A 115343-nucleotide genomic window follows, 5' to 3' on the forward strand; every position below is an offset into this window, starting at 1 on the left:
AGAGGTCTAATAGTACAATTGGTTATTTGTCGCCATTGCAATTTGAACAGTTGTACTACGAAAGTGCAGCTTAGCTAAGTGGTGTCCACTTTCTTGACAGAAGAGCAAAAACGCGCTTAATCGCACAGCCTCGAACAAATAAGCGCGGAAAACGCGCTTACAGCGAGAGTTCCGCGAGCCGAAGCTCGTCGACAGTGGCTGAGAGGTCGGAAATCGACTTCTCAGCTGACCGTCCTGCGCGTCCGCACTGTGAAAGCGCGGTAAACGCGCTTAATCATGCAACCCCGAATAAAATCACCCTTCGGGGTGATAGAGCATAACCACTATCCCCAACTTTATGCACATCTTATCCATAGACTGAGAAAATCATCATTTCCCATACAACGAAAAAAGGCCGTAACAGCCTACCTCTCGGCAACCTGTCACAACCCTCAAACCCGCGGAAACCGCGGCTTCCCAGTTTTTACTCTTCACCCTTCGCAATCGGATTGTCCTCATACGAAATCCAATCGCTCCAGCTTCCGCTATAAAGCTTCACATTATCAAAGCCCGCTTCGCTAAGGCCCAGCACGTTCGGGCACGCCGTCACGCCGGAGCCGCAATAGACGATGATTTCATCGGCATCGCGCAGCGCGGCAAAGTGCTTCTCCTGCTCCGCAGTTGACAACCAAGCGCCGTTCTCACCGAGAACGCCTTTCCAGAAGAAGCTGCGAGCGCCCGGGATGTGGCCGGCCACCGCATCGATCGGCTCTTCCAAGCCAAGGTAGCGGCGCTCCTCGCGCGAGTCAACAAGCACGGTGCCTGGGCGGCCGAGCTTGTCCTTGACCTCGTCCATGCTGGCCAGCATGGCGCGGTGCACCTTGGGTGAGAAGGTCCGCGGGAACACCGCGGACACTTCATCGGTAACCGGGTAGCCAGCAGCTTTCCAAGCTGTATACCCTTGGTCTAATACGTATACCTCGGAGTGACCGAGGAATTTCAGCATCCACCATAGCCGCGAAGCCATGGCTCCGCCTTGATCGTCGTAAGCCACGACGGTCTTCGTACCATCGATCCCGAGGTTGCCCACGAGGATTGAGAAGGCTCCTAGATCAGGGAGCGGATGCCGGCCTCCATGCGCCATTTTGGCACCGGAGAGGTCTTTCTCCAAGTCTACATAGACAGCTCCTGTTATATGGTCTTTCTCATAATTCTGTCTGCCTGATTCTGGTTGTCCTAGCGCAAAGCGGCAATCCGCAATCACAATGTTGGCATCGCCAAGCTGTCCTAGCAGCCACGTCTGACTTACGATATTTTCCACAGTTACATGCCACCATCTTTCGTCATTCGATTAATCGCCCATTCCACTCGTCGGATTAGCGGAATACGTCTGCCAATCACTGCGATCTCCACCCATTTTATCGTAAAATGCCTGGGCGCGGAAGTTATCTTTGGCTGTTGTCCAAGTTAAATTGGCATAACCATTTCTCGCGGCATATCCTTTGCAAGCAGCAAACAATTTCGCTGCCGCACCCTGACCACGTTCAGCCTCAATGACGAATAAGTCGTTCATAATTGCTATTTTGGAAGCACGCAAAGTGCTGAAGGTAAAATATAAGGTCGCAAAGCCGACCAGCGTCCCCTCTTCCGTCTCCGCTACGAATTGAATACCTTCCTTCTGCTCAAGCAGCAGGTGGATCAATCCGTTCAACTTCTCATCCTCGGGTTGCCGATACTGGTAGAAGTCCACAATATAAGCGAGCATTAACGTTTTCAACTGCGGAATATCTTGCATTACTGCTTCACGAATCGTAACTTGGGTCATTTAGGGTGACCTCCTATTCCTATTAAGTCTATATACTCATTGTACCCCAAATCTTGCCTTTATGATGAAAGGTATCCTCGGTTAAATGTCTTCCATTTCCTTCCGATACAGGAGATAAATGATCCACCCCAATAGTAGACAGAAGCCCGCTGCAAAAAAAAATATAGACGTAAATTTCAACGCAACCGCGTAATACGTTAACGAGAACAGTACAAATGCAAAGAGAAACACATGAAGCAGGACATTTTTCTGTGGAAGCCAAGCACTTTTCGAGCTTACCTCAATTCGAACGGTAAACCCTAACCGTTTCTTAACCAGAACCAAAGCCGTAAGGTACGAAAGCGATGCGGCCACGATTTTCAAAGCACGATATGAGGAATCAAGCCCCTTAAAATATGTATCCAGAGAAATATGGGTAATGAGCGGCATGATAAATAGAACAATGGCCAAATAAATCGTATAGCCAAGCGAGCCAAGAAACGCTACCAAGAGCGCATGCAGCTTTCGCACACGAAATATATAGTGAATAAAGACCGCTTCCATTACAATAATGAGCATAGGTTGCATGCTCTCCGCCCACTGCTGGGATAAAAGTAATCTAAACAAACAAGCAATAACGAAGGAAACAAGCAGCACAAGCGGCCATTTTGTTTTCACCGAGATCCGGAATAGGGTAAGTCCCAACACGAGCATAGAAAATAGAGTTATTGTGCCAATTGGAATATGACCATACCAATCCATTTGAACCTCCAACCAATAGATGAAAGGATGATAACTACGAACAATATGATGCATGAAAGCCTACCATGGCGCGTCGTTCCCCTTACTGAGGCGAATTGCCATGAACTTTGCACTTGGAAGTATTCGCCTCCATACGATTTATACAATTGGTCTCCATGGGAGACTATGCTTCGTGAACAAGCTGAATTCGCCGACCCGCAAATTCGAGCAGAGCAATATCGAGCTGTCGTGGATGAAAACGGAATATTGTCTGGGTTCGTTCAATTCTTCCCCATTGTTGGGGTGACACGTTTAGGACTAGGACTTCGACCGGATCTTTGCGGGAAAGCGAGTGGAATCGGTACCCAATTCGTCCATCTTCTTGTTCAAGAGGTCCAACGCCGGACGCCCCAGCAGGAGATTGATCTAGAAGTTCTCGTCTGGAACGAACGTGCGATCCAGACGTATGAGCGAGCTGGTTTTACGATTACAGATACATATGAAAGGTCAACTCCCATGGGCATGGCTGCCTTTCACTGCATGGTATATAACGGACCGAGCTTAATCAAGTGATCCACTGCCAGTAGTAATGTCAGCAAAAGCCTGATCAAACTTAGCAGCGGTTTCGAAATCCAAATCGGTTAAGCCGCCTGCATGCCAGGACGTAAGTCGCAGCGTGACCATCTTATAATCGATGGCGATCATAGGGTGATGGTTGCCGGCTTCTGCTAGGCTGGCGACTTCATTCACGAAGTTTATGGCCTGCATAAATGCCGTAAATCGATATTTACGCACAATCCATTTGTGATCATCTGTCGTCCAGCCAGTCACCTCCGCAAGCTTCTGATCAATGTCAGTGCTCCCAAGCTTCACCTATCACCACTCCTCTGATTTAATCAAAATCATAAGCGACCGCACCCAATTCGCCCTCTCCCGCATACGTGCGAAGGAGGTCCAGGAACGGCTTCCCGTAGTTTCGGTATTTCACCTCGCCAACACCTTTAATTCGCAGCATAGCGGCTTCCGATGTCGGACAAATTTCACTCATTTCACGCAGCGTGCTGTCCGAGAAAATAATATACGGCGGCACCTTCTCACGTGCGGCAATTTCCCGGCGAAGCAGGCGAAGCTGCTCGAACAAGGTGTTATCGATAGCGGCAGCCTTAACCTGCTGCTTACGCACCTTCTGGTACACTTGCAGCTTCCCTTGAAGCACTTCTGCTGCGGGCTGCAGCAGCTTCACAACCGGATATTGACCATCCGATAGCTGCAAATACCCTTCTGAAATCAGCACGTTGATCAGATCAGAAATTTCCTTCTCCGGCAGATCTCGCATAATGCCATGGGTTGGAAGACGATCGAAGCGATAGTCGACAATCTTCTTCGCCTTTGAGCCTTTGAGCACAGAGGCGACCATCGAGATGCCGAAGCGTTCACCCATCCTGCGGATGCAGGAGAAAATCTTCTGCGCTTCAACGGTGATATCCACCGTATCGCGATCGTCTTTGCACGAGCTGCAATTGCCGCAAGTATCTTTAATGTTCGTTTCATCAAAATAGTGCAGAATGACGTTTCGCAAGCATCGTGGCGAGTAGCAAAAGTCGATCATCGTCTGCAGCTTCTTGTACTCGTTCGCTTTACGCTCCGGCGAGAGTTGATTCTGCTCGATCAAAAACTTCTGCGTCATAATATCCTGCGCGCTAAACAGCAGAATGCACTCACTAGGCTCTCCATCACGCCCCGCGCGGCCGGCTTCCTGGTAATAAGCCTCCATATTTTTCGGCATATTGTAGTGAATGACATAACGGACATTGGACTTATCAATGCCCATTCCAAAAGCGTTCGTCGCGATCATCACCCGAATATCATCATACAGAAACGCCTCCTGCATGTAGGAGCGTTCCTCATCGGTTAGACCGGCGTGGTACTTCCCTGCGGCGAAGCCTTTTTTGCGTAACGTTTCATATAGCTCTTCAACATCCTTACGCGTAGCGGCATAAATAATACCAGGTTGATGCGTATGTTCTTTCACGTAATTCTGAATGTAATCTCGCTTATTCTCACCGCGCAGAATCGTTAATTCCAGATTATCCCGTGAAAAGCCATTGACGAATATGCCCGCTTGATCCAAGTCAAGCAGTCTCGCAATATCGGCTGTGACCTCGGCAGTAGCGGTAGCTGTGAAGGCTGCGACAATCGGGCGATTGGGCAGCTCGCGAATAAACGGAGCAATCGACACGTAGCTCGGGCGAAAATCATGCCCCCATTGCGACACGCAATGCGCTTCATCAATAGCCACAAGCGGAAGATTCAGCGCAGACATTCGGGCACGAAATCGTTCCGACTCCAGACGCTCGGGGGCGATATACAGCAGTTTATATTTGCCCTGCATGGCGCCTTGCATCCTCTGTTCTACTTCTTTAGCCTCCAGCGTACTGTTAATGAAAGTTGCCGAAACACCAAGCACTTGGAGCGCATCCACTTGGTCCTTCATCAAGGAGATTAGCGGTGAAATAACCAGCGTCACTCCCTCCATAAGCAAGGCTGGAACTTGATAACAGATCGATTTACCTCCGCCCGTCGGCATAATGCCTAGCGTATCCCGACCTTCAAGCAGATTCGTAATGATATTCTTTTGGCCCTCGCGAAATTCCGGGTACCCATAAACTTGTTGTAGAACCTTCCTTGCTCCATCCAGCATAACTCCATACACCTTTCTATATCACACTTCTGCCTTATTTAGACCAAATAGATGACGGAAACCAACTTCTCCCCGTCATGAACCTTCAGCACGTGATTATTCGGATCATGCCGAACGGATCCCGCTCCTACATGCATCACAGGCGCGTTTCCTAATCCGTAAAAAATATCATCAGCCAGCGTTCGCAAGCATTCTTCCTGTTCGTCCTTTTCAAGCTCCTGCCAGTCGTCCGCATTCATTTCCAACAGTTCATAAAATCCATCAACCATCTCAATGCCACGCACGAAATCAGTGACGATATCCTTATATTCTCTGCCAAATTTAATACCCACTCGCGCAGTCTCCCTTCAAAAGCATTTCATATAGCTTCACTTTATCATATTATAGGCAGGAATGCAGGGTTAAGCCCTTTTAACCCGACGAGAACTTATTTTCTGATGTGTAAAAAAAACCCCTTTGGCATAAACTGTGGAAATGGGCAATTTCGGGAAAAATCTGTTACTATGGAAGAAGGAATGTACCGCTCGGAGGGTAGGAAAGCACACATGCTGAAACTGCAGATTCCCAAAAATCGAATGAACTACCTAATCAAGCAAATCCCGCTTCATTTCGACGCCGTCGTTCTGGAGCAGGGCTGGGAGTATTACCATAAAGGTCGTGTGACCGAAGTCGATCTGAAAGGCATGAATGTTCAGGCGACCGTCGCAGGAAAAAAAATACTGAGCACGATGGTTAATTTAGAAAATTTCGCCACTAGTGAGTGCAGCTGCTCCTATGAAGGCTTTTGTAAACATATTGGTGCCACTTTCTTCAGCTTGTATGCGCCTTATGGACGTCCGGAACTGCTGCTTCAACAGTTAAAACAACAAATACACACACGGAAAAAACCAGCTCGCGGGGCAACTTTAATACAGGAACGCAAAGCTGCTGCAGCTGCACAAGCCAACGTGCCTCTTGAAGAGGCTATGCCCGCAGATTGGCATCGCTTTTTTGAAGGGAAATTCCATGGATTCTCCATTTCTCATCAGCACTCGATCGAAACCTTCTACGACTCAGCACTGGAGTCCTTGCCCGGCTATGCGGCAAATTGGAGAAGCTCGACCCGCGAGCTCTACATGTTCCATATCGTGCTGTTCATGATGCGGAAAATCGAACAATTTTATCAAGAAACGAAAAGCTCCTACTTGTCTTACTATCACGAGAACGGCTGCAAAATTGCCGCAAAAAATTGTGAGGATAAGCTGGTTGAATTCGTGGAACGAACAGATGTGAACACCTCATTCGAGGCGGAACCCAAACACTGGCTATCCACCATGAAAATGCTCGGAGAATTCGCACTGCAGGGCAAGGATAGCCCGATTGATTGGCTGTTTGTGTACCGCTTCATTTGGTGGAAACTGACGAATCATTCCGCAGCACAGAAAGAGGAAATTCAGCGTCTGGACGCACTTCTCACGAAGAAGGACCTCTTAGCTCGGAAGAAGGATACGCTTCTGGCAGCAAGAGCGCATTTTGATATTATGCAGGGGGATACGGCAAGCGCATTTGAGCGTCTTGGGCAGCTCACTCATCCCAATGCGAAGGATTACTTCCTTTACCTGAACTATTATTACAACGATAAGCAGTGGAACAACATGCTTGTTTGGCTTCGCTGGCTGTTCAAGTCGATTGCGAATGCAAACCACGATGATTTCCGAACCTTTTGCCAATATTGGCTCGATACAACCAAACATCTGGAGTCCGATAGCGAATGGGTACAGGTGATGGAGTCCCTGCTGCCTCGTTCCTATTACTATTACACGGCTTATTTATTGCAAACGAAACGGTATCGGCAGTGGGTAGATTTGCAACTAGCCAACCGCATTTCACCGCTGAGCTTATATGGCATGGAGCTTAAAGCGATTGAAGAACATGATTCGGCTTTACTCCTCCCCCTCTATCACCAGGCGGCTGAACGGGCTGTTCTGGAGAAAAATAGGGCTTCCTATAAGACGGCCGTTCGACTGCTTAAGAAGCTGCACGGCATCTATAAACAATTAGGCCAGGACGACCGCTGGGAGCACTACGTATATCGACTAGCGGATAAGTTCTCACGCTTGCGTGCTTTCCAAGAAGAGCTCAAGAAAGGAAAATGGATTCGATGATCGAAACCAGCGCGCTGACAGTTCACGTTAGCTCCATACCTAATGGTTCTTTGTTTCTATGGGGTACCCGCGAGAACGGCGGCATTTGGGATGCTCTTGATTTGAAAAATATGCTATTTGCCTGGCATCGCGCCTCTTTTTTCGGCACGTTCATGGAGCCCAGCGAGTGGCAAAACCGGGAAGGCATCGAGCTGCAACCGCTCGATGCGCTCGATTATTTCAGCGATCCGCAGCCTGTGCAGCACTTACAGCTTAGCTGGCATAAGGACTGTGCGGATTTGATGCGTTTAGCTCCGGCTGTTCGAGAGGCGTTGGCTTCCGGGAGTTTCATGCCGGACTATGAAAAGTGGAAAGCCGGCGAGATCGGGTGGAAGCTCCAGCTTCCAGAAGAACTGCAAGCCTTGGAATCCCCAGCTGTTTCACGCTGGATCCATGCGCTGATTCCCGAATGGGTGGACGCCGACGGCCTCATGAAAGACAATCTGCGCAAGCTCGAAGCCGCGCATCCTCTCATGCGCCGCGGTGAGATCGGCGCTGATCTATGGCTCGACGAAGAGGATTGGCTCGTCGCCATTGGTTGGCGCCAAGACCGGTCGCCTATGCGAACCTGTCTGCAGCTTGTGGAGCCGGATCTGGCGCACAGCTCCGGTTGGCAGCTGCGCTTGCTGCTGCAAGACCGGCTAGCGCCGGAGGTGCTGCGCACGGTGGCGCCCAGCGGCGAGCCGGTCGCGGGTGAGCTGCCGCTGCCGGAGGCGTGGCTGCCGGAGCTTAGCCGCGTAGAACGTGACGCGGCTAAGTGGGTACGCATCCTGCCGTGGCTGGATGCGGGTGAGGGTACTGGGCTCCGTCAGACGTTGACGGAGGAAGAGGCCTGGCGCTTCCTCGCAGAGGGAAGCGTGCGGCTTGTTGAGGCCGGAACGAGTGTGTTCCTGCCGGCCTGGTGGGAGCGCATCCGCAAGATGAAGCCGAAGCTGCGCGCGAAGATCAAGTCTTCCGTCGGCTCTGGACGGGAGACGATGTTCGGGCTGACCCAGCTGATGCAGTTCGATTGGAAGCTGGCTGTAGGGGATTTGGAGCTGACGGAAGAGGAATTCCGGCAGCTTCTGGAGGAAAAGCGCAAGCTGATCCAGATTCGCGGCAATTGGATTCAGCTCGACCCGCTGTTCATGGCACAGGTCGAGCAGATTATGAAACAGGTGCAGAAGAAGCAAGGCCTCTCCTTCCGCGATGTGCTGGAGCTTCACTTCGCGGGCGATGCCGGCGGGCTGCTGCCGGCTGAGGATGACCCCGAAGCGATGCGTTACATCGAGATGGAGGTAGAGCTGAACGAACAGCTGCGCCACATGGTCGATCAGCTTACGCAGGCGGAGTCGATTCCGACGATACAACCGCCGCCCAGCTTTCAAGGCTCGCTGCGCCACTATCAAGTGGACGGTATCTCTTGGCTGTTGTTCCTGCGCCGTTTTGGCCTAGGCGGCTGTTTGGCCGATGATATGGGTCTCGGGAAGACAATCCAGTGGATTACGTATTTACTCACGGTGAAAGAGAACGAGAAGCCAGACACACCTTCACTCCTCGTATGTCCTACGTCCGTGCTTGGGAACTGGCAGATGGAGCTTAAGCGTTTTGCGCCGTCGCTGAAGGTTCATCTTCACTATGGGCCTCAACGTTTAAAGGGACCTGCTTTTAATGAGCAAGTCGTTGGCAAAGTCGATTTAGTTTTGACATCCTATACGCTTTCCCATCTGGATGAAGTTGAGTTGGGCTCAATTGCCTGGAACTCCATCTGTTTGGACGAAGCCCAAAATATAAAAAATGCTTATACGAAGCAAGCTTCCGCTATTCGCCGACTCGATGGTTACCATCGCATTGCGTTAACGGGAACACCGATCGAGAATCGGCTCACGGAGCTGTGGTCGATCTTTGATTTTGCGAACCCGGGCTATCTGGGCACGGTTCGCGAATTCACGCACCGCTATGTGAATGCCATCGAGAAGACGCGCGATAGTGAGACGATCGGCAAGGTACAGAAGCTGATCCGCCCTTTCCTGCTGCGCCGCGAGAAGAAAGATCCCGCGATTCAGCTGGACTTGCCGGAGAAGAACGAGTCGAAGACGTTCATTTCGCTTACCGCCGAGCAGGGCTCGCTGTATGAGAACTACATCCAAGACATGTTCGATCGTCTGGATAAGCTCTCCGCTATGGAGCGGCGAGGCCTCATTCTCGCCGCTCTGACGAAGCTGAAGCAGGTGTGTAATCATCCTGCCTTGCTGCTCAAAGAGGGCATCCACGCGCCATGGAGCGGACGCTCTAACAAGCTGGAGCGCCTGCTCGAGATGGTGCAGGAGCTGCGCCAAGAGGGCGACAAATGCTTGATTTTCACTCAATTTGTGGAGACGGGCAACTTGCTCCAGCATGTGCTGCAGCAGGAGCTTGGCGAGAAAGTGCTGTTCCTGCACGGCGGAACACCGAAGAATGGGCGCGATGAGATGATCGCGAACTTCCAAGACGTTAGCCAGCCGGTCGACGAACAGCGGAATGTGTTCATTCTTTCGCTGAAGGCCGGCGGCATCGGGCTCAACCTGACGGCGGCGAATCATGTGTTCCACTACGATCGCTGGTGGAATCCCGCCGTCGAGAACCAAGCGACGGACCGCGCCTTCCGTATCGGCCAGACGCGCCATGTGCAGGTGCACAAGTTCGTAACGCTGGGCACGCTTGAGGAGCGCATCGATGAGATGATCGAGCGCAAGCTCGGCCTCAGCCAGCAAATCGTCGGCTCCGGCGAGAACTGGATCACCGAGCTGTCGACCGACGAGCTGCGAGACTTGTTCTCGCTGCGCCGCGAGTGGGTCGAAGCTTAGGAGTCTGGGGTCTGGGGTCTGGGATTCGGGGTTCGGGATTCGGGTTGGAGCTTGGGCTTCCGGAGATTGGATCGATGTGCGGATTTAGGCAAGCGACGACGCCAATGTACACTCGACAATCTCTCTACATGAATATTAAAGAAATCCTGCATAGTTTTGTGCGGGATTTCTTTTTGCCTAAATTCAACTCGAATGAACGAATTTCCCTTCTACTCATCAAAGCTACTTCGATCAGTTTGATGTAAATTGTACATCTCTTTCAGCAGGTGACCTCATTTCCGAGAGTTTTGCTGCAAAAAATACAGCAAATTCGACACATACTCCCCATTTTGAGTCAAAACGCGAATATTTGATGCACAAAATGCATCATCTCATCCGAAAATGGAAATTTGAGCATAATTTGATGTACTTTTTGTATGTAGTTGCTTCTAATCGCATCCTGTTGCCGCCAAATCGGCCAATATTAGCTGGTTCTAGGAGTTTTTAAATTAGTTGGAGTAGCTATATCTCGGGGTTGGGGTTGGGGTTGGGGTTGGGGTTGGGGTTGGGGTTGGGGTTGGGGTTGGGGTTGGGGTTGGGGTTGGGGTTGGGGTTGGGGTTGTGTCTCAGTCTGGGTCTGGGTCTGGGTCTGGGGCTGGGGCTGGGGCTGGGGCTGGGGCTGGGGCTGGGGCTGGGGCTGGATCTCAGTCTGGATCTGGATCTCGATCCGAATCTGTGCTCAGATATCTGGTCGGTTGAGAGCATGCTCCAACACAAAAAAGGCCACCTGAGGTAACCTCTCACAAGACACTGGATTTCACGCACTACCTCATACACACTCTCTGTCACGCACTTTCTCATTCAAGCTCTCTGCCACGTACTCTCTCAAAAAAAATCTCTCAAGCTCTTTATAAATCTCTCAAATCAAATCATCAAATCTCCAAACAAATAAAAGCCCTCTCCCAATGCGCAGGAATAAGTCTGAATCTCATGCGAGGTGTCCAAGTCCGTATATGCTTGGGATAGGATCCCTTGTTTTTGTAAGTTCATCATCATGATGTTGGAGATGAAATAGGGCCTCCACGTCCAGTTTGCCCCGCGATAGCTTTCATCTTTGTTCCACGTTTCGTCTTTGCGGCTGTAGTTGGACGAGATTTGGTATCCGTCCTCCCGACATATGTACATACGTATACAGTTTTCCGACACGTTGCTAATGATATTTTCGATGACACGATCTGCCTCTTCAGGTGTTGATATACAGACAGTGGAATGGATAAGCAAATCTAGACTTTGATGCATAGTCAAAAGGCGGCTATAGCGCCCAAGCTCATCTTGACCAAAGAGTTTCATCTCTTCTTTCAGCAAAGGCTTGAAGGCATCCCGTTGCTGCAACTGCGGTTCAGCTTTGGAGAAGAGATAGCCCTGTATATACCTGGCTCCGATCTGAAGAGCACTGCGCAGTTCTTGCTTCGTTTCCACCCCTTCGACGAGCAGGGAAGCCCCCATTTGAGCCGCTAGTATAGAAAAAGATTGCATCAACGCTTTGTAGCCGGCGTGGACCGCGCTTTTTTTCAAAATATTAAGATCGATCTTCAATATCTTCGGTTGTAAACTGGCGATTCGGTCGAAATTGCTAAACCCGCTGCCCACATCGTCAATGGCAATCGTACAGCCGAATTCTCGATATAATTCTACAATTTGCGTCAGCTCGTGAAGCTTGCCTGTGAATTCTTCTTCGGTAATTTCGATCACGATACGCGCTGGATCTATTTGATATTTCCTTAATAGCTCGATGGTTGGCAGCACGCCTGTGCGCTTATAGGTTTGATAGATCCATGAAGGTTTTAAGTTGATGAATAAAGAACTCTCATCTTGAGCTGAAGCTAGCTGTTCAATCGCCCGCTCCCTCAAGTACCGATCAATATGAAGCTGCATGTCTTCGGGTATGTCAGGATTTTTGAAAAAAGGCCCCAAACTTTCGACACTACCTTCCCGAACTCGTCTTCCCAGTGTTTCGTAGCCGATGATTTCTTGGCTCTGAAGTGAAAGTATGGGTTGGAAGAATGGACGTACTTCGTGTAGTGGCGGAATCCTGCTGTCTTTTACCTGCACTGTGCGCCCTCCTCAAGCAAACTTCGATGATCTTAGAACATAACATCAATCGTGTAATGAATCATATTTTAAACGACATTCCCCTATCTTGCAATGCATTGATGGAAGAAAACATAACATGATCGTTTTTAAAAGGAATTTGTTGCGTTATGTCGAATTTTTAGTAGATCCTTTCATCCTATTAGAATCTAGGTGACCGATTGCTATGAAGTCATTCACGAGATCTCGGATCTCCATGCTATATGTTATTTTAATCGTTGTTTTACTAGTATTTGTGAGTGTATCCAACTTTATCGCCTCTCGTAATATGGAAAATGAAAGCAATGCGATCGTGCACGATTCCATTCCGATTTCCAGCACAACGAACAGCCTGCTTAAAGATTTAATTAACCAAGAAACGGGTATCCGCGGTTATGAATTATCAGGGAATGAGCAATACCTGGAGCCCTATACGACTGGTAAAAAGCAGCTGGAACTTGATCTAAACATGATTAGCCAATACGATAAAAAGTATCCCACTTTGCAGCTTATTATGGACACGCAAGCCATACCAGCTATTAATAATTTACAGAAGTTCTTCGACACACAATTGGAATTGGTTCGTGCTGGAAAAACAGAAGAATCGAAAGCTCGCATTGCGTCTGGCAAAACGATGATGGATCGCTATCGAGTTGTTCATGTAAGCATCGAGAAGACCATAGAGCAAATCACGTCAGATGCCTATACAGCTTCCCTTAATGCAGGTAAAACCTCCCGTACAATTACAATGGTCGGCAGTATTATTGCCTTGATTGCAGGAGGTATGTCCATTTTCATTTCCTATCGAGCCTATTATGCCGAAGAAGAGATTCGTAGAAGCGAGGAAACGTATCGCTATATGGCTGAGAGCTTGGAGACGCAAAATGAGGAGATTATGGCTCAACAGGAGGAGCAGCAGATCACACTCGCGAAGCTATCCGAACGAGAAAGGGATTTGGAACTCATCTCGTCCTATCAGGAGAAGCTTACAGGCTATGTGAAGCTGAAAGATTTCTTGAAACATACGCTGCCAGCCCTGCTTAATTCGTTATCGCAGGATGCGGCTCTGGTCGTTATGGAACGTCACGCCGAGGGCTCATCATCTTATGAAGTCATTCATTCCATTGGTTATCCGAAGGAACATATTAATTTGAATCAGAGAGAGCTTTTTGGGCCGGCTAGGCGTGTTTTCGATGAAGGGACTCCTCTTGTTCATACACGAGATGTGTTAGGTCATGAACAAGGTGTCCACGGGGGAATGACACGTGCTGTCGATCAATATGTTCCTCTCTTGGACGATAAACAGAATGTCATTGGCTTCTTGCTGCTTACGAGCTATCAAAGCGCCCTCTTTCAAGAAAATAACCAACGCTTGACCAAAGGACTAGTTCGTCAGTTCGGACTCGCCTTCTACGCGCAGGTTATGAACGATGAGAGGCTCAAGCAGGCAGCCAGCTTAGCTGAGCTGAATGATCAATTGACAACGGAAAAGCAGCTCATCGAAGGGCAACGTGATCTGATTCAAAATATTTTGGAATCCGCACATGAGGGCATGATGATGTGTGATTCGCAAGGTACCATTCTTTTCTCCAATCATCGAATGAACCGATATTTCAGTTTAAATGAACACATAGGCGAGAACCTGGTTGATAGCAGTCACGAAATAGCTGTCGATTCTCCGAGCTTTATAGGCGTCGCTTCCTCCATTGAAGCGCTGATCGATGGCTCACTGTCTCATCTCACACAACGCTTTAGTTTCGAGCTTGAGGATCAGGTCCAACACGCGGAGCTATATGCGACCGTAGTCAGTGAAGATACCGAACAGCAAGGCTACTTATTCGTATTTCGTGATCGCACCGAAGAAGAGCGTATTGATGAGATGAAGAATGAATTCATTAGCATTGTATCTCATGAGCTGCGAACTCCCCTTGCCAGTGTACTTGGTTTTATTGAGATCTTGCTGCATCGGGATCTTTCACAAGAGAAACAAAAGAAATACATGGAAACCATTTATAAAGAAGCACATCGCTTATCGAATTTAATCAACGATTTCCTTGATTTACAGCGGATGGAGTCAGGTCGACAACTATATCATTTCTCTCCAGTCAATCTGCTGCCTACTTTGCAAGAGATCGCCGAACAGTGGCAGGATAAGCATAGTCATCGTATTCTCATTCATCAACAAGATACGGAACTATTTGTGAGAGCCGATGCTGATCGAATTCGTCAAGTATTCGACAACTTGATCAGCAATGCGATTAAGTACTCGCCAGGAGCTGATCACATTGATATCCACCTAACTGTCGACCAAGGTAAAATTACCATAGCGATTCAAGATTACGGACTCGGCATCCCAGAGGAAGCCCGTGATCAAATGTTCTCCAAGTTCTTTCGTGTCGATAACTCAGACCGACGTCAAATTGGCGGTACCGGCTTAGGTCTTGCTATTGTCAAAGAGATTGTAGAAGGACACAACGGACATATCTCTTATACTTCCGAAATGGGACAAGGTACGACATTCCGAATTGAGTTCGATCTCTATGAGATTTCAAATATGGATGGTCAAATTGTTATTTTCGAAGATGACGATAATCTGGCCAAATTAATTCAAGTTGCGCTGAACAAGTTGGGGCTCCCATCCATGCAGCTTCGCTCTGCCGAGGAGGGCATTATTGCGCTTAATCGCTGTAAAGGCGAGGGACCGATTCTTTTCATCGTCGATATTCATCTAGAAGGCGCCAAGACAGGTTGGGATTTCATCGCTGATTTATACCGTCATCCGGTGCACTATCAGACGCCTGTTATCGTTTCAACAGCGCTCGATCCGCCTCATGATTATCACGAGAAAGAGATTGAGAAATATCTCAAAAAGCCGTTCACCATGGAACGTCTCGTCCAGGTGGCGAAACGGCTCCTCGATAATAAGCAAAGTAATGCGTACGTTTTCCCTGCCCAAAATAAAGAGAAGCTCTCGACCACTTTACAGCGTAACGGTATCGATGTGTTTGAAATGAAAGAAAGCATTGATGTGATCGAGGTAGAAATCAAAAAGCCGCAATCGGATGCTTAACGCATCAATGAGAACCTTCGGTTCGGCAATCCATGCAACACATAGCGACATACTCTCTCCTTCCAAATTGATTAGAGGGAGAGTTTTTTTATTGTAAAGACAGAGGGATTTCTCGGCCTTGTAGCCAATATACTAGAGAAATACCATTTGATGAGAAGGAAAGGTGTGACCCCAGTGGCAAAGCTTGAATCCGCTTCCAACAAGGTGCAAGCACGTAAAGTTTGGACCCTGTTCTTCTCCTTACCGATATTCGCTTGGGCGATGTACGATTTCGCGAACACGATTTTTTCCTCCAATATCGTAACTGTGTTTTATCCATTCTATTTAAAAGAAACGTTAGGCAAGAGCGAAGAATTGAATCAGATTGCCAGTACTTTCATCACTTACTCCAATGCGGTATCCAGCTTTTTCCTCGTTTTGTTATCTCCCTTATTCGGGGTATGGATTGACCGGACAGGTAAAAAGAAGGCTTACCTCGTCCCCTTCACTCTTATCGCTATCGCAGCAACTCTGCTCATGGGCGCTTCAGCCCTTTGGCACACTGAGCAGCAGTGGATGGGACTCAACACCTCTATACTAGGCGTGATTTTCTTTTTTATGGTCGCCAAATTCTTTTACAATTCAAGCTTAATCTTTTACGATTCAATGATTTCGGATCTTGGTAATGCCCGTGAGATTCCCATCATTTCCGGAGTTGGCGTAGCGGTTGGTTATGTCGGCACATTAGTTGGACTTGTCGTGTTTCCGTTGATCAACGGCAATCATTTTGAAAATACGTTCATCCCTAGTGCACTTATGTTTCTGATCTTCTCTTTGCCTATTATGTTTTTTTACAAAGAGAAGCCTCAGAAGCCCGTCAGTGGGAAAAAGTCGCTCCTCAGCGGATACCGTGAGATCTGGGATACGTTCAAAGAAGCAAGAAAGTACCGGTCTGCCTTCTTGTTCATGATCGCCTACTTCTTCTTTAACGATGCGATTGCTACAGCGATTGCGGTGATGGCCATTTATGCGAATACCGTTATGGGCTTCACCACGGGGCAGTTCATTCTGCTCTACCTCGTTTCGACGGTATCGAGCATCATCGGCTCGTTCCTTTTCGGGTATGTGACCCGAAATATCGGCCCCAAAAGAGCGGTGACCATCGTCGCCTTCATTCTTATTATTGCGATCTCACTAGCGGCTTTTGCAACTAGTCAGAGTATATTCTGGGTTGCCGGCAGCTTATATGGGGTATCTATGGGCGCCATGTGGGTCACATCGCGGACACTGATTGTTGAGCTAACGCCGGAAGAGAAACGCGGTCAATTCTTCGGATTGTTCGCTTTCTCAGGTAAAGTGTCCTCGATCGTTGGGCCTGCTCTCTATGGTACGATTACCTGGGCGCTAGCGTCCTCTGGCAACCTGGCTAGCCGCGTAGCCTTAGGCTCTCTCTTGATCCTAGTCATAATTGGCCTGCTCGTTCATATGCGTGTGCCGCAGAAATTGCATTCCTCCTCTTAATTCGTGTACAATAACTTTTAATGATAGACGGAAGGTGTGAGGCGTATGAAGGGTCCAGTTGATATTAGAAACGTGGTCTTTTCCTATTTCTCATTCATGGAACACTAAAGCATTTATTGCTTTAGTGTTTTTTTATGGGTACAATCCGCACACTGGCGCTGGTCGTACTTACTATGAGGGTCAAGGATACAAATTTTCTCATCTGGGAGGAGAGATGGATATGCGGTATAAGAGGGTCCTAATTAAACTTAGTGGCGGGGCAGTAGCTGGAGATAGTGAGTTTGGCTTCGATCCTACGCAGCTTGATCACATTGCCAATGAGATTATGACCGTTGTTAATCTAGGTGTTGAAGTGTGCATCGTAATCGGCGGAGGCAACATTTTTCGCGGGAATATGGGCGAGAGTTGGGGAATCGAGAAGGCAGAGGCTGATAATATCGGTACGCTGGCTACCGTCATCAACAGCTTAATGCTGCGTGGCGTTCTTAAAGCGAAGAGCGAAGCTGAAGTGCGCGTCATGACAGCGATTCCGGTCGCTTCTGTGGCGGAGCCTTTCATCCGACTTAGGGCCATTCATCACTTGGAAAAAGGGTACATCGTTATTTTCGCAGGCGGCAATGGACAGCCTTTTGTCACCACCGATTATCCCTCGGTCCAAAGAGCCATTGAAGTCAACTGTGAAGCGATTCTCGTCGCGAAGCAGGGGGTTGACGGTGTTTTCGATAAAGATCCGAAGCACCATAAGGAAGCTCTTCAGTACAAATCACTCCACTATAACGACGTTATCCAGAATGATCTCAAGGTCATGGATCAGTCTGCCTTCATTTTAGCGCGTGATTATCATATTCCCATGCATGTTTTCAACTTCGATAAGCCTGGCTCCATGAAAGAAATTTGTGAAGGTCAGAATACAGGCACGATCATCAGCGGTTCATCCGAACTTATTTTTCATTAATTCCTAGATTATCAGGGGTAAGCGGAGCTTACCCCAAATCTAAAGCCTATTTTAACAATGAAATGATGCCATTTCTTATGTTGAGTCAAAGCGTAATGCAGATCTTTCCGAAGTAAGAACCATGTTCGAAATAATCGAAAGCGTCAATAGCCTGTTCAAATGGGAATACGCGATCAATCGCAGGACGAAGTTTATGCTTCGTAATGGCACGGTTCATGGATTCAAACATCTCTCTGCTCCCCACATTAATAGCCTGAAGCCGCGCCCTGCGCAAAATCGCAGGCACTACGTGGAAGCCTTCTACCGAGCCGCCGGAGAGAAGTCCGACAATGCTGATTCGGCCGCCAACACGAAGTGCTGTGATAGATTGATTAAGCGTAGCCGCTCCGCCCACATCAATAATATGGTCTGCACCTCGACCTTCGGTAAGCTTCAGTACCTCTTCCTCCCATTCAGGTTGAACCCTGTAGTTAATCCCAAAATCCGCACCCAGCTGACGGGCTTTCTCGAGCTTCTCATCACTGCTTGACGTCACGATAACGGACGCTCCTTGAAGCTTGGCGAATTGCAGTGCAAACAAAGAAACGCCTCCTGTCCCCTGCACCACCACCGTATCACCGGCTTTGACATTCCCTTCTTCGATAATTGCATGCCAAGCCGTCACTCCAGCACATGGAAGTGTCGCTGCCTCCGCATCTGTCAAGTAATCTGGTACTTGCACGAGTCCTTGCTCAGGCAAGACCACATATTCAGCCAGCATCCCGTCCAGCGGACTGCCAAGCGTGCTAATCCAGTTGGCCTGGGTCGCTTCACCAGAAATCCAACTTTGCGTGAAAATGCCGCTGACCCGTTGGCCAATACTGAACCTAGATGCCTGCGCACCAAGAGCAACAACCTCACCAACAGCATCTGAAGTCAGTACCAACGGGTTCGACAGATCGGGTTGATAGAAACCACCAATGACACCCAGATCACGGGAGTTCAGGGAAACCGCACGAACCTTGATAAGCACCTCATTTGGGCCCGGAACCGGTATTTGGCGTTCTGCCTGCTTGACATGTGTAAGACCATAACCACCTTGGATTTGAATAACTTTCATAGGGTATCTCTCCTTCACAACTCAATATAGACATATATTAGCCCATCAAATAAAATTGAGTAAGTAGGCACTTATTTGTTCACTGGGCACCAAAAGGTGCATTAGGAGGTAAATGATGTTCTTAACCGATAAAGGAAACCATCCTGACATATCGTTGAAAGTTTGCGGCTACAGCAGGATGCTTGAGATCATTTCGAGCAAATGGACGGTGCTTGTTTTCTATGCCTTGGAGAATGGCAGTGCACGATACGGAGAAATGGGAAGGCGTATTGAAGGCATTTCCAAAAAAATGCTAACCCAAACATTACGTCAACTGGAACGCGACGGACTTGTCATGCGCCATCTGACGCCAACCATTCCCCCTCGTGTTGACTATTCACTAACTCCGCTCGGTGAAAGTTTGTTAAAACCGATGCAGGAGTTAAAAAAATGGACGGTCGATCATTATTCTGATGTAGAACAGGCAAGAGATCGTTATGATCAAACGGCTGTACCTCATGATTTTGCCGAGAATGAATAACAAGCTCCCCCCCATAGACAAGAGTTACGTAAATAAAACCCTGGCCAATTATTGCACGCTTTGCAACAATATGAATATGTTTGGCTACATACTCTCCCAATGGAAAATGTGCAGTATTCTAAGGAATGGGTATATCATGATGAGGTGCAGATTGGATTATATGCAATGGAACCATCTCATTCTCTCATGCCTCAGAAAACTTATACTTTCTTATCAACTACAAAAAGGATAGAGAGGCAGCCAAGGCTGCCTCTCTATCCTTTTTCAATTCATTTTTAGCTGAGTACAAGCACGTAATAGTCATTCGCATTTTTCGTTTTAAAACCACATGATTCGTACAAGCCTAACGCCTTCTCGTTCTCAACAGATACTTCCAGCTTAATGAAGCTAGCATGATCCCGCTGTTTTAATTCTGTTATCGTTTGGCTCAATATACGCCGCCCATAGCCTTTGCCACGGTACGCTGGCACTACACTAAAGCCATAGATGAATCCACTCTCTTCCGCTTCCACCATAGCTCCGATCTTCCCAATAGGCTCTCTCTTCTCTCCAAGCTCAGCAATCCACGTCCGCTCTTTATCGCCGGAAATGGTTTGGGTGACATACTCTCTCGTGTCGCTTTCCGACATGTTGAACCCTGACATATTGAGCTTAACCAGCAGCTCCGTATCCTGCGCATCCGCTAAACGAATAGCAATGAATTCATTCATAGCTGAATCTTGCGGAGTCTCTGCCGCTTGCTCTTGAAGCTCCATAACATACTCAGAGAAACTGTACGCTGCGCCAAGATTCGTAAGAAAAGCTTTGCCAGTCTCCGAACCACGCTCATTAATAAAAATAAGCTTCGGAACTTCCCTGCGCCGACACTCGGCTATCGCATGTTGAACCATTTGGCCAAAAATACCTTGGCGCCGCGCCTCTGGATGCACCATCCCGCTAATCTCTACTTCTGTAGACATAAAGCAATATATGGCCAAAAAACCGACAATACGGTCATTTTGATAAAATAAAAAGTCATTCGTCACACCAGACGGACGGTCCGATAATGTGCTCCAATTCAGTTTAATCTCGATATGGTCATGGCTATTACAAACTTCCCAAAGCTTCCGAACTTCCTCCAGCTCCTGCGGTGACAGCCCTGCTCTTGGTAATATGCCTTGTTTCAACATGTTATCCTCCATCATTCTAATGTTCTTACCTGAAGTCATTATACATGTCTGAACAACGGCGTGGTAAGCTAATAAATAATTTTACATAAATTTTCGTGTGCATTGAACGATTTATTGGAGCTGTTCGTATTATCTAGGAATTCAGGCAGAGAGGATGTTCATTCACTTGGAAGAGCACGAATTAATTCGTCAAGCCATACAGGGAGACAAAACTGCTCTGTCCCAGCTGCTGCAGCAGCACTATGCTTTTGTTTACAAGTATCTGCTGAAAATAACGCTTAATCCACCGATGGCTGAGGATATTACCCAAGAAACCATGATCCGATGTATCGAAAAAATAAAGCTGTACAATGGAAAATCCAAATTCTCATCTTGGCTCATAACCATCGCCACTCATCTGATGATTGATCAAGGAAGACGGCGCAAACGCGAGAAGCATTGGCAGGAGCAAGAGCAACAGCAATCCTTACGCCAGATGCAGTGGCAGGCCGGACATCAACATGAAGCTTGGCCGGATGTGTTGAATGCCTTGGCAGAACTGCCGCAGGAGAGCCGTATCCCGGTTATTCTCAAGCATTACTATAGTTATACGTATGAGGAAATTGGGCAGATGCTCTCCATTGCAGAGGGCACAGCCAAATCGAGAGTGCACCATGCACTCAAACAATTGCGAAAGGAGCTGGCGTAGATGGAACCGGAAGATCCGAAGAAAAGCGAAGTTTCGGAAAACGGCGAAAGCAAGAACAGGGATGACGGCCAAAGTTATAAAGGCAGTGACGACTCTCGAGGGCTAAAGGGTACGGATGAGATGACGGCACAACAGCTGCAAGAAGGACTTCAACGGCTCGACGAACTCTTTCCGGCTTTCACACCAAGCCCCTCTTGGTTCAATCAGCAAATCGTTGAAACACAAAACAAACAGCGTTCAAAGCTCTGGAGAGACTTGCTCATATTGTGGATAGCCGCTCTGCTGCTGCTCTCGCTTTTATATGCAATGATGAAGGCGCAGCCTGTTGTTTTCATCACTTTTCAAGTTCTCGCTGTTGTAGCGCCTCTGGTCTGGCTACTCGTTCGCAAACAGGAGGAACACCACTATGAATGATCCAAAATGGAATCAACTGCCCCTCTGGGCATGGATCGGTATCCCCCTCCTTCTACTCGCGCAAAGCACATGGCTGTTCATGGATGCGCGCAAACGCGGTTCGAAATACCCATGGTTCTGGGGGATCTGGGGGATCATTCAAGTGCCGATCCCCTTCATCGTCTATCTCTTCGTTGTTCGTAAAATACACCGTATCTGGTCGCGCGAAAATTAATCATACAAGGATGAGAACAAATTTATGGGGAAGTTGGTTGAATGAAGGCAGCTTTATTGACTTTTCAAAAAAGTGGTTTGTTATATGGCTAAAAATTTTAGATAAGGATGATCGTATCCCGAATTCGCAATGGAGATGCTAGTCCATAGAAAAGGCGCAAAAAAGGAAGGACCGGCAGCAAGTACACTGGTACCCATAGACTAGACGCTTTGAAAAAAGTGTTCAGTCTATAGGTACCTTTTTTGTAAGCTTTTCATAGAAAGGACTCCAAACAGCATTCTCGCTTTATTAAGATGACACATGAGCATGAGTTTGGCGTTAGCAATAGGAATAATTTCACAAAAAGTTCATGAAGTGAACTCATAGTGGCGAGGAAACCGATGGCAAAAAATTCATACTTATCTTACAATTAGTTCTATAGTCATGGATCTGAGGAGGGGTATAAATGTCGAAAAACAAAAAAATATGGCGGTTAACCATACGCAAAAAACTGATGTTGGTTTCTCTGCTTTTACTGTTAACACCCATATTAGTGTTAGGTGCCATTACGTATAATGTTTCAACCCAAGAAACCGATAAATTGATTCAAAGCAATTTAAAAAATTCGGTCGAAATGGCTTTGGAGCTAACGGCTGCTTTTGAAAAAGCTTCGAAACAGGGAACAATGTCGAAAGAGGACGCTCAGGAAAGAGTGAAGGAAATACTGCTTGGACCAAAGAAGGATGGAACGCGTTCAATCAATGCCAACATCAATCTCGGTGCCAACGGTTACTTCTTCATTTTGAATGAGAAAGGCGACTTGCTGGCACATCCATCTTTGGAAGGTCAAAACATTATGGATAAACAGACGAAAGACGGATTTTATTACATCAAGGATATGATTCAAAAAGGAAAAAGCGGTGGAGATTTCACGATTTATAATTGGCCGCTTCCCAACTCTACCAAAGAAGGAGAAAAAATCGCGTTTGCTGAGGCCACGAACTCTGATTGGGGTTGGATTATATCGGCAGGCTCCTATATGCAAGATTACAATTCAGGACAAGTTCATATTTTGGACACGATCCTCCTTACATTAATTTGCTGCTCGGTGATTGGAGGCGTGGTGATGACGTTTTTTGCCTTCCATATTTCCAGACCGATTAAGCAGCTTGCCCTTCAGGCGGAACAGTTTGCTAAGGGAGATCTTCGTTCAGCTCAGCTAAAAGTAAGCAATAACGACGAAATTGGTGAACTTGCGGTTTCTTTTGAATTGATGCACAACCATCTACGCCAAATTGTTTCAGGGCTCTTAGCCAATTCAGATAGGTTAACGGACTCTTCTCATGAACTAAACCAGTCCATTGGGGAAACGACAACAGCGAGTAATCAAATTTCGACCTCTATTGAAGATATGGTCATAAGCAATGAAACGCAGGCCCGCAGTGTCAATGAAAGCTCGACAGCAATGGAAGAAATGGCTATTGGCATTCAGCGAATCGCGACAACCTCGTCTGCCGCCTACGAAGCATCAGAGATGACGCTGAAGGAAGCGGAGCAAGGTAACCACCTGATAAACGAGACGACCTTACAGATGAATGCTGTAAGTCTTACAGTAGGCGATCTCTCCAAGATTGTTGAAAAACTTACAGAACGATCTCAGCATATTGGGGACATCGTACAAGTGATCACGGATATTTCCACCCAAACCAATTTGCTCGCATTGAACGCATCTATTGAAGCAGCGCGCGCTGGCGATGAAGGTAAAGGATTCGCTGTCGTAGCCGGCGAGGTGAAAAAGCTGGCCGAACGTTCTTCGGCATCTGCCGCTGAAATTGCCGAGCTGATCCAAGACATCCAATTGGATATGAAGCAGGCTGGTGTGGCGATGGAAAAAGGCGAGCATGAGGTTTCTGCTGGTGTGAGCTCGATCCAGCATACGGGTCAAGCTTTTATTCGTATTCTCGACGCAACGCGGAGCGTTGTGAATCAAGTACAGGAAGCTTCGGCAGCAGCCGAGGAGATGTCTGCCAGCTCGCAGGAAATCGCCGCTTCCTTGCAGGAAATCGAACGAATGGCAAACCAGACCAATGATTTGGCGCATCTGATCTCCTCGTCTACGGAAGAGCAGCTTGCAGCGATGGAGGAGCTGACATCCGCTTCGGAATCATTGGAAATCATGTCCTCAGAGATGCAGTTCATGGCTCATCGATTTAAACTATAAGGCGCAACGATAAGTTTCAAGCCTTCAAATGGAAAGGACCGGCAGCAAGGTGCCGGTCCTTTTTTTCAAATTGTTAGCCGAGCATATTCATCAGGAGTCTGGCCTATAATGGACTTGAAGTCTTTGATGAAATGCGACTGGTCATGATAACCGAGGTCCATGGAGAGCTTGGACCAGTTATGCCTCCGGCTTAGATCCGTCGTCTCCGCTGCGTTCTGGATTCGGGCCAGCTTGATCACCCATTTGGGGCTAACTCCGACGTAGTGGTCGAACAGGCGCTGCAGCGTTCTTTTATTCACATCGAAGTAATCGCAGAGGGTATCGACTTTGGTGAGATCAGGCTTCTGATTGATATGATCGATGATCTGATTAATAAAAACGACCTGTTCATCCCGTTCGGGAAGCTTGGGCCGGATCAGTTGCTCGATATGTGAAACCATAAGATGTTCTTCTTTTTGAGCAAAAACATCCGTCTCAAGTCGACGTGGATCTATGTCAAAAATGCTCTGAACACTCATTGGATTGTTCAACAAGCCGGAAATCGGCTGCTTCAAAAAAGGGTAAAATCCGCCAGGCTTGAACTTGACGCCGAACACGCAGCCTCGGCCTTGCAGGTAATGCCCATACTTCTCTTTCCCAGGACCGTAGATGGCCGTTCGACCCGGTTCAACGAGGAGATTGACGCAAGGATTCGGGATAACATGCTGCAAATAAGGCTCCTGATCGGTTAAATCCCACCTAACTATCCAGTAATGTCGGATGAAATAGGCCAGATCTTCGGAGGGGGCATGTCGCGAAAGCTGGAATTTCTGCTCGCCTTGCTGCAGATTCATAATGCCTAGGCTGGGCTTGGAGGCTTTGGGAATCACTTCGCTCACTCCTTGTCGCGTTTTTACAATACATAGGTTGTACAATTAACTATACTTAATCATAACACATACCAAGGGAGTGGAAGTATATGGATATGGAACTCAAATACGAATTTTACATTGGGGCAGAGCCTAAAGAAGTGTGGGATATTCTCGTGACTCCGGAGGGAACGCGTAAGATTCTCTTTGGCAGTGTACTTCAGTCTACTTTTGAAATTGGATCCGATTATGCTTACGTGGGGCCAGGTAATGACGGTGAGGAAACCGTTCATGTATACGGTAAGATTCTAGCTTACGAACCAGAAAAGCTCATTAGTTGTACCGAACATGCCGGTCCATCTTACAACCCGAATCATGCGGACTTCGAATCTAGAATGACGTTGTCACTTGAGACTGTCGGGAGCTGTACAAAACTAACGTTGGTCAATGATAATTGGACACCTAATCACCCCAGCTTCGAGACTACCAAGGCAAGTTGGTGGATGATTCTGAGCAATATCAAGACGCTGGCGGAGACAGGCAAGACATTGGATTTTGGTTGGTAGGAGTAAATGGAGCACTTAATATTGAGTTTCTCAACAAAAATAGGAGTCGGTAGAGACTCCTATTTTTCCATTTTCAGTAGATATTAATAAAATAGAAGCCTCTAAAGACTGTTATCTATGCTAAAAAGAATACATTTCAAAAAAATCTCCCCAATAACAGCCTTTAAAGACTCTTATCCCTAAAATTTCGCCCTAATCTGAGGAAATAGAAGTCTCTAGAGACTCCTATCCACGATTGTCCTATCCACGATTGCTCTCTACAGAGGTTTCAAAGCCAACGTCACTTTCCCCTCAAGCCCCTCAACCATGTCATGCCAAGCCTTCGGCTTATTCGCCAAAACGGAATAATAGCGTTTCAAGAACTTCACAACGATCCCTGCGTCTAACTGTTCTTGATCCTCATCTGTCGGCAAGAAACAGAGGTCAAGTTCCTCAACCGCTTCTCCATTGTTCTCCCAAGAGGGATGAACGTATGGGAAGTCGATCCGCTTATAGCCCAGATGCGACAACACCTCGCGCCGCACATAAGGATCCATCGGCTTCACGCCGCCGAAAGCATGATCTTCGATCCGATAGGGATCATAAATTTCAGCGAACATCCCCAGCATCGGCTTGCCAGATTCGGCAGCCAATACTTCCAGATCGCTCCAGCGTTTCCGCGCCAGGAACCGACCGATACCAAGCCCAGCTTGACCAATAATGGTGAAGTCCGTCATCGCCACTTGGAAGTCATCATAGTAGCGGTACTCCGTTGTACCTACCACTTTACCTTCATGAACGGCTACGAATACCCGGATACCTGGGTCCTCGAGCGGTTCTTTCCACAATGCGTATTCGAGCACCTCTTCTGGCGGAAATACTTCTTTCATCAGATCATGCATGCTGCGAAACAAAGGATTGTCTATGCTTGTAATCCGTATAAACTCCATAATCAGAACTTCACTCCTTCGTCATATTCGAAATGGATTCCGCCACTCCATCAAAAGCGCATGGTTAAGCGACTCCTCATCTTGCAAATAATCGGGGACAACCTGCACAGGCGTCCGGCCGCAGCGCAGCAAAAAAGTAATAACCGGGTCCTTCAACGCCCCCTCCATAACAGCCCTCACGTAGTCATCTGCGCTCATGGCTAGAGCATGCTTGTGATAGCCTGGCATCCGCCCGCCTCCAAGCAGCCTTCTTAAACCGAGGTGTACGACCACTTCGTACATAGACTGCATCATCAACTTGCCGAGACCAAATTGGCGGTAGGCCGGCGTAATACATATGTCCACAATGTAGAGGGTGTCGCCATCTGGACGATGCGTCCGGATGTACCCATCGTCCGTCAAAGCTGACCAACTATGATCAGCTGCATGCTGCTCCTCATATTCTACGCGAAGCCCTGTTATGGACCCAATAACCTGACCGGCCACCTCTACACAAAGCGCCCCTTCCGGAAATCGGGTGATATGCTCCGTGAGCTGCTCCTCATTCCACCATAGCTCGGAGGGAAAAGGCGGAGGGAAGCTTTCCTGCTGAATGCGAATGAGTGCGTCAAAATCGGCTTTTCCATAATTGCGAATCACAGCCTCGATCGGTTGATCCCCGTCGAAGACGTATAATTTTTTGGCGTACAACTTTCCCTGCTCAATAACTTTCTTGGCAGCTTCTAAATCCATAGTGCACTGTAAGCCCCCTTGATCTCACTTCGTTAGGACCAATCTGTGTACAAATCTGTTCTGCGGTCACGCCACGTGGTGACGGAGCCTTTTTCCCGAACGAGGTTCAGCAGTTCCAGATCCAAATCGGCCGTGACGACCATGTCACCGTTGATCTCGCCTTCTACCAAAATTCCCTTTGGCGGAAAAGGCACATCGTTTGGCGTCAACACCGCGGCCTGACCGAAATTCCCCCTCATGAAATCAACTGTAGGCAGCGCCCCGACAGTCCCCGTCGTGACCACGTAGATTTGATTTTCAATCGTTCTAGCATGGCACGTATAACGTACCCGATGGAATCCGTGCCGGTCATCCGTACACGATGGGGCGAACAGCACATCCGCTCCGCGCGCTCTCGCCATCCGGACGATTTCCGGAAACTCCACATCATAACAGACCAGAATCGCAATGCGGCCTTTATCCGTGTCAAAAACCTGCAAGGAATCCCCAGCACCCATATTCCATTCCTTAACCTCAGTCGGGGTTATATGCAGCTTCTTCTGCTCCCCAATTCGCCCGTCCGGATAAAATAAATGAGCCGTGTTATAAAGCTTGCCCTCCTCCGAGGTAATATGTGTGCCGCCGATCAAATGCATCCCCGTTTGCTTCGCCAACCCCTGAAAAAGCGTTCGATAAGCATCCGTATACGACGGCAATGCTTCAATGGGCAGCGCCTTACCGTTCTCATCACCTATAGACATTAACTGGGTCGTAAATAATTCAGGAAATAGTACAAAATCCGCCTCAAACTCCTGAGCCACCTTCACATAATGCTCCACCTGCGCGGCGAACTCTTCGAAACTATGTATCGTGTGCAAATGATATTGCACCGCAGAAACGCGCATTTTCAACGTCAATCTCTCCTAACTTCGTTAAATGAAAGAAGTCCTGCCTCCCTTTTACAATCGGACAAGCACTCTTCCTCTGACCTTCCCTTCCAGAACCTGCTTAGCAGCCTCCGTAACTCCATCCAGCGAAACCTCTTGATAGACCGTCTGTTCCAGACCTTTTGGCTTCAGTTGCTTTGCAATACGCTCCCACAGGGGCTTTCTAACCTCCGCCCGGCAAGCAACCGAATCAATACCCAACACATTCACACCTCGCAGGATAAAAGGAAACACAGACGCTGCGAACTCACCGCCACCTGTCAAACCACTCAGGGCAACGGAACCGCCATACTTAATCTGGCTTAACACATGGGCAAGGGAGTCACCCCCAACAGGATCGACAGAGCCCGCCCAATACTCCTTATTCAGCGGTTTGTTAACAGAAGGAACAAGCTCCTCCCGAGTTAATACCCGCTTTGCCCCTAAATCCAGCAGATACTGATGATCCGCCGACTTCCCTGTGCTAGCTTCTACTTCATAACCAAGAGCTGCAAGCATGGACACGCTGCTGCTGCCCACTCCTCCGGTTGCACCGCGAACAAGCACGGGTCCCTGCTCTTTGCTTAGCCCATTCTCCTCCATGCGCTGTATGGAGAGCGCAGCGGTAAATCCCGCCGTACCCAGTATCATCGCCTCGCGATGAGTTAATCCCTGCGGAAGAGGCACGACCCAGTCAGCCGGAACACGCGCATAGGCGCTGAATCCGCCGTAATGCCCTGTACCTAGCTCGTAGCTCGTCACCAATACCTCATCGCCTTCGCGAAATCGACGATCTGACGAAGCTACGACGGTTCCGGCCAAATCAATTCCAGGCACCATCGGATAGGCACGCACAACGCGCCCAGTCGGGCTAAGAGCCAGAGCATCTTTATAATTAATTCCTGAAAATAAAACACGGATCGTCACTTCACCTGGAGGTAAGTCCTCCAGCTGCAGATCTTTCACATTGGCGGTAAACTGCTCCTCTGATCGTTCCACTATCAAAGCCCCAAAGCTTTCCATCCTGTTTTCTCCTCCTCGATTCAAAACCAATCTACTTCAACAAATTACCAACTATTTTAGTTTACTACTATCAAGCTCTGGATTCAAAAGCTTGATATTGCTTATCCATACCGCCTACATAAAAAACAGCTTGTGCCATCCTTACGTTAAGAGTTCTTATAAGGTTGATGCAAAGCAAGCTACGCCCAAGTGACGTATTAAGGGACTTTCGCAAATTTATCCGTGTAAAGTTGTACTTTGTACAACTTTACGTAAGCTATTCCACGTTTTCCAACCGAATGTTGCAAAAAATACAACACTTTTAGTCTAAACTAGCTCTACAGCGTATAAAAGGGCTAAATTGTTGTATAGCATACAACATCCCGAGCTTTTCAAGCAGAAATCCAGGAAATTGTTGTACGCAGTACAACTTGCTTTTCTAATTCTCCAATTTTCAAAAAACAGAAACAACTCGTCAGAAAAACATAGTTACTTACAAATGTTTTTGCCTATTCATAATCTCACATAGCCTAGTAAAAATCTTAGCTAACTATCCTAAATAAGGTAAGCTTCATTGCTTACCCCTAAACCCAATATAGACAAAAAAACTCCCCAGTCTAGTTGACCAGGGAGTTCCAAATTACTGCTGCATAAAGCCCGCAGCCGCCAAAAACCGTCCAAAAGCCGCTTGCCCGGCTTCATCACGCTTGAACACGCCTGCGTCCAGCAGCACGTCCATGAACTTGCTGCCGACTTCGGCCTGCAGCACCGCATTGGCTGCGTCCTGCGGCAGCGCCGCGCCGTGCTTCGCGAGCAGCGCTTCGATCCATTCCGCATGCTTATGCAGCGGATGGCTGGCCTCTTCGCGGATCTCGCGGCCGAATGCGGCTTCGCCGGTGAGGAGCTTGGCGATATCCGCCAGCTCCTCTTGCAGGCGGCCTGGCAGCACCGCCAGCCCCATAACCTCAATCAAGCCGATGTTCTCCTTCTTGATGTGGTGCAAGTGCTGGTGCGGATGGAAAATCCCATCCGGATGCTCTTCGCTGGTGCGGTTGTTGCGCAGCACCAGGTCAAGCTCGTACTCGCCCCGTGCATTGTTGCGGGCGATCGGAGTGATCGTGTTATGCGGGACCCGCTGTCCGTCCTTTTCGCTGAAGGCGAGGACGTCTGCTTCCGCATCACTATAGGCGCGCCAGTCTTCGAGCAGCTTGCTCGCCAGCTTATAGAGCTGCTGCTTGTTGTGCCCGCTCAAGCGAAGCACTGACATCGGCCATTTGACGATAGCGGCCTTCACACCGGCAAACTCAGCATGTGAGAATGCTTTCTCACTTGATGCTTTTTCCATCGGGAATTTATGGCGTCCGCCTTGGAAATGGTCGTGGTTCAGAATAGAACCACCTACGATCGGCAGATCCGCGTTCGATCCGATGAAATAATGAGGGAACTGATCGATGAAGTCCAACAAACGATAGAACGTATGCGCCGTCGTTTTCATCGGAATGTGTTTCTCATGGAAGATGATGCTGTGCTCGTTGTAATACACATACGGCGAATATTGGAAGTACCACTTCTCGCCGTCCAATTCCAGTGGAATAACACGCAGATTTTGCCTAGCCGGGTGATTCACACGACCTGCATAGCCTAAGTTGTCAACGCATAGCAGACATAAGGGATAACTGCTTTGCGGCAGTGTTTTGAGCAGGGCAATTTCCTTCGGATCTTTCTCCGGTTTGGAAAGGTTGATCGTGATTTCGAGATCGCCATACGTCGTTTCGGCCAACCAGTAAGCATTTTTCTGAATGCGATCCATCCGAATATAATTGGAATCGATGGATTGCTTGTAGAAGTAATCCGTCGCCGCCTCAACGCTTGTTGTTTTGGCTGTGTTCCAGAATTGATGCACGACCTCGGAAGGACGAGGCATCAACAGCCCCATAATCCGTGCGTCCAGCAAATCACGGTACGTCGTCGTATTCTCTTCCAAGAGGCCTGCTTCGAAAGCTGCATCGAGCAATTCTTCTAGCAGCGCAACCGGACTGTTTAATTTCTCTGTCGGCACTTCGCCTTGATAAGGTTCAACAAGACCGAATAAATCAAGTAAAGCATTGCGAGAAGTATATACATCAAGTTGCTCAATCAGCCCATTTTGCATAGCGAACTGAAGGAGCCTTTCTATGATCAACGCTGCATACTGCGGCGCTTTAACTGTCCGTTCCATGTGCCACGTTCCTTTCTACAAAACAAGCCTCTTTTCAGCTCCGTTCTGCACTGTTGTACGCTGGTTTACGCTGTTCTGCTCTGTTCTGCTCTGTCTGCACCGTTCTACTCCGTTCGGCACTGTTCTGCCCTACTCTACTCTTCGTACCCGTTCGGATGATTTTGGTGCCAGTTCCATGCGCTCTCGATAATGGATTCCAAGGAATCACGTGTCGGTTTCCAACCAAGCTCAGCTCTTGCTCGCTCAGAGGAGGCAATTAGCGTTGCTGGATCTCCGGCTCTACGCGGTTCGATGACGGCAGGAATTGCATGACCGGTTACTTTACGCGCGATTTCAATGACTTCTTTGACCGAGAAACCTGTGCCATTGCCTAGGTTGTAAATATTGCTTTCTGCTCCGCCACGCAGCTTCTCAACCGCAAGAACATGGGCGCTTGCCAAATCACTAACGTGAATGTAGTCGCGTACACACGAACCATCTTCTGTTGCATAGTCTTCTCCAAAGATGGAAATATGCGGCCTTTGACCTAGAGCCACTTGAAGAATGATAGGAATCAGATGCGTCTCTGGGCTATGATCCTCCCCGATTTTGCCACCGGCATGAGCGCCAGCCGCATTAAAATAGCGAAGCGATACATATTTGATACCATGCGCGATATCGAACCATTTCATCATTTTTTCCATAGCCAGCTTCGTCTCGCCATAGGTATTTGTCGGCAAGGTGCGGTCGCTTTCTAGGATTGGAATATTCTCAGGCTCACCATACGTGGCAGCCGTAGAGGAGAAGACGATTTTCTTCACGCCGTATTGTGTCATTTTCTCAAGCAAGCAAAGCGTTCCGTACACGTTATTGTGATAGTATTTCGCAGGATTGGTCATGCTTTCGCCAACTAACGAATTCGCTGCAAAATGGATGATAGCATCGATACTGTTCTCAGTGAAAACCGTATCCAGAAATTCGCCGTCGCGCAAATCCCCTACATACAGCTTGCCCCCAAGCACTGCGTTTTTGTGCCCTTGCTGCAAGTTATCAACGATAACGACTTCTTCCCCTTTGGCAACCAGCTCCGCTACCGCATGGGATCCGATATAGCCCGCCCCGCCTGTTACTAGAATAGCCATTTTACAATGCCTCCTCGAGTTGCTCGACACCATTACCGATATCACATACGTAGAAGCTTGGTGTCAGGCCTGTTTTTTCCGTATATTCTTTACCCACTTGATCGATAAAAGTCTGTACACTGTCCTCATGAACTAGAGAAACCGTGCATCCGCCGAAACCTGCGCCTGTCATACGTGCACCAAGCACACCCGGAACCTTCAGTGCTGCCGCAACCATCGTATCCAGCTCTACCCCTGTTACTTCATAAAGATCACGCAGCGAGTTATGGGATCCGATCATCAGCTTACCGAAAGATTCAAGGTCGTTCGCTTCCAGCACCTCAATGGATTTCAGAACACGGTCAATTTCTTCAATAACATGCTGCGCTCGTTGGCGGATGGTTTCGTCAGGAATAAGATGTTTAAATTCGTTAAATTGCGCAAGGTTCAGTTGACCAAGCAAAGTGATCGAAGGAAACTGCTTTTGCAAATAGGTCACAGCCTGCTCACATTGGCTTCTTCTCTCATTGTAAGCGGAGTCTATCAGACCTCTGCGTTTGTTCGTATTCCCAATAACCAGCTTGTAGCTGCCGCTTTGAAAAGGCACATGGCGATACTCAAGCGTGTCGCACATGAGCAGAATGGCATGATCTTTTTTGCCATTGGCTACCGCGAATTGATCCATGATGCCACTGTTGACGCCAACGAATTGGTTCTCTGTTTTTTGAGCGAGCAGTGCGATTTTCACGGTATCAATCGGATACTTTTCAAGTGTTAATAAGCCAAAAGCTGTAACGACTTCAATGGAAGCCGAGGACGAAAGTCCGGCACCATTCGGGATTTCACCGTGGAACAAAAGATCATAGCCCCGCGTAACAGGGAAACCTTCTTTCGCCAAGTGAACGAAGATCCCTTTCGGATAATTGATCCAGTCGTCCTCTTCTTGATAGGACAAGTCATCTATGGAAATTTGTTTACGAAGTGCCAGGTTTGTCGATGCAAATCCAATTACACGATCTTGTCTTGGACGAATGATCATAGTCGTTCCGAACGTTAACGCTGCAGGGAAAACATAACCGCCATTGTAATCCGTATGCTCACCGATCAAATTGACCCGACCTGGAGCATGAAAAGCTGAAATTGCCGTTGTAGAATTCCCGTAAATTTCAATAAACGTGTGTTTTAGAGTTTGCAAATCTGCCATTGTGGCACCGCCTTTAGTGGATTTAGAAGTGATTTCGCTCGTCATCTGAGGATGATGGAGTCGTTTATGTTTGGTATCTTTGTAACTTCAGTATACGAGAAGAACGCGTGATTGGCTATGGAGGCATGTTATTTCCACATGGAGAAATGTGATCTCAAGCTCACTACTTTTTTATTAGATTTATGATAAAGTTAAGGTATATAAAGATGCGTTGATCGGAGATGAAGAGCAGGCATGCCAAAGTCGGAGAGCTATTACGTTGTATCGAATCCATTGCCTTCCCAGGAAAGTGAATTAACCGTGCTGTTTGCGGGTGAGAGTCAGACGAAGCCTGAGCATCGGTTAGGCCCCAAAGTATATGACTACTTTCTGATTCACTATGTGATATCGGGTAAAGGGATATTCTCTTCGCAAGGTGAAGAGTACGAGCTTGGCTCCGGAGACAGCTTCGTCATCGAGCCTGAACAGCTCATTAGCTACGTTTCCGATGAGACTGATCCGTGGCATTATTGCTGGATCGCTTTTACAGGTACGCAGGCCGCGGCGTTGGTTGCTTCAACTGGATTGAATCCCTTGCAGCCCATTATCCATACGAAGCGCAACCGCCACATCCCTGTCCTTTTTCGCCATATTCAGCAAGCCTTAAGATCCAAAAAAGCGAACGCACAGCTGAAGTCCATTGGATACCTACATTTGTTACTCGGTGAATACTGTGAGACATTGTCTGCTTCCACACTAGCCGGCGTGGTCACGGAAGCAGAGAGTGACCGCATCGTGCAGCAAGCGATTCACTACCTGTCCACCCAATACGCAGAGCCTATCACCATTGAGCTGATGGCCGAGAGTTTGGGCTACAATCGCGCGTATTTATCGCGCATGTTCAAGCGACATACCAAGGTAACACCTGTCACGTTTCTTCTCAAACTGCGTGTGGATAAAGCTCGCCTGCTGCTTCGAGAACGGCTGGAGCTCACCATCGAACAGATCGCATCATCCGTCGGTTTCTATGATCCGCTTTACTTCTCTAAGCAATTTCGACGCTGGTACGGCGTCTCGCCAAGCGAGTATCGAAATCAAATCAAATCGCTTTGATTTGGTCCATGATTCGTTGAGAAAATCAGCCGTGAGCCCTCCTCAGTAATCGAGCCCTCTTTTTTTCAAGCGAATATCAACTGAAGTGAAAATGACACATCGCTATACAGAAGGAGCTGTCCAAAAAGTCATATTGGTAATATTCAGCTCCCACTATCAGAATATTCAAAGCCTGAATACTACTTCCATTGGATTAATCCAATAGAAGTAGAAGTTTGACAGCCAATATGTTAATTCCATTGGATTATCTCCAATAAAAGCACGAACTCCGAGGCATGAGAGTCGATTCCATTGGAAACTGTCCAACCTGCTCTCGAGCCAACGATTCGCCACCCTCGCAAGTATCAGATAAAACCCTTCACGCAGTTCCTGAAGCATGTCGTAAGGGGGGTACTGAAAATATCTGTACTCCCCAATCCTAAATCTACCCACATCGATCGTAAAAGTATACCTTAGAATCGCTCTTTTTGTCGCATTTGCTCATGAGAAAGCAAGATATCGAAAGGGTGGTCGATCAACCCTTCACAAGTCAGGAATTCGGAATGAGAGAGCAACATTTCGAATGCCACCCTGTGATAAAACTAAACATGAAAACATTTAAGGAGATGAGGGTATGAGCATGCTGAAAGGTAAAATAGCTTTAGTAACGGGTGCAAGTCGGGGAATTGGACGTGGGATTGCTTTGCGTCTAGCACAGGATGGCGCCATTGTCGCCGTACATTACGGAAAGAATTACGATGCTGCAGAGGAAGTGGTACGCGAGATTCAGCATAAAGGCGGCTCCGCCTTTACACTCGGTGCTGACTTGAATGTCGTAAACGGCGTTCGCGATTTATATGTGGGCTTGGACGAAGCCCTCGAGAAGCACACTGGCGGTAATCAGTTTGATATTCTTGTTAATAACGCTGGAATCGGGCAAAGTGGAACCATCGAGGAGACGACAGAACAATCTTTTGACGAAGTCATGAGTCTCCACGTCAAAGCACCGCTATTCCTTATCCAACAAGCATTGCCTCGTCTAAGAGATGAGGGCCGCATCATCAATATATCTTCGGCTGTTACCCGTTTGGCTTTCCCTAATTTTCTGGGCTACAGCATCTCAAAAGGTGCGCTCAACACACTCACTTTCGTCTTAGCACAGCATCTTGGGAATCGCAGCATTACGGTGAACGCCATCCTGCCAGGCATCATCGATACCGATATGAATGCGGGAACACTGCAGGATCCAAATGGGCAGAAATTCGCTGCCGGTCTTTCTCCTTTTAACCGATGGGGGCAGCCTGAAGATGTGGCCGATATCGCCGCCTTTCTTGCCTCTTCGGACAGCCGCTGGATAACAGGGCAATTGATTGATGCAAGCGGCGGATCTCATCTATAAAATGGAATGACTAAAAAAGCTTGGCGGATGCGCCAAGCTTTTTTAACAGCATTCATACCATTACTTCGCATTCGAATCCGCTTTTCGAGGAGAACTATTATAACGGCCCCTAAAATAACTGCGAGAGTGCAGGTATTTTGCTAAAAAGCGGTTTAGAAGTGAAAAGCCTGCTAATATGCAAGAATTTCAGCATTTCCATCATGCAAATTAAAAAAAAGACCAAAAAAGCCTGCACGATTGCAGGAATTTACGAGATACGAGCTATTAATAGAAAAAAAGCATGTACAATTGCATGGATTACCAAAACCACAGTCGCTCCTTCTCGTTAAAGTTCGTTCCAGCCCTATAAACTCTTATAACAAAGCACCCCACCGATAGTCGGATAGGGTGCTCAACACAGTACTTTATTTCAACTTGAAGCGGTTGATTTGGTCCTGTAGATCGACCGCTAACACGCTAAGCGATTCGGAGGAGGAGCTGATCTCCTCCATCGATTGCAGCTGCCCGCTTGCTGACTTGGCAATGGCTTGCAGTTCATCCATAGCCTGCTTAACGATATGGACTGTCTCCTCAGATGAGGCGGCCACCTCTTCGGTTCCAGCTGATATTTCCTCTGATGCAGCTGATACTTCCTGGATTTGATCGTTTACATGATGGATCGAGGCCAGAATCGATTGGAATACTTGCCCAGCTGTTTGAACGAGAGCCGAGCCTTTCTCAACCTCTGAGAGTCCGCCTCGCATCGAGTTTGATGCTTCTTTCGTAGCATTGATCGTTTCACCGATAATGGATGTGATGTTCACGGTCGCACTGCTTGTTTGCTCCGCTAACTTCTTGACCTCGCTAGCGACGACGGCGAAGCCTCTACCATGTTCGCCAGCTCTTGCCGCTTCAATGGAAGCGTTCAAGGCAAGCAGGTTAGTTTGCGAGGCGATTTCGGAAATAAAGCCAACAATTTGGCGAATTTGCTCGGATTTCACTTCTAAGCCGTGCACGAGTTTGGCAGTATGTTCTACAGCATGACTAACTTGTCGCATTTGGGTAATTGCTTGTTGAATTTCCCCGTTTCCACGGCTCACTTCTTGAACGACACTTTGTGCGGTTTCCGAGACATTCGTGGACGATTCGGCAATTTTCTGCACGCCCGATGACATTTCACCCATCGCGGTCGAAATTTGTTCGGATGCCTGGTAGTTGGCTTCGGAACCCCGCACAACTTGCCCCACTGCTGCAGTGATATGTTCGGAAGCTTTCGTCGATTCACTTGCAATTGCAGTGAGCTGCTCGGAAGATGCAGCGGTATGCGAAACAGCTTCTGATATTTTGCAAATCATCCTGGAAAAAGAATCGAGCATCGCATTGATGTTCTTGCGCATCGAGGCGATTTCATCCTCACCATGGGTGTTCAATCGGCCGGATAAATCACCTTGCCCTACTCGCTGCATGAGGGATGAAATCGTCGTGATTGGGCGAATCATCATCCGTGAGACTATCATAGCTAATACAATGACAAGCAGCGCAGATATAGCTAGCATGATGGCTGCATTTTTCTTTAGGAGATCTACTTTCTGGAATACTTCCGATTGCTCCCCGGTCAAAATAAGCTTCCAACCCGTGGCTTCAATGGTTTGATGAGCAGCTGACTTTAGTAGGCCATCTGGTTCTTTGTACAGGATATACCCGCTCTTATCCTTGAATACCGTATTTTTGTAAAGATCCATCTTCTCTGCCGTGGATGATTCCGCGAGTTTTTGCCCCGTTTTCTTCGGGTGCACGAGATATGTACCGCTTGGTGAGAGTAAATAACCGTAGCCTGTTTCGCCGAATTTGATACGATTGATGATGGACAGCATTTGTTCAGGAATGAGGAAAGATTGCACGATGCCGCGGAAATCGCCTTTGCCGTCCACGAGCGGAACATCGATGATGATAATGTTTTTGCCGCTGCTTTCCTCCTTTATGATTTCGGACACCGACACTTTCTTATCAACTATAGCTTTCTTGAAATTATCAAATTTGCTTGCGTCCAACTTATCGCCAGCCGTGTCAATGGACATGCCCTGCGGGTCAATATAGGCAAAACGATACACTTCCGGATCGCTTTCCGCCATAACTTTCAGCACGGGTAAGATCGTGTTTACTTTACCATTCATAAAATCTGGATGGGCTTTAACAACAGATTGAATAGACGCAATTTTGCTATTCAGCCAGGCATTGATCTCGCTCGTACTAAGCTCCGCAAGACGCATTTGCTGATCTTTGGTGTCAGATTCAACAACAGATGAGGATTGAGAGGTCAGAATAAGCATAGAGATCAAAAGAGGGATCAGTGAGACGGCCAGAAGCAGCAGCGTCATTTTCACCTTCAGCGACTTGGCTCCTAATAAGGTTCGTAAAACAGACATTTGTGGCATTCTTCCTTCCGCGGTTATGTGTAATAGGTTATGAAAAATATGGAGTGGAATGGGATTTCGCCATCATTCGACATTTCCCCTGTAATTTACGATACGTATTGATTGGTAATTGTTGACAATGCTATTCGAAAGAACACTGCTCAACCAGAGACCGTCGATTCATTCATCCAATCTTGCTCTACATGGAGGTGTCTTAAATCGGGATCAATCGTCATATATATGCTCAATTGAGGTTGCTGGATGAATCCCTATTCGCGGTTGAATGATGTTGTAGTAAGTGCAACAATTGCAGCCTAAATCTCGCCTTTCTCCCTTCATTGTTGCATGATGTACAACAATTTGGTCCTATACAGGCCATTTCGTAACAAGTGGGTTCAAAATGTTGTACAAACTACAACTTCAAGTTGCTAAATAGCCTTTGGGCGTTTGAATTGTTGTAGATAATACAACATCGGTAACCACTATAGCCCATTTGCCCCACGAAATCTGTATGATTCTAAAATCAAATTTTGGAGTTTTGAATACCAGTTGTGAGGAGCCATAATTAATCAATCGACAGTCTCCAACCATCCAAAACCGCAGAAATACAAACGAGGCCCCTACGATCAAATAAGTAGACAAAAAAAATGCACCGACTCGGGAATACTCCCTAGCGGTGCATTTTTTATTTTTATCGTTTACCTGGATCGTAAGGTTCACCAAGAGCTGATGGCGCTTTAGCCCGGCCTACTGCGCCTGCCAGTACTAAAATGGTTAGGACATAAGGCAGCATGTAGAGGAATTCTTGCGGAATATTTTTCGAGAATTCGAACAAACGCATGAAGTTGTTGAGCGCCTGCGCCATTCCGAAGAAGACTGCTGCGCCCAGCGCGCCCACTGGATGCCATTTGCCGAAAATCATCGCAGCCATCGCAATAAACCCTTGACCTGAGATCGTGTTATGTGAAAAGGCACTTGTTGTCGTGAGCGTAATGGTCGCGCCGCCAAGTCCGCCTAACAGACCACTAATCAACACGGCGATGTAGCGAATGCGCTTCACTTTAACCCCTACGGTATCCGCGGCACTCGGGTGCTCGCCAACGGAACGAAGACGCAAGCCGAATGGTGTCTTGAACAGCACATAGTAAGTAACCGCGACAAGAATCAATGCAATGTAAGTTGTCGGATAGGCATTGAAGAATGCATATCCGATATACGGTATTTTGGACAAAATCGGAATTTCCCATTTGGAAAACACATCATTTAGCGTTTCTGTTTGACCAGCACCATTGAACAGCACTTTAACCAAATACAACGTTACACCTGCTGCCAAGAAGTTAATCACAACACCGCTGATGACTTGATTGGCTTTGAACGAAATCGTTGCTACGGCATGGATCAGCGCGAAAATGAGCGCAAATAGCATGGCTGTCAGTAAACCGATCCATGGGGACCAGATACCCATATTCGCCTCTTCTGCATAATAAGCACCAACGGCCGAAGCGAATGCGCCGGAAACCATGAGGCCCTCGATTCCGATATTGACTACTCCGGAGCGCTCCGAGTAAATCCCACCCAAGGCTCCAAAGATGAGCGCCGTCGAATAGACGAGCGTCGTGTTGATAAGTTCACTAAATTTAATGAAAAACGCGTTAAGCATGGTGAGCAGGTCCATGTTACGTAGCCCTCTCTTTCTTGCGTTTACTATAGAACGGGATGAGCACCCATTTAACGATACCTTGGGTTGCAACGAAGAAAATCACTGAGCCGATGACAATACGGATAATCTCCGGCGGCACATCAGCACCAAAGCTCATGCCTGCTGAACCGTAAGACAATCCGCCGAACAGTGCGGCCCCCAGAACAATCCCTATTGGATTGTTAGCACCTAGCAGGGATACTGCAATCCCATCAAACCCGTAACCTGGGAAGCCTGCTGAAACAACTTGATAGTGGAATACACCAAGAACTTCAAACACGCCCGCAAGCCCGGCAAAAACACCCGAGATAAACATCGCTTTAATAATGTTCTTCTTCACGTTCATACCGGCATATTTCGCAGCATCGATGTTATGACCAACTGCACGCAGCTCGTAGCCCTGCTTCGTTTTCCATAGGATGATATAGAATACAATCGCTGCGAGTATCGCAATGAGTGTACCCCAGTGCATCCTTGCGTTCTCCAGCATAGTCGATAGCCATGTGATACTCAGAGATGCCGACTCTTGGATCATGTAGGAACGCTGCTGCTTCGGCTCTAGAAGAAATTGATTAATGATATAATTCGACAGGAACAACGCGATCCAGTTCAACATAATCGTTGTAATGACTTCATTAACTCCACGCTTTGCTTTCAAATAGCCCGCAATAGCTCCCCATAGTCCACCAATAAGCGCACCAACGATTACAGCTAACGGAGCATGAATAATCCATGGAAGACCTGTCAATTTGACACCGATAAATGTGGCCCCCGTCATACCCATGACGAATTGCCCTTCTGCACCGATATTAAACAAGCCTGTACGAAAGGCGAATGCAACGGATAATCCCGTCAAAATAAGAGGGGTAATCGCACGAATAGATTCACCTATATCATACGAATTACCAAAAATACGAGAAAATAACGCCCCGTAGGCGGCAATCGGGTTATATCCGCCTGCCAGCATTACGAGTGCTCCGAATAACAGCCCAAGTATAATCGCCACGATCGGATTCACCGCTGATTCACTTGTAAAAATGCGAGCAACCTTATTCATGAGCAGCTCCTTTCTCTGTGCGCTTACTGCCAGCCATAAGCAAACCAATCTCTTGATCGTTCGTCTCCTGCGGCAGCACTTCTCCCACAATCTGTCCTTCATAGATGACGGCAATGCGATCCGACACATTCATAATTTCATCCAGCTCAAAAGAAATCAACAGAACTGCTTTGCCTTTGTTGCGCTGCTCGATCAATTGACGATGCACGAACTCGATTGCACCGACATCCAATCCCCGCGTCGGTTGCGCGGCAATAAGAAGATTGGGATTTTTGTATATTTCCCTGGCAATAATCGCCTTTTGTTGATTACCACCTGACAAGGAACGCGCTTTATTGTAGATACTTGGCGTTCTAACGTCGAACTGCTTAATCAACGCTTCCGCATGGCGATCGATAGCTTCATAATTCAAGAAACCAGCTTTGTTATACGCAGGATGAAAATAAGTTTCAAGCACCATGTTCTCGCTCATAGTAAAATCGAGTACGAGTCCATGCTTGTGCCGGTCCTCAGGAATATGCGACAATCCAGCCTCGGAGATTTCTCTCGGCGTATGGTTTGTAATATCGCTTCCCATCAGCAGCACACGACCGCTATCAATGGAACGCAGCCCGGTTAATGCCTCGATTAATTCACTCTGTCCATTGCCGTCAACACCAGCGATGCCCAGAATTTCTCCGGCTTTCACTTCAAAGTTAAGCCCCTTCAGAGCAGCTAAACCCTGCTGGTTACGCGCGACTAATTCCTTCACCTGGAGAACGGGTTCTCCAAGCTTCACATCCTGCTTGTTCACCTTAAAGGAGACATCGCGCCCGACCATCTTCTCCGCCAGAATTTGCGGATTGGTCTTCGCGATTTCTAATGAATCAATTACCTTGCCCCGACGAATGATCGTCACGGTATCGGCAATCTCCATAATTTCTTTCAGCTTATGTGTAATGAGAATGATGGATTTGCCCTCTTTGACAAGATTGCGCATAATGACCATCAATTCACTAATCTCTTGCGGCGTTAGTACAGCTGTAGGTTCATCAAAAATAAGAATATCGGCGCCGCGATACAGCGTTTTCAATATTTCGACACGCTGCTGCATGCCGACGGAGATATCTTCAATTCTCGCTTTTGGATCCACTCGCAAACCATATTGTTCCGATAACTTGCGTACTTTGTCTTGCGCTGTTTTGTAATCGATTTTCGACCCTTTTTTGGGCTCCATGCCCAAAATAATGTTTTCTGTCACGGTAAATGGCTGAACCAGCTTGAAATGCTGATGCACCATACCAATGCCAAGCTCGATAGCACGATTCGGGCTATCAATAAACACTTCCTTGCCTTGCACTTTAATGTTACCTTCATCTGGCTGATAAAGTCCGAACACAATGTTCATTAGTGTTGATTTACCCGCGCCATTTTCGCCAAGCAAGGCATGAATTTCACCCTTCATCAGCTTTAAACTAATGGCATCATTCGCCACTATTCCTGGAAACCGCTTCGTAATGTTGCTAAGCTCAACAACAGGGACTACTTCACTCATCAGATCACCCTAAGGATCAATTTTTTTTAATTACCTCTAAAACTAAAGAACAAGGCTAGTTATTATAACTAGCCTTGTTTGAACAGAAGCAAACCTATCGTTCGTAACCGCAACGCCTTTTATACCTAAATTAAGGTTTTTCAGGAACTTTGATTTCGCCGCTAATAATTTTTGCTTTGAACTCATCCACTTTTTTCAAGATTTCCGCGGATACATTCTTCTTGGAAGTTTCAGGAAGGCCTACGCCATCGTCTTTCAGACCGAGTGTAACCACTTTACCACCTTGAAATTTGTTGTCGATGATGTCTTTGGAAACACGAACAACTGCTGTGTCAACACGTTTCAACATGGAAGTCAGTGTAACTTCATCGCCGAACTCAAGGGATTGGTCTTTATCTACGCCGATAACCCAAACCTTTTTACCGTTTTTCGCGCGGTCTTTCGCTTCGTTGAATACACCATTGCCTGTGGAACCAGCTGCATGGAAAATTACATCAGCGCCATCGTTGTAGATCGTAGCTGCTGCCGCTTTACCAAGGTCTGGCTTGTCAAAAGCGCCTGTATAGTTAATTTGAACTTTAGCATTTGGATTAACCGCTTTAACGCCAGCTACGAAACCAGCTTCAAAACGTTTGATAACCGGGATGTCGATACCGCCAACGAAACCGATTTTGTTTGATTTCGTTGTTAGACCTGCAACTACCCCAACAAGGTAAGAACCTTCTTGCTCAGAGAATGTTACGGATTCTACGTTTGGAGCTTCAACAACATTATCAATGATCGCTAATTTAGCATTTGGGTTTTGTGTTGCTACTGTTTTAAGTGCATCGCCCATCAAGAAGCCGATACCCCAAGTTAGGTTGTAGCCGTCTTTAACGAATTGGTTTAAGTTAGGCGTGTAATCTGCATCGCCTTTACTTTCAAGGTTTTTCACTTTAACGCCTGTTTGTTTCTCAAGCGCCTTCAAGCCTTCCCATGCGCTTTGGTTAAAAGATTTATCGTTGACGCCACCGATATCGGTAACCATTCCGATTTTGAAGTCTTTACCGCTGTTGTTGCTTGGTGCCGCAGAAGCTGTTGCAGCTGCAGAAGTAGCTGGAGTTGCTGAAGCCGCCGGTTTCGTTTCTTCTTTTTTGGCACAGCCGGAAAGAGCTAATGCAGAAACCGTTACAGCCATAAGAGCTGTTGAAAGCATTTTCTTCATCATTATTACCCCCATAGGATCAATTAATTTAAAACCATGAAATCTCACATTGTAGGTTGACCAAAATTAGTTAAATTATGTAAGACTGGCTATAAGCATGAGTGTATCATTTTGAAACCCAAGATAAAAGCGATACACCAGCAAAATAACATAATTCGTTATGTCATACAAGTTGACATGACCTTTTTGTAAGTCCCTACAATATAGGTTCCAAGCCCCAATTATTTATTATACTACCACTGGTTAATAAAATCTAGATTACCCTTTGTTAATTTTATCGTTCATAAGTCTCATGAATTGTTCGGGTCCTAACGGGCTGCTGAACAGCATTCCTTGCACTTCCGTACACTGCAAAAGTCTCAAGTGCTCCAGCTGTTCTTCTGTTTCGACACCCTTTGCAATTAAATTTAGACCTAGACGGTGAGCCATGCGAATTATGGCAGCAGCCAACAGCTGATTCTCATCGTCGTCTACTAAATCCCGAATCAATGTGCTATCCAATTTTACGCTATCGAGCGGCATACCTTCGAGCCCACTTCGTGTAAATAGACCTGTACACAAGTCATCCATCACGATACGCACTCCGAATTTCTTCAGGATAATCAATTTCTCGCTAGCCTCTTGTACATTGGAAGATGTGATACTTTCCGTAAGGTCTAGCTCCACCAACATCGGATCGATACCTGTTTCTTTCAAAACAACGGCAATTTCTTCAATAAAATGCTCATCTTTAAACTGCGAAGCCGTTACTGCTAGAGTCATTCTCAGCGGTGTGTAGCCCTCGTCCTGCCAGATTCTCATCTGTCTGCACGCCGTTCGTACAGCCCATTTTCCGATAGGTATCATGAAACCCATTTCCTCGGCCGCTTTCTTCCAATCCATACTAGTTGCGAGGAGGTTGTCTCCCTTACTCCAATGAATGATCGCTTCCATTCCGATTAATTTCCGGTTTGTTATTTCATATTGAGGCTGATATAGGATTTCAAACTGATTGTTGTCTATGGCCAATCGGAGCTCTTTCTCCATGTGAGCTTTGCTCTTCACCATGGCATCGATGTCAGAGGCATAGAATTGGAACTGGTTATGCCCCCGATTCTTGGCCGCGTACATCGCTTCATCTGCATACGCCATGAGCTGATCAGGCAGCTTACCGTCTAACGGATACAACGCTATCCCTATACTAGCAGTTATGGTTACTGGCATTCCATCTAGGATAAAAGGCTCTTCCAGAGCCATTTGAATTCGGGAAGCTACAACTCTTGCATCTTCAGGCTTTGCAAAAGATTCTAGTAATATAGTAAACTCGTCGCCACCTTGGCGGTACACCGTATCCGATCCACGCAGGCAGCCCAGCAACCGTTCTGCTGCAAGGCGAATTAAACGGTCACCGTAGGCATGACCTAATGAATCGTTGACATCCTTGAATCTGTCCATGTCCAAGAACATAACAGCCGCCAGTTGTTCATTACGCTGCGCATGCAGGAGCGCCCGCTCCAACCGGTCATTAAACAATCGGCGATTGGGTAATCCCGTTAAAGTATCATGATAGGCCAGAAAGGCTAATTGTTTACTCTTTTCTTCCTGCTCTCTACTAGTAAGAAGCAGTTGCCCTACACTCTTCGCAAAAAATAGACAGATTAGTGTTTGAACAAGCACACTAATGTAAACGTAAGGCGAAAAGGAGAAAGAAGAAGCAGCAAGTAGATTAATGGTCAACAAAAAGAAGCCCAGTACGCCCAAATAGACCAACGTTTGCGCTTTCATATGCTGTATCCACTTAGAAAGTATGCCTCTCATTCTTGAACCTCCTTATTTGATAAAAAAAAGGCTATTCCGAATCGGAATAGCCGTAGGTGTACCTGTCTAGGTAAACTGCAACCTGTCGGCAGCCCAGCCATCATTGTTGCGAGGGCAACCTTAGATCTGCAGCTTTGCGTCCTTACCTTTCGATAAGTTTGCCTTTTACGATATTAAGGGAATAAATGGGACTAATTAACTATATCATATTCATTCCACATTTGGCTATTTTTCCTCAAATAAGCAAGTTAAATAGCTTGGGGTCCTTATTTATTTCTATATAGCCATAATCCTTCTGAGATAGGCGCTCAATAAGACCTTCATAATCATCTTTATTTTTGAGCTCAATGCCGACCAGTGCTGGAGCATCGTCCCTATTATTTTTTTTCGTATACTCAAATCTTGTAATATCGTCTGTGGGTCCTAAGACTTCTTCCAGAAATTCGCGCAAGGCCCCAGCACGCTGCGGGAAATTAAGGATAAAGTAGTGCTTCAAGCCTTCATACACGAGCGATCTTTCTTTAATCTGCTGCATACGGTCAATGTCATTGTTGCCGCCGCTGATGATACAAACCACATTCTTACCGCGAATCTGTTCCCGATAGGCATCGAGTGCTGCAACCGGGAGTGCGCCAGCCGGCTCAATAACAATCGCGTTATTGTTGTAAAGCTCCAGAATGGTTGTACATTCCTTGCCGGAAGGAACAATTACGATATCCTCCAGCTTATCTTTACAAATCTCAAAGGTAAGCTCGCCCACCCTTTTCACAGCTGCACCGTCTACAAACTTCTCGATCGTGGATAAAGTCACGACCTTCCCCTGCTTGAGCGCTTCCGTCATGCTTGCCGCGCCCTCCGGCTCAACACCGATGATGCGCGTTCGAGGAGAAACACTATCCACATAAGTCGCAACTCCCGCTGCCAAGCCGCCTCCGCCAATCGTCGCGAAGATAAAGTCAGGAGATTCGGGCATTTGATTCATAATCTCGAGGCCAACTGTGCCTTGCCCAGCAATTGTACGGACATCATCAAAAGGGTGTATGAACACTTTATTCTCTTGAGCACAATACGCTTTGGCATGGTTAGAGGAGTCATCGAATGAATCACCCGTGAGAATAACTTCAACAAAAGATCCGCCAAATAACTTAACTTGGGAAATCTTTTGTCTAGGCGTTGTCGTCGGCATGAAGATTTTGCCTTCAATACCGAGCTGCTTACAGGAATAAGCCACACCTTGCGCATGATTGCCAGCGCTCGCACACACGACACCCGCTTCTCGTTCCTCCGGTGTTAAGCTTTGAATCACATTATACGCTCCACGAATTTTGAAAGAACGGACAATTTGCATATCTTCACGTTTAAGATAAACGTTGCATTCATACAAGTTAGAGAGCAGCTCATTGCGTTGCAACGGCGAAGGTTCGATCACCCTGCTGAGCACATGATTGGCCCTAATAATATCTTCCAAACCTACTTTACTGGAAACAACCATTTTCTCTTACTTCCTTTCTCCGCATTGTGCAATTAAAGTTTTAAAGATTATTGTAGCACAACTCTGTCCGCCTGTACGAAAATAATATTGGCAGTGCTTTTTCCTGTGTTTCACTTCGTGCCCAGCAGGGTATTACATAGCAATACAACTTCAAAGGAGTGGTTCAAATGTCGACTCATCGCGATATCGATATCGAAGAACGCCATGTGGAGAAAAAATCGGATTCCAGTCTAGTAGCTTCTACTTTCATCAAATATGCCGCTTACGTCGTCATCATCTTCGGCGTCCTGTATTTCCTAGTTCGATATGTATTCCCAATGTTCTAGAGCTAGGACGCAAGGTCCTTATCAGAGAAGGCAAGATAACATCTGTAGCCATCTCAACCACAAGAAGCCTCAAACCCACTCATAAGTGGATTTAGAGGCTTCTTTTATTGGTTATGAGAGGAGTTAACTAACTCCCCTCAACAGCTTGTTTAGTAATAGTAACGAGGCTGCTCCTGCAGCTCAGACCGTCTTTGCAAGAAGCGGTAGAAGGCGCTGGCCGCCTGTGCTTTCGTCACTTCTTGCTGAGGTACGAATTGTCCATCGTCTAGTGACATAATGTTCAGCCCCACCACAATAGCTGCATCCCCAACATGCTTAAGCTTAGCGGCATCTGCGAAATTGCCATTGAAGATGCCATCGAACTTCGTCAGGCTCTTGTAGCCGAGCGCCTTCACGATCAGCTGTGCCATTTCTTCCCGATTCATCGCAGCTTCTGGATTGAAATCAGCACCTACATCTAGTAAACCGCGATCAACCGCATTTTCAACATAGGCAAAATAAGGAGAAGATTTGCTCACATCGGCAAATGATGCCTTCCGTTCTGCCCCGTAATAAATACCACCATTACCGCCATTCATGGCAATAACGAGCATTTTGACTAACTCACCGCGTTGAATGGTTTGATCTGGATTCACTTTGCCATCCTTCACGTCCAGCGCTTGATAATCAAGCATAAGCTGAAGCTCATTTTTAGCCCAGTGATTGTCAATGTCGCTTACTGTCACTTTGTCCAAGGACATCACATCACCTGTTTCACTATTCCGCCATTGACCGGTTTGCGCATCTAAAAGGAAAGGTTCACGGTTGAACTTGGGAACGAGTGAATAGACAAGCTTTGCATCTAATTTCCCGTCTGTCTTCAGATCCATGGATTGCGGGACATCCCCAGCTGCGACCATCACTCTGTATTTCTCCAGTGGAATTCCACCGATGAACCCGCTGCCTTGGGCCACATAATTTAACTTGATGTCAAACTGCGCGAGCCAAAGATCCTTGGCTTTATCAATGGCCAGCACCTGCGGCTTTTGCTGTGGATACGGCAGATTGCTGATGGAGAAGTGATAACCAACAATTTGGCCGGTCACACGATCGATACTTACCGTTACTTCTTCATTCCCGGCATTTACACCATCGATCACGCGTTTAAAACTAATATCCCAATTGCGCATATGCTTCAGCTGATCTTCGGAATAATTCTTAGCCGATTGTACTCGAAGCGACAACTGATCGGTATAAGCAGGAAGCTGCTTTTTCACAAAATCAACACCGGTTGTTATCGCATCTTCCAAAGCAATTTTACCTTCTATCTCTTTATCGGCGTCAGGACCGTAAGGGATGTAGCTGCTGAAATTTGTAATCTCTCCTGTCTTGCTGTTCACGCTAGCCCATGCGCCTTTACCGACGATTTTAACTTTGGAATCCTTCTCAGACGCCTCATTCCAACTTAAATTCCAATTTGAAATGGTTTCCCCTGTTTCAGGGTTGGTCGATTCATTATAGGATGCTTCTTGGATTTTGTAGTCGGAGGACAGGTTGAAAACCGTTGTCACTTTCTTAATCGCCTCTTCCTTAGTCAGGTCCAAGGTAGCAGGCGGCTTAGCAGCCAGTGGCTTGTCGGTTAAGGGCTTATTCCCCTCAGCATCTTCCATCCCTTTGACTGGGCTCCAGACCTCACCAGTTTCTGCATTCAAGGAAAAGCCGCCCAGCATGTAAGAAATAATCGGCAATTTCTTGCCTTTGGCACCGTATGGAATCTGGTAAAGCAAAGAAAGATTCGCCTTATCGCGGAACATTTGGGCAGCTTTCTCCTTAGAAATCGGCGTTACATTTTGCTGAAACGTGACATTGTCATCCCAATTATAGTTATAATTCGTAACCTGTCCTTCCCCATTGACGACCACACTAATACCATTCGGAGTAAAGGGCACACCGCCAACAGATCGATCGAACCGAATATTATACTGGTAATTACCATTCAGCGGCGTTCGAAATGCATTTTCCTCTGAATCATTGTAAACAAGCTCCTTCTGCTTCTCTGGGTTCACTTTACCAATGAAGGCAGAAGCGGCTTCCTTGGCAGCTTTGAAATCCACCTTCGGCGGATAGCTTGGTTTGTGCTCAGGGTCATTGTCATACATGGAAAAGGAGGTCAACGTTCCGTCCAGGCTGTTAATCGATACGTTCAAGGAACCGTAATTCCGATCTTTCACCATTTTGGTGTAATTAATGTTCCACGTCGGGAAATTCCGGCCATTCATGCTATAATAAGCATTTAGACTAATAGATTGAAATGTATAGCCTTCCGGCAGCGTTATGTAGGTCTTAGCTCGTTCAATGGCTTGTTCTTTGGTAATTTTGGCGTCCAGCTGCTTATCATCTTTTCCTGGAAATGCAGGTAGTGCGGGCGCTATGGACGCGCTTCCTACAGCAGCTTCAGCCCAAACCCCAGGCGCAGCAGTGAGCAGCAGTGTCGAAGCGAGTACCAATGTTCCTGCTTGTTTGATTAATTTCAAAGTCATCTTCCTCCTCAGCTTTTTACGTTCCACAAAACAGCTTTAAATCTTTAGAAGCATAGAGATTCCATAATAATCCTTGACGTGTAAAACTGGAAAAAAGTTGCTTTAAAAAATCGATTATTGCTTTATATTTTTATTTACACGAAATGTCACTAGATCGAAACGGTTTATGGCTAAAAAACTAGGATTGCTCAACAAAAAACACATATCTGAGCACCCTTTTATCGAATGCACAAACATGTGTAAAATTTCACTGCAATTATTATAATACAACAGGTTATGGCTTATCTTGATTGGGTGTTCTCTTTGCTAAGTGTATGCATTAAATCCTGCATTTCACCTTGCGTCAAATTCCGCCATTTACCAACCTTCAAATTGCCCAGATGAATATGCATGATCCGAACCCTCTGCAGACGCACCACCCGATACCCGAACGCTTCGCACATCCGGCGAATTTGGCGGTTAAGCCCTTGTGTGAGAATGATTCGGAAAACGCGGTCACCAACTTGGTAAATCTCACAAGGCTTCGTCATCGTGCCTAGAATTCGGACCCCGCTAGCCATTCCTCGCAAAAATATCGGTGTAATCGGTCGATTGACTGTCACGATGTATTCTTTATCATGGTTGTTCTCCGCTCGCAGAATCTGATTCACAATATCTCCGTTATTGGTTAGAAGGATAAGCCCTTCGGAATCTTTATCCAGTCTGCCGATCGGAAAAATGCGCTCTGAATGCCCGACGAAATCAACAATGTTGCCTCTGATATGAGCCTCTGTTGTACTTGTGATCCCCACAGGCTTATTGAGTGCAATATAAACATGCTCCTTCTTCTCGCCAATCGGTCGACCATCGATCCGAACCTCATCCCCAGGACCAACGACGCTCCCCAGCCCGGCAACCTCACCATTAATCGTAACGCGCTTCGCCTCTACCCACTTGTCCGCTTCCCGTCTGGAGCAAACACCGGTTTCGCTAATAAATTTATTAATTCTCATGCTTGGGAAATTCCCTTCTATGCCGTAATCAATTACCTACTATTATGCTGGATTCGCTCACTCGGTTCAAGTAGCGTTCAAAGGGATCGATGCAGGGAACATATTGTAATAAAAAGATCGCCCCTCACACTGATCATTCCAGATGGCGCGGGGTGATCTATGATGGTTCTATTTCGGTGATGTGGCGCGAACGACACGCAGTTGCTTTAGCATCTCTGCCGATAAAGGTCGAACATAGGCATAATTCCCCTTTGGAGCAGCCCCTGCAGCTCTACCTGCCTTGAAGCCTCCAGTTCCTGCAGGAATGGCTACCCGCAAACCAAACGTATTCAAAACGCTTGCAATCGGCGTACTAATAGAACGAGTACCGCTGCCCGCAAAGTTCAAAGCAGCCGCAAACCGCCCACTCATCCAGACAGAGCCTGAATCGCCCGGCAAAGATATGTTATTAGGTGCTGTAATCAAAGTCTGATTGCGGAACTGTAAAGTGGCATTGCCAAGCTCACGGTAAGGCCCCACATTAAATTGCATACCAATACTTTCGACAGTACCAAAAACAAGACCGGTTGTACGCCCTGATTTAAAAAAACGGTCACCGACACTGTAACTTAGTAAATGACCTTGTGGAACAATCAATTGGCCCGTTGAGCTGACCAAGTATCTCGGATTCAGTAAACTGTTGGAAAAAGGCTGCGCTATTGCGGCATCCATGAAGTTAGGACCCGTTAAATTAAAGGGAACAAACTGCACTGGCGTGCCGACCCGATCTGTTACGGCCCGACCTCCATCTATAGCCCCCGGTTGAATAATGTTAGCGCCGAATCTGTTCGCTCTGATAAGAACGTGGTTGTTGCTCAAAATAAACAATTGTCCATTTCTAATTACGATGAGACCGCATGTCCCTGTACCGGCATTCTCTCTACCGATGCTGGTTCCTCCTGGAATCGGGCGAATCCTGCTGCGAAAAAGTGTCGGGCGTATTCTTTTTATCGGCGCTTTCATGTGCCGTTTCATCTTTTTCAGAGCTGCTGTCGCATGTGGCTTGAAGGGTCCGGCTGTAATAAAGCGAACAGGAATGCTTGCTCCAATCATCTTTCCGATACTTTTACTAATTTCTGTAATGGCAGCATTTTTACTTGTGTACACGATAATAGCCGCACCACGAGCGGGTTTATCAGGGTCCGCATACCCGACACCAGTACCATTAATCCCAGGCCGGCGCAACAAGGGGAAAAGTCTATCATTTTGCCTCAAAGCCTCATAGAAAGTCGCCATTCGCATTCTCCTTTATTAGGGGATGCTATCAATTTATGTCGACTCATCTGAATTCGACTCTTATATTAACCTAGTATCTATTAAAAAGTTGATAGATTCCTGCCCCTTCTGAAGAAAGGGTTCAGGACCGGTGAAACCGTTATGACAAGAGAATACAAGGCAAGGCAAGGCAAGGCAAGGCAAGACAAGACAAGACAAGAGAAGAGAAGAGAAGAGAAGAGAAGAGAAGAGAAGAGAATGCGAGCATATCTCGAGGAATTCCACCCCGAGTGTGATAAGCGTATAATAATGATAACCAATAATGAAATAAGGGGGCACCATCGTGCATATTCTCATACTAGGATCCACAGGTAGAGTAGGAAGAAGAATTATGGAAAAAGCACTAGCGGACGGACACGAAGTCACTGCACTTGTTCGAAGCCTAGAGAAGCTCACAGGGATTCACTCCGAAGGCTTAACCATTCTTCAAGGGGACGCTCGGAACGGAGAAGATCTACAGGCAGCCCTCCGCGGAGCGGAACTGGTCATAAGCTGCCTCGGCACCGATGGCGGAACGGTGCTGACCGAGTTCACGCCTCTACTTATAGAGGCTATGAAGACGCACGGCGTGAGCCGATTAGTCACTGTCGGTACAGCCGGCATCCTGCAAAGCAGAGAGCATCCCGGCTTGCTGCGCTATGAGGCGCCGGATTCCCGGCGCTCATCAACTCGGGCTGCCGAAGAGCACCGCAGAGTGTGGGAGCAACTGGCCGCTTCGGGCTTAAGTTGGACAGTCGTCTGTCCAACTTACTTACCCGACGGCGAGCCACAGGGACAGTACCGTGCCGAGCGGGACTATTTGCCCGATGGCGGGATGTCCATCTCCGTGGGCGACACCGCGGCCTTCACCTACCGAGTCGCTCTCAATGGAGAGTATGTGGGCTGTCGTGTGGGGATTGCTTATTAGCGTTCGCAAAGATGCAAAACAACCTACGCCCCAGCGACCTAAGCTTATGATTACACGTCCGTGTAAAGTTGTACTTTGTACAACTTTAGGCAAGCTAATCCGCTGTTATCCACGTGATTGTTGCAAGAAATACAACAATTTCAGCCTAAAATAGCTCATTTGCCTATAAACCGGCGAAATTGTTGTAGAATATACAACATCCTTAGCATTCCAAGAAGAAATCAAATAAATTGTTGTACGCAGTACAACTTGCCTTTCCAATTCTCCGTTTCTTCAAAAAACAAGCAAACAAAAACGCTAGGAAAACATAATTACTGACCGAATGATTATGCATATCCACAATCTCACTTAGCCTAGCTATATCCGTAGCTAACTCTCCTAAATAAGGTAATCCTCATCACCTTGCCACCTAACCCCAAAAAAGACGAATGGAAGCCAGTTAAACCGGCCTTCCATCCGTCTTTTTCTGTACGAACAACTAGTACCCTCTGTTTCTTCCCTTCGCCAATGCCTGGATGTTGATCCATGAAACGACGATCCCAATCACACGGAAAAGGTACCCCGCTACAGGAATAAAACTCAAGAAAGCCATAGCAATATTGATGACCGTCTTTGTCGTGGTCCCATTGCTTGTAAGTAAGGCAAAAACCAGGTTGACAAACACGAGCGGGATCACCCACGAGCAAGACCACAAATATACAAACGGAATAAGACCAAGCAAGTATCCGACAGCAATAGCAATTTCGGACAGCAGCTGAAGCAAGTTTAACAATCGAATCGTTTCTGGACGCATGATGCTCCTCCATTTCAAATAGGGAAATATTAGTTATTGTAGCATAGCGCCGACAGATAGTCTTTAGTGCGGTTAAATAGCCTTGTCCTTAGTGGAGTTCATTCTAGTTCAGATGCTGCAATTACCGAGAAAACCAATGCAGTTTGCACTTTGTAATGAGCTCATCATCTCCATATAGCTAATAGGCTGTTTCCCTTTTATATTGAGTGTCTAAAGCATACGTAGTATGCTTATAATAACAAAGAGACGGTGCGACCAACACCGTCTCCTGCACAGGCTTGGGTGTGAATACCCTCCGAATTGTAGAGTTAGTAACCCACTAGGTCGTCAACCTATACGAGTGGGTTACTTTCGTTTATCGATGTATGTCAATAGCGCAAGTATATAAAGCTACCGAACGCAAGCATGATTATTACAAAGTCTACCATTCGGCAGGCTTTTTCTTTACCTCAATTTCCTAAAGGGTAGTGAAACTATTGCTGATCAAATTCTAGAAATACGCAACCAATCTGTACGATCAATGATACGAAAACTGCAACATTTCATATACCGTTTCTCAGAAAAGCAAAAGCCAGCCTCCGGACAATAGGTCCGACGGCTGGCTCCCTACCCTACAACACGCTGCGCACTTCGCTTTCAGCGGCCGAGGCCGTTTCCGGATGTCCCTGCTGCAGCTGGTACATCTGATAGTACCGACCGAGGAGCCCCATCAGCTCCTCGTGATTGCCGCGCTCGACGATCTCGCCATGGTCGAGCACAAGAATCTGGTCGGCGCTTTTAATCGTCGACAGGCGGTGGGCAATGATGAAGGTGGTCCGTCCCTTCGAAAGCACTTCGAGCGCGGCCTGAATGATGGCCTCGGTCTCCGTGTCGATGGAGGCCGTCGCCTCATCGAGGATCAAAATCGCCGGGTCGAACGCCAGCGCCCGGGCAAAAGAAATCAGCTGCCGCTGCCCGGCAGACAGCGTGCTGCCCTTCTCGATCACCGGCTCATCGATGCCGTGCGGCAGGCTCTTGAACATCTCGTCTGCGCCAACCTCGCGCAGCGCAGCCTCCACCCGTTCCCGGGTGATGGACGGATCGTCCAGGCTAACATTGGACGCGATCGTCCCTGTGAACAGGAACGGATCTTGCAGCACGATGCCCATATGCTGACGCAGCAGCTGTTTGGGCATCTCCCGCACATCGCGGCCGTCCACCGTGATCCGGCCTTCGTTCACATCGTAGAAGCGGAAGAGCAGGTTCAAGATCGAGCTTTTGCCCGATCCGGTATGTCCGACAAGCGCCACGGTCTGCCCTTGTTTGGCCTCGAAAGTAATGTCCTTAAGCACATCCTCCCCTTCTTTGTAGGCGAAGCGAACATGCTCGAACTTCACATTGCCCAGATAGCGATCTGATTTCTCCGCAGCTACGTCGATGCCCTGCTCATCAAGCAGCTCGAATACACGGTCAGCGGATACTAGCGCACGCTCCAAATTCGGCAGCTGGTTGACAATCCCGACCATCGGATGAAACATCCGATTCAGATAATCGACGAAAGCGTAAAGTACACCGACGGTAATCAATGTATTGATTGAACTGCCCCCAACATACCAGATCAAACCGAAGAAGAACAAATTCCGAACCACATTCATCAGGTTATGAGAGGTCAGCGAGTTCAAGCTAAGCAGTTTATTCTGATATCTCGTATATTCATCGTTCAATTGTTCGAATTCTTGGATCGTTTCCTTTTGCCGGCGAAAAGCTTGAATGATCGTCATGCCTTGAATTGCCTCATTGATCATCCCATTGATCGAGCCAATCCGTTCCCGAATTTCATGATTATAGAAGGAGGCATATTTACGGTAAACAAGGATCCATACATAAAGCAGCGGAATAACAGGGAGTGTGAATAAAGCTAATCTGTAATCTAGAACGAATAATGCCGCGATGATGCCCACAATATAGATCGTACCTGTAAAAAAGTTCGCAAGCACTTGAACATACAGGTCCCTGACCGACTCCGTATCATTTGTAATCCTCGATACAATTTTACCCGCAGGCTGATTATCAAAATAGTTGATCGGCAGTCGCTGAATTTGTGCAAAAACATCACTTCTCATGCGCTGAATAATCCGATTCGCCGCCGATTGAAGTAAATATTTTTGTCCATAGGTAAAGCCCGCACCAATAATGATTAACAGTAGATACAAGCCTGCAAGTTTCATTAGACTGTTAAATTCCGGTTTATAGAACGTGTAAAGCTCTTGAATACTCAGCGTCTTAACCGTATACTCCGCTTTTTCAGTCCCCTGTGTAATTGAAAGCTTACCATCGTCGGCTAGTTTGCGTACGCCATCAAAGGCGATCGGCTGATCAACCCATACGAACTGGCTGCCCACCTGCAAAATGCGAACTTCCTTCCCTTTCGGCTCGCCTTCTGCAAAGTTGTCACTTCGCTTATAAAAAATCCCATTCGCCGGGACTGCCTTGCCAGTCTGTGTCACAGACGTTGTCTCGTACCACGGCTTCTCGATACCGAGAATGTGTGTATCAATCATCTGTCTCGCGATAAAAGGTCCTGCCAGCTCCGTTGCCACCGCGATCGATAAAAATAGCAGCGCAATGAGCAGGGGCTTTTTGAATAACGCCGCGTATTGAAATAACCGCTTACCTGTCTGTTTCAGGGTTCTCACCTTCTTTTCATTGGATATCTATTTACTAAGCCTTTGTCTGCTCTTCTAACTGCTGACGGTCATACTGCTCTTTATACCAGCCGCCGAGCGCGACAAGCTGCTCATGCGTACCTTCTTCCACGATATACCCCTCATCCAGCACAAGAATCCAATCCGCGTGTTGAACAGCGGAGAGTCGGTGCGTTGTGATGAGTGTCGTTTTGCCAGCTCGTTCCGACCGGATGCCGCGAATGATTTCAGCCTCTGTTTTGGCGTCTACCGCAGATAGCGCATCATCTAGCATGAGAATTTCGGGGTCTACATAAAGCGCCCGCGCGATCGAAACGCGCTGTTTCTGGCCGCCGGATAAGGCAACGCCTTTTTCACCTACCAACGTTTGAAGACCTTCCGGTAAGAACTCTACGTCCTTGCGGAAAGCAGCTAGCTCAAGTGCCTGCAATAGCTCTTCCTCCGTTCCTTGGCTGCGTCCAAACATGATGTTCTCTTTCACTGTTTTGGAGAAAAGAATCGGCTCTTGCGGCACGTAACCCATCCAGCCATGAAGAGTGTCAATGGTTAACTTCTCAATTGGCGTTTCGGATATAGCAATCGCACCTTGACCTAATGGGTACTCTCTCAGCAGCTGTTTAAGCAGCGTTGTTTTTCCGCTTCCGGTACGTCCTACAATTCCGAGCGTCTGTCCACGCTGCAGATGGAAATTAATATTCACCAAGTTATCAATAGAAGAAGAAGGATAGCGGAAGGTTACTTCTTTAAAACTAATCGAATTCGGCAGCAGCAGTGTCGTCGCTTTTGGGTCTTCTTTTACATCCGGCTTGTAACCAAGTGTTTCATTCACCCGATCGAGGGAGGCATTCCCGCGCTGCATAATGTTCATTAACTCACCAATTGCGAACATCGGCCAGATCAGCATCCCTAGGAATGTATTGAAGGACACGAGCTCTCCGAGCGTCAGTTCACTGTGAAACACCAAATATCCGCCGTAACATAATCCGATTAAGTAGGAAATGCCTACTAGGATTTTGACCGTTGGTTCAAAAAGGGCGTCGATCACCGCAACTGCAATATTTTTGCGATATACATCGTCTGTCATTGTTTTGAAGCTTTGTTCACTGGCTTTCTCTTGTACAAAAGCGCGAATAACGCGAACCCCGGCAATCGTCTCCAATACCCGATCATTCATTTCTCCAAAGGCATTCTGAGCGAGCAAGAATCTCTCGTGGATACGCCCCCCATAGATCGTAATCGCAACTGCCATAATCGGCAGCGGGAGAATCGAAGCGAGAGTCAGCTTCCAGCTAATGAAGAAGCCCATCATACTTAGGATGGTAAGCATAAATAACGTCGAGTCTACGAAGGTCAAAATCCCAAAGCCCGCTGTCGTCGACACCGCCTGCAGGTCATTCGTTGCTCTCGCCATCAGATCACCCGTGCGGTTGCGCTCATAGAAGGTAGGCGTCATCCGCAGCAGCTGCCTCATCAACCGGGATCGAAGAATACGCTCCAGTACGAATGCTCCGCCAAATAGCTGATACAGCCAGACGTAGGATAACCCATAACCTGCTACAATTAACGCTCCCCAAAAAGCGAGCAATTGGATCAATTTACTGCCCGTCAAAGTTCCCATGTGTATGCCATCAATCGCGTAGCCAATCAGTTTCGGTGGGATTACATCAATGATTCCAACAATAATAAGCAGTCCAATGGCGATCGTATAACGAATCCAATTCATTCGGAAAAACCAAGCTAACTTTTTTAATACCGTAAACATGTAGTGATGTCACTCCTCTCAAATGGTGCTGTCCAAAATGACCTAAATCCACACAAAAAAGGCACACCGCACGCAGCGATATGCCTTCTATGAAACAGAAAAGCGCTCGTTACGAACATCTTCGTAACCCGCGCTTTTAATTAGCGTATGTGAAGGGGCGGCAGCAGCCGAACAAGCACAAATCATGCGCTTCCGGCTAACAATCGGGTTACAAAATATGAAATTGTATGGTTGTTATCTGTAAATCTGCGATGGGCAATAGGATCCATAACCATATCAATCATTTTTGAAACCCTCCTTTAGTGTTGTTGTAAGTAGGCTTGCATCGTAAGTGTTTTCTTTTCCAAAAGTTGTATATTCGTGCTTACAGAGGTGATCTTAACATCCTTGACGAGTCTGTGTCAACCGGATAGAAAGACTATAAACGAACTATCTTACCTCGACATTTCAGATGCATTTACTCGCCTTTTAACCCCTTAGAATTGTCACACATGTTTCAAAATATGGCGGCATATCCATAGTATATAGGTTCATAGCGCATAGGGCCAACGCTTACGAAGATAGCTTTCCTACGGAAAGCTTTAAGGGGAGTGGATGTGCATGGTCGATCAAGTGTTTGCTCTAATGGGTTGGATTGTCGTTTTTGGAGTTATTATTGGTGGAGTCATCGCTGGCATCGCGCGCTTTGTCGAAAGGGATTCGATACAGTACGACATGATATTTTTGTGGGAGCACCGTTATACGCTGGAGGAGCTGGAGTTGGTTCGGGATAAGTAGCTCTGACTCTGACCATTCATAACAAAAAAAGGGCTATCACAAGGCTGCAAGCCTTTGGATAACCCTTTTCATTATTTCGCCGGTGCTACTGTAGTCGTCGGTGCAGTAGAAGCTGCTGGAGATGCTCCTGGTGATGCAGCTGGAACAGCCGTCTTGGCCGGAACTGGTTTATGTACCATTTGTCCGCCAATGTGCCCTGTATAGCCAACAAGGATAACTGCCGCGAGTGAACCAACCAAGTAGATTGGATTACGACCCAATTCTTTCTTTTTCCAGATCAGTAAGCCAACACGTACAATCGCTAACACGATAGACAAAAACATCGTTAATTTCGCATAAAACTCATGCGGAACCACTAGAGGATTACGCCATGGGGACGGGCCTGTCAGGACACTTGCGATAGCCCCAAGCGCACCCACAACTAGGCAAAGCATACCAGCGGAGTGCCATTCACGTTTTTTCACGATAATTGCGATTAAGTCAAAAATAAAGCTAAAAACAAGAAGTGCGATGGGTACATGTGTTACGATGTAGTGTAAATTTTTCAAGATATAATCCATTAATCTCTCTCCCCCATATTAAAAGCTATGTATGAATTCCCACTACAAAGTGTAGTTTTGGATATCCGAAAAGTCAAGACTTTTCTGCATTTTTTGTCGAAGCCCGTCAACTTATCTGACATGGCTCCGACTGCTGCATGTAATCCATTAGTATCAAGGTATCCTATCTTAGATAAGTCCCACAAGTAAAATAATTGTTAAGAGCGAAATGAGCAGCCGAACGAAGGGCCATTTGAATGAGATTTTCATCTGTGGATCGAGAATATGCATGATGCGTACATTCATTGATGTTTCGGCGAATGAGGCGTGAGATAAGGATACATGCGGTGCTGGTGATTGTTTGAGTAGTTTGAGGAGAGCACTGCCTAGATGTGCAGACTGGTTCGTTTGTGTAATGGCATACTTGTCTGCCCGAAGTTCAATCATAATGGGGTATTTATCTGCCATCCAAGCGAATATCGGAATGTACCACATCGACTTGGATATCATCGAAAGCAGGAAGATCGCGAGTGGATCTCTGTGCCTCATATGGCACTTCTCATGCTCAATAACGGCGCGCAGCTCGTTAGGTTCCAGCATGTCCATAAGCCCAGAAGATAAGATCACCCGCGGCTTCCAAAGTCCTATCGTCATCGCGATGGGAGCTTTGTATGAAATGATCTGGAATTGACCTTCGCCAAGCTGAAATTTATTGCGGTACTGCTCTGATAGATGAGAGTCTTGATACATCTCTACGAGCTTCATCGCTTTAATGGAGCCGAGGGCATGCCGACCCGAGATCCAAAGGATTGCACTAAACGAGTAAAGGATAAGAGCGTTCACCACATTCCAAGCAATGGGTGCAGGTACATGAAGATCTTTGAATAAAATAACACACAAATCAAATATATTATATAACGATTTCCATTTAAAAATATGTTGAAGAGCAAAGAGTAACATCTGTCCTAAAATAGCCCCCGATAACGCAAGTGACGCTGCATATAACCATTTAAACCGTGTTTCCATCATTGTTATCGATCCTTTTTGATATCTTTAATTTTTTGTTCCAGCTTGTCAAGCAGATCGGGGTCTACTTTATCAAGCGCATCCACCATATGGGTGACTGCCAAAGAACCAAATTCTTCGATAAGGTCAAAAGTAAGCTCTTTGGATTGGGTTTCCATGAACTCATCTCTCGTAACGACGGGTTTGTACTTAAACGATCTTACAACGGATTTCTTTTGCAGAATTCCTTTGTCTACCAAGCGATTCATAACGGTCATTACGGTATTGAAATTAATGATTTTAGCTTGATCCAACTTCTGTTGGACATCTTTAATCGTCATTTCAAGGGAGTTGGTCCAGAGAATTTCCATAATCTTTGCTTCTAAGGGGCCGAAAAAGCGGTTAAGTCCGCTTCCTTCATATTTAAAGTTTTGCATTTTCATTATAGTCACACTCCTTACATAAGAAATTGTAGATCGCGGTAGATGTGAAGTCAAGATCTACCCAAGTTTCGTAAGCGGCAGGCTTTGACAGCCGGAAAGAAAAGACTTATAATACTTACATATAGTAAGTAAATAAATATTTTATAGCGAAGGGGCTGCTACTATGAAAATCCAAGTATTTTCAGCTGAGCAACAGGGTGTTGGCGCTTTTGACGGAGGAAAGTTCCTGGAACAACGAGCTATCAGCTTTCCGGGTGAGAAAACGGCTGTTGACCGCGTCGGCTCCTTATTCTACTGGGCATGGGGCAAGGCTTCCGAAGTATCTGAGATCGGTATGCATCCTCATAAAGCGTTCGAAATTGTCACCTATGTCATTGATGGTCTCGTAGAACATAAAGATTCCCTTGGTTCCTTGGAAACAGTGACAAACGGCGGTGCGCAAGTCATTCAAGCCGGTTCCGGCGTTTATCACGCGGAGGCGTTCCGCAGAGCAGGCAGCGAAGCGATGCAAATCTGGTTCGAGCCGCACCTTAGTGAGACCGTGAAAAAGCCTGCCACTTACCATCAATATGACCATGAGAAATTCTCAATCAGCCAAAATGGCGGAACAACGATGAAAACCGTAATAGGCGGAGATTCTCCAATTAAGCTGGATACGGACGTTAACATGTACGATTGGAGCCTTGAGCCTGGTTCCGAGTTCAGCTACACACTTACGCCAAGCCGCCCGCTAGCCTTCCTCGTTATTCGAGGGCAAGGCACAAGTGAGATCGCTGCGGAGAAGCTTCAAGCATGGTCCCATAAAGACTTCGCGATAGTCCAAGCTACTACGGAAGGTGAAGCTCTTCACCTGAGAGCTGATAGCAATCAAGGCTTGCGTATCATTGCTATTGAAGTGCCGGAAGATCCGGGCTATACGTTATATCATAAATAAGCAGCAGATAAGCAAGAAGCTGTTCCAAAAACTTCCGCAATAGGGGGCTTTTTGGGGCAGAGTTGTTCTTAACGGAACGACAAGACGCTAAAGTGGATGAAATGCGCTGAAAGTTGAATTAGCGGAACGAGAGGGCGTTATTCGATGAAATTTGGGTGATTCGGAGCTAAAAACAATGAAATAGCGACTGTACGTTCCTCATTTGCTGAATTAGCGCATATTTCACGTAAATGCATCTATAGTTTCCCCTTAGTGGAAGCATAGTAGATGACTGCCTGCACCTATCCATGAAAAAGCTGTACTTCTTATGGATTTATCATTTTGGTGTCAGCCCCAATCCGCAAAACATCTCAATTGAATGTAAAAAGAGGCTGTCCCAAAAGTCATAAAAAATGACTGAGGGGCAGCCTCTCGTTTTTCTAAAACAAAAAGAAACCGTTCTTAGGTAATACGGAGGAGTCTCTCTTAATTATTGGTTACTCTGGAGCCTTGCCTTTTCCTCGTTTAGGGATTGGACGGCTTGCTGCACGGCTGGTGAATCAGATTGATCCGTCGCCTGCTCTAGCGCTCTTTCCGCATGATTGATTGAATTCTGAGCCTCTTCGATCGTCTGCGACGTTGGATGAGACATGGCACGAGAAACGGCTGCGTGAACATTATCCACCGAGTTTTGCGCTGAGGATATCGGATTTTGTGATTGTAGACTTGAATCAGGCTGTGTCATGGTGATTAATTTCCTCCTCTGGGGTTAATTCGTTACACCCGCTATGTTGAGGCATTTGCTCACATTTTATACCTTCTATTTGATTCTCTTCCCTCTAAGCTTCGTCTAACAGCCGCGAAAAGAACAAAGGATATACTGGCGCCAAGCCCATTCAATATCACATCATCGACATCAAAACTGCCTACCCGCAGCAGCATTTGCAGCAATTCCAAGCCTACAAGAGGACATCCGAAGTACAGGAGGAATGTACCGTATCGTATTGCGGAGCGAAATAAATAAGGCAGTAAAAAACCATAAGGAAGGAAGACCCCAATATTGCCAAACAAATTGATGATCCAAGTCTGGCTAGAAAACGAATCAACATGCAGCACATACATACGGATTGTCCGAAAAGGGACAACATTGTAAGCAAGTGAACCTGTAGTGTGCATATGCCGCCCGAAGCCTAGAAACATCCAATACAGCAAAATGCTCGTGTAGCCTATGAAAAGCAGCCAGATGAGCGTCCGAGCGAGCTTAATATTCATGTGTAAGTATCCCCTTTATGATGCAGCTAAGGCTAACAAAGAAACCTCCCTTCAGCCTGGACCGATGAGAGGTTTCTAGATTAGCGCAGCTCTATTTTTTCACACCATCCAAAAATTTGAACGACTCAAAAGCCTTATTGAGCCGAGCCTGATTGGCTTCGGTGCGGACCGCATCATCCATACGGAGCGTTGCCGTGTAAGAAATATTATTTTGATTGAAAATATAGATCGTTTCCTTGTAAGGAATCTTGGCGCTTGCATAGCTGATCTCATACTTTTTGGCTTTCACATCACCGAAAAGTGAGATTTCCTCATCGGTAAACGTATAGTCATTATCGTTATCGTGACTTTTCTTCTGAGCGGCATCTTCCTCTTTAACCATCTCTTCGTAAGTCGTTTTCGTTTCTGCACCTACGCTTAAGTACCCGCCTGTGAAGAGGAACGTCTTATTCACTTGATCTTTGTTATCGTACGAGTTGCTGCTGGTCCAGATCTCTGGAATTTGCAGTGCATATTTAAACTTCTCATTTTTGTAAGTAACTGTACGATTCGGATCCATGAGTTCATCCAGATCTTGAATGAAGCCAAGCTCTTGATCCATGCCGTCTTTGTCCACTTTGATCGTATCTGTTAAGGTTTTCAAGAGATCCTCTAGAGAAGCCCCCTCTTCTTCTTGCGGATAATTCACATCCACCTCATATTTGTACTTATCCTTAATAAAAAGGAGGGAAAAGCCTGCGCTCCACTTACTCCCTAATGTACTCGCATAGGTCACTTTCAGAGCAGGCACACCAGCAAGAGTTAGCTCCTCGGGTTCTTCCATACTGCGGTATTTCGGCGCATATGAAGCTTCAAACTGCTTACGCTGCCGCTCCGCCCACGCTCCCAATGTATCACCGGATGAGGCTGAGGTTACGCCGACATGAAGTATTTGGGAATAGTCATCATTAAAGAAAGAGGAGCCGCCTGTATAACCGCCTTGCTGCCAATTGGAAGGCAGATCAAAGGATAAGCCATACTCATTCGTGTAGGATGTATTGCCGCCAGAGTAGACTGAAATGTCTTTAAGCGACTCATCTTTTTCATTAAAGGAAAGCTTAAAGCTATCCAAAAGATCGTTGTAGCTATTCTGCTTAAAATTGTTATTGTAATGCTCTTTCGATACAAATAATTGCACCGTATATAAGTTGCCTTGGTGAAGGTATCCACGGGTCTGGATATAGCCCTCATCCCCTGAACGACCAACAATTTTGGCATAGGGATTACCTTCACGCTTCACATATTGACGCTCCAAAATAGTTGAAGCCGCGCCGGAATAATCATCCTCATCGTTGCCTGCCAATCTGTTCAGAAGTGCTGAAGGTGACAGCTCGTCGCTTTGATTGCTCTCCACTTTAATTGACAGGGAGAAATCCCCCTTGGCATCCACGAAACTGACGGAGTCGCCATCATCGGACTGATGACCTTTCACTAAGCCCGCCGGGTATTTCATGGACCATCCGTAGTGGCTGTCGCCGATTTTCGTTTTGCCGCGGTCCGCATCCAGGTAAGAACCCTCAGCGTCCTGCGAACTTTTCATTTCCTGTTGTTGCGCCTCTCCGAGTGTAACCGATTTCGATTTGGTAGCATTACCAGATTGAATGGTTATTTCGATCGTTTCACCCGGCAAATACTTCTTAATCGCCTCATTATAATCCACCAGCGTCTTCACTTTACTTGCACCGATCGATACGAGTAGATCATCTTGCTGAATGCCCGCCCCTGCCGCTGGTGAATCGGGATCTACGTAGGCAACTCTTAAGCCCGTAGAACTCGGTAAACCAACAACCGCTTCCCAGCTTTCTTCCAGCTCCAGACCGAGATAAGGGCGTTTTACTTTGCCGTAAAGCTGAAAATGCTTTAATACATATTTGACGGTATCCACTGGAATCGCGAACCCCAGATTTTCGACGCCGATATCCGCATATTTCATCGTATTAATACCAATGACTTCGCCGTTCATGTTGATCAAAGCGCCCCCGCTGTTACCAGGATTAATGGCCGCATCCGTTTGAATAAGCTGATATTGCGAGTTCACAGAGCGGTCAAGCCCGCTGACAATCCCAACAGTGACGGAGTTCCTAAGGGCAAAAGAAATCGGAGTCCCGATTGCCGCAACGGTTTCGCCCACTTTAATATCGGAGGAAGAGGCGAATTTCGCAGGCGATAAGCCGGTGGCATCGATTTTGACCAAGGCTAAATCGCTCTCCTCGTCGATATTCGTTGCACGTCCGCTATAAGTTGTACCGTTCGACGTAACGACGGCGATATTCTTCATATCCTTGACCACATGTGCATTCGTCACGATGACGCCATTCGATTCCACAATGACACCCGTGCCGTGTGCGAGATTAAAGCGGTTCTTGTCTAAGGATTTATCCGAATCAGATGAAGGCTTTCCGATAATGGCTACAACGGAAGGTGATGTCTTCTCAATGACCTTCGGAACCTCAGCATTCACCTCGGCTGCATAAGATGGCGCAGGACCCTGAAGAGAAACAAGTAAGAAGGCTGCGAGCAGCACGGTGATCCCTTTTTTCGTAAAAGTATTCCAATTCCCCATTGTTGTGTTCCTCTCTTAACAAAAGATGGCAATAGCTAGAATCTAGCATAATTAAGATAGAGAAACAATACAAATATTTCCACAAAAAGAGGGCTTAATCGACATTCCGTTATGCGTTCGGGGTGTGTATTCACCGATAATTGATCCCTGCGGATGAAGCAAACAACCGTAATCCCTAGATCCTAAGCCAAGCGAAGTGCCAGATCTGTCAGGGCAGATTTCGACAAAAGGATAGCTTCACTTCAATCCACTTCTGTCTCCAGCTCTTGGATCCGTTTCTCAACGTAGCGTGTATCCTTATGGGCGTGGTAGGTTTCTGCCTTCTCTACAATGACTGCCGTGTTATACTCCGGGATACCTGCATACTGCTCATACACGCCTTTGGGAATCAAGGAGTTGCCTTCAGGCCAATGCACCTCAATGTTGCCTGGTTTTACGTCGGCACGCTTAACTCTTCCGTGCATGCTGCCGTAGCTGTTGTAGATGACGATCGCCTCCCCTTCATTCAAAGAGAGAGCGCGAGCGTCGTCGTTATGAATAAGCACATCGTAGCGATCTGCTTCATTGAATGGATCGATGTCGCTGTAGATCATCGAATTGAACTGCTTGCCTCGGCGCGTCGTCACCGCGAAATGCCCTTCCGGCTTCCGCAGCTCCGGAAGCTCGATCGGCAGGAGCGCGCCGCGGCCATCCGGCGTCGGACAGACGCCGTCCTCGCACAGCCACGCGCCGCCGTATTGAAACACATCACCGCGCTCACGCAGGTGTTGGATGCCATTGTAGCTCGGCGCGGCTAGAGCAATTTCCGCGCGGATGGCTTCTGCGCTGCCGCAGCCCAGCTGCTCGGCGGCATCCGGCTTCACGCGGCGGGCGAGATCGACGTAAATCGCCCATTCCGCGCGGGCTTCGCCGATGCGGGGACCGGCGATCTCGGGCGAGAAGTACACCATCCGCTCCGTGGAGGTGGACGTGCCCCCTCCGGGCTGCTCGTAACGCGTCATCGCGGGCAGCACCACCACAGCCTCCCGCGCGTCAAGCAGCGTGGAAGTATTCAAGATGATGTCCTGGTGAACACGGACATCGAGGCTTGTGAGGGCCTCGCGGACGAATGCCGGGTCCGGCATCGTCTCGAGGAAGTTGCCGCCGGATGTGTAGAACATCCGGAGCTTCCGCTCCTGCTCCTCGGGCAGGAGCGCGTTCTCTAGGGTGACACCGACGATGTCACCCTGCCATTTCGGCAGCTCGAACCCCCAGAGCTGCTCGATTCTTGCGCGGTCGGCGGCGTTGGCGATTTCGCCGCCCGGCAGGCTGAAGGGATCGGCGCCCATTTCGCCGGATCCCTGTACGCCGCTGTGGCCGCGGATGGGCATCAGCCCGCAATGCTCGCGGCCGAGGAAGCCCCGCAGGAGGGCGAGATTCGCCACCTGCGAGATGTTGTCCGTGCCGAAGCGGTGCTGTGTGAGCCCCATGCTCCACACGAAAACCGCGCTCTTGGCACGCGCCAACAGCTCCGCGAACTCGCGCATGCGTTCGCGGGTGAGGCCGGACGATTGCGTAAGCGTCGTCCAGTCCTGCTGCGCCACGTGGGCGCGCAGCTCCTCTAGCCCGTTCGTGTGCGCCTGCACGAACGCATGGTCAATCGCGGAGCCAGGCTCGCGCTCCTCCATCTCGAACCATACCTTCATGACGCCGTTCATGAAGCCAATATCTCCGCCGATGTTCACTTGATACACATCGTCGGCCAGCTTCGTCCCGAATAACGCTGATTCGGGTATCGAAGGAATCCAGTACTGCTCCATGGACGGCTCGTAGTACGGGTTAATGACAATGATCTTCGTCCCTTTGCGCTTGGCCGCGTACATATACTTCGTCGAGACCGGCTGATTATTCGCGGCCACGCTGCCCCAGAACACAAGGACGTCCGTGCCGATCCAGTCCTTGTAATTGCACGTCGAAGCGCCAACGCCAACGGAGCGCTTAAGTGCCGTCTTCGACGGAGAGTGGCAGATACGCGAGGCGTTGTCGATGTTGTTCGTGCCGAGCAACCTTGCCACCTTCGCTGCCACATAGTACGACTCGTTCGTAATCCCTCTAGCCGTCAAGTAAAAAGCCATCTGCTTCGGATCGATCGCACGCATCTTTTCTGCAATCGTGTCCAGCGCCTCATCCCATGTGGCTCGGCTGAATTTCCGCTCCCCATGCCGGCGGATGAGCGGATAAGGAATACGCCCGAGCTGTCTGAGCTCGGTGCTGCTCATGCGGCTCAGCTCGTCAATGTCTGCATGCAGCAGCTCCTCGCGAATCGCCGGCATCGTGTTCAAACGCAGCACATTCAGCCGCGTTGTACAGAGATGCGGCCCCGCCAGCGTTTGGTCATAGAGGCCTGACACGCCTAGCGCGCAGCCATCGCACACGCCTTGCGTCAGAATCCGATACGCATAGGGCAGATTATCGCGATTCTGCCAGGCGATTTTTGCCGTTTCGCGAATATGCTGCGGCTTTATTTTCCCGAGGCCGAACGGCACCTTGCTGACCCACAGCTTCGGATCTGGTTTAGCGGGCAGCTTGATTGGCCCCGTATGCTTCGTTTTCCCCATAATAAAACGCTCCTTTGATTCTATATTTATATCCCTTCAACGCTTTTGCTCTTACTCTTGCTCTATGTCTTTTTTCACCTTCATACCTACGAATAACTCTCCAGTAACCCTCGCTCACACCCCACTCTAGCTACTATCCCATTGGCTCAGATCCTCAAGTCGCTTCCCCCGCTTCCATCTCTAACAGCATCCTATCGCTATTGCTATTGCTATTGCTTCCCCTACTCCGTACACCTACTAGCTGCCCTAACATCACCCCAGCAAGCAAAAAACCACCGCAAAACAATCCCCAGACCTCCTCTCATCAGAGGAAGCCTCGAGTCTTGTCTTACAGTGGTTAGTCTCCGGCAGGTTCGCTACCAAGTGCCAAGCACCTTTACCTATGTATATGCGCTAATTTGAGCTGTTATTTATTGAATTTCATAGAAATTCTCTTATTTAATAGCTTTCTTTGACCCCAGCTGCATAAAGTGCAGCAAATTGTCCTTAACATCCTAGATTTAATGAATTTGATGCATTTCCTACAGCTAATCTGAACCAATTCAGGAAAAAACGTCAAAAACAGCTAATTTTACTGCACAATTTGCAGCTTTTTCCGATATCACCGCTATTCAACCGAAAATAGATGCACTTTTTACATCACCTCATTGCGGAAGCCAGGTTCGGATCATCGGGTTGCCATCATCTCTACTTACAAAACTTCTTTTCCAAATCCTGATCAAAAACGAACACCGACATCCCCTCATCCAGCTCAATATCGATATCGACGAACAGCTTAACGAACTTCGCGCCAAGCAGCTCCTCCATTTCGACAGGGGGGTGGTCCTTATAAATCTCTTTCACCATTTCCGTGCGAGCCGTACGGAGCATTTGTCTGCCATCGCCGGTTTTCGCCATAAACTTTTCTACGGGAGAGAGGTTTCCCGCCATTTCGCATATCGCCCAGCACTTACAGAAGGTCGTCATCACGCGCTCGGGGCCCTTGCCCATATGCTTTTTGCGATAAGCCTTCACTAGGTTACTAAATTCGGCCTCCATTCGATTCATTGGCCAGCCACCTTTATATTTACTGCTTCAATCATAGCAAGAAAGCGTATACCTGACAACTGAACCGCTAGACTCATTTAACAAGGATAAACGACTCCATCGTCCTTCTGGGACGAGCGCGTTTGTCAAGACTGATGACGCGAAGTGTAATAAAACTTATACTTTCTACTAAAAAGAGCGGACAACTTTGTCCACTCTTTCACTTCCTACTATAAGCGTTTCTGCTTTAAGCGAATTATTTTTTCAGAAAATACTTCTCCAAGTCATCCAGCATTAAATTAGCCGCTTTAATTCCACCTGCCGTATTCCAAACCGCATCACTTACTTTATGCACTTTGCCTTGTTTCACTACATCAAGGTTTTTCCAAAGCGGATCATTCGTCCATTCTTGCTCGATTTTGTTCGCTTCGCCCTTTTCGTTATCCCATGTGAAATAGAATAGAATGTCCCCATTCATATCCGGAATACGTTCCTTCGTCAGATCATCTGCGAATTTATCTTGATTCTGCGAAGCAGGACGCTGGAAGCCCAGTTTATTGAGAATAACACCGGAGAATGTATCCTTCATATAAATACGAACTTTACCCGGCATAAAACGAACAATCGATACCTTCGTCTTTAACTGATCGCCTGCTTTTGCTTTGAAATCTGTGATACGCTTCTCGAAATCTCCAATGATTTTATCGCCCTCAGCTTTTTTGTTCAAAGCTTCCGCATACAGCTTGAAATTGATCTGCCAATCGCCTGAAAGTCTCTCCGAAAATACGGTGGGAGCAATAGCTGACAGCTGCTCGTACACTTTTTCCTGACGCACCTTATTTCCGATGATTAAATCAGGCTTTAGGGAAGCGATCATTTCTAGATTTGGTTGGTTTTCGTCCCCAACTATTTTCACGCCTTCCATATCCGCTTTGATATGATCATACCAATCCCCTAATGTAAAAGACTTCACCGCACCAACAGGCTTAATCCCCATCGAGAGAACGGCTTCCGTGCCTTCATTTGTTAACACGACAACCTTTTGGGGAGTGCCTTTTATCTTTGTTTCGCCCATGGCATGTTTAACGGTATATTCTTCCGACTGAGCGGGCTGACTTTCCTTCTTCGTATTCGCGGTAGCTGCAGCATCCGACTTCGAATTGTCTGTTTGTTGTCCGCAACCAGCTAGGATCAGCATGATCATCATAGCAAGAATAAACAGCTTAACTCCATATGTACGATTTGCAGCAGAAAAATGGGTATGCATAAATAGTTATCTCTCCTTCAACCATTATGAGAATGATTATCATTATCTATAACATCCTAATTCCTTTACTATCAAATGTCAATATCTCTACTGGCAAAAAAAAGACCAACCTTCATTTGAAGGCTGGCGCTTTGGCATTCCATTTCGTAGTCAGTGTCTCTATCCTCAATCGTTATCCTCTTCATCCCATTTACGGGAATACGCTTTCTTCGTTACCCAGAATGTCAGACCCACTATGATCAAAAGGGCAATAATACCTAAGATGATGGCACCAACCATTGTCTAACTCTCCTCATTTGCTTATACTCAGCCCCAATTACTTATAACACTTACTATAGCCCGAAAATCTGTAAACACGCAAACAAACAAGCCTTTTTCAATTGCTAAAACAAATCCAACTGACGTGGTCCCAGCCCTTCATATTCTAAACCTAGCAGCCCCATCAATTCCTTCGCATTCCCTGCGGCATGTCCGCCTGAATTGTTATTGAAGATCACGCATACCTCTCGCGTTTGCTGTTGCAACTCTAGCAGCCACGTCTTCCACTCCAGCAGCTCTTGCTGATTGTAATGGTATAAGTACCGTACGTCACGCCAGTTCGCCTCGTTGTTTTGCACCCAACCGCCAACATTGCGGCCGTGAAATCGAACCATTGTCACCTCGGGGTGTGTAACCTCCAGCACGGTCGGCACCGAACCAATCCCGGCCTGCGGCTCATCACAGATGCTATGCATCCAACCCTCTCGCCGCATAAAGGTGAGCGTCTTTTCGCGCATTTCCTCCGTAAACCAGCTCTGATGGCGGAATTCCAGCGCTACGGGTACATCGCCCATTTTCTCTTTAGCATCACGCAGCACATCCACATTCGTCTTGCTGCAATCAAACCAAGGTGGGTATTGAAACAGAACAGCTTTAAGCTTTCCCGCTTCTTGAATAGGTCGAATTGACTGTAGGAACACCTCAAACATTTGCTCCATCCCGCCGGCAAAAGGATTCTCTCCCCGCAGATGACCCGTCATCCCTTAGTATGCTTTAATAATGAAACCAAAGCGTTCTGGTGTCTCTTGGTTCCATTTTAAATAATTGCGCTCCGGTTGGATCGCGTAAAAAGATGTATCCACTTCCACAATCGGAAAGTGTGCGCCATATTCCCGCAGCTTCCCTTTGCTGCCGCCTAACTCATGGTCGCCCCAGCCAGCTAGACCGATGTTGATCATACCCTTCACCTCACGGATATTCGTTACTCCCATTGTAGCGACCGATACCAACAGAAACAACTTGTCTGGTCATAAAACAGGCATATCTCCCTGACATTACGCTGTCAGTAAGTTGTTATATAATGGAATTTATATAGCGAATGATCGTTCAAATTATAGGAGGCACATCCACATGTCGTTAATCAATTCTTCAGACGAGGGCCGCGCTAAAATGGACATTACTAAACCCGCCATGACCGGCTTTGCCAACCACACCCTCAGTCAGCGTGCCTTAAACCGAGCACTACTAGCTCGGCAATTGCTCCTCGAGCGCTCGGACATGCCCGTCCTCCAGGCTGTCCGGCACCTCGTCGGCCTGCAGGCGCAAGCTCCTAACCCACCCTATATGGCGTTGTGGACTAGACTGCAGAACTTTCGCCATGAGGAGCTGTCTCAGCACATCATGGACAGAAGCATCGTGCGCATCGCCCTCATGCGCTCGACAATCCATCTCGTCACGGCCGAAGACTGCCTGACGCTGCGTCCCGTCCTGCAGTCCGTGCAGGACCGCGCCTTAATGGGCACGTTCGGCAAGAAGCTTGCCGAACTGGATCTAGACGCGCTCGCCGCCGCCGGTCGAGCGCTCCTCGAGGCGCAGCCGCTCACCTTCAGTGAGCTCGGCAAGCGCCTTCAAGCCCAGTGGCCGCAGCGCGATACCACTGCCCTCTCTCAAGCGGTGCGCTGCAGCCTGCCGCTTGTTCAGGTGCCGCCCCGCGGCATCTGGGGCGCCAGCGGACAGGCCGCCCATACCACAGCGGAGGCTTGGCTCGGCCGCCCGCTGGCACAAGGGCAAGACCCCGAAGCCATGCTGCTGCGCTACCTGGCGGCCTTCGGACCTGCATCCGTCAAGGATATGCAGGTCTGGTCCGGGCTTACTCGGCTGCGCGAGGTGATCGAGCGGCTGCGCCCCAGCTTGCTTTCTTTCCGCGACGAGCAAGGAAACGAACTGTTCGACCTGCCGGACGCTCCTCGGCCGGACCCTGCAACCCCAGCACCGCCACGTTTTCTATCGGAGTTCGATAACATGCTCCTGTCCTATGATGATCGCACCCGCATCATGCGCGATGAAGACAAGCATCAGGTGTTCACAGACAATGGCATCATCCGGGCCACGCTGATTGTCGATGGTTTTGTTCGCGGCATTTGGTCCATCACCCAGAAACGCAAATCGGCTATTTTGACCATCAACTTATTCGAGCCATTATCCCAGGTTGATCACATAGAAGTTGCTGAGGAAGCGAAACGGTTGTTTGATTTCATTGCTCCTGATGCCGATACGCGAGATATTCTCTTTGTTAATCATAAAAAATAAATCCCAAGGACGCCCTCGAGATTTTCTGATTTATGGGAAACTAGGGTTTGACGCTAAAGTCTGTATTCTGTGGAAGCTCATTATGCTTGTCCCAATGTTAGAACAAAGGGGGATTGTTGTATTTCATACAACATTAAGATTAGCTTTTCCCCGTTTTCCCGGCGAATGTTGTAGAAAATGCAGCATTTTCTCCCAAAAATCACTCTATTTGATGAAATGTAGCTAAATTGTTGCACGACATACAACAACTACGGCTTGGTGACAAAAAAACCACGAAATTGTTGTACGTTTTACAACTTTAGCCCATTTAAGCCGAAAAAGACTGACACACTGAAACATTTCACTTACCGCGTGAAAATTTCATTTATCTTTGAGCGCAAAAAACAAACCCCGAGGCCGCCCTCGAGGTTTGTTCCTATCCCGCACTTCTCCAGTACTTCTCCAGTACTTCTTCAGTACTTCTTCAGTACTTCTCCACCCTACTTCTGCGCCTGCTTCTCCCACTTCGCTTTCAGTGCACTTTCTATTTCAGCAAACACCTGCTCGGTAGTCTTGCCTTCCGTGGAGATGCCTAATTTCGCGGCTTTTTTATTCACGGCTTCTGCCTTTTTACCTTCTTTACTCGCCTTTAAAGCAGCGCGTATTTCTTTGGCTGTCTTGCCTTCCGTTGCAACCCCCGCTTTTGTTGCTTTTTCTTGCAGGCTCGTCAAAGCGGCTGCTTGTAGCTCTGTTCTAATCTCTTTATTTGTTTTTCCATCAGTGGTAACACCGAGCTTTGCCGCTTTTTCTTGCAATTTCGGTAAAACAGCTGCTTTGAGCGCTGCTCTCAGCTCTTTATTCGTTTTTCCATCCGCGCTAACACCGAGTTTCGCCGCTTTTTCTTGCAGCTTCACTTGAACAGCCGCTTGAATGTCAGCTTTCAGCTGTTCCGCTGTTTTACCGTCAGTGCTAATACCCAACTTCGCTGCTGCTTTGTTCAATTGTTCCGTGTGTTTGGCAGAACTTAAAGCTTTTAGCTCCGCTTTGATCTGCTCACTCGTTTTACCTTCTGTTGATATGCCAAAAATTTGCGCTTTATCCTGAAGCAGCTGCTTAACTGGTTTAGTGGATTTGCTTGTCGGCGCTTGAGCTGTGCCCTGTGCATTCTCAGCAAAAGCCGCAATCGGAACTGTTAATACAATTGCACCAACCAACGCTAGGCCTGTTAATTTTTTCAACATAAGTATCGCTCCTCGATTCGTTTATGGTTATGTTTACCTTACGAACCCTATCTTACCGAATAGTTATGTCATAAGTTTGTCATGCGGCGGAGATTAGGTGACTGCAAAAATATTTTAAATACCGTACCCATTTGAGGTTGAGATTCCACTCGAATCGAACCGCCATGAGCTTCTACGATGTGTTTACTGATTGTCAAACCGAGGCCTGCGCCGGAACGGTTGCGGCTTTCGTCCGTTTTATAGAAACGATCGAATAGATGCGGCAGTTTCTCTGGCGCGATACCCAGACCGTTATCCCACACTTCGATCCAGCGTTCATTCTTGACTACTTTTACTCGAATACCCGCCGAGGACCCCTCAGGAATATGGTTAATGGCATTGTCCAGCAAATTGATAAACACCTGCCTCAACCGGTCTGCGTCCGCATAAACCAAGTAAGGCCCTTCTGCCTCCGAGCTCAGCTCGATCTGCTTTGCTTTAGCTTTCATCTTGAGTTGGGTAACCACCAGCCCTATTAAGTCAGGTACATCGACATCCTGGAGGTTTAATTTGACCTGCTTCTCCTCAAACGACGACAGTTCCATTAAATCATCAACCAAATGGCTCAGCCGAAGCGTCTCCTGAAGAGAAACTTGGATGAATTCCTTCGCGTCTTCAGGCTCAACAACGCCATCCGTTATCCCCTGCAGGGAGGCTCGAATTGTCGTCAACGGTGTCCGCAGCTCGTGGGATATTTCAGATAGAAATCGCTTGCGTCCCTCTTCTACTTTCTGCAGCTTACCGGCCATTCGATTCAGAGATCCTGACAGCGAGGCGATTTCGTCCTTGCCTCTAACCGGTACCCTTCCGCTGAAATCCCCCAAGGCCAAAGCCTCGGCAGTTTTGCTCATGAGTTGAATCGGCTTCATAAAATGTCTGGAAACGAAGTACAGGACAGCAATCGCAAGCAATGCGACCGTTAAAGCAGATAGGAATATCGCTCGATTAATGCCATTGATAGTCCCTTGAATATTCACGATTGGAGTGTATAAGAAAATCCCGCCAATGACGCGATTCTCCTGCATGACGGGTCGCCCGACAATGAGCATTTTCACCGAACTGTTTTGAGCAAAATTGCTTTGCACTGTCACTTGATTACCCGACAGCACTTTTTCCACCCATTCCTTACGAGCTGGGGCCTCGCCCACCGCCTGAATCTTATCCAGATTTGCTTTGGGGTGCTTGATAACGGCAACACGAACGTTCGAAGTCTTCTCAATGGCGCTAATCTGCTTACGAAAATCCTTCAGCTGTGTCGAGTTATCGAACAAATCCTTGGCCAGCTCACCAACCTGCTCCACTTTCTCTAGCAGAAGCTTCTCGCTGCGTTCATAGGTTTTCTGTTTCATCGAATAGCCAATGGTTCCTGAAATGGCAAGAATGGACACAACGGTAATCGAAATATAAATAAATAATAACTTGCGGTAAAAGGAGTTCAGCATGCACCAGGGCCCTCAAACTTATATCCTACACCCCATACGGTACGGATGCTCCAGTCCTCTTTCCTGTCCGTCAAAGCAGAAAGCTTCTGTCTCAAACGTTTAATATATAAATCCACGACGCGGTCTTCACCCTCGAAATCCCAACCCCATATCTTAGCGATCAGGTCCTCCCGGGTAAATACTTGATTCGGGTTTCGCACGAAAAACAGCAATAGCTCATACTCTTTCTTGGGTAAAGCAACGAACTGCCCTTCTACAGTCACGTCATGGGATAGGCTATCCACTCGCAAGCTGCCCACTTCATATAGATGAGCAGGCGCAGCAGCTTCTGTGCGGAGCAGCGTCCTGCGGAGTATCGTCGTCACACGAGCAACCAATTCATTCGGGTCGAAGGGCTTCACTAGATAATCATCAGCGCCCATCTGCAATCCTTCAATTCGCTCATCCACGTGACCTCTAGCCGTCAGCATGAGAATAGGAACATCACTCTTCGCACGAATTTTCTGGCAGACCTCCCAGCCATCACGTTTAGGCATCATAATATCAAGTACAATGAAGTCTGGGTGCAGCTCATCAAACTGAGTTAGCGCTTGTTCACCATCATTTGCGGTTATGACTTTATATCCATTTTTCTCCAAATATAACTTCGTAATCCGGCAAATATTAAGATCATCATCTACCACCAATACGGTTGTCACGCGGCACGCTCCTTATGAAATAGGATTCATCATTTATATTACTGGATATTTGTGAACAAAAAATTTATTTTTTCAAAATGGTTTTTTACCGCGCTCGATTTCCAGCACAACAAAAAATCCTAGTTTTCACTAGGACTTCCTGTCTAATCCTTATATGAACTCATCCGAGCCCAATTTTTACACTTCAAAAGAGCTTTTCAGCGAGACAATCAGGTTAAACACCAGTTTGTCGCTTGTTGTATGTTTCGGATCTACGTTGAAATAGCCGTGTCGGAAAAATTGGAACTTATCATGCGGCTGTGCTTGCTTCATATTATCTTCCACGAAACCTTGCACAATTTGCAGCGAGTTTGGATTCAAATTCTCCAAGAACGAAGCATCCTCGTCCTCTTCGTTATCGAGAATCAGAGGCTCATACAGACGGAACTCCGCAGGTACAGCACTCTTCGCATCTACCCAGTGGATCGTTCCTTTGACTTTACGGCCCGTAAATCCGCTGCCGCTTTTCGTTTCCACGTCATACGTGCAGTGCAGCTCAACCACTTTGCCGTTCTCATCTTTGATGAAATCATTGCACTTGATGAAATAGGCGTTTTTCAACCGCACTTCGTTGCCGGGAAATAACCGGAAATATTTGTTCGGCGGATTTTCCATGAAATCGTCTTGCTCGATGTAGATCTCGCGGGAGAACGGAATTTGGCGATTGCCCATCTCCGGATTCTCTGCGTTGTTCTCCATATCCAGCATTTCGACTTGATCCTCAGGGTAGTTCGTGATTACGACTTTGAGCGGATTCAGAACACCCATCGTACGCATCGCCTTCAACTTCAAATCCTCACGGATAAAATGATCCAGCATCTTCGCGTCAACGACACTGTAGCTGCGAGCTACACCGATTTCGCGAGCGAAATTGCGAATGGATTCAGCTGTAAAGCCTCTGCGGCGCAGACCAGAAATGGTCGGCATCCGCGGATCATCCCAACCGTCAACGGCTTTCTCGTCGACAAGCTGTTTCAGCTTTCTTTTACTCATCACCGTATTCGTCAGGTTAAGGCGTGCAAATTCATACTGTCTAGGCACATTCGGCATCTCGCACTCGCGAACAACCCAATCGTAGAACGGGCGTTGGTCTTCGAACTCGAGCGTACAGATGGAATGTGTAACACCTTCAATAGCATCTTCCAGTGGATGCGCGAAAGCGTACATCGGATAAATGCACCAAGCATCTCCCGTATTATGGTGATGGGCATGCACGACACGGTAGATGATTGGATCGCGAAGGTTAATGTTCGGCGAAGACATATCGATCTTGGCACGAAGAACACGCTCTCCATCTTTGAATTCACCGGCACGCATACGCTCAAACAAGGCGAGATTCTCTTCGATACTGCGCTCGCGGTAAGGACTGTTCGTACCCGGCTGTGTAAGCGTCCCGCGAGTTTCACGGATTTCATCCGCTGATTGGTCATCCACAAAAGCTAAACCTTTATTGATCAAAACCACCGCACGTTTGTACATTTCCTCGAAATAATCGGAAGCAAAGAACAAGCCATCCCATTGAAAACCGAGCCAAGCGACATCGGCTTTAATGGATTCTACATATTCCGTATCTTCCTTAACTGGATTCGTATCATCGAATCTAAGGTTTGTTAACCCTTTGAATTCATCCGCAAGCTCAAAATTAAGACAGATCGACTTCGCATGTCCTATATGAAGGTAACCGTTCGGCTCCGGGGGAAATCGGGTTACTACCTGACTGACTTTGCCTGATTTCAGATCTTCGTTTACAATGTTCTTAATGAAATTGGATGGCGTGCTTACTACTGCGCTCTTCGTTTCCATATGTTCCCAGCCTTTCTCCCACGGGTTAAAGTTTTATTTTCTATCATACACTAAAAGTTACTCAAATATAAAGGAGCCAGCGAGATGGAGACATTCGAACATTACTTAGATAAATATGCAGAGCTTGCCATACGTGTCGGATTAAATGTACAAAAGGATCAGACTGTCGTCATCATGACGCCGATCGCCTGTGCTGACTTTGTGCGCAAGCTAACGAAAAAGGCTTACGACGCTGGCGCCAAAGATGTCGTCATCGACTGGGACGACGATGAAGTGAAGGCGCTGCGCCTCAAGCACGCCCCGGAATCCACGCTGCGCGAGTACCCCATGTGGCGAGCAAACGGCCTGGAAGAGATGGCAAAGGACGGTGCAGCCTTCCTCCAAATCTACGCGCCTAACTCCGATTTGCTCAAAGATGTAGACCCTGAACGGGTCGCCATCTCTAGCAAAACTACAGCAACAGCGCGCGAAGGGTTCCTGAAATATTTGCGCAGCAATCAGGTGAACTGGTTGATGGTCTCCTTCCCGACAGCGGAATGGTCGGCTAAGGTATTCCCGGATTTGAGCGAAGCCGAGCGCATCAAGAAACTGTGGGAGCAGATTTTCAAGCTAACTCGCGTGGATAAAGATGATCCGGTTGCAGCATGGAAACAGCATATCGAGACGCTGACAGACAAGCAGAATATGCTGAACAACAAAAAGTACAAGCAGCTGCATTTCAAAGCTCCTGGTACAGATTTATACATAGAACTAGCCCCTAAACATCAATGGGTTGCCGCAGGGAGCGAGTCGGAGCGAGGCATTTTCTTCGTGCCGAACATCCCAACGGAAGAAGTATTTACGATGCCTGCACGAAATGGCACGAACGGAACCGTTCGCAGCACTTTGCCGCTGAGCTATCAAGGCTCTCTAATCAATGGATTCAGCCTGAAATTCGAGAATGGCCGAGTTATTGAAGCAACCGCAGAGGTGGGTCAAGAAGTGCTGAATAAGATGCTGGACATGGATGAGGGCGCCCGTTATTTGGGTGAAGTGGCACTTGTTCCTTATGACTCCCCCATTTCACAGTCAGGACTCATTTACTACAACACCCTATTCGACGAAAATGCTTCCTGTCACGTCGCACTCGGTAATTCATATCCGTTCACGATTGAAGGCGGAACGACGATGAGCCCCGAGGAGTTAACCCAGAATGGCTACAATAAGAGCCTAATTCACGTTGACTTCATGATCGGCTCAGCTGACATGCAGATCGATGGCATTCTGGCAGATGGAAGCCGCGAAGCTTTGTTCCGCAAAGGAAACTGGGCATAAGACGGCAAGCATGACTTCATAGAAAGACCGCCACATCATGGAACAATTGCACTCCGTGAGATGGCGGTCTTTTTTCAACGTAACTTGCCGGGCAGCGTTTTGACAATCGAGGATTCTTTTAAAATCCATTTTCCTTTTTTCCATTTCCAAACGGAGATGGCGTATCCAAGTGTATCTGCATTCGCAATACCCGTGATTCGTTGAGCACCCTTCAGCTCACAGTACCCATCCCGATCGACATCCATCGGCTTCAGAGCGCCATAGTCGTTGACACTCACAATAATGGGCTTCACTACCATGCCATTTTTGTACACACCGAATTTCTCGTAATCGTCCTTGCGGTCTTTGATATCAATTTTGAAGGACTTCCCAGTCTCTTCAAGTTTCATCTTTACCACATAATTTTTCTTGAAGGTGGCCTTTACATGAAGGGGACTAGGCAGCGGGATAGCAGTTGGAACATTATTTTTCAATGAGTAAATATAGTAGTAGGATAGCCCCCCACTGCCCCCTGTTTCGGCGGAAACATAGATTTGAGGCAGTTTGTCCTGAATAAAGTCACAAAAATCCATCTGCGGGTTATATCCACCCTCAAGCGGAATGACTACTTGGGTCTGATCCGGTCCTACGACGGTAATAAATAGCTTATCATAGTACGGACTGCTACTATCCGACTTCATCCCTATTAGGGATACCGTATCTGGCTTGCCATCACCAGTGACATCAATCTCACGTGTTTGTATAAGCTCGCCTTGCTGTGCAGTTTGTGGTGGCGGCATCTCTTCAGCGGACACGAAGCCAACTCTCCATAAAGATGAGCTGCTCAAAAGTAAACTAATTATCGCTGTGCCTAGGGCGATTTTAAACCATTTTCTGAACATGTAATCCGACTCCTAATATAGGGATCTTTGAGCGTAGCTCAAAGTCTCTCCGCTTTGAGATTTGAATTCGGCTTATTATTTCTAAATTTTCCATCAGGTATGCAGAACTCCACAAAGGGAATTCTTTCTCTGAAATCGAATGTTAAAGTTAACATATATGAATCGATGAGGTGCTTTTCTTGAAAATTGATCGTCTGCTTGCCATTACCATGCTGCTTCTAAATCGAAGAAGAATTAGCGCTAAAGAACTTTCGGAGCGTTTTGAAGTGTCATTACGTACGGTTTATCGAGACGTTGAGGCCATTAACCAAGCTGGCGTTCCTGTGGTTTCTTATGCAGGGATGAGCGGTGGCTACGAAATTATGGACCAATATCGGCTGGATCGCCAATTTCTGTCCCTCGATGAGCTCCAATCTATTATTGTTGGACTCAAAGGAATCCGCTCTACCGTTGGCGACCAAGAGATCAGCAACCTTCTTGACAAAGTCGGCGCTCTCGTGGCGAAATCGGAACAGAACACCGTCGCTAACCTAAACAATCAACTTATTATTGATATGAATCCTTGGCGTGGCAGCAATCAGGACAAAGAGAAGCTGAGCACCCTGCGCACATCAATTAAGGAATCCAAACTGATTTCCTTTCAATATATTACTTCCCAAAGTGAGCAGTCTGTGCGAACCGTAGAACCTATGGGCATTGTGGTCAAAGGCTTTGGCTGGTATTTGTACGGCTACTGCCTGCTTCGTCAAGATTTTCGCGTCTTCCGATTATCTCGTATGAAGGATATAGAAGTGCTTCAGAGAACCTTTGAACGCAAAGAAGGAGCCTTAGAACAGTTAGATCATAACTGGGGCAAAAGAGCCCCCTCCTCACTCATCAAACTCGTGCTGCATGCGCAGCCGAACGTTCGAGCTCAAGTAGAGGATTATTTCCGTCCTGAGCAAATTACCGTTCAAGCTGATGGCACTTTGATGATTACCGCCACTCAACCGGATGAACCGTGGCTTCATGGCATGCTTCTTAGCTATGGTCCCAACCTGCGAATCATTGAGCCAGCCCATATTGCAGCCATCATCAAAGATAAGGCTGAAAAAATCGTTCAACTATATGCAAATGAACACTGACAGGACGTTGTCAGTGGTGGTTGTCTATAATGTGATTATGAAGTAGGCGAAACAAATAAAATGAATGCTTACGATGCCAGTTTTTCTGGCGAAAAACTCAAGTTAATGCTTACGACGCCAGTTTTTCTGGCGAAAAACTCTAAGGAGGCTCACCCATGTTTAGAACAATCGAAGATTTTGTAAATGAATGGAACAATGAAGCAAAAGCTACCCAGCGCGTGCTGGACACTTTGACAGACGCTTCACTTAAACAGCAAATCGCGCCCGATTTCCGCTCGCTAGGACAATTGGGTTGGCATATCGCTACAACTGTACACGAAATGACTTCACGTACGGGTCTCAAATTCGAAGCTCCCGAGGGTGAAGAGCTGGCACCAGCATCCGCCAAGACAATTGCCGACACTTATCGCTCCTCCTCAGCCGGGCTAGCCGAAGCAATCCAGTCCCAGTGGACAGATGCTAAGCTCACTGAAAGCACTGACATGTATGGCGAGCAGTGGCTCAATGGCTTAACGCTGCGCATCCTCATTTCGCATGAAATTCACCATCGTGGTGAAATGATCGTCTTGATGCGTCAAGCCGGACTACGCGTTCCGGACATTTACGGTCCGACTCGCGAGGATTGGCTGGAGCGCGGCATGCAGCCGTTGGTGTGATTTAAAGTAGATATAGTAAGAATTCGTTGAGAACTAGCTTGTCTGTGGATGAGTTTGAAAGAGAAGAATGAACATGAAGAGGCTTCAAAGAGCTTCAAAGAGCTTGAAAGAGCTTGAATGAACATGAAAGAACTCGAGAAAGATGAAAGAGCACATCCTCCATGTGCTCTTTTTGGCTTTTTAGGGATTGAATATATATTTCAAAGTCATTCGATAGGGTTGTCCCCAAAGACATATCTGGAACACTCAACTCCCACTTTGTGAATTCGAAGCCTGCATGCTACTTCCATTGGATTAATTCCAGTGGAAGTACGGATTTGACAGCCTGGATGCCCATTCCATTGGATTAAATCCAATAAAATTGGGCTTTTCAAAGCATGAGAGTCGATTCCATTGCATTCTCTACAATGAAATTTCCTAAAACACCAATTTCACTCAATAAATCGTGGTATTCCATTGTATACTTTACAACAGAAGCTCCTGCTGCTTCCTCTCTTGGATACCACTATTAAATGTTAAAACAAAATTTATTGATAACCCATCCAACAATACGAGGCATAAGCAATGAGCTATACCAAAAGAGGAGGCGAACCTATGCAAAATCAAACGGTCATCGTAACAGGCGCTAACTCAGGAATGGGCCTGGCCACTACTGTGGCGCTAGCCAGCCAAGGCGCCTACGTCATCATGCTGTGCCGCAGCCGCCAAAGAGGCGAGCAGGCACTGATCGAAGCGCGAAAGCAGAGCGGCTCGGAGCGCATCGAGCTTATGCTGTGCGACCTCGGCTCCCTTGCGAGCATCCGTTCTTGCGTCGCGGAGTTCCATGTCAAGCACAATGTGCTGGATGTGCTTGTGAACAACGCGGGGGTCGTCACCGTGAAGCGGCAGACTACAGCAGACGGCTTCGAGGCCATGATCGGCGTCAACCATCTCGGCCATTTCCTTCTGACCAACCTGCTATTGGACGCCATCGTCCGCTCCCCGCAGGGGCGGATCGTGAACGTCTCCTCCGGCGCCCATAAGATCGGGCGCATCGATCTAACCAACCCTCACCTCACCCGAGGGTATCGTGTCTGGAGCGGATACGCCCAGTCGAAGCTGGCGAATATCCTGTTTACCCGCGAGCTGGCGAAGCGGCTCGCGGGCACTTCCGCCACGGCCAACTCACTGCACCCCGGGGCCGTGGGCACAAACCTCGGTGTCGATCGCGACACCGGATTCGGCAAGGCCGTGTATGCGATGCTGCGGCCGTTCTTCTTGACGCCGGCGCAAGGCGCGGAGACGGCGGTATATTTGGCCACGAGCCCGGACGTGCGGACGGTCAGCGGCGAGTACTACTACAGGCGGAAGATCGCGCCTGTCTCCGGCAGAGCCCAAGACGAGGAGCTAGCTCGTCAGTTTTGGACTTGGAGCGAACGCGAAGTAGGATTAACACCAGCCACAGAGTAGACGCGGAATGGATTCCTCAGGAACTCTTCGCCCCTTTCCTCATGGATAAAAACTGGAAAATGAGGAAACATTATTCGAGCATTTACCCCCATTTTGGAGTGTGACATGAATTGGACTTTTTTCATAGCCAAGAATCTCTAACCACGATCCAGTGGATTTTGCGCGCTGTTGCAGCCTATCTCTTCTTATTAATCGCGGCCAAAGCTTTGGGGCAACGCTCGATCTCCCAGCTGCGGTTTTTGGATTTCATTATTGCTCTCATTCTTGGAAATATTATTGCTCACCCGCTCTCGGACGAGCAATTAGCATTAACAGGCTCCATGATCACCACGATTGTAATCGTAGTCCTATATATGACAACCTCCTGGTTAAGTCTAAAATGGAAATTCCTTAAGCATTATTTAGACCCGCCGCCTCTCAGGTTAATTAAAAATGGACAGATTCTAATGAAAAATCTGCGCAAAGCCAAAATTTCTGTAGATCACCTATTCTCTGAGCTGCGCAAGCAGCAGATTGAAGATATAGCCAAAGTCGCACTTGCGCTGTGGGAGCCAGGGGGAATCATTTCCGTGTTCCTCGAGCCTCAGTATCACCCTGTCACCGCGAAAGATATGTACATACCTACATCGTCTTTCTCACTCGTGAAGCCGATTATTGTTGAAGGTTCCAGCGACGACAAAATACTCGCTCAGCTAGGAAAAGACCACGCATGGCTGGAAGCTCAAACTCAGGCTGCACATCTCGATATGAAGGATGTTGAACTAGCTACCATAGATGATCAAGATCAAATACGTATGTATGCCGATTTAGACACCAATGAAAAAGACGAACAAACGCTGATCTGATAGCGTCCGTTCGTCTTTTGGCTTTTAGATGAGAAAACGTTGGATTTGTAATCGCAGTTCATTCGAAACTTGGTTCAACGCAGCTGCATTCCCCGAAGCTTCTTTCACGGTTTCCATTTGTTGCTGCACCATATCGGACACACTCTTCGTGTTATGCCCGGTTTGTTTACTGATCTCTGCCGCTTCACTGAATGTGGCATAAATTTGCTCAGACCCAGCCGCCATCTGCTGCGATACCCCGGATACTTCGAGCGCACTGTGATAGATCTGCAGGATATCTACGCGTATTTTCTCAAACATATCACCGGCATTTTCCATACTTGCCAGCCCCTCTACAACCTCAGTACCACCTTGATCCATTGCCATATCCGCTAGGTTTAAATCCTCCTGAATTTGCTCAATCAGCGTTGTTATACGATCGGCCGATTGTCCACTCTGCTGTGCTAGCTTCCTTACCTCATCAGCCACAACAGCGAATCCTCTTCCATGCTCCCCTGCATGGGCAGCTTCAATGGCCGCATTAAGCGCTAAGAGATTCGTTTGATTAGCTACCTCCCGCATTAATTCAACCACTTGATAAATTTCCCGTGATCTCGCGTTCACTTTCTTAACAGCCTGATTCGCATGTTGAACCGATTCCTTGAGTATGTACATGCCGCTCACAGCTGATCCAATCGATGTACTGCCCATCTCCGTGAGTGAAACAGATTGTTCCGATTGTGCTGCCATTGATGACATATGATCAGCAACTCGTTGGATGTCAGAGGCGATTTCCCCCATAGCTGAAGAACTTTCTTCTATCCCTTTCGCTTGCGACTCAGCGCCTGCCGCCATATCAATGGCTTTGTGATCAATATCTTTCGTAATCGCTGATGTTTGCTCTGAGGTAGCTACCAACTGCTTCGTCGCCAACGCGACACGGTCCGCAGAGTCCCTCACATGATGAATTAACCCTTGAATCATATCCATCATCCTGTTAAAAGACTTCGCCAATTGGGCAATTTCGTCATTACCATGCATCTCAATCCTCTCACGTAAGTCACCTGTACTCCCGGAGAGCTCCTCCAGCTTCACTTTCACTTTGTTCATACGTCCAAGGATTTGCTTCGTTACCCAAATAGCTATGACAGCGCCTGCCGAAATGGAAAGAACCGAAACAACCAACGCAATGATGGATCTCATTTTCACGAGTGATGCTGTTTCATCCGTCCTCAGCTCGATATGCTGCTCTTGCAATTGCTGGAATTGGTTCAGCAGCTCAGCAAAACGCTTGCGAAGTTCCGTATAATCACCTGCAAAAATGCGCAGCGTTTGTACCTTATCTTTTGCAGCGAGCTCCATCATTTTGGTCTCTAATTCAACTAATTTCAGATTATCCGTATCCAAATCACGAAATATTTGCTTCTCCTCTTCCGTCTGCAGCAGAAGCACAGTTTCCTTAATGTGTTTATCGATCTGTTCGGCGTAGGCGTTATACGTGTCGCTTTCATCTTTATTGGCAGGATCAATAATGATCCCTCGCACAGAATCCGTTAACCGAAGATCCTCATAACGAATTTGATTAGCAAGGTTGAGCATATGAACATCATCTCGTGCAAAGCTTTCAAATGAGGAAGAAGTTTGCTGAAGCGAAGTAAAGATAATGGACAATGAAATCAAAAATAAACCAACAATAACACCAAATCCAAGAAATAACTTCATTCTAATTGTCATCGGTACCCCTCCATGTGTCACCTCATCCGCAGATAAACAAAAGCCCGAGAGGTATCAGAATCGATAACCTCCCGGGCTTTTATCCCTCCGTGAACACAGCACGCTGTGAGTTTTCTCTCGGACCTGGCCGACAAAAAGTCGCGGAACCCTAGAAAACTTTTGTTTATGTTAGATAATATAACACAAATTCCGACGATTTTAAACATAAAAAAGTAAATTGAAATTTAGTGTCATTTATGCTTACGTTGAACCAGGTTAGGCTAACTGCATTCTGGAGCACCTGCACGGCACCTGCAGTGAGGTTAGCCTCTTTTTGCATGCGGATGGCAGCATCACAGTTGCAGACAATGGACGTGGCATCCCCGTTCAAGCGCTTCCTGGTAGTGAACGCCCACGTGTTCAGACTGTTCTTACAGACATGAGCCGACTAAGCACAAGCGCTTCATTATTAGCACCCGGCAGTGAAAAAGGCATCAACATGCCCGTCGTCAACGCGCTGTCACTCAAGCTTTCTGTTGAGATCAGGTGCGACGGTCGAGTGTTCCAACAGCATTATAAGCATGGGATTCCGCAAAGCGAGCTCCAAACCGTTGGCGTGACCAAGGAAACCGGAACGAGTGTTACCTTCCTGCCAGATCGCGATATTTTCGGCAAATCATTTGAACTAAGCATGCTTGAGAAACAAGCCGAGGATTTTGCCGTTTTGTATCCGAAGCTGAATATTCATGTGCGGAGTGATCTCGCTTAAATAACCTCAACACCGACACCCAGTTGTCGCCAACGATCAAAAAAGTCTGGGCATGTTTTCGAAACACAGCCCGGATCCGCAATCCTGACGCCATCCACCCTTGCGCCGATCAGTGAAAGAGCCATCGCCATTCGATGGTCGTCGTGGGGGTCGAGCAGCGCGGGCTGCGGCTCCCCTGGATACACCGTTAACCCATCCGCATGTTCTTCCACCTGAATGCCAAGCTTCCCAAGTTCCTCACACATCGCCGCAATGCGGTCACACTCGTGATGCCTGATATGCGCAGCATCCGTCAGTGTAATAGGACCATCCGCGAAGGGCGCCAGCGCAGCTAATGTAAGCGTCTGGTCCGACCAACGCTGCATACTCACCGTGAAGCCCCCTTTAAGACGGTTTGTACCCTGAACTTCAATATAATGTTCACCATGCGTCACCGAACAGCCCATTTTCTCCAAAACAGACAGTAGCTCTATATCCGGTTGTCGTGTCTGCGCGGAAATTCCCTCAATACGTACACGTCCATTCGTCAGGGCAGCGAGTGCCCAGAAGTAACCGCAAGTTGATACATCGGGTTCCAGCATGAATGTACGTGCTTCGTAAGCGCTCGGCTGAATCGTAATCGCTTGCCCATCCTCATGGACTTCAGGCCTTACACCGAACGCCCACATCATATCCAATGTCATCTCGACGTAGTCTCGCTGCACAATTTGATCAGCAATTCGAATAGTTAGAGTTTCTTTGGCATAAGGAGCTGCGAGCAGCAAGCCACTAATAAACTGACTGGAAACCGCTCCGGAAACCGTTACTTCTCCTCCGTTAAGACCATCCGCCTGCAGCGTCAGCGGTACACATCCAGGTTTGCCCTTATATCGGATATCCACCCCCAAACTGGATAACGCATCCAATAGAGGTGCAAGTGGCCTCTCAGCCATACGCTTACTGCCATCAAGTGTCCACTCCCCATGACCAACGGCAAGCGCCCCGGGTAAAAAGCGTGCAACTGTACCAGCAGCTCCCACGTACAAATCTGCTTTCGCGACTGACCACTGTCCTTCGTTTCCTTGGATTGCAACTGTATCCCCATCCATCTCAATTTCAGTTCCCAGCTCTCTGAGAGCGTTCATACACCAATAAGAATCATCGCTTTGTAAAATACCCTGAAGTCGCGTGGTCCCCTTCGCCAGTGCAGCAATAAGGAGTGCGCGATTCGTGAAGCTTTTGCTGCCCGGTATCGTGATAGTCGCATCGACCGCTCCATGAAGTGGGGACAGCCGTACCTCCTGTCCTTCCAGATGCTGCGACCATGGAGATCTAGCTCTCCGATCTGGCTCGTGCGTCTTTGAATCCTTCATCTCATCCACCCTCTCCAATTGTGAGTATCCTGTAAGCCAATTATAATGGGGGATAAAGACATAGATGAAATCGCTAAATAAGCACCATCCCATAAAGGAGCTCTATATCATGATTCATTTAGAATGGTACCGTATTTTCTTACATGCCGCCAAAGCGGGCAATTTAACCAAAGCAGCCGGGGAGCTTTACATTACCCAGCCATCCGTCAGTTATGCGATTAAACAAATGGAACAGGCCCTATCCATGAAGCTTTTTCATCGGCAATCCAAGGGTGTGGAGCTAACAACTGAGGGGAAGCAATTACTGCTTTATGTGGAGCAATCTTTTGCGCTTTTGGAGGCTGGGGAGAAAAAAATGTCCGCACTCAAGCACCTCTCAGGAGGCGAACTTCGTGTCGGAGCGAGTGATTCGTTATTCAAGCACTTCTTATTCCCTTATTTGGATACCTTTCATAAACAATATCCCGATGTCCGCATCCGGCTTTCTCACGGCAAAACATCCGAGATTACTGCTCGAGTCAAAGAGGGCAGCATCGATTTCGGACTTATTCATTTGCCAACTGCCGATGATCCTCATCTCGATGTCCAGGCGATCACGACCCTCCAAGACTGCTTCGTGGGCGGTGAAGCTTACCGTGATCAAGCAGACCACTCACTTTCCGCGCAGGATATCAGCCAATTCCCCTTACTGCTCCTGTCTCCCGGAAGCAGCACAAGGCGTTTCGTTGAGCAATGGTTCGCTGCCCAAGAAGTCACCATCGAAGCCGACATCGAGCTTGGCAGCATTGATCTGCTTATCGAGTTTGCAAAACTCGGCTTCGGCGTTGCATTCGTCCCTCGGTCTTACGTCGTCAAAGAATTGGCTGAAGGTAATCTGCATGAGCTAAAGCCTGCCAAAGCCATCCCTGCCCGCAGCATCGGAATCACCACCCGTCAAGATATGACGTCGTCTGTTGCCGCGGCTAAATTTCTCGAGATGCTTTCGTCTTAAAACTAAACATAGACTAGGAGAATTTCAGACGACACGTTCTCGCTACATAAAACGCTTCTCGATTTTTTTGCTAATTACTAAGGAGATCGCAATAAATAAAGCCACATAGATCAACTCATACGGATTCTCAATGAACCGCTTAGGATCGTGTCCGATGAAGCTTACCGACAGCACCATGACCGCTTTTCCCGCCGCAACCGCAACCAAAAAAGAACGAAACCTCATGCCGACCAGCCCGGCAGCCATATTAATCACAACAAAAGGTCCTACCGGAAAAAGACTGAGTATAAACACATAGTTGAAGGCCTGACGGCGCGCCCAAAGGAGACTTTTTTGGACCTTCGGCTTTTGTGCCCAGCGCTCTAGATAAGGATGGCCGGCTACTTTTTTAACGATCGCAAAAGTCACCAAGCACCCGCATACAATACCTATCCAAGAGTAAAGAAAACCGAGCCACAGCCCATATACAGCTGCATTTACACTAATAATAACAAGTGTAGGAAGCGGCGGAACGAATGATTTCATGAAAGGTAAAAGAAGACCGGGCAAGGGGCCGAGTGATCGATACTTGTCCAGGATCATCGCCAAATTATCTTCCGTGAGGTAGGACAAGAGTTCTGTTATTCCCATATGTATGCACACCTACTCGCTTAACAGTTAGTTGGAGATTAGGATAACCTTTCGAATTAACGAAGGATAAAGGCTTAGGCTGTCCAAAAGGACGAGCTCGCTTGTCAAAGCTGGCGCAAAGCATGCGAAGTTGTAAATTTATAAAATCGAATCAACTGAAAAAAGAACCTCCATAGGCATAATAGCACATGAAGGTTCTGGTTGCTTATTTTTGAGCGAAAAACACTAAATTGACACATGATGGATCTCGCCTGTGGATGCTTACGCAAAAACTAATATATGTTTGGTGACATTCGCTGGCTAACCATCGTGCAAGTTGTATTCAGTATGACCTTACATCCTCGGCTGAACTACCTCAGGTTACAAAGTTGTATTCGTGCAGCAATATATCCTCTTCTTCCCTACCTTAGCCCGCCAAGCGTCTTCCGTGCTACAAACGCCCTCGTCAGCTCTACCTTAGCCTCCAAAGTTGTATTTCGTACAACGGTTCCAGCTGAAACCAGCCGGAGCCGCTGGAGCTTTACGCCTCCAGCGGGTTCACCGCTTCATGGAGCAGCTGCTCCAGCTCAGCGGTGTAGGCCGCCGTTTGCGCTTCGTCCCAGCCGAAGCGCTCAGCCATGAAGGCGATCGCAGGCGCCTTCCACTGCTTTGCCCACGCGATGTCGAAGAAGAGGGCGCCCGTGCGGCGGATGAAGAAATCCGCCGGCTTCACGACCATCTCGCGCTCGATCGCGTACACGAGCGCAGCGAGCACAGCGGCGGGCATGCCCCGCTGCGCCGCCTCAGCACGGTGCTGCTCCAGCAGCTCGAATACGGCGTCCACGTTGGAGCCGTACCTGCGCGCGAGCAGCGCAGCCTCTGCCTCGGTCAGCCCCAGCCGCAGGCCTTGGATGGCCTTGCCCCGCAAGAACGGCGCCAGCTTCGCGGAGCCGCCTACATCGCCGCCGGAGATCGGCAGCGTCCGGGTGCGGCTCGGCGGCAATGCCGCCGAGACCTTGCCCTCCGCCAGCAGCATGGCGGCGATCTTGTCCACGACCGACTCCGCCATTTTGCGGTAGCCGGTCAGCTTGCCCCCGGCCATCGAGATGAGACCGGAGTCCGACACGAAGATTTCGTCACGGCGCGAAATCTCAGAAGGATCTTTACCCTCCTGATGGATCAGAGGGCGCAGCCCGGTCCAGCTCGATTCGACGTCAGCCTCCGTCAACCCGAGGGACGGAAACATCTCGTTCGCGGCGCGCAGCACATAAGCGCGATCTGCTTCGGTAATACGGGGATTCGCGATATCCCCTTTGTAATTCGTGTCCGTCGTCCCGATGTAGGTTTTGCCGTCCCGCGGAATGGCAAACACCATCCGCCCGTCCGGCGTATCAAAATAAATCGCCTGCTGCAGCGGGAACTTCCTCTGATCGAAGACCAGATGCACCCCTTTGGTCAGGTGCAGCGTCTTGCCATGCTTAGAGCGGTCCATCTCGCGCAACGTATCGACCCACGGCCCGGCCGCATTAACAATCTTACTTGCGTACAGCGAGTATGACTTCTTTTCGCCGCCAATCTGATCCACCACACGCACACCAACCAACTTGCCATTCTCCACCAGCAGCTCTTCCACCTTAGCGTAGTTCACCGCCAAAGCACCCAGCTCAACAGCCTTTTTCATAACCTCAATCGTTAAACGCGCATCATCTGTGCGGTATTCCACATAGTAGCCGCCGCCTTTGAGATCCTTCTTCTTCAAAAGAGGCTCATGCGAGAGGGTTTCCTCTGGGCGGAACATTTTACGGCGCTCCGATCTTTTGACACCTGCCAAGAAATCATAAACCCGCAGACCCAGCGAGGTGGACAGCTTCCCGAACGTGCCCCCTTTATAGAAAGGCAGCAGCATCCACTCCGGCGTCGTCACATGCGGCCCATTTTCATATACAATCGCACGCTCTTTACCGACCTCAGCAACAACCTTCACATCCAGCTGTTTGAGATAGCGCAGCCCGCCATGAACCAGCTTGGTCGAACGGCTTGACGTCCCCGCGGCGAAGTCCTGCATATCAATCAACGCGGTGCGAAGCCCTCTGCTCTGTGCATCGAGCGCAATACCAGCTCCCGTAATCCCGCCTCCAATTACGATCAGATCAAGCTTTTGCTCCGACATGGCTTGCAGCATTTCTGTTCTTTTCAGCGCATTAAACCCTTGTTGTTGCCCTATATTGGTTTGCTTAAGTTCCTTCGTCATCTCAATCTCTCCCTCGCGGATATAAAATATAAAAAAACCACAACATACCTAACACGTTTACACGTATAGGCCGCTGTGGCTTCTCCTAGTCTCCAACCGAATATTAACTTGTTATTAGTATATCATTGCTCACGCTTATTTAAAAGCCATTGCGGCATTTACTGCTTTTTTCCAACCGTTATACAAACTCTCTTGAAGCTCAGCTTCCATTTCTCGTTCAAAAGCCTTATCCACCTGCCACTGCTCCGCAATCTCCGCTTGATCCTTCCAAAAGCCTACAGCCAGACCCGCCAGAAAAGCCGCGCCAAGCGCTGTCGTCTCACTAATCATCGGACGTTCCACCGTGACACCCAGCATGTCGCTTTGGAACTGCATAAGGAAGTCGTTCTTCACAGCACCACCATCCACTCGCAGCTTCGTGAGCTGAATGCCGGAATCATCCTCCATCGCTTGCAGCACATCCTTGGTCTGATACGCGAGTGATTCGAGTGTTGCCCGAATGAAATGCTCCTTCGACGTCCCCCGAGTGAGCCCGAATACCGCGCCCCGAACGTCGCTGTCCCAATAAGGCGTACCTAGTCCGACAAACGCCGGTACCACATACACACCATCCGTTGATGCAACACGCTTCGCATACTCTTCACTATCCTTCGCCGATTTAATCATCCGCAGCCCGTCCCGCAGCCACTGAATCGCCGATCCTGCCACGAAAATACTGCCTTCCAGCGCGTACTCCACTTTCCCGTTCAATCCCCAAGCAATGGTAGTCAAAAGTCCGCTGCGCGATGGAATCGCATGATTGCCCGTATTCATCAGCATAAAACATCCTGTGCCATACGTGTTTTTGGCCATTCCTTTTTCAAAACAAGCCTGCCCGAAAAGAGCCGCCTGCTGATCCCCTGCCGCACCCGCAATCGGAACCGTCGAACCGAAAAAGAGGCTTTCCTGCGTATGACCATACACCTCAGAAGAGGAGCGAACCTCTGGCAGCATGGAAGCTGGAATGTCCAAATGCCCCAGCAGCTCTTCATCCCACTTCAGCTCGTGAATGTTATAAATAAGCGTGCGCGATGCGTTCGAATAGTCTGTCACATGCACTTTCCCGCCTGTAAGCTTCCAGATCAGCCACGTATCCATCGTGCCAAAAAGCAAATCCCCACGTCCCGCTTTCTCTCTGGCACCGTCAACGTGATCGAGAATCCATTTAATTTTGGTCCCCGAAAAATACGCATCAATCAGCAGTCCCGTGCGCTTCCGAAACAGGTCGCTTAGCCCCTGCGCTTTCAACGCTTCACAAATATCTGCCGTCTGCCTCGACTGCCACACAATCGCATGATAAACAGGCATCCCTGTGTGCCGATCCCAGACAACCGCTGTTTCTCGTTGGTTGGTGATGCCAATTCCTGCGATCTCCGCAGGCTGAACCCCAGACTCCGATAAAACCGCCGCAATGACGCCCTGAATCGACAGCCAAATTTCGTTCGCATCATGCTCCACCCAACCCGGCTTCGGAAAATACTGCTTAAATTCCTTCTGGGCGACATGCACAATACTCCCTTTTTGATTAAATAAAATAGCTCTAGAACTTGTTGTCCCCTGGTCGAGGGAAAGGATATAAGAAGGTTTTGTCCCCGTCATTGCCATTGCCTTACCTCCAAATGTTCAGGATCATTGATGATAGTGCTGCCACAGCTCCGTATTCGACGTAGTAACTGCCGTTGCTCCAGCTCCTAGCGCAAGCTCCACATCCTCCACCGTGCGAATGAGTCCTCCTGCAAAAATAGGAATGCCCGAACGCTCCTTCACTTCCGTAATAATGTGCGGAATAATTCCGGGAAGCACCTCAATGAAATCGGGTTTTGTCCTCTCCAAAAGCGTGTAGCTTTTATCCAAAGCACTGCTGTCTAGGAGAAAAAGTCGCTGAATAGCGATCAAGCCATTCTGCTTCGTCTTCGTAATCACATTCCCACGCGTCGAAATGATACCGGCAGGACGAATACTTTGACACAGAAATTCCGCCGCATAATCGTCGTTTTTGAGTCCTTCTATTAAGTCAGCGTGCAGCAGCAGCTTCTTACCGTTTGCTTTGCCCAGATCCACGATACTTTTTAACTGCCCAATATGACAATCCAACAGAACAATATACGTATAGTTAGATTTAAATAGCTTCTCTAGGTCTCTCATTTTGCGAATGGCCGGTAAAATACGCTGCTCTTCCAAAGACATAACCATCGCCTCCGTTTCTTGAAATGAACATCTGTGCCTATCCCAGAATAAGTGGAAATGACAGCAAAAAGACTCACCAAGTATTGCCAATGATATTCAATGGGCAATCCAAGTGAGTCTCCTGCGCTCCGTCACATGTTATTAACTTACCTTCATTGTACTGAGGCGAGTACATCCTGTCAATGACAATGATCACCCAGTTAATTTAGGTCGACAATGCCTTACGCACGGCTAAAATATATTTTGACTGATCGAGCGGATTGACTCCACGCCGTTTACGCTCCGCATGAACGTCCGGCGGACTTGGCTCATAGCCTGCAAAAGAGGAGGTAATTACACCTCGTCCGCCTGACATTGCACTCAGCTTCACTGGATATTCCAGTGACGTAGCGACAGGCAGACGACCCTCGACTACGAATCTGCCTCCTGTCATTTGCGGCGGATCAAAAGCCGCTCTCATCTGCACAAGGTCGCTGAGCACCTTGCCCCCGAACTCCTCAGGAACGGTAATGCGAACTTGCAGCATCGGTTCGAGCAGTGTCGTGCCCGTCTGCGCAAGACCTTGCATGATGCCCATCGGCGTAGCGACAGCGAAGTCGAGCGGGTGAGTGTGCCATACGTGATGCTCTCCCTCGACGAGCGTCACCTTGAGGTCGGTGACTTCCCAACCGAGCAGCCCTTGCTGGAGCGCCTCCGGCACGCGGCGCTCTACCTCGTTCTGGTACTGCACAAGCAGATGCTCGCCGCGTACCAGCGACTCATACACGAGCCCGCTGCCCGGCTCCCCAGGCTCGATGCGAAAGCGTAAGATCGCCCAGCACGGCTTGGGCATCGTATAGGCAATGAAGCCTTCGCCCACATGCGAAGGCGTTTCTTTGTAGATCACGGAAGGTTGGTCGAACCTTACTTGGAGTCCAAAACGCGAGCTCAAGAGACTCGTGAGAATCTCGAGCTGAATCGCGCCCATGACTTTCACATGCAGCTCGCGCTCCTCCTGCAGCCACTGCAGATCGAGCAGCGGATCCTCGTCCGTCAGCTCCTGCAGTGCTGCGACGAGCGCCGGATACTGCGCCTCACTCTCGGCGTGAACCTGCACAGTCAAGAGCGGAACCGCCATTTGCGGCGCAGGCGGCACGCTATCCGCTCGGCCCAGCACATCGCCGATCCGCACCTGTGTCAGGCCGCAGACGGCTGCAATATCGCCGGCCATGACAAACCCGATATCTTCGGCTTTACGGCCGTCGATTTTGCGAATCTGGGTCACCTTCTCCTCCACGCCCTGCGTGACATTGACAACGGTGTCCCGGTTGCGTATCGTCCCCTCGTAGAGCCGGACGTACGCCATTCTCCCCATGGTCTTGTCCCGCTCGACCTTGAACACCACGGCCGAAAGCGGCTGCTCCGCAGAGCCGCTCGGCCCAGGCAAATAATCAAGGATCGCTTCCATCAGCTCCTTGATACCAAACCCCTTGCTGGAGGCGCCCACCAGCAAAGGAAAAGCCTCCCCCTGCCGCGCATACCGCTGCAGGGTTGCTTTCACCTCGCGCGCCTCAACCGGCGCGCCTTCAATGTAGCTCGTGAGCATGCGCTCGTCGAGCTCCGATAGCTTCTCCACCGCGGATGCCAAGTCGAATCCGCGCACCCCATCCGTGGCGACCGCATCCGCCGAGTCATCCGTGAACACGCTCACCGCACCGCGGAACGTGTCCTCTCGACCAAGCGGTGCATAGATCGGCACCGCCATCTCCGTGAGCTGCTTGTGAATATCGCGCAGCACGCGCTCGGGATCCGCGCCGACGCGGTCCATTTTATTCATATATAGCAAGGTTGGTATTTTGAGGGATTGCAGCGTGTGCCAGATCATTTCGGTCTGTGACTGCACACCTTCCACCGCAGAGACAATAAGAATAGCCCCGTCCATCACCCGAAGTGAACGCTCGACTTCCGACAAGAAATCGACGTGACCTGGCGTATCCACAAGGTTAATCAACGTATCCTTCCATGAAAAAGAGGTCGTCGCGCTGCGAACCGATATCCCCCGCTCTTTTTCCACATCCATAGAATCCGTCTGCGCTGTCCCGTTATCTACACTACCCAACGAGCGAATGCGCCCGCTATGATAAAGAATATGCTCTGTCGTTGTCGTCTTACCCGCATCCACGTGCGCAAAAATGCCCACATTTCTTCTGGATATTGCTTGATTATCATCCCTCATCAGAGCTCGGATCCCCTTCTATTACTATCTTATCTTCATTATACTAAAAGTGCGTACAATTGGATAAGCTTGTCTATCAGTAGTAAATTGTTTTACAAATTTTAGTAGGCCTAATAGCCTGTTGACCATTATGATGGAAATACTAAACCTAAGGAGGTTCTCACGTCATGGAAACTATGGAATTCGAGCAGTCAAGCCAGTCTATCCAACCTGAGGTATCTACCATACTATTGAATAAAATGCATCCTGCGATAATAGCCTTGTCCCAAGCAGACAGCAAACTAGCTAGCCTCATTGAACTGATCGGTGATCTTACACTCACACCCAGCTTCAAGCCCTTTGAGTCGCTCGTAATGTCGATTATTTCCCAACAACTCTCTGCCAAAGCGGCTGCAACGATTAAAGCCAGAGTGAAGCTCGTTATACCGAACGTCACGCCTGAGCTTGTGCTCGCTGTGGAAGAGGAGGCCATCAGGCAATGCGGGGTCTCCTATCCCAAAATCCGCTACATACGGGATCTCAGCACAAAAGTGATAACCGGCGAAGTGGCACTCGACAATCTGCAGGAGTTAGATAACACAGAGCTGCTCAAACAGCTCACAAGTGTCAAAGGTATCGGTGCCTGGACGGCTGAAATGTTCCTCATTTTCACATTAGGCAGACCCGATGTCATGTCGATTGGCGATGCCGGCCTCCAGCGTGCGGCCAAATGGCTGCATACTCTTGCCGATCGCAAAGACGGCAACTATTTAGGCGAAGTCGCACCGAACTGGGCGCCTTATCGCAGTTTTGCCTCGTTATATTTATGGCGTGCGATTGATATGGGTTTTGTGGATTCAGGCCTACCGGTGGAGGCTTGTACTAAACCCAACTTGTAGCAAGGATTTTTGGCTTAAGCCGTTCTTTCGCCGAGCGCGTTTGTCAAAGTAAGTTACGCCCCATACAGTTCTATTGTTGCACAAAAAACAACTTGGATTATCGTGTTGGTGGTGCTTGTATATCCTTTACCCACCGAATTGTTGTATTTTGCGCAACAATTCGGCGGTTTCTTTGGACAAATTTGCTTTTTGTTGTACCGCGTACAACATTTTGGCGCGTATTGCTCAGAAATAAGCGTTTTAAGAGCAAATTGTTGGAGTTATTCCCTACAACAACGCAATAGCTAACCAAGCTAAATAGGGGCTAAGCCTCCGCTTATCCCTTATTCGAAAACATACAAACTAAAAAGCGCAAGAAGCCATCCGGCCCCTCGCGCTTATTCTCATTTTACCGCTATTCGCAATCCTCTTAAATACGTTTGAAGCAAACGCCGGAGGCTTTCGTCTTTTTCCAGCTCCATTCGAAAACCGTTTCTATGCTCGAGTGAGGCAAAGCCATGCACCATGCTCCGAAATCCGCGTACAACGTGCAGTGCATCTTCTTCACTGAGTCCATATGGCTCTAAAATGCGCAGCAAGAAAAGCACAACTTGGCTTCCCGCCTCTTTCAACTCAGGATCCTCGTAGTCAGGCAATGAGGAGATTGCCTCGTATAATCCCGGCTGTTTCCTAGCGAACATGACGTAAGCGAATCCTGCTGCCAGCAGCGCGTCATCTTCGGCTTTGCCAATAACAGCCTCGACCATCGCTTCTTTAATCAGTACAAGGCCGCGACGGGAAAGCTGCTTTCTGAGATCAGGCAAGCCTTTAATATGATTGTATAGTGACGGTGTTTTCACATTCAATTTAGCAGCTAATGCGGCAAGTGTCAGCTGCTCAACACCTTGTAAATCGGCCATTTCAATTGCTGCTTGAAGCACAGTTTCTGCGTCTAATCCTTGTCTGTATGCCACGAAACTTCCTCTTCTCTGTCTCTAAATTGTTGCTGCATCTGTATGAAACTGTTTGGCTGCTTCTTCTATAATGCGATCCATGGTTAGAATCGGCTGCTCAATCATTCGTCCGTGTCCGACGGCCAAAAGGCTTGGCTCAAGCTGTCTCAGCTTGCGCGCGCTCTCCAATGACACTTCTTTATTCCACGTCGCCATGGCCGGAAACGGAAACCAGAATTTTATAACGCCCGAGACCGCTGCACCGCCGCGAACTTGAAAAGCGTCCCCAGCAATCAATGCCCGACTGCGCACATCTAGGAAAGCCATCATCCCTGGCGTATGCCCAGGAGCTGATACAGCTTGCAGTGATCCTACGCGGTCACCATCCTCCAGCAGTACATCTGGCTTTGTCTGTACAGACTTAGGAACATCTCCCTTAATCGGTGAATTCGGTTCGCCAGCTTCTAATTCTTTGCTGCCCGCCAGCAGCTTGGCATCTCTTCTTGAGATATAGACCTTAACATTCGGCAGCGCCTTTTTCAAACCGTCAAGTGCTCCAACATGGTCTCCATGTGCATGTGTAAGAACGATGCTAGTGAGCGGCTTTCCAATCTGTTCTGCTGCTTGAAGAATCCCTTTGACACTGAACGGCAGCGCCGCATCAATAAGCGTTAATTCATTCTCTTCCTCCACCAAATAACAATTCACCGGAAAAAATCTGGGCATAAAAGCCAGTTGATACAAAGAACCAATACGTGTCATTTTCATAATAACGCCTCCCGTTTACTATTTATATTAGCATAATAACTAATATCATTAGTTTTGTAAAGAGGGGAATTGCCTTAAATCCATTTTTTTCTCCATTATGGTAAAATAGATCTCATATTTGAACTAAAGCCTATTTCGATAAAGTGAGGAACCCCACATGAATACAGAAACGTTAGAGCTTTTTCGGACGCTGACGGAAATGCAAGCAGCGCCCGGTTTTGAACGAGAAATCCGCAAGTTTGTTCGCGGTGAATTGGAGAAATATACAGACGAGTTCGTTCAGGACGGACTCGGCAGCTTGTTCGGTGTCCTGCGCGGCGATGAGACAGGTCCTAAGATCATGGTGGCCGGCCATTTCGACGAGGTCGGCTTCCTTGTGACCGGCATCACGGAGCATGGCACAATCAAGTTCCAGCCGCTCGGCGGCTGGTTCAGTCAAGTACTGCCCGCGCAGCGCGTGCAGATCATGACGGATCAAGGGCCGATCATCGGCGTGATCGGCTCGGTGCCCGTGCACTTGCTGGACGAAGCGGCACGCAGCAAGCCCGCAGACATCAAGACGATGTATGTGGACATCGGCGCTGAAGATAAAGCCGATGCTCAGCGCATCGGCGTTCGTCTCGGGCAGCAGATTGTTCCCATCTGCCCGTTCACACCCCTGGCCAATCCGAAGCGGATTATGGCCAAGGCTTGGGACAATCGCTACGGCGTCGGCCTGGCGATTGAGTTGATGAAAGAGCTTCACGGCGGGCCGAAGCTCCCGAATGTCCTGTACGCCGGTGCCACCGTACAGGAGGAAGTTGGCGCGCGCGGCGGACGCACGGCTGCGAATCTCATCCAGCCGGACTTGTTCTACGCGCTGGATGCCAGCGCCGCCGGGGATATGACCGGCGACCGCAATGCTTTTGGGCAGCTAGGGCGCGGTGCGCTGCTGCGTATCTTTGATCCCACGATGATCACCCACCGTGGGATGGTCGAGTTCATTCTCGATACGGCGGAGACGCATAAGATTCCGTATCAGTACTTCATCTCGGCGGGCGGGACAGACGCCGGGCAGGTGCACGTGCAAGGCAGCGGCATTCCTTCTGCCGTCATCGGTGTCTGCGCGCGATACATCCACACATCCGCGTCCATTCTTCACCTGGATGATTATGCCGCCGCGAAGGAACTTCTGATCAAGCTCGTGCAAGCGAGCGATCGCACAACGCTGAATACGATCCATGCTCAAGCGTAATCGCGTTCTTTTTTAAGCTTTCCAATAAGTTTCAGCCAAAACTGAAGGCTCTATAGCTTCACATACGAAAAGCGGTTAAGCAGTGAATGTATTTCCTGCTCAACTGCTTTTTATTTTTGTAAATCGCTGCTTTCTTTTGCAAATTGTTGATGAAGTACGATTGAAAAAGGAGATTTCCAAGCAAATATAGAACTTATGTTCCAATATATGGTATAATTAGCAGAATCATTGGATTATAGAAAGAAGGACGACTATGACGTATACCATTCGGGAGGCTACCTCCCAAGATACCAAACAAATTAGCAGCTTTGTTTCAGAGCGTACCGGCAAGGCCATTTCACCTTTACACATTGAAAATAGGCTGCATTTTATGCGTGGAAACCCGGATGAATCCCTCTATGTGTATGAGGAAAAGAATCAAATTCTCGGTACATTAGGCTTTCGGATTCGCCATGGTGCCGATATGATTTTGAAATTCAGTGAAATCTCCGTCATTTCTGTGGATGAAACGAAGAGCCGCCAAGCAGCCGCAGATAAATTAAAAAGCTATGCCGAGCAGCTAACCAGTAAACACGCCTGCTCCGGTATGTGGTGGATTACCGGATCAGAGAAAAACGACGAGTCACGGGCCGCCAATGAGCCATTAGGCTTTCATGAAACAGGTTACCGATTCGTTAAACGATTTCTCTAGAAAAGCGGAATATGTTTACACTAAGGAGTGAAAGACATGTCATCTGGGTTTAACATGGGGCCTTTTCCTGGTGGAAGCGGCGGAAATCTTTTTCTAATTATCTTTACAAGTGTGTTCGTTCTCGTCGTTGGCACTTTTATCATTTTGATTATCAAATCACTTATGACATGGTCATCCAATAATGCCTCCCCCATCCAAAGCCGGAACTGTAAGGTCGTAGCCAAAAGAATGCATGTCAGCGGCGGTTCTGGGGACTCGAGTACAAGTACGAGTTATTATGCCACCTTTGAATTTGAAGATGGAAGTCGGCTCGAGTTATCGGTGGGACGACAGCAGTTTGGTTATATCGTGGAGGGTGATCAGGGAACATTAACCTATCAAGGCTCGAGGTTCAAGGAATTCTCTCGTCCTCTTAAATAAAATTCGTAAGGAGTGCTTCGTATGACACATCAGTTTGTAAGCGTCAAAGGCTTAGAATTGGTCGCCAAAGTTAGGGCTTTCTGCTTAGAACTGCCTGAAGCAGAAGAAAAGGTGGACGGCTTCGGCCATATCACCTTCCGCGTGAAAGATAAATCCTTCGTGATGATGGGCGAGACGGATGGTCAACCATCTACAGCTATCAAAACGAATCTGACAACACAAGAGTTCCTCCTTCAGCAAGAGGATACCCCCTACCACAAAACGGCCTACATTGGACAGCATGGCTGGGTATCGATTCTAGATACGGACAAGGTACCTTGGAGTGAAATCGAAGACCTGATCATGGAAGGATATGCCCGAACGGCTCCGAAAAAGCTTCTTAGCCAGCTGCAAGCAACTCGGAAGTAGCGGCATGTTTTTGACGGTTGCTTTCCATTAAACCGGTTTTTGGCGTCCAAATCTCAAAGAGCCTCCCCGAGTAGTCTATTATCTAAACCTCAATCATTCGATGAATGTCATCATTAAAGTGATGATATTGAGCAGTCCCCCATACCCCGACTTTAACGATGAAAAACACCCTTAAAAGCTGAGAATTCTCATACAAGCCATGTAGATGGTAGTATAACGATGTTTTTCATCACTATACTGATGATTTTGAGCAGCAGCCCGACTTTAACGATGAATATCACGCTTCCAGCAGGATAGTTCACATTAGACAGAGTAGATAGGAATCCCGTTAGTTGGACCGTGCTGCGATTGGGAGCAACAAGTATGGAGGCAGCTAGGTAGAGCGCGAAAACCATTACATGCATTTTGTGCATCAAAGTTGCGCGTCCGAACGTTTATTGGAGGAGTTTGCTGCAAAATGTGCAGCTAATTTCTCCCGAATGGATCCAAAAGATTTGTTTCAAGGAAATTTGATGTAGGTAATACAGTAAATTGAACCGTAAAGCCTAACTGAAGCGAAATTAACTGCATGTTTTACATCAAATGGCGTTCAAGCAGACCAAAGAGTGTCGCGTGCTAGCGGAGTCTAGTTGACACCTCACACTCAAGAGGAATTGTGTTGAACACTTCACGCTAGCAATCGAAATCGGCATCAAGCCAGCATAGCCTCATTCGCCCCAGGAGCAGTTCACTCGCGACAAACACGCTCACAATGCGAGTTCCGCCCTGGATTACCAATTCACTTAGTGCTCACAAACAAGAAATCAGGATTTAGCCTAAAAACAAAGTATACCGAAGGAATTCAACGAATAACCTAAATTTGTCGGCAAAAATTGGATTTTATCGAATAATCTGAATATTTACAATATTTTAATAATGGGCTATTATAAGAGCAGGCCCACTTGAAGGACAAGCCGCACAGACGGTACGGCACCCTGATAGGAGCCAGGATATTCTCAACTTAGGAAGGGGATAGTCCAATGGACCACGTTAGCGAAACATGCCCACTTTTACTTCAAACGACGGAAGAAAAGGTGCGGGAACGGTTTTTCGTTCATCGGGCATGTGGGAATCCAACACGGTAAATGTGAATAGCGTTTATTCGAGGAAAGGATCCGTTCGTAAGAAAAGTCGTAATTTGCAACGTTAGTTGATTGATTGGAGTTGTGTAGGTACAATTGAATACCATTATTGATCCTTAGGGACCTCCGGTTATCATAGATAAGCGGGGGTCTCTATTTGCGTTCACTCCTTACTTTGCAGCGGGAGTCGAACTGTAAATGTGGTCTTCTCTTCCGGCACACTGACTACGGAAATAGTTCCCTGATGCATTTCGGTAATTTTCTTCACAATAGACAGGCCAAGTCCATTACCGCCAGACGTTCGATTTCTAGATTTATCTGCTTTATAAAAACGTTCAAATATATGCGCTCGATCCTCCTCCGTAATGCCCGCCCCATTATTCGAAATTCGGATAATCGCTTCGTCCCTACTGCCTGTGAGATGAACGCCGATGGTTCCTCCAATAGGCGTGAATTTGATTGCGTTATGAATCAGATTGGTCCATACCTGGCTCAGCAGGTCTTCGTCAGCAATCAGTGTAATCTCCTCTAGTTCAACATCCATCTCTATGTCTTTATCCACCCACTGCGGTTCGCAGGCCAGAATATGATTGCGTATTTGCTTATCCAGCCGGTAACTTTTCGGCTCAAAGGGGTGATGCTGCGATTCTAACGATGAGAGTTTCAGCAAGTTATCACTAAGCTTGGATAGCCGTGTACTCTCAGCTTCAATGATTTCTAGATAATATTTACGTTCCGCAGGTGTAATCTGTTCATTCTGCAGAGCGCGGGAGAAGCCGCTAATCGAGGTCAGAGGCGACTGTATTTCGTGGGATACGTTGGAGATAAATTCCTGCCTCATTTTCTCTAACTGCCCTAATTCAACGGCCATATTATTGATCGAATCCACCAGCTCCACGAAAGGACCTCCATGCGGATTATTATCGACGGACACGTTGAAATCCCCTCTGGACATACTTTGAATCGCCTGAACCATCGTTTTAAAGAAGAGCATCTGCTTACTGCGGAAAAACCTGCCTAAGAAGGCCATAGTTATTCCCCAAAGAAACATGCCGCCGAGGGAATTTATCAATTGGACAACGACCGCTGAAGGGCGCTTGTTGATAGTCGCAAATAGCCATTCTGTCCCGTAAAAGGCTGCCAACCAATAAAGAATAATAAGCACAAAAATGCTTACAGCAGACAAAAAGCCGCGTACCCGCTGAGCTTTTGTCATTTTGCTCTTCACTACGCTCTTTCGCTTCTTCATTCTCATGTTCGCAGCACCTCCATCCGATAACCTAACCCGCGGATTGTTGCGATCCGAAAAGCGTGCCGCTCCTCGGGAAACCGCTCCCGGAGCCGATTAATGTGCACATCTACGGTGCGTTCGTTACCTTCGTAATCGAAGCCCCAAATCTGCTCGATCAACTGGTCACGCGAGAAGGTTTTGCCTGGGTAGCTCGCCAGCTTGTAGAGCAGCTCGAATTCTTTGAGCGGTAGGGTGACGCTCTCGGAGCCCACGGCTACTTCGTAGGTTTTGCGGTTCATGCTCAGGTCTCCGACCTGAACCGTCTGGGAAGAAGCGATTTTGTAACGCTTCAGCAGCGCTTTCACTCGCATCGCCAGCTCCACAGGCTCGAATGGCTTGACGAGGTAATCGTCGGTGCCCAGCTCGAAGCCTTTGACCTTCTGCGAGGTTTCGCCTTTGGCAGTGAGCATGAGCAGAGGGATATCGTAATGCTCCCTCAGCTCTTTGCACAGCTCCCACCCGTCCATATTCGGCATCATGATATCCATGATCACCATGTCGACTTGGACGGTTTCGAGCTGTTTGAGCGCATCAGCGCCGTCAGAGGCTTCGATGACATCGAAGCCTTCTTTCAGCATGAAGACGCGGACCAGTTCGCGTATATAAGGATCATCATCTACGATCATAATAGGTGCCATTTGCATCTAGCCTCGCTTTTGTGAAATCTTCTTCTTTTTCTTTCTAGCATACAACAGGAAACGGGTTTAGACGAATTCAGATTGCTGCAGCACGGAGTCTTTATTCGGTCGTACATCGTTGTCAATGGGATTTGACACTTGCGGCAGCATCCTTGCCTTACCCAAGAAGAAAGCAATGATAACTCCGGCAAACACAATGAGACTCCCCGCCAAGAATATGCCGCTCAAGCCATGAACAAACACATGCTGCAGCTCTGTCAAAATCTCAGCAGGCAGCTTCGCTCGCGCATTCGCATCCAGCAGCAGCTGTGGATTGGCGAATTGTTTCAGCTGCTGCGCAGGGATTTGACGGAACTTTTCGCCCATACCAGAAAGGCCATCTGCCATTCGATTCGTCATCATGACCCCCATGATGCTCACGCCTACCGTTGCCCCGATGGAACGGAAAAATTGAATGAGCGAGGTTACGATACCGCGACTAGTCGCCCCAACCTCACCTTGCACCGCAATGTTTAGTGTTGGCATAATGAGGCCCATTCCTAGGCCAGCCACGATCATATAGAGGATGATGAGGAGCTTAGAAGTACCTGCATCCATGGTTGACATGAAGGTAAAACCGATTCCTATGAGAATCATCCCCGTACCTATTAAGGTGCGATAGGAAACTTTGCTCGACATCCTTCCGCCAATAATGGCTGATGCCACAACAGATAACATAAGAGGCGTCAAGATGTATCCCGCAATCGAAGGGCTGACGCCAATGACGCCTTGCACAAATAAAGGAATGTAAGTAATAGCTCCGAACATGCCTACGCTCATCAAAACGGCAATCATGCTGGTGACGGAAATGACTTTATTTTTGAACAAATGCAGGGGGATCATTGGCTCTTTGGCTTTGGTTTCAACCCAGAGGAACAGTCCTAAAAGAATGGCGCACGCTGAGAAAAGACCAATAATTTGTGGTGATCCCCACGCATAATGCAGGCTTCCCGCTGCCTCCGGATCGCCCCCTAGCACCAAACCGAGCAAACCCGAAACAATTGCTCCGCTTAATGTGAGTGCACCTAACCAATCTATGGAGCGTTTCTCGTTGGTACGGCTCTCTTTAAGTGCTGAACCGATAATCACCATCGCTGAGATACCAAACGGAAGGTTCACATAGAAAATCCAGCTCCAGTTCAAATGTTCCACGATAAAGCCGCCGATCGCTGGCCCAATAATACTAGACAAAGCCATGACACCGCCGAACAAACCTTGCATTTTCCCTCGTTTCTCTACCGGCATAATATCGCCAATAATCGTCATGGCTATCGGCATTAAGGCACCGGCACCAATACCCTGCAGTCCGCGATAGATGATGAGCTCCGTCATGTTCGTCGCCAGCCCGCATAGCGCAGAGCCGATTACGAAAATACCAATCCCTACGAGGTAAATACGCTTCCTACCATACAAGTCAGCCAATTTCCCAAAGATGGGCATACTTGTCGTTGAGGTTAACATGTAGATGGAGAACACCCAACTGTACATCGCAATCCCGCCCAGATCTCGAATAACCGTTGGCATCGCTGTCGAGATGATCGTCTGATCCAAGGCTCCCAGCAGCATCCCGAGCATTAGCCCTACAATAATCCACGCTACTTTCTTTGGTTCACTACTCATTAATAATCGCTCCTTTGCCATTTCCTTCGAATGAAATTAGCATAAGGGGCATTTATAAACTGAATTTAAACCAAAGAGGGCAATTTAATATGTAAAGGCTTTTATTGGAAAAAAATTTGTGATACATTTTTGGGAAAAGGAACGATTTGGGGGTACATACCTATATGGCCAATCCTACTTACGCAGATTTCAAAATGCTTTCCACCACGGAAGCAGAAATAGCGTTTCAAAATGCAGTCCTCTCTGAGGGATACTCCGGGTTCCGCCGATTGTTAGATGGCATGACGGAGGCGATCAAAAAAGCCGGGGATGCTGACATCGAAGGCATTGAGATGACCATCGCCAAAGCAAGCCGTCTGTTCCCTGAGCCTGTCATCTTCAGCCCCTCGTGGGAATGCATTTGGTCTGAACTTCATGCTACCTTAGCAGCGAAAAAGCATGTCTTATCTAACATATCTCCAACAGACCGCAAAGGCGAGTGGCAGGTTATTATGGATAACCCTCAAGTGGTACAAGAGGTTGTTTGCTACCCCGGCCTGGCATTCCATGACGCTGCCTATCTGTACGCCTACTTCCGGCCTCAGCTTGAAAAGTCCGAGTATATCCGGCTGCAGAAGATCCAAACGGTCATTCAAGAGGTTGGCGGTTGATCTAACCATAAGGAGGAATACCATGATTATCATGATCAATGGAGCTTTCGGAGCAGGAAAGACGACAGCCGCCAACGGGCTTCTTCCCTTCGTCCCAAACAGCATGATTTTTGACCCGGAAGAAATCGGTTATATGCTTAGAAAGCTAGTTCCTGTAGAGGATCGGCTCGTCCATGAGCGAACGGATGATTTTCAAGATATGGAGCTGTGGAAGGTTCTCACGGTCAAGACTGCTGCTGAGTTGAAATCGACGTACAACAAGCATCTCATTGTGCCGATGACCATATATAAACGCCAAAATTTCGACTATATCTATGATGGATTCAAAGGTGTGGACAAGAATGTCTTTCATTTCTGCCTTAGCGCTTCCGCGGAAACACTGCATAGACGTTTAACCAAACGTGGTGATGAGCCCGGGGGATGGCAATTTCAACAAGTGGACAAGTGTGTAGCCGCGTTAAAGGACCCTGTTTTTGAGGATCATATTATGACGGATGAATTGCAAACGGAAAATATTATTCGTATTATTTTAGAAAGGCTATGTTAAATTACATTGTTGATTATTGATATTTCCGAACACATGTTCTATAATTAGGGTAATATATATCATCATTCGGAGATGATTTACCTTGAACCTAAAGGAATTAAAAAATTTAGCTGACGCTTTAGACAATAGTGGCAAACTGGAACTTCTCCATTTTTTGCAGACACGTATAAAAGGCATCGTGGCTCCAATACGTGCGATTGATGAAATCCAGGAACAAAAGCATAAAGCTGGGCTTGTTTGCCCGCATTGCGACAGTCATTTCGTTGTACGGTTTGGAAAATACGTAATTAAAACACGTACTGGAGAAGTTAGACGGCAACGTTACCGCTGTAATTCCTGCCGTCAAACGTTCAATGATCTCACAAATACGCCTCTTCAACGTACCAGAAGACCTCACCTTTGGGTTCGATTCATGGAATGCATGATTGAAGGCTATTCACTGAGAAAATGTGCCGAAGAATTAAACGATGAAGTAACCCATGTAACCCTGTTTTACTGGAGACATAAAATACTCTCTGCTTTGAAGCAAATTCCCACAGATTCATTTCAGGGTATCATCGAAATGGATGAAACCTATTTCCTGTACTCCGAAAAGGGCAAGCGGAACATTGCCGAACGCAAGCCACGTAAACGTGGTGGCAAAGCTAAGTATCGTGGCATTAGCAATGATCAAATATGCGTATTGGTTGCCCGTGACCGTCAGAAGATGACCTTCTCTGGCGTTCTTGGGCGTGGACGTATTCGTACTTCTAAGTTGGATGAGGCTATTGGTGGTTATTTATCTAATTCAAACGTGTTATGTACCGATTCGTGGCGTGCTTTCAGCTCGTATGCAAAAACGAAAGGGTTAGACCATTATCGCTTTAAGTCCGACGGGAAACAGCGTGTAAAAGGTGTGTACCACATTCAGAATGTCAACAGCTACCATAGCCGTCTGAAACGTTGGATCGACCGCTTTAATGGTGTTGCAACCAAGTATTTACAACATTATTTAGCTTGGTTTCGTTATATAGACAGCAAGGAATATGAGAATACAGCGTCGAATAAGAAGAATATGTTGGTCGTCTCGTGCTTGTTTACTGTGAATGAGACAAATACCAAACTTCGAAGAACTTCTTTTTCTTACTAAATTAACTGGCAATAATGCGAAGGCAATACGGTAGAATGAATAAAAATCGATTTTATATACCAAATAAGTAGGGGAAGTAGACAATGAGTTTCCAAAAAATCATTTGTGGTATTCCATGTTTACAAGTAAATCCTTCAATGAAACCCAAGGGTACTATTCTTTTGTATCACGGATGGGTGTCAAATATAAATGATTATTCTTTCTTTGCATCGTTGATTGCAAATTGGGGATATAAGGTTATTGTTCCTGAATTGCCGTATCACGGTGAAAGGGGAAGACTTGATTATTTTGATACGTTAGTTTTGCAGGAGTATTTTTGGAAAGTCGTTCTACAAGGCGTTAAAGAAGCAGACGCAATAGTGTCTGAATTGACCAGAACGGATGATAATATTGGAATTGTTGGTCATTCAACAGGTGGCTTTATATCCGCAGGAATTTTCTCGAAAAACCCTCGTTTACAAGCTTCGATAGTTATCAACGGTTCTTGTGCTTGGGTAAAAGTCGAAGAGTTATTTCGTGAAAAAGATGGAAGAAGTCCAATGACTTCAAATGTAAGGCGTTCATTAGAAGAACATGACCCTGCGTCACACTTAAAATTTGATTATAATAGGGGAATATTACTACTTCACGGCAAGGAAGACACAACAATACCTATCGAAAGTCAAAGGTATTTTACGAAGATAATGTCTAAACAAAATATATCTTCCGATTACCTGCAATTAGTTGAGTATTCTAATGTGAACCATCATGTTACAATCGGGATGCTCGAAAAGTCAAAGGAATGGATTGATAAACATCTATGCAAGTAAATGTTGGATTAAGGATAGTTTTTTTCGATATATTTCGATATAGATAAGTTAATTGACCGCCTTCTCAAGAAGGCGGTTTGCTTATTCCCTTAAAACAACATTAAGATTTAACATAGCCTTTAGAAAAAACATCGTAAACAATACCTTGCCTACGCCGAACTTCAAAATGGGGGTTATCCTAATGGTCGTTTCATTAATAGCAGCAGCATCAATCAACGGCGTAATAGGTATGGATGAGGTTATTCCATGGCACATACCAGGTGAGCAAAAGCGTTTCAAGGAGCTAACTCTCGGAAAATCCATCATTATGGGGAGAAAAACGTATGAGTCTATTGGCAAGCCTTTTATCAAAGGAAGACCGTTATCATTTCGAGAACTCAGCAAATCACGGAAACGAATTGTATAACGGTAAAATCGCTGAATGAAGCTTATGAGCTGCTGAAAAACGAGGAAGAAATTTTCATCGCTGGCGTTCAACCTAACCTATCATCAGAAAATGGATGGCACCATTCCGTATACCTACTACACCTATGAAAGAAAAAAGTGAATCTACTTACCTTTTCGAGGTTTTAACAGAAACCATTCCACACCAATAAGATTGATAAGTAAGCCGATCCAGATGTTTATTTCTAAAATGTCAGCGACCATTTGTTCACGACCGCCCGAGGGAAGATGGAACCCCTGCATAGCGATATACAGCAAGATGCAAATCGGAACAATCAGTCTTGCTGATGTGGCGACGAGGGTAATGGCGTAACTGCGAATCATCCATACACGATGCTCGTCAAATTGTTTTTTGACAGCGTAGCGGAAGCCTTTCCAGGTTGTAAATAGCCACAGTAGACTCAGTGCTAGAAATGCCATGGCCTTCGTAAAGCTTTCGATATACAAGGTCATGACGAGTCCCAAGAAACCGCCCAGCATAACGTTGACGACATACACGCGCCCCAAAGCCCGATGCCATGCTGGATATTTGGTCCGGAAGCGCTTGTGAAATTGAAATAAACCACTAACGAGCGCAATGAACGCGAATCCAATATGTAGAACAAGTACCGTATAGTGTAGAGAAAATGCCGTATTTAGCTTTACCCGGCTGTCGGCCGGATTCAAGCTGACATAGGGAAATACCGCGGCAATCGCCACGCCTATGATGATCATCACAAAGAAAATTCTTAGCTTTTTACTCATATACAGCCCCCGTTTATGTTCATCACTCCTTCTGCTATCTTAATTCTCTAGTCTAAACCCCTGCTAAATGAATCCTTAAATAAATCTAAACTCGTTGCATTTATTTCAGTTTAGTCTTCATCCATTCGCACCAGACCAAATCTGCGTCTACTTTCAGCGTTGCTTTCTGGATCAGCACATAGAGCCCGAATAACGGATCATGGATCTCCAGTTCCTCGAGCGATTTAGCACTCTCTTGTTTAATTCGTTCATAAGTTTGTGCGAACTTTTCTTTCTTCTTCTGGTAGTATTCCTCACGCTCATGAAGCACTTTCAGCGCTTGTTCTTTGCTTACAAGGCCAATGCAGAATACCTTCAGTGCCAACTCATCCCTTACGACGGGCTCATCTGTAGGCTGCGCAATCCATTGCTGGAGTGCTTCCCTGCCATTATCCGTTAAGGAATACACCTTTTTATCCGGTTTATCCGACTGAGGAACATGGACAAATTCAACATATCCCTTCTGTTCTAATTGGGCGAGGAGAGGATAGATTTGACTATGCTTCGCTTGCCAAAATGGCTGAATATTTTGCGTTAATTCATAGCCCGTTCGGGAATTTCTGGTTAAAAGGCTTAGTAAGCCATATGAAAGGGTATTCATAGCCACTCCTTTGTTATGTCATTATTGACATATACGTTCATTTGGTAGTATGATAATTTTCATTCAAATTATAGAGAATACTAAAGATAAGATCAATGGATAGAGTGGAGGTATTACTTTGAGCAAGGATGAATTACAGCAAGTGCGTTTCTGGCCGATTATGATTGCCATTTTCTTCGGGTCGTTCGTTGCGATCCTGAGTATGAGTACAATTAATATTGCGATACCGATTTTAAGTGATCATTTTCATTCAGATTTAAGCAAAATTCAATGGACGATTACAGGCTTCATGCTCGCTAGCGGTACAATCGCTCCGATTACAGGCTATTTGGGTGAGCGGTTCAGCTATAAACTTCTGTATGCCACGGCACTTGCGGGCTTTACGCTGTTTTCCTTTTTATGCGCGGTCGCTTGGGACGCTCCTTCTCTCATTGCCTTCCGCATTGCGCAAGGCGCCTTCAGCGGACTTATCATGCCGGCGACTATGACTATTGTGTACCAAGTGATACCGCGGGAAAAACAGCCGATCGCGATTTCCCTTTGGTCCCTATCTGCCATGATGGCTCCTGCTATTGGACCTACCTTGGCCGGATGGCTTTTGCAAAATTGGAGCTGGCATTGGTTGTTCCTCATGAACGTGCCTGTCGGTGTCATTGCCATTCTTCTCGTATTTAAATTGATTCCTTACTATCGTCTTTCTGTACCGAAAAAGTTTGATTTACTTGGCTTATTAACGGTTATCGTAAGCAGCCTTTCCTTACTCGTCGCTTTCTCTCAAGGCCATGCTTGGGGATGGACATCAGGTAAAGTCATTGGACTGTTCGCGCTCGGTATCCTCGTACTTCTGCTCTTCATTTGGAGAGAGCTGCGCGTAGAGACGCCACTGTTGAATATTCGCGTTTTATCTAATTCGCGTTATACACTAACATTAATTATTTCTAGTATTGTTACGATTAGTTTGTACTCAGGCACTTTTTTGACTCCTATATTTCTGCAAAATATTCAGCACGTGACGCCGCTTGATACGGGCTTAATCCTTCTTCCTGCCTCACTTGTGATGGCATTAAGCATGCCAATTGTGGGCAAACTATATAGTATTGTAGGTCCGCGTATTCTCATATTCATCGGTATTTCCTTAATCGCTATAGGGACATTAACGCTTAGCTGGCTAAGTGTTGATGTATCTCGTGGTTATATCGTGTTCTGGATGATCGTTCGGAACCTCGGGATCGCTTTTGCCACCATGCCATCGAGCAACGCTGGGATGGAGCAAATTCCGAGAACGTTGTCCGGTCATGCGACTTCGATCAGCAACTGGGTGCGCAACGTGTTCGGTTCCTTTGCGATTGCCCTGTTCACTTCCGTCCTTTCAACTCAAACAGCCACGCATGCCAAGGATTTGGCTAGCAGCGGCTTGAAGGATAAGGTACAGATCGGGATGCAATCATTCACCATGAGTGTGAATGATGTTTACTTACTAGCCACATTCATCGTGCTAGCCGCTCTGCCGCTCAGCTTGTTCATTAACAAGCAGACTGCTCCGGCGGATAAGGCTGCTGCTCCAGCTCCAGTCGTTGTTCAACCCAAACCAGCTGAATAAGAAGGCTAATGTTTGACACAGGCCGCCTAGCAAAACATTAAAAAAACCTACTGTATGCAAAAGTGCATCAGTAGGTTTTTTTGCGCTAACTACACTCAGCAATCCCTCAGCTAGACCTCAGATTATTTTCAGGATAAGCTTCTATACTTACACCTATACCAACAAATTTGGAAAAGGTGGGTTTCACATGAAAAGAACACGTCAACTGCATTTATGGATTGGACTGATTTGCTCGGTTTTTATTTTGATCCAATCGATTACGGGGCTTCTCTTATCCGAGAAGTGGCTGATGGGCTCTGGAGGAACAGAAATGCGACCTCCTGGGGCCATGTCTCAAGGTATGACCAACGGAAATAGTGATGGGGCGGCTCTATCCAATCAATCCTCTAATTCGATGACTCCTTCTGCCGCGGGCGATCAAGGAAAATCTGGAGCTATGCAGGGAAATAGACCTGCATTTAGCGGCCCCGGCCCCGGTCAGGAAGGAGCTAACAGTTTGACAGGCTTCATCAAGGGACTTCATGAGGGAAAAATCGGGAGTACGAATGTGAAATGGCTTGTCGATTTAGCAGCGATTAGTATGATTTTCCTGACGATTACGGGCATTATTTTATCGATCAAAACGCTTCGTGCACAAGGAATTCAAAGGAAGAAGCGCCGGGTTTTAGAAGCCTAAGTAAAGGGGGGATCATAGATATCCTACGAATGAACTTTAGGCAAGCTAAACCACTGTTTTCAATGCGTACGTTGTAATAAAGAGACCGTCGATTCATTCATCCAATCTAAATCTACATTAGGTGTCTTACACCGGGATCAATCGTCAAATATGTCCAAGTGAGGCTGCTGGGCGAATAAATATTCGCAGGTGAATAATGTTGCAGAAAGTGCAACAATTGCTGCCTAAATATCGACTTTCTTCCTCTGTTGTTGCATCATGTACAACAATTTTGCTCTATATAGGCCATTTCTCAACATATGGGATCAAAATGTTGTACAAACTGCAACTTCAAGTTACGAAATAGCCTTTGGGCGCGCAAATTGTTGTATGAAATACAACATTGGTAACCACTATAGCCCATTCGCCCTCACGGAAGCTGGATGACTCTATGAGGCATAACGAATCATGATCTAATAAATTTTAAAAAAGCGTTACGGACGTGGGGCTGCCGCCTCAAACGTTCGTAACGCTTTTATTTCATCAAGATTTATCAACGTAGTTATTCATGACTAACATGGCTGCGCCTACAACGATCGATTTGCTCTTCAACTCGGAAGTCAGGATTTTAAACGTGTCACGGAAAGGTTCCCATACCACCTGCCCACACTGTTCTTCGATTAAAGGCACAATCTCACTGTAGTTTTCCACCAAATCACCACACAAAATGACGGCATCGGGATTGTACATGCAGACGATATTATTAATGGTTATGCCAATGTAAAGCGAAGTTCTGGAAATAATATCTTGAGCCCAGTTCTCTTCGTTCTGTGCCGCAGCGAA

Annotated in this window: 99 protein-coding genes, 1 pseudogene and 2 riboswitches (1 of these 102 running past the window's edge); of the genes and pseudogenes, 38 read left to right on the forward strand and 62 right to left on the reverse strand. The window is 47.5% G+C overall.

Features of this window, described 5'->3' with window-relative positions; genetic code table 11:
* Window positions 1–463: 463 nt before the first annotated feature.
* From AC58U0_RS28595 to AC58U0_RS28605, 3 genes are all read right to left on the reverse strand, one after another.
* The gene (locus AC58U0_RS28595; RefSeq protein WP_497382244.1) at window positions 464–1300 is read right to left on the reverse strand and encodes a sulfurtransferase; all 837 of its coding nucleotides are present in this window, start codon (window positions 1298–1300) and stop codon (window positions 464–466) included.
* Between the two features lie 30 nt (window positions 1301–1330).
* Window positions 1331–1804: a GNAT family N-acetyltransferase gene (locus tag AC58U0_RS28600; protein ID WP_057304495.1), complete on the reverse strand. Its 474-nt coding sequence runs from the start codon at window positions 1802–1804 to the stop codon at window positions 1331–1333.
* Between the two features lie 81 nt (window positions 1805–1885).
* Window positions 1886–2545: a hypothetical protein gene (locus AC58U0_RS28605; protein WP_497382245.1), complete on the reverse strand. Its 660-nt coding sequence runs from the start codon at window positions 2543–2545 to the stop codon at window positions 1886–1888.
* Window positions 2546–2710: 165 nt separating this feature from the next.
* Between AC58U0_RS28605 and AC58U0_RS28610 the strand changes: the two genes are divergently transcribed.
* A complete protein-coding gene (locus tag AC58U0_RS28610) occupies window positions 2711–3097 on the forward strand; it encodes a GNAT family N-acetyltransferase (protein ID WP_497382246.1) in 387 nt (128 codons plus the stop codon).
* Here the strand turns inward: AC58U0_RS28610 and AC58U0_RS28615 are convergent.
* From AC58U0_RS28615 to AC58U0_RS28625, 3 genes are read right to left on the reverse strand one after another with little or no spacing between them, the layout of a single operon-like run.
* Entirely contained in the window at window positions 3086–3397 is a 312-nt protein-coding gene (locus AC58U0_RS28615) for a 4a-hydroxytetrahydrobiopterin dehydratase (protein WP_497382247.1), read from the reverse strand. The two genes, AC58U0_RS28610 and AC58U0_RS28615, sit on opposite strands and share 12 nt — an antisense overlap.
* Before the next feature lie 19 nt (window positions 3398–3416).
* Window positions 3417–5225 (reverse strand): DNA helicase RecQ, encoded by a 1809-nt coding sequence (gene recQ / locus AC58U0_RS28620; RefSeq protein WP_497382248.1) that lies wholly within the window; start codon window positions 5223–5225, stop codon window positions 3417–3419.
* 38 nt (window positions 5226–5263) lie between these two features.
* The gene (locus AC58U0_RS28625; RefSeq protein WP_057304499.1) at window positions 5264–5557 is read right to left on the reverse strand and encodes a hypothetical protein; all 294 of its coding nucleotides are present in this window, start codon (window positions 5555–5557) and stop codon (window positions 5264–5266) included.
* A gap of 213 nt (window positions 5558–5770) precedes the next feature.
* Between AC58U0_RS28625 and AC58U0_RS28630 the strand changes: the two genes are divergently transcribed.
* Window positions 5771–7369: an SWIM zinc finger family protein gene (locus AC58U0_RS28630; RefSeq protein ID WP_497382249.1), complete on the forward strand. Its 1599-nt coding sequence runs from the start codon at window positions 5771–5773 to the stop codon at window positions 7367–7369.
* A complete protein-coding gene (locus AC58U0_RS28635) occupies window positions 7357–10233 on the forward strand; it encodes a DEAD/DEAH box helicase (RefSeq protein ID WP_497382250.1) in 2877 nt (958 codons plus the stop codon). Before AC58U0_RS28630 ends, AC58U0_RS28635 begins: the two co-directional genes overlap by 13 nt.
* 903 nt (window positions 10234–11136) lie before the next feature.
* Here the strand turns inward: AC58U0_RS28635 and AC58U0_RS28640 are convergent.
* Window positions 11137–12324 (reverse strand): EAL domain-containing protein, encoded by a 1188-nt coding sequence (locus AC58U0_RS28640; RefSeq protein WP_497382251.1) that lies wholly within the window; start codon window positions 12322–12324, stop codon window positions 11137–11139.
* Between the two features lie 205 nt (window positions 12325–12529).
* On the opposite strand from AC58U0_RS28640, the gene AC58U0_RS28645 reads away from it, so the two are divergent.
* The 3 genes from AC58U0_RS28645 (at window position 12530) to pyrH (ending at window position 17867) form a co-directional block, all read left to right on the forward strand.
* Complete coding sequence (locus AC58U0_RS28645; RefSeq protein WP_497382252.1) at window positions 12530–15412, forward strand: ATP-binding protein; 2883 nt, start codon at window positions 12530–12532, stop codon at window positions 15410–15412.
* A gap of 174 nt (window positions 15413–15586) precedes the next feature.
* Window positions 15587–16912: an MFS transporter gene (locus AC58U0_RS28650; protein WP_497382253.1), complete on the forward strand. Its 1326-nt coding sequence runs from the start codon at window positions 15587–15589 to the stop codon at window positions 16910–16912.
* Window positions 16913–17132: 220 nt separating this feature from the next.
* Window positions 17133–17867, forward strand: coding sequence for a UMP kinase (gene pyrH / locus AC58U0_RS28655; protein ID WP_307550607.1), 735 nt, complete (start codon window positions 17133–17135; stop codon window positions 17865–17867).
* 85 nt (window positions 17868–17952) lie between these two features.
* Here the strand turns inward: pyrH and AC58U0_RS28660 are convergent, their stop codons facing one another.
* A complete protein-coding gene (locus tag AC58U0_RS28660) occupies window positions 17953–18966 on the reverse strand; it encodes a zinc-dependent alcohol dehydrogenase family protein (RefSeq protein ID WP_497382254.1) in 1014 nt (337 codons plus the stop codon).
* Between the two features lie 115 nt (window positions 18967–19081).
* Between AC58U0_RS28660 and AC58U0_RS28665 the strand changes: the two genes are divergently transcribed.
* Window positions 19082–19486: a winged helix-turn-helix transcriptional regulator gene (locus AC58U0_RS28665; RefSeq protein WP_497382255.1), complete on the forward strand. Its 405-nt coding sequence runs from the start codon at window positions 19082–19084 to the stop codon at window positions 19484–19486.
* A 275-nt stretch (window positions 19487–19761) separates the two neighbouring features.
* Here the strand turns inward: AC58U0_RS28665 and AC58U0_RS28670 are convergent, their stop codons facing one another.
* Entirely contained in the window at window positions 19762–20655 is an 894-nt protein-coding gene (locus AC58U0_RS28670) for a GNAT family N-acetyltransferase (protein ID WP_497382256.1), read from the reverse strand.
* Window positions 20656–20821: 166 nt separating this feature from the next.
* Here AC58U0_RS28670 and sigY point away from each other — a divergent pair, with 166 nt between their 5' ends.
* The 4 genes from sigY (at window position 20822) to AC58U0_RS28690 (ending at window position 24171) form a co-directional block, all read left to right on the forward strand.
* A complete protein-coding gene (gene sigY, locus AC58U0_RS28675) occupies window positions 20822–21343 on the forward strand; it encodes an RNA polymerase sigma factor SigY (protein ID WP_246359217.1) in 522 nt (173 codons plus the stop codon).
* A complete protein-coding gene (locus tag AC58U0_RS28680; protein WP_497382257.1) occupies window positions 21344–21757 on the forward strand; it encodes a YxlC family protein in 414 nt (137 codons plus the stop codon). It begins immediately after the preceding gene.
* Window positions 21750–21971: a sigmaY antisigma factor component gene (locus AC58U0_RS28685; RefSeq protein ID WP_497382258.1), complete on the forward strand. Its 222-nt coding sequence runs from the start codon at window positions 21750–21752 to the stop codon at window positions 21969–21971. The genes AC58U0_RS28680 and AC58U0_RS28685 overlap by 8 nt, the downstream gene beginning before the upstream one ends.
* Before the next feature lie 445 nt (window positions 21972–22416).
* A complete protein-coding gene (locus AC58U0_RS28690) occupies window positions 22417–24171 on the forward strand; it encodes a methyl-accepting chemotaxis protein (RefSeq protein ID WP_497382259.1) in 1755 nt (584 codons plus the stop codon).
* Between the two features lie 65 nt (window positions 24172–24236).
* Here AC58U0_RS28690 and AC58U0_RS28695 read toward each other — a convergent pair whose 3' ends face one another.
* Window positions 24237–25040, reverse strand: a complete 804-nt coding sequence (locus AC58U0_RS28695) for a DUF6597 domain-containing transcriptional factor (RefSeq protein WP_497382260.1) — start codon at window positions 25038–25040, stop codon at window positions 24237–24239.
* 89 nt (window positions 25041–25129) lie between these two features.
* Here AC58U0_RS28695 and AC58U0_RS28700 point away from each other — a divergent pair, with 89 nt between their 5' ends.
* Window positions 25130–25585 carry an SRPBCC domain-containing protein gene (locus AC58U0_RS28700; RefSeq protein WP_497382261.1) on the forward strand — a complete coding sequence of 152 codons (456 nt, stop codon included), beginning with the start codon at window positions 25130–25132 and terminating at the stop codon, window positions 25583–25585.
* 257 nt (window positions 25586–25842) lie between these two features.
* Here the strand turns inward: AC58U0_RS28700 and AC58U0_RS28705 are convergent, their stop codons facing one another.
* The 7 genes from AC58U0_RS28705 to AC58U0_RS28735 form a co-directional block, all read right to left on the reverse strand.
* Window positions 25843–26514 (reverse strand): GNAT family N-acetyltransferase, encoded by a 672-nt coding sequence (locus AC58U0_RS28705; protein ID WP_497382262.1) that lies wholly within the window; start codon window positions 26512–26514, stop codon window positions 25843–25845.
* 21 nt (window positions 26515–26535) lie between these two features.
* Window positions 26536–27246, reverse strand: coding sequence for a GNAT family N-acetyltransferase (locus AC58U0_RS28710; RefSeq protein ID WP_497382263.1), 711 nt, complete (start codon window positions 27244–27246; stop codon window positions 26536–26538).
* A gap of 32 nt (window positions 27247–27278) precedes the next feature.
* Window positions 27279–28136 carry a carbon-nitrogen hydrolase family protein gene (locus AC58U0_RS28715; protein ID WP_171649609.1) on the reverse strand — a complete coding sequence of 286 codons (858 nt, stop codon included), beginning with the start codon at window positions 28134–28136 and terminating at the stop codon, window positions 27279–27281.
* A 48-nt stretch (window positions 28137–28184) separates the two neighbouring features.
* Window positions 28185–29174, reverse strand: a complete 990-nt coding sequence (locus tag AC58U0_RS28720; RefSeq protein ID WP_497382264.1) for an acrylyl-CoA reductase family protein — start codon at window positions 29172–29174, stop codon at window positions 28185–28187.
* Window positions 29175–29793: 619 nt separating this feature from the next.
* Entirely contained in the window at window positions 29794–31371 is a 1578-nt protein-coding gene (locus AC58U0_RS28725; protein WP_497382265.1) for a UDP-glucose--hexose-1-phosphate uridylyltransferase, read from the reverse strand.
* Window positions 31372–31505: 134 nt separating this feature from the next.
* Window positions 31506–32492, reverse strand: a complete 987-nt coding sequence (gene galE / locus AC58U0_RS28730) for a UDP-glucose 4-epimerase GalE (protein WP_497382266.1) — start codon at window positions 32490–32492, stop codon at window positions 31506–31508.
* Window position 32493: 1 nt separating this feature from the next.
* Window positions 32494–33675 (reverse strand): galactokinase, encoded by a 1182-nt coding sequence (locus AC58U0_RS28735; protein WP_497382267.1) that lies wholly within the window; start codon window positions 33673–33675, stop codon window positions 32494–32496.
* A gap of 234 nt (window positions 33676–33909) precedes the next feature.
* On the opposite strand from AC58U0_RS28735, the gene AC58U0_RS28740 reads away from it, so the two are divergent.
* A complete protein-coding gene (locus tag AC58U0_RS28740; RefSeq protein WP_497382268.1) occupies window positions 33910–34767 on the forward strand; it encodes an AraC family ligand binding domain-containing protein in 858 nt (285 codons plus the stop codon).
* Window positions 34768–34932: 165 nt separating this feature from the next.
* Here the strand turns inward: AC58U0_RS28740 and AC58U0_RS28745 are convergent, their stop codons facing one another.
* Window positions 34933–35199, reverse strand: a complete 267-nt coding sequence (locus AC58U0_RS28745) for a 2OG-Fe(II) oxygenase (RefSeq protein WP_497382269.1) — start codon at window positions 35197–35199, stop codon at window positions 34933–34935.
* 181 nt (window positions 35200–35380) lie between these two features.
* Between AC58U0_RS28745 and AC58U0_RS28750 the strand changes: the two genes are divergently transcribed.
* Entirely contained in the window at window positions 35381–36145 is a 765-nt protein-coding gene (locus AC58U0_RS28750; protein WP_497382270.1) for an SDR family oxidoreductase, read from the forward strand.
* Between the two features lie 404 nt (window positions 36146–36549).
* On the opposite strand, the gene AC58U0_RS28755 is transcribed toward AC58U0_RS28750, so the two are convergent.
* The 7 genes from AC58U0_RS28755 to ilvA all read right to left on the reverse strand — a co-directional run bounded on the left by AC58U0_RS28755 (window position 36550) and on the right by ilvA (window position 47321).
* On the reverse strand, window positions 36550–38550 hold the full coding sequence (locus tag AC58U0_RS28755; protein WP_497382271.1) for a methyl-accepting chemotaxis protein: 2001 nt from the start codon (window positions 38548–38550) through the stop codon (window positions 36550–36552).
* 679 nt (window positions 38551–39229) lie between these two features.
* Entirely contained in the window at window positions 39230–40213 is a 984-nt protein-coding gene (locus AC58U0_RS28760; protein WP_497382272.1) for an ABC transporter permease, read from the reverse strand.
* 1 nt (window position 40214) lies between these two features.
* Window positions 40215–41294, reverse strand: coding sequence for an ABC transporter permease (locus tag AC58U0_RS28765; RefSeq protein ID WP_057302818.1), 1080 nt, complete (start codon window positions 41292–41294; stop codon window positions 40215–40217).
* Window positions 41287–42828: an ABC transporter ATP-binding protein gene (locus AC58U0_RS28770; protein ID WP_497382273.1), complete on the reverse strand. Its 1542-nt coding sequence runs from the start codon at window positions 42826–42828 to the stop codon at window positions 41287–41289. The genes AC58U0_RS28765 and AC58U0_RS28770 overlap by 8 nt, the downstream gene beginning before the upstream one ends.
* A gap of 130 nt (window positions 42829–42958) precedes the next feature.
* On the reverse strand, window positions 42959–44032 hold the full coding sequence (locus AC58U0_RS28775; protein ID WP_497382274.1) for a BMP family lipoprotein: 1074 nt from the start codon (window positions 44030–44032) through the stop codon (window positions 42959–42961).
* Between the two features lie 258 nt (window positions 44033–44290).
* Complete coding sequence (locus AC58U0_RS28780; RefSeq protein WP_497382275.1) at window positions 44291–45829, reverse strand: putative bifunctional diguanylate cyclase/phosphodiesterase; 1539 nt, start codon at window positions 45827–45829, stop codon at window positions 44291–44293.
* An 84-nt stretch (window positions 45830–45913) separates the two neighbouring features.
* Window positions 45914–46002, reverse strand: a riboswitch (cyclic di-GMP riboswitch).
* A gap of 62 nt (window positions 46003–46064) precedes the next feature.
* On the reverse strand, window positions 46065–47321 hold the full coding sequence (gene ilvA, locus AC58U0_RS28785) for a threonine ammonia-lyase IlvA (RefSeq protein WP_497382276.1): 1257 nt from the start codon (window positions 47319–47321) through the stop codon (window positions 46065–46067).
* 167 nt (window positions 47322–47488) lie between these two features.
* On the opposite strand from ilvA, the gene AC58U0_RS28790 reads away from it, so the two are divergent.
* The gene (locus AC58U0_RS28790; RefSeq protein WP_164484190.1) at window positions 47489–47647 is read left to right on the forward strand and encodes a hypothetical protein; all 159 of its coding nucleotides are present in this window, start codon (window positions 47489–47491) and stop codon (window positions 47645–47647) included.
* 149 nt (window positions 47648–47796) lie between these two features.
* On the opposite strand, the gene AC58U0_RS28795 is transcribed toward AC58U0_RS28790, so the two are convergent.
* The 3 genes from AC58U0_RS28795 to AC58U0_RS28805 all read right to left on the reverse strand — a co-directional run bounded on the left by AC58U0_RS28795 (window position 47797) and on the right by AC58U0_RS28805 (window position 52433).
* Window positions 47797–50160, reverse strand: a complete 2364-nt coding sequence (locus AC58U0_RS28795; RefSeq protein ID WP_497382277.1) for an S-layer homology domain-containing protein — start codon at window positions 50158–50160, stop codon at window positions 47797–47799.
* A gap of 287 nt (window positions 50161–50447) precedes the next feature.
* The gene (rluF, locus tag AC58U0_RS28800) at window positions 50448–51158 is read right to left on the reverse strand and encodes a 23S rRNA pseudouridine(2604) synthase RluF (RefSeq protein WP_497382278.1); all 711 of its coding nucleotides are present in this window, start codon (window positions 51156–51158) and stop codon (window positions 50448–50450) included.
* A gap of 168 nt (window positions 51159–51326) precedes the next feature.
* The gene (locus AC58U0_RS28805) at window positions 51327–52433 is read right to left on the reverse strand and encodes a chymotrypsin family serine protease (RefSeq protein ID WP_497382279.1); all 1107 of its coding nucleotides are present in this window, start codon (window positions 52431–52433) and stop codon (window positions 51327–51329) included.
* 322 nt (window positions 52434–52755) lie between these two features.
* On the opposite strand from AC58U0_RS28805, the gene AC58U0_RS28810 reads away from it, so the two are divergent.
* A complete protein-coding gene (locus AC58U0_RS28810) occupies window positions 52756–53379 on the forward strand; it encodes an NAD(P)-dependent oxidoreductase (RefSeq protein ID WP_497382280.1) in 624 nt (207 codons plus the stop codon).
* A 478-nt stretch (window positions 53380–53857) separates the two neighbouring features.
* On the opposite strand, the gene AC58U0_RS28815 is transcribed toward AC58U0_RS28810, so the two are convergent.
* The 3 genes from AC58U0_RS28815 to AC58U0_RS28825 form a co-directional block, all read right to left on the reverse strand.
* Window positions 53858–54172 carry a hypothetical protein gene (locus AC58U0_RS28815; protein ID WP_497382281.1) on the reverse strand — a complete coding sequence of 105 codons (315 nt, stop codon included), beginning with the start codon at window positions 54170–54172 and terminating at the stop codon, window positions 53858–53860.
* A gap of 611 nt (window positions 54173–54783) precedes the next feature.
* The gene (locus AC58U0_RS28820; RefSeq protein ID WP_497382346.1) at window positions 54784–56838 is read right to left on the reverse strand and encodes an ABC transporter ATP-binding protein; all 2055 of its coding nucleotides are present in this window, start codon (window positions 56836–56838) and stop codon (window positions 54784–54786) included.
* Between the two features lie 34 nt (window positions 56839–56872).
* Entirely contained in the window at window positions 56873–58618 is a 1746-nt protein-coding gene (locus tag AC58U0_RS28825; protein WP_497382282.1) for an ABC transporter ATP-binding protein, read from the reverse strand.
* A gap of 600 nt (window positions 58619–59218) precedes the next feature.
* Between AC58U0_RS28825 and AC58U0_RS28830 the strand changes: the two genes are divergently transcribed.
* Window positions 59219–59395 carry a hypothetical protein gene (locus AC58U0_RS28830; protein WP_156389933.1) on the forward strand — a complete coding sequence of 59 codons (177 nt, stop codon included), beginning with the start codon at window positions 59219–59221 and terminating at the stop codon, window positions 59393–59395.
* A gap of 71 nt (window positions 59396–59466) precedes the next feature.
* Here AC58U0_RS28830 and AC58U0_RS28835 read toward each other — a convergent pair whose 3' ends face one another.
* The 3 genes from AC58U0_RS28835 to AC58U0_RS28845 all read right to left on the reverse strand — a co-directional run bounded on the left by AC58U0_RS28835 (window position 59467) and on the right by AC58U0_RS28845 (window position 61382).
* Entirely contained in the window at window positions 59467–59955 is a 489-nt protein-coding gene (locus tag AC58U0_RS28835; RefSeq protein ID WP_497382283.1) for a DUF2231 domain-containing protein, read from the reverse strand.
* Between the two features lie 168 nt (window positions 59956–60123).
* Window positions 60124–60963: a M56 family metallopeptidase gene (locus tag AC58U0_RS28840; RefSeq protein WP_497382284.1), complete on the reverse strand. Its 840-nt coding sequence runs from the start codon at window positions 60961–60963 to the stop codon at window positions 60124–60126.
* Between the two features lie 2 nt (window positions 60964–60965).
* On the reverse strand, window positions 60966–61382 hold the full coding sequence (locus tag AC58U0_RS28845; protein WP_057302806.1) for a BlaI/MecI/CopY family transcriptional regulator: 417 nt from the start codon (window positions 61380–61382) through the stop codon (window positions 60966–60968).
* A 163-nt stretch (window positions 61383–61545) separates the two neighbouring features.
* Here AC58U0_RS28845 and AC58U0_RS28850 point away from each other — a divergent pair, with 163 nt between their 5' ends.
* Complete coding sequence (locus AC58U0_RS28850; RefSeq protein ID WP_497382285.1) at window positions 61546–62316, forward strand: pirin family protein; 771 nt, start codon at window positions 61546–61548, stop codon at window positions 62314–62316.
* Between the two features lie 469 nt (window positions 62317–62785).
* Here AC58U0_RS28850 and AC58U0_RS28855 read toward each other — a convergent pair whose 3' ends face one another.
* The 7 genes and pseudogenes from AC58U0_RS28855 to AC58U0_RS28885 form a co-directional block, all read right to left on the reverse strand.
* Window positions 62786–63040 carry a hypothetical protein gene (locus AC58U0_RS28855; RefSeq protein ID WP_497382286.1) on the reverse strand — a complete coding sequence of 85 codons (255 nt, stop codon included), beginning with the start codon at window positions 63038–63040 and terminating at the stop codon, window positions 62786–62788.
* 59 nt (window positions 63041–63099) lie between these two features.
* Window positions 63100–63567, reverse strand: coding sequence for a VanZ family protein (locus tag AC58U0_RS28860; RefSeq protein ID WP_497382287.1), 468 nt, complete (start codon window positions 63565–63567; stop codon window positions 63100–63102).
* Between the two features lie 91 nt (window positions 63568–63658).
* Window positions 63659–66169, reverse strand: a complete 2511-nt coding sequence (locus tag AC58U0_RS28865; RefSeq protein WP_497382288.1) for a trypsin-like peptidase domain-containing protein — start codon at window positions 66167–66169, stop codon at window positions 63659–63661.
* Between the two features lie 242 nt (window positions 66170–66411).
* Window positions 66412–68766, reverse strand: a complete 2355-nt coding sequence (locus tag AC58U0_RS28870; RefSeq protein ID WP_497382289.1) for an FdhF/YdeP family oxidoreductase — start codon at window positions 68764–68766, stop codon at window positions 66412–66414.
* A gap of 687 nt (window positions 68767–69453) precedes the next feature.
* Complete coding sequence (locus AC58U0_RS28875) at window positions 69454–69813, reverse strand: Na-translocating system protein MpsC family protein (protein ID WP_497321216.1); 360 nt, start codon at window positions 69811–69813, stop codon at window positions 69454–69456.
* A gap of 235 nt (window positions 69814–70048) precedes the next feature.
* Complete coding sequence (locus tag AC58U0_RS28880; protein WP_497382290.1) at window positions 70049–71059, reverse strand: ABC transporter substrate-binding protein; 1011 nt, start codon at window positions 71057–71059, stop codon at window positions 70049–70051.
* A 383-nt stretch (window positions 71060–71442) separates the two neighbouring features.
* Window positions 71443–72276 (reverse strand): annotated as a pseudogene (locus AC58U0_RS28885) (DUF72 domain-containing protein).
* A gap of 172 nt (window positions 72277–72448) precedes the next feature.
* Between AC58U0_RS28885 and AC58U0_RS28890 the strand changes: the two are divergent.
* Window positions 72449–73627: a winged helix DNA-binding domain-containing protein gene (locus tag AC58U0_RS28890; protein WP_497382291.1), complete on the forward strand. Its 1179-nt coding sequence runs from the start codon at window positions 72449–72451 to the stop codon at window positions 73625–73627.
* 479 nt (window positions 73628–74106) lie between these two features.
* On the opposite strand, the gene AC58U0_RS28895 is transcribed toward AC58U0_RS28890, so the two are convergent.
* The 4 genes from AC58U0_RS28895 to AC58U0_RS28910 form a co-directional block, all read right to left on the reverse strand.
* Window positions 74107–74847, reverse strand: coding sequence for a hypothetical protein (locus AC58U0_RS28895; protein ID WP_497382292.1), 741 nt, complete (start codon window positions 74845–74847; stop codon window positions 74107–74109).
* Window positions 74848–74915: 68 nt separating this feature from the next.
* Window positions 74916–76328, reverse strand: coding sequence for a sensor histidine kinase (locus AC58U0_RS28900; RefSeq protein WP_497382293.1), 1413 nt, complete (start codon window positions 76326–76328; stop codon window positions 74916–74918).
* Window positions 76322–77026, reverse strand: coding sequence for a response regulator transcription factor (locus tag AC58U0_RS28905; RefSeq protein ID WP_057302796.1), 705 nt, complete (start codon window positions 77024–77026; stop codon window positions 76322–76324). Before AC58U0_RS28905 ends, AC58U0_RS28900 begins: the two co-directional genes overlap by 7 nt.
* A gap of 177 nt (window positions 77027–77203) precedes the next feature.
* Window positions 77204–78868 carry a glutamine--tRNA ligase/YqeY domain fusion protein gene (locus tag AC58U0_RS28910; protein WP_497382294.1) on the reverse strand — a complete coding sequence of 555 codons (1665 nt, stop codon included), beginning with the start codon at window positions 78866–78868 and terminating at the stop codon, window positions 77204–77206.
* An 84-nt stretch (window positions 78869–78952) separates the two neighbouring features.
* Here AC58U0_RS28910 and AC58U0_RS28915 point away from each other — a divergent pair, with 84 nt between their 5' ends.
* Window positions 78953–80182 carry an aminopeptidase gene (locus tag AC58U0_RS28915; protein WP_497382295.1) on the forward strand — a complete coding sequence of 410 codons (1230 nt, stop codon included), beginning with the start codon at window positions 78953–78955 and terminating at the stop codon, window positions 80180–80182.
* Window positions 80183–80256: 74 nt separating this feature from the next.
* Here the strand turns inward: AC58U0_RS28915 and AC58U0_RS28920 are convergent, their stop codons facing one another.
* Window positions 80257–81063, reverse strand: coding sequence for a YybI family spore inner coat protein (locus AC58U0_RS28920; RefSeq protein ID WP_497382296.1), 807 nt, complete (start codon window positions 81061–81063; stop codon window positions 80257–80259).
* A gap of 179 nt (window positions 81064–81242) precedes the next feature.
* Between AC58U0_RS28920 and AC58U0_RS28925 the strand changes: the two genes are divergently transcribed.
* From AC58U0_RS28925 to AC58U0_RS28940, 4 genes are all read left to right on the forward strand, one after another.
* On the forward strand, window positions 81243–82187 hold the full coding sequence (locus AC58U0_RS28925) for a helix-turn-helix transcriptional regulator (RefSeq protein ID WP_063860399.1): 945 nt from the start codon (window positions 81243–81245) through the stop codon (window positions 82185–82187).
* 155 nt (window positions 82188–82342) lie between these two features.
* Window positions 82343–82843 carry a DinB family protein gene (locus AC58U0_RS28930; RefSeq protein WP_497382297.1) on the forward strand — a complete coding sequence of 167 codons (501 nt, stop codon included), beginning with the start codon at window positions 82343–82345 and terminating at the stop codon, window positions 82841–82843.
* 594 nt (window positions 82844–83437) lie between these two features.
* On the forward strand, window positions 83438–84292 hold the full coding sequence (locus tag AC58U0_RS28935; RefSeq protein ID WP_497382298.1) for an SDR family oxidoreductase: 855 nt from the start codon (window positions 83438–83440) through the stop codon (window positions 84290–84292).
* Between the two features lie 110 nt (window positions 84293–84402).
* Window positions 84403–85137: a DUF421 domain-containing protein gene (locus AC58U0_RS28940; protein ID WP_497382299.1), complete on the forward strand. Its 735-nt coding sequence runs from the start codon at window positions 84403–84405 to the stop codon at window positions 85135–85137.
* A gap of 24 nt (window positions 85138–85161) precedes the next feature.
* Here the strand turns inward: AC58U0_RS28940 and AC58U0_RS28945 are convergent, their stop codons facing one another.
* Entirely contained in the window at window positions 85162–86850 is a 1689-nt protein-coding gene (locus AC58U0_RS28945) for a methyl-accepting chemotaxis protein (protein WP_497382300.1), read from the reverse strand.
* A gap of 66 nt (window positions 86851–86916) precedes the next feature.
* A riboswitch (guanidine-I (ykkC/yxkD leader) is annotated at window positions 86917–87013 on the reverse strand.
* A 150-nt stretch (window positions 87014–87163) separates the two neighbouring features.
* On the opposite strand from AC58U0_RS28945, the gene AC58U0_RS28950 reads away from it, so the two are divergent.
* Window positions 87164–87598: an ATP-binding protein gene (locus AC58U0_RS28950; RefSeq protein ID WP_497382301.1), complete on the forward strand. Its 435-nt coding sequence runs from the start codon at window positions 87164–87166 to the stop codon at window positions 87596–87598.
* Here the strand turns inward: AC58U0_RS28950 and aroA are convergent.
* Window positions 87595–88950 (reverse strand): 3-phosphoshikimate 1-carboxyvinyltransferase, encoded by a 1356-nt coding sequence (gene aroA, locus AC58U0_RS28955; RefSeq protein ID WP_497382302.1) that lies wholly within the window; start codon window positions 88948–88950, stop codon window positions 87595–87597. The genes AC58U0_RS28950 and aroA overlap by 4 nt on opposite strands.
* A gap of 109 nt (window positions 88951–89059) precedes the next feature.
* On the opposite strand from aroA, the gene AC58U0_RS28960 reads away from it, so the two are divergent.
* A complete protein-coding gene (locus AC58U0_RS28960) occupies window positions 89060–89941 on the forward strand; it encodes a LysR family transcriptional regulator (RefSeq protein WP_497382303.1) in 882 nt (293 codons plus the stop codon).
* A gap of 42 nt (window positions 89942–89983) precedes the next feature.
* Here AC58U0_RS28960 and AC58U0_RS28965 read toward each other — a convergent pair whose 3' ends face one another.
* From AC58U0_RS28965 to AC58U0_RS28985, 5 genes are all read right to left on the reverse strand, one after another.
* Window positions 89984–90571 (reverse strand): TVP38/TMEM64 family protein, encoded by a 588-nt coding sequence (locus AC58U0_RS28965; protein ID WP_497382304.1) that lies wholly within the window; start codon window positions 90569–90571, stop codon window positions 89984–89986.
* A gap of 520 nt (window positions 90572–91091) precedes the next feature.
* Window positions 91092–92801, reverse strand: coding sequence for a glycerol-3-phosphate dehydrogenase/oxidase (locus AC58U0_RS28970; RefSeq protein ID WP_497382305.1), 1710 nt, complete (start codon window positions 92799–92801; stop codon window positions 91092–91094).
* A gap of 135 nt (window positions 92802–92936) precedes the next feature.
* Entirely contained in the window at window positions 92937–94439 is a 1503-nt protein-coding gene (gene glpK / locus AC58U0_RS28975) for a glycerol kinase GlpK (RefSeq protein ID WP_497382347.1), read from the reverse strand.
* A 30-nt stretch (window positions 94440–94469) separates the two neighbouring features.
* Window positions 94470–95027, reverse strand: coding sequence for a glycerol-3-phosphate responsive antiterminator (locus tag AC58U0_RS28980; RefSeq protein WP_497382306.1), 558 nt, complete (start codon window positions 95025–95027; stop codon window positions 94470–94472).
* A 205-nt stretch (window positions 95028–95232) separates the two neighbouring features.
* Window positions 95233–97242, reverse strand: coding sequence for a GTP-binding protein (locus AC58U0_RS28985; RefSeq protein ID WP_497382307.1), 2010 nt, complete (start codon window positions 97240–97242; stop codon window positions 95233–95235).
* Between the two features lie 167 nt (window positions 97243–97409).
* Between AC58U0_RS28985 and AC58U0_RS28990 the strand changes: the two genes are divergently transcribed.
* A complete protein-coding gene (locus AC58U0_RS28990) occupies window positions 97410–98120 on the forward strand; it encodes a DNA-3-methyladenine glycosylase family protein (RefSeq protein WP_497382308.1) in 711 nt (236 codons plus the stop codon).
* Between the two features lie 383 nt (window positions 98121–98503).
* On the opposite strand, the gene AC58U0_RS28995 is transcribed toward AC58U0_RS28990, so the two are convergent.
* Window positions 98504–99073, reverse strand: a complete 570-nt coding sequence (locus AC58U0_RS28995) for a TetR/AcrR family transcriptional regulator (protein WP_156396774.1) — start codon at window positions 99071–99073, stop codon at window positions 98504–98506.
* Between the two features lie 21 nt (window positions 99074–99094).
* Window positions 99095–99820, reverse strand: coding sequence for an MBL fold metallo-hydrolase (locus AC58U0_RS29000; protein WP_497382309.1), 726 nt, complete (start codon window positions 99818–99820; stop codon window positions 99095–99097).
* A gap of 157 nt (window positions 99821–99977) precedes the next feature.
* On the opposite strand from AC58U0_RS29000, the gene AC58U0_RS29005 reads away from it, so the two are divergent.
* The 4 genes from AC58U0_RS29005 (at window position 99978) to AC58U0_RS29020 (ending at window position 102573) form a co-directional block, all read left to right on the forward strand.
* The gene (locus AC58U0_RS29005; protein ID WP_497382310.1) at window positions 99978–101054 is read left to right on the forward strand and encodes a M42 family metallopeptidase; all 1077 of its coding nucleotides are present in this window, start codon (window positions 99978–99980) and stop codon (window positions 101052–101054) included.
* A 253-nt stretch (window positions 101055–101307) separates the two neighbouring features.
* Window positions 101308–101745 carry a GNAT family N-acetyltransferase gene (locus AC58U0_RS29010; RefSeq protein ID WP_497382311.1) on the forward strand — a complete coding sequence of 146 codons (438 nt, stop codon included), beginning with the start codon at window positions 101308–101310 and terminating at the stop codon, window positions 101743–101745.
* A 36-nt stretch (window positions 101746–101781) separates the two neighbouring features.
* Window positions 101782–102165, forward strand: a complete 384-nt coding sequence (locus AC58U0_RS29015; protein WP_497382312.1) for a DUF2500 domain-containing protein — start codon at window positions 101782–101784, stop codon at window positions 102163–102165.
* 21 nt (window positions 102166–102186) lie between these two features.
* Window positions 102187–102573: an MmcQ/YjbR family DNA-binding protein gene (locus AC58U0_RS29020; RefSeq protein ID WP_497382313.1), complete on the forward strand. Its 387-nt coding sequence runs from the start codon at window positions 102187–102189 to the stop codon at window positions 102571–102573.
* A 188-nt stretch (window positions 102574–102761) separates the two neighbouring features.
* On the opposite strand, the gene AC58U0_RS29025 is transcribed toward AC58U0_RS29020, so the two are convergent.
* The 4 genes from AC58U0_RS29025 to AC58U0_RS29040 all read right to left on the reverse strand — a co-directional run bounded on the left by AC58U0_RS29025 (window position 102762) and on the right by AC58U0_RS29040 (window position 107282).
* A complete protein-coding gene (locus AC58U0_RS29025; RefSeq protein WP_497382314.1) occupies window positions 102762–102986 on the reverse strand; it encodes a hypothetical protein in 225 nt (74 codons plus the stop codon).
* 871 nt (window positions 102987–103857) lie between these two features.
* Complete coding sequence (locus tag AC58U0_RS29030) at window positions 103858–104949, reverse strand: sensor histidine kinase (protein WP_497382315.1); 1092 nt, start codon at window positions 104947–104949, stop codon at window positions 103858–103860.
* Complete coding sequence (locus AC58U0_RS29035) at window positions 104946–105623, reverse strand: response regulator transcription factor (protein ID WP_497382316.1); 678 nt, start codon at window positions 105621–105623, stop codon at window positions 104946–104948. Before AC58U0_RS29035 ends, AC58U0_RS29030 begins: the two co-directional genes overlap by 4 nt.
* A 66-nt stretch (window positions 105624–105689) precedes the next feature.
* Complete coding sequence (locus tag AC58U0_RS29040) at window positions 105690–107282, reverse strand: MDR family MFS transporter (RefSeq protein WP_497382318.1); 1593 nt, start codon at window positions 107280–107282, stop codon at window positions 105690–105692.
* Window positions 107283–107446: 164 nt separating this feature from the next.
* On the opposite strand from AC58U0_RS29040, the gene AC58U0_RS29045 reads away from it, so the two are divergent.
* The 5 genes from AC58U0_RS29045 to AC58U0_RS29065 all read left to right on the forward strand — a co-directional run bounded on the left by AC58U0_RS29045 (window position 107447) and on the right by AC58U0_RS29065 (window position 110823).
* Window positions 107447–107932 (forward strand): hypothetical protein, encoded by a 486-nt coding sequence (locus tag AC58U0_RS29045; RefSeq protein ID WP_497382319.1) that lies wholly within the window; start codon window positions 107447–107449, stop codon window positions 107930–107932.
* Between the two features lie 22 nt (window positions 107933–107954).
* Window positions 107955–108479 (forward strand): AAA family ATPase, encoded by a 525-nt coding sequence (locus tag AC58U0_RS29050; RefSeq protein ID WP_497382320.1) that lies wholly within the window; start codon window positions 107955–107957, stop codon window positions 108477–108479.
* 82 nt (window positions 108480–108561) lie between these two features.
* Complete coding sequence (locus AC58U0_RS29055; protein ID WP_497382321.1) at window positions 108562–109608, forward strand: IS1595 family transposase; 1047 nt, start codon at window positions 108562–108564, stop codon at window positions 109606–109608.
* An 83-nt stretch (window positions 109609–109691) separates the two neighbouring features.
* Window positions 109692–110417, forward strand: coding sequence for an alpha/beta hydrolase (locus AC58U0_RS29060; RefSeq protein ID WP_497382322.1), 726 nt, complete (start codon window positions 109692–109694; stop codon window positions 110415–110417).
* Window positions 110418–110598: 181 nt separating this feature from the next.
* Window positions 110599–110823 carry a dihydrofolate reductase gene (locus AC58U0_RS29065; RefSeq protein ID WP_497382323.1) on the forward strand — a complete coding sequence of 75 codons (225 nt, stop codon included), beginning with the start codon at window positions 110599–110601 and terminating at the stop codon, window positions 110821–110823.
* A 143-nt stretch (window positions 110824–110966) separates the two neighbouring features.
* Here the strand turns inward: AC58U0_RS29065 and AC58U0_RS29070 are convergent, their stop codons facing one another.
* Complete coding sequence (locus tag AC58U0_RS29070; protein ID WP_497382324.1) at window positions 110967–111605, reverse strand: DUF2306 domain-containing protein; 639 nt, start codon at window positions 111603–111605, stop codon at window positions 110967–110969.
* A 100-nt stretch (window positions 111606–111705) separates the two neighbouring features.
* A complete protein-coding gene (locus tag AC58U0_RS29075; protein ID WP_497382325.1) occupies window positions 111706–112245 on the reverse strand; it encodes a PadR family transcriptional regulator in 540 nt (179 codons plus the stop codon).
* 118 nt (window positions 112246–112363) lie between these two features.
* On the opposite strand from AC58U0_RS29075, the gene AC58U0_RS29080 reads away from it, so the two are divergent.
* Together AC58U0_RS29080 and AC58U0_RS29085 are read left to right on the forward strand one after the other, a co-directional pair.
* Window positions 112364–113845 (forward strand): DHA2 family efflux MFS transporter permease subunit, encoded by a 1482-nt coding sequence (locus tag AC58U0_RS29080; RefSeq protein ID WP_497382326.1) that lies wholly within the window; start codon window positions 112364–112366, stop codon window positions 113843–113845.
* Between the two features lie 187 nt (window positions 113846–114032).
* On the forward strand, window positions 114033–114521 hold the full coding sequence (locus AC58U0_RS29085; RefSeq protein WP_497382327.1) for a PepSY-associated TM helix domain-containing protein: 489 nt from the start codon (window positions 114033–114035) through the stop codon (window positions 114519–114521).
* A 522-nt stretch (window positions 114522–115043) separates the two neighbouring features.
* Here the strand turns inward: AC58U0_RS29085 and AC58U0_RS29090 are convergent.
* On the reverse strand, window positions 115044–115343 hold the 3' end of the coding sequence (locus tag AC58U0_RS29090) for an ROK family protein (protein ID WP_497382328.1). The gene runs 867 nt beyond the window's last position; 300 of the gene's 1167 nt are visible here — the last part of the coding sequence; the start codon falls outside the window, past its right edge; it ends in the stop codon at window positions 115044–115046.

It is taken from the genome of Paenibacillus sp. J31P190 (assembly GCF_059692075.1).

What these genes read in the sequence shown, in the direction of transcription:
- rluF (WP_497382278.1), bottom strand. Translation starts at nt 51,158, where the DNA reads ATGAGAATTAATAAATTTATTAGCGAAACCGGTGTTTGCTCCAGACGG.
- AC58U0_RS28865 (WP_497382288.1), bottom strand. Translation starts at nt 66,169, where the DNA reads ATGGGGAATTGGAATACTTTTACGAAAAAAGGGATCACCGTGCTGCTC.
- AC58U0_RS28780 (WP_497382275.1), bottom strand. Translation starts at nt 45,829, where the DNA reads ATGAGAGGCATACTTTCTAAGTGGATACAGCATATGAAAGCGCAAACG.
- AC58U0_RS29020 (WP_497382313.1), top strand. Translation starts at nt 102,187, where the DNA reads ATGACACATCAGTTTGTAAGCGTCAAAGGCTTAGAATTGGTCGCCAAA.
- AC58U0_RS29025 (WP_497382314.1), bottom strand. Translation starts at nt 102,986, where the DNA reads ATGCACAAAATGCATGTAATGGTTTTCGCGCTCTACCTAGCTGCCTCC.
- AC58U0_RS28710 (WP_497382263.1), bottom strand. Translation starts at nt 27,246, where the DNA reads ATGGATTTAGAAGCTGCCAAGAAAGTTATTGAGCAGGGAAAGTTGTAC.
- AC58U0_RS28610 (WP_497382246.1), top strand. Translation starts at nt 2,711, where the DNA reads ATGCTTCGTGAACAAGCTGAATTCGCCGACCCGCAAATTCGAGCAGAG.
- AC58U0_RS28825 (WP_497382282.1), bottom strand. Translation starts at nt 58,618, where the DNA reads ATGTTTACGGTATTAAAAAAGTTAGCTTGGTTTTTCCGAATGAATTGG.
- recQ (WP_497382248.1), bottom strand. Translation starts at nt 5,225, where the DNA reads ATGCTGGATGGAGCAAGGAAGGTTCTACAACAAGTTTATGGGTACCCG.
- AC58U0_RS28605 (WP_497382245.1), bottom strand. Translation starts at nt 2,545, where the DNA reads ATGGATTGGTATGGTCATATTCCAATTGGCACAATAACTCTATTTTCT.
- AC58U0_RS28725 (WP_497382265.1), bottom strand. Translation starts at nt 31,371, where the DNA reads ATGGAACGGACAGTTAAAGCGCCGCAGTATGCAGCGTTGATCATAGAA.
- AC58U0_RS28935 (WP_497382298.1), top strand. Translation starts at nt 83,438, where the DNA reads ATGCAAAATCAAACGGTCATCGTAACAGGCGCTAACTCAGGAATGGGC.
- AC58U0_RS28840 (WP_497382284.1), bottom strand. Translation starts at nt 60,963, where the DNA reads ATGATGGAAACACGGTTTAAATGGTTATATGCAGCGTCACTTGCGTTA.
- AC58U0_RS28830 (WP_156389933.1), top strand. Translation starts at nt 59,219, where the DNA reads ATGGTCGATCAAGTGTTTGCTCTAATGGGTTGGATTGTCGTTTTTGGA.
- AC58U0_RS28670 (WP_497382256.1), bottom strand. Translation starts at nt 20,655, where the DNA reads ATGTTGAAACAAGGCATATTACCAAGAGCAGGGCTGTCACCGCAGGAG.
- AC58U0_RS29065 (WP_497382323.1), top strand. Translation starts at nt 110,599, where the DNA reads ATGGTCGTTTCATTAATAGCAGCAGCATCAATCAACGGCGTAATAGGT.
- AC58U0_RS29040 (WP_497382318.1), bottom strand. Translation starts at nt 107,282, where the DNA reads ATGAGTAGTGAACCAAAGAAAGTAGCGTGGATTATTGTAGGGCTAATG.
- AC58U0_RS28920 (WP_497382296.1), bottom strand. Translation starts at nt 81,063, where the DNA reads ATGTTCAGAAAATGGTTTAAAATCGCCCTAGGCACAGCGATAATTAGT.
- AC58U0_RS28985 (WP_497382307.1), bottom strand. Translation starts at nt 97,242, where the DNA reads ATGAGGGATGATAATCAAGCAATATCCAGAAGAAATGTGGGCATTTTT.
- AC58U0_RS28860 (WP_497382287.1), bottom strand. Translation starts at nt 63,567, where the DNA reads ATGAATATTAAGCTCGCTCGGACGCTCATCTGGCTGCTTTTCATAGGC.
- AC58U0_RS28930 (WP_497382297.1), top strand. Translation starts at nt 82,343, where the DNA reads ATGTTTAGAACAATCGAAGATTTTGTAAATGAATGGAACAATGAAGCA.
- AC58U0_RS28665 (WP_497382255.1), top strand. Translation starts at nt 19,082, where the DNA reads ATGTTCTTAACCGATAAAGGAAACCATCCTGACATATCGTTGAAAGTT.
- AC58U0_RS28915 (WP_497382295.1), top strand. Translation starts at nt 78,953, where the DNA reads ATGGAGACATTCGAACATTACTTAGATAAATATGCAGAGCTTGCCATA.
- AC58U0_RS28760 (WP_497382272.1), bottom strand. Translation starts at nt 40,213, where the DNA reads ATGGACCTGCTCACCATGCTTAACGCGTTTTTCATTAAATTTAGTGAA.
- AC58U0_RS28875 (WP_497321216.1), bottom strand. Translation starts at nt 69,813, where the DNA reads ATGAATCGAATGGAGGCCGAATTTAGTAACCTAGTGAAGGCTTATCGC.
- AC58U0_RS28750 (WP_497382270.1), top strand. Translation starts at nt 35,381, where the DNA reads ATGAGCATGCTGAAAGGTAAAATAGCTTTAGTAACGGGTGCAAGTCGG.
- AC58U0_RS29070 (WP_497382324.1), bottom strand. Translation starts at nt 111,605, where the DNA reads ATGAGTAAAAAGCTAAGAATTTTCTTTGTGATGATCATCATAGGCGTG.
- AC58U0_RS28705 (WP_497382262.1), bottom strand. Translation starts at nt 26,514, where the DNA reads ATGGAGTTTATACGGATTACAAGCATAGACAATCCTTTGTTTCGCAGC.
- AC58U0_RS28890 (WP_497382291.1), top strand. Translation starts at nt 72,449, where the DNA reads ATGTCGTTAATCAATTCTTCAGACGAGGGCCGCGCTAAAATGGACATT.
- AC58U0_RS29060 (WP_497382322.1), top strand. Translation starts at nt 109,692, where the DNA reads ATGAGTTTCCAAAAAATCATTTGTGGTATTCCATGTTTACAAGTAAAT.
- AC58U0_RS28660 (WP_497382254.1), bottom strand. Translation starts at nt 18,966, where the DNA reads ATGAAAGTTATTCAAATCCAAGGTGGTTATGGTCTTACACATGTCAAG.
- AC58U0_RS28980 (WP_497382306.1), bottom strand. Translation starts at nt 95,027, where the DNA reads ATGTCTTTGGAAGAGCAGCGTATTTTACCGGCCATTCGCAAAATGAGA.
- AC58U0_RS29085 (WP_497382327.1), top strand. Translation starts at nt 114,033, where the DNA reads ATGAAAAGAACACGTCAACTGCATTTATGGATTGGACTGATTTGCTCG.
- ilvA (WP_497382276.1), bottom strand. Translation starts at nt 47,321, where the DNA reads ATGGTTGTTTCCAGTAAAGTAGGTTTGGAAGATATTATTAGGGCCAAT.
- AC58U0_RS29000 (WP_497382309.1), bottom strand. Translation starts at nt 99,820, where the DNA reads ATGAAAATGACACGTATTGGTTCTTTGTATCAACTGGCTTTTATGCCC.
- AC58U0_RS28645 (WP_497382252.1), top strand. Translation starts at nt 12,530, where the DNA reads ATGAAGTCATTCACGAGATCTCGGATCTCCATGCTATATGTTATTTTA.
- AC58U0_RS28770 (WP_497382273.1), bottom strand. Translation starts at nt 42,828, where the DNA reads ATGAGTGAAGTAGTCCCTGTTGTTGAGCTTAGCAACATTACGAAGCGG.
- AC58U0_RS28960 (WP_497382303.1), top strand. Translation starts at nt 89,060, where the DNA reads ATGATTCATTTAGAATGGTACCGTATTTTCTTACATGCCGCCAAAGCG.
- AC58U0_RS28790 (WP_164484190.1), top strand. Translation starts at nt 47,489, where the DNA reads ATGTCGACTCATCGCGATATCGATATCGAAGAACGCCATGTGGAGAAA.
- AC58U0_RS28990 (WP_497382308.1), top strand. Translation starts at nt 97,410, where the DNA reads ATGGAAACTATGGAATTCGAGCAGTCAAGCCAGTCTATCCAACCTGAG.
- AC58U0_RS29035 (WP_497382316.1), bottom strand. Translation starts at nt 105,623, where the DNA reads ATGGCACCTATTATGATCGTAGATGATGATCCTTATATACGCGAACTG.
- AC58U0_RS28775 (WP_497382274.1), bottom strand. Translation starts at nt 44,032, where the DNA reads ATGAAGAAAATGCTTTCAACAGCTCTTATGGCTGTAACGGTTTCTGCA.
- AC58U0_RS29015 (WP_497382312.1), top strand. Translation starts at nt 101,782, where the DNA reads ATGTCATCTGGGTTTAACATGGGGCCTTTTCCTGGTGGAAGCGGCGGA.
- AC58U0_RS28720 (WP_497382264.1), bottom strand. Translation starts at nt 29,174, where the DNA reads ATGGAAAGCTTTGGGGCTTTGATAGTGGAACGATCAGAGGAGCAGTTT.
- AC58U0_RS29045 (WP_497382319.1), top strand. Translation starts at nt 107,447, where the DNA reads ATGGCCAATCCTACTTACGCAGATTTCAAAATGCTTTCCACCACGGAA.
- AC58U0_RS29030 (WP_497382315.1), bottom strand. Translation starts at nt 104,949, where the DNA reads ATGAGAATGAAGAAGCGAAAGAGCGTAGTGAAGAGCAAAATGACAAAA.
- AC58U0_RS28700 (WP_497382261.1), top strand. Translation starts at nt 25,130, where the DNA reads ATGGATATGGAACTCAAATACGAATTTTACATTGGGGCAGAGCCTAAA.
- AC58U0_RS28815 (WP_497382281.1), bottom strand. Translation starts at nt 54,172, where the DNA reads ATGCGTCCAGAAACGATTCGATTGTTAAACTTGCTTCAGCTGCTGTCC.
- aroA (WP_497382302.1), bottom strand. Translation starts at nt 88,950, where the DNA reads ATGAAGGATTCAAAGACGCACGAGCCAGATCGGAGAGCTAGATCTCCA.
- AC58U0_RS28805 (WP_497382279.1), bottom strand. Translation starts at nt 52,433, where the DNA reads ATGGCGACTTTCTATGAGGCTTTGAGGCAAAATGATAGACTTTTCCCC.
- AC58U0_RS28835 (WP_497382283.1), bottom strand. Translation starts at nt 59,955, where the DNA reads ATGGATTATATCTTGAAAAATTTACACTACATCGTAACACATGTACCC.
- AC58U0_RS28870 (WP_497382289.1), bottom strand. Translation starts at nt 68,766, where the DNA reads ATGGGGAAAACGAAGCATACGGGGCCAATCAAGCTGCCCGCTAAACCA.
- AC58U0_RS28690 (WP_497382259.1), top strand. Translation starts at nt 22,417, where the DNA reads ATGTCGAAAAACAAAAAAATATGGCGGTTAACCATACGCAAAAAACTG.
- AC58U0_RS28755 (WP_497382271.1), bottom strand. Translation starts at nt 38,550, where the DNA reads ATGTCTGTTTTACGAACCTTATTAGGAGCCAAGTCGCTGAAGGTGAAA.
- AC58U0_RS29005 (WP_497382310.1), top strand. Translation starts at nt 99,978, where the DNA reads ATGAATACAGAAACGTTAGAGCTTTTTCGGACGCTGACGGAAATGCAA.
- AC58U0_RS28680 (WP_497382257.1), top strand. Translation starts at nt 21,344, where the DNA reads ATGGAACCGGAAGATCCGAAGAAAAGCGAAGTTTCGGAAAACGGCGAA.
- AC58U0_RS28845 (WP_057302806.1), bottom strand. Translation starts at nt 61,382, where the DNA reads ATGAAAATGCAAAACTTTAAATATGAAGGAAGCGGACTTAACCGCTTT.
- AC58U0_RS28635 (WP_497382250.1), top strand. Translation starts at nt 7,357, where the DNA reads ATGGATTCGATGATCGAAACCAGCGCGCTGACAGTTCACGTTAGCTCC.
- AC58U0_RS29010 (WP_497382311.1), top strand. Translation starts at nt 101,308, where the DNA reads ATGACGTATACCATTCGGGAGGCTACCTCCCAAGATACCAAACAAATT.
- AC58U0_RS28685 (WP_497382258.1), top strand. Translation starts at nt 21,750, where the DNA reads ATGAATGATCCAAAATGGAATCAACTGCCCCTCTGGGCATGGATCGGT.
- AC58U0_RS28910 (WP_497382294.1), bottom strand. Translation starts at nt 78,868, where the DNA reads ATGGAAACGAAGAGCGCAGTAGTAAGCACGCCATCCAATTTCATTAAG.
- AC58U0_RS29075 (WP_497382325.1), bottom strand. Translation starts at nt 112,245, where the DNA reads ATGAATACCCTTTCATATGGCTTACTAAGCCTTTTAACCAGAAATTCC.
- AC58U0_RS28880 (WP_497382290.1), bottom strand. Translation starts at nt 71,059, where the DNA reads ATGCATACCCATTTTTCTGCTGCAAATCGTACATATGGAGTTAAGCTG.
- AC58U0_RS28895 (WP_497382292.1), bottom strand. Translation starts at nt 74,847, where the DNA reads ATGTTGAAAAAATTAACAGGCCTAGCGTTGGTTGGTGCAATTGTATTA.
- AC58U0_RS28630 (WP_497382249.1), top strand. Translation starts at nt 5,771, where the DNA reads ATGCTGAAACTGCAGATTCCCAAAAATCGAATGAACTACCTAATCAAG.
- AC58U0_RS28855 (WP_497382286.1), bottom strand. Translation starts at nt 63,040, where the DNA reads ATGACACAGCCTGATTCAAGTCTACAATCACAAAATCCGATATCCTCA.
- AC58U0_RS28945 (WP_497382300.1), bottom strand. Translation starts at nt 86,850, where the DNA reads ATGACAATTAGAATGAAGTTATTTCTTGGATTTGGTGTTATTGTTGGT.
- AC58U0_RS28600 (WP_057304495.1), bottom strand. Translation starts at nt 1,804, where the DNA reads ATGACCCAAGTTACGATTCGTGAAGCAGTAATGCAAGATATTCCGCAG.
- galE (WP_497382266.1), bottom strand. Translation starts at nt 32,492, where the DNA reads ATGGCTATTCTAGTAACAGGCGGGGCGGGCTATATCGGATCCCATGCG.
- AC58U0_RS29050 (WP_497382320.1), top strand. Translation starts at nt 107,955, where the DNA reads ATGATTATCATGATCAATGGAGCTTTCGGAGCAGGAAAGACGACAGCC.
- pyrH (WP_307550607.1), top strand. Translation starts at nt 17,133, where the DNA reads ATGCGGTATAAGAGGGTCCTAATTAAACTTAGTGGCGGGGCAGTAGCT.
- AC58U0_RS28900 (WP_497382293.1), bottom strand. Translation starts at nt 76,328, where the DNA reads ATGCTGAACTCCTTTTACCGCAAGTTATTATTTATTTATATTTCGATT.
- glpK (WP_497382347.1), bottom strand. Translation starts at nt 94,439, where the DNA reads ATGACGGGGACAAAACCTTCTTATATCCTTTCCCTCGACCAGGGGACA.
- AC58U0_RS28735 (WP_497382267.1), bottom strand. Translation starts at nt 33,675, where the DNA reads ATGGCAGATTTGCAAACTCTAAAACACACGTTTATTGAAATTTACGGG.
- AC58U0_RS28965 (WP_497382304.1), bottom strand. Translation starts at nt 90,571, where the DNA reads ATGGGAATAACAGAACTCTTGTCCTACCTCACGGAAGATAATTTGGCG.
- AC58U0_RS28850 (WP_497382285.1), top strand. Translation starts at nt 61,546, where the DNA reads ATGAAAATCCAAGTATTTTCAGCTGAGCAACAGGGTGTTGGCGCTTTT.
- AC58U0_RS28765 (WP_057302818.1), bottom strand. Translation starts at nt 41,294, where the DNA reads ATGAATAAGGTTGCTCGCATTTTTACAAGTGAATCAGCGGTGAATCCG.
- AC58U0_RS28970 (WP_497382305.1), bottom strand. Translation starts at nt 92,801, where the DNA reads ATGACGAAGGAACTTAAGCAAACCAATATAGGGCAACAACAAGGGTTT.
- AC58U0_RS28740 (WP_497382268.1), top strand. Translation starts at nt 33,910, where the DNA reads ATGCCAAAGTCGGAGAGCTATTACGTTGTATCGAATCCATTGCCTTCC.